104 protein-coding genes and 2 tRNA genes (2 of these 106 only partly in view) are annotated in these 113,551 nt (G+C 65.3%); 52 read left to right on the plus strand and 54 right to left on the minus strand.

What is annotated here, in order from left to right; genetic code table 11:
• On the plus strand, window positions 1–159 hold the 3' portion of the coding sequence (locus IEW58_RS00485) for a hypothetical protein (protein ID WP_188643335.1). It extends 150 nt beyond the left edge of the window; the window shows 159 of its 309 coding nt (coding positions 151–309); the start codon falls outside the window, past its left edge; its stop codon occupies window positions 157–159.
• A gap of 37 nt (window positions 160–196) precedes the next feature.
• Here IEW58_RS00485 and IEW58_RS00490 read toward each other — a convergent pair whose 3' ends face one another.
• On the minus strand, window positions 197–583 hold the full coding sequence (locus IEW58_RS00490) for a PepSY domain-containing protein (protein WP_188643336.1): 387 nt from the start codon (window positions 581–583) through the stop codon (window positions 197–199).
• Between the two features lie 108 nt (window positions 584–691).
• Window positions 692–2,719 carry a ribonucleoside-diphosphate reductase subunit alpha gene (locus IEW58_RS00495; RefSeq protein ID WP_188643337.1) on the minus strand — a complete coding sequence of 676 codons (2,028 nt, stop codon included), beginning with the start codon at window positions 2,717–2,719 and terminating at the stop codon, window positions 692–694.
• Window positions 2,720–3,406: 687 nt separating this feature from the next.
• On the opposite strand from IEW58_RS00495, the gene IEW58_RS00500 reads away from it, so the two are divergent.
• Window positions 3,407–3,994, plus strand: a complete 588-nt coding sequence (locus IEW58_RS00500; protein ID WP_188643338.1) for a peptidase S14 — start codon at window positions 3,407–3,409, stop codon at window positions 3,992–3,994.
• On the opposite strand, the gene IEW58_RS00505 is transcribed toward IEW58_RS00500, so the two are convergent.
• Genes IEW58_RS00505 through panC form a run of 3 tightly spaced genes read right to left on the minus strand, consistent with a single transcriptional unit; the run spans window position 3,991 to window position 7,352 of the window.
• On the minus strand, window positions 3,991–4,887 hold the full coding sequence (locus IEW58_RS00505) for an alpha/beta fold hydrolase (RefSeq protein WP_188643339.1): 897 nt from the start codon (window positions 4,885–4,887) through the stop codon (window positions 3,991–3,993). The two genes, IEW58_RS00500 and IEW58_RS00505, sit on opposite strands and share 4 nt — an antisense overlap.
• Window positions 4,888–4,899: 12 nt before the next feature.
• A complete protein-coding gene (nadB, locus tag IEW58_RS00510) occupies window positions 4,900–6,483 on the minus strand; it encodes an L-aspartate oxidase (RefSeq protein ID WP_188643340.1) in 1,584 nt (527 codons plus the stop codon).
• Entirely contained in the window at window positions 6,480–7,352 is an 873-nt protein-coding gene (gene panC / locus IEW58_RS00515) for a pantoate--beta-alanine ligase (protein WP_188643341.1), read from the minus strand. Before panC ends, nadB begins: the two co-directional genes overlap by 4 nt.
• A gap of 66 nt (window positions 7,353–7,418) precedes the next feature.
• On the opposite strand from panC, the gene IEW58_RS00520 reads away from it, so the two are divergent.
• From IEW58_RS00520 to IEW58_RS00540, 5 genes are all read left to right on the plus strand, one after another.
• Window positions 7,419–8,258 carry a division plane positioning ATPase MipZ gene (locus tag IEW58_RS00520; protein ID WP_188643342.1) on the plus strand — a complete coding sequence of 280 codons (840 nt, stop codon included), beginning with the start codon at window positions 7,419–7,421 and terminating at the stop codon, window positions 8,256–8,258.
• Window positions 8,259–8,503: 245 nt separating this feature from the next.
• On the plus strand, window positions 8,504–8,797 hold the full coding sequence (locus IEW58_RS00525; RefSeq protein ID WP_188643343.1) for a J domain-containing protein: 294 nt from the start codon (window positions 8,504–8,506) through the stop codon (window positions 8,795–8,797).
• Window positions 8,798–8,801: 4 nt separating this feature from the next.
• The gene (gene pgmG / locus IEW58_RS00530; protein WP_188643344.1) at window positions 8,802–10,205 is read left to right on the plus strand and encodes a phosphoglucomutase/phosphomannomutase PgmG; all 1,404 of its coding nucleotides are present in this window, start codon (window positions 8,802–8,804) and stop codon (window positions 10,203–10,205) included.
• Window positions 10,202–10,804, plus strand: a complete 603-nt coding sequence (locus IEW58_RS00535) for a cation efflux transmembrane domain-containing protein (protein WP_229658353.1) — start codon at window positions 10,202–10,204, stop codon at window positions 10,802–10,804. The genes pgmG and IEW58_RS00535 overlap by 4 nt, the downstream gene beginning before the upstream one ends.
• A 2-nt stretch (window positions 10,805–10,806) precedes the next feature.
• On the plus strand, window positions 10,807–13,260 hold the full coding sequence (locus IEW58_RS00540) for a ligase-associated DNA damage response DEXH box helicase (RefSeq protein ID WP_188643345.1): 2,454 nt from the start codon (window positions 10,807–10,809) through the stop codon (window positions 13,258–13,260).
• Window positions 13,261–13,321: 61 nt separating this feature from the next.
• Here the strand turns inward: IEW58_RS00540 and IEW58_RS00545 are convergent, their stop codons facing one another.
• The 4 genes from IEW58_RS00545 to IEW58_RS00560 all read right to left on the minus strand — a co-directional run bounded on the left by IEW58_RS00545 (window position 13,322) and on the right by IEW58_RS00560 (window position 15,923).
• Window positions 13,322–13,759 carry an ExbD/TolR family protein gene (locus IEW58_RS00545; protein ID WP_188643346.1) on the minus strand — a complete coding sequence of 146 codons (438 nt, stop codon included), beginning with the start codon at window positions 13,757–13,759 and terminating at the stop codon, window positions 13,322–13,324.
• A gap of 48 nt (window positions 13,760–13,807) precedes the next feature.
• Window positions 13,808–14,338, minus strand: a complete 531-nt coding sequence (locus IEW58_RS00550; protein ID WP_188643347.1) for an ExbD/TolR family protein — start codon at window positions 14,336–14,338, stop codon at window positions 13,808–13,810.
• Window positions 14,339–14,410: 72 nt separating this feature from the next.
• A complete protein-coding gene (locus tag IEW58_RS00555; RefSeq protein ID WP_188643348.1) occupies window positions 14,411–15,208 on the minus strand; it encodes a MotA/TolQ/ExbB proton channel family protein in 798 nt (265 codons plus the stop codon).
• Between the two features lie 40 nt (window positions 15,209–15,248).
• Window positions 15,249–15,923, minus strand: a complete 675-nt coding sequence (locus IEW58_RS00560) for an energy transducer TonB (RefSeq protein WP_188643349.1) — start codon at window positions 15,921–15,923, stop codon at window positions 15,249–15,251.
• A gap of 346 nt (window positions 15,924–16,269) precedes the next feature.
• On the opposite strand from IEW58_RS00560, the gene IEW58_RS00565 reads away from it, so the two are divergent.
• Window positions 16,270–17,112: a hypothetical protein gene (locus tag IEW58_RS00565; RefSeq protein WP_188643350.1), complete on the plus strand. Its 843-nt coding sequence runs from the start codon at window positions 16,270–16,272 to the stop codon at window positions 17,110–17,112.
• Between the two features lie 81 nt (window positions 17,113–17,193).
• A complete protein-coding gene (locus IEW58_RS00570) occupies window positions 17,194–18,525 on the plus strand; it encodes a homoserine dehydrogenase (protein WP_188643351.1) in 1,332 nt (443 codons plus the stop codon).
• Here the strand turns inward: IEW58_RS00570 and IEW58_RS00575 are convergent.
• Window positions 18,479–18,997, minus strand: coding sequence for a hypothetical protein (locus IEW58_RS00575; protein WP_188643352.1), 519 nt, complete (start codon window positions 18,995–18,997; stop codon window positions 18,479–18,481). The two genes, IEW58_RS00570 and IEW58_RS00575, sit on opposite strands and share 47 nt — an antisense overlap.
• An 85-nt stretch (window positions 18,998–19,082) precedes the next feature.
• Between IEW58_RS00575 and glpX the strand changes: the two genes are divergently transcribed.
• Entirely contained in the window at window positions 19,083–20,084 is a 1,002-nt protein-coding gene (glpX, locus tag IEW58_RS00580) for a class II fructose-bisphosphatase (RefSeq protein WP_188643353.1), read from the plus strand.
• 140 nt (window positions 20,085–20,224) lie between these two features.
• Here the strand turns inward: glpX and IEW58_RS00585 are convergent, their stop codons facing one another.
• Both IEW58_RS00585 and IEW58_RS13910 read right to left on the minus strand, forming a co-directional pair.
• Window positions 20,225–20,689 carry a hypothetical protein gene (locus IEW58_RS00585; RefSeq protein WP_188643354.1) on the minus strand — a complete coding sequence of 155 codons (465 nt, stop codon included), beginning with the start codon at window positions 20,687–20,689 and terminating at the stop codon, window positions 20,225–20,227.
• A gap of 133 nt (window positions 20,690–20,822) precedes the next feature.
• The gene (locus IEW58_RS13910; RefSeq protein WP_268237090.1) at window positions 20,823–20,954 is read right to left on the minus strand and encodes a hypothetical protein; all 132 of its coding nucleotides are present in this window, start codon (window positions 20,952–20,954) and stop codon (window positions 20,823–20,825) included.
• Between the two features lie 83 nt (window positions 20,955–21,037).
• Here IEW58_RS13910 and IEW58_RS00590 point away from each other — a divergent pair, with 83 nt between their 5' ends.
• The gene (locus IEW58_RS00590; RefSeq protein WP_188643355.1) at window positions 21,038–21,292 is read left to right on the plus strand and encodes a hypothetical protein; all 255 of its coding nucleotides are present in this window, start codon (window positions 21,038–21,040) and stop codon (window positions 21,290–21,292) included.
• Between the two features lie 330 nt (window positions 21,293–21,622).
• On the opposite strand, the gene IEW58_RS00595 is transcribed toward IEW58_RS00590, so the two are convergent.
• Both IEW58_RS00595 and IEW58_RS00600 read right to left on the minus strand, forming a co-directional pair.
• Window positions 21,623–21,796: a glycine zipper domain-containing protein gene (locus IEW58_RS00595; protein WP_229658354.1), complete on the minus strand. Its 174-nt coding sequence runs from the start codon at window positions 21,794–21,796 to the stop codon at window positions 21,623–21,625.
• Between the two features lie 157 nt (window positions 21,797–21,953).
• Window positions 21,954–22,199, minus strand: coding sequence for a hypothetical protein (locus IEW58_RS00600; RefSeq protein ID WP_188643357.1), 246 nt, complete (start codon window positions 22,197–22,199; stop codon window positions 21,954–21,956).
• A gap of 103 nt (window positions 22,200–22,302) precedes the next feature.
• Here IEW58_RS00600 and IEW58_RS00605 point away from each other — a divergent pair, with 103 nt between their 5' ends.
• From IEW58_RS00605 to IEW58_RS00655, 11 genes are all read left to right on the plus strand, one after another.
• Window positions 22,303–23,238, plus strand: coding sequence for a ribose-phosphate pyrophosphokinase (locus IEW58_RS00605; protein WP_188643358.1), 936 nt, complete (start codon window positions 22,303–22,305; stop codon window positions 23,236–23,238).
• A 2-nt stretch (window positions 23,239–23,240) separates the two neighbouring features.
• Window positions 23,241–24,023 carry a histidinol-phosphatase gene (gene hisN / locus IEW58_RS00610; RefSeq protein ID WP_188643359.1) on the plus strand — a complete coding sequence of 261 codons (783 nt, stop codon included), beginning with the start codon at window positions 23,241–23,243 and terminating at the stop codon, window positions 24,021–24,023.
• Between the two features lie 42 nt (window positions 24,024–24,065).
• Window positions 24,066–26,066: a sulfatase-like hydrolase/transferase gene (locus tag IEW58_RS00615; protein ID WP_188643360.1), complete on the plus strand. Its 2,001-nt coding sequence runs from the start codon at window positions 24,066–24,068 to the stop codon at window positions 26,064–26,066.
• 27 nt (window positions 26,067–26,093) lie between these two features.
• The gene (locus tag IEW58_RS00620; protein WP_188643361.1) at window positions 26,094–26,852 is read left to right on the plus strand and encodes an SDR family NAD(P)-dependent oxidoreductase; all 759 of its coding nucleotides are present in this window, start codon (window positions 26,094–26,096) and stop codon (window positions 26,850–26,852) included.
• 132 nt (window positions 26,853–26,984) lie between these two features.
• Window positions 26,985–27,188: a 50S ribosomal protein L35 gene (gene rpmI / locus IEW58_RS00625; protein ID WP_188643362.1), complete on the plus strand. Its 204-nt coding sequence runs from the start codon at window positions 26,985–26,987 to the stop codon at window positions 27,186–27,188.
• Window positions 27,189–27,217: 29 nt separating this feature from the next.
• Complete coding sequence (rplT, locus tag IEW58_RS00630; protein WP_188643363.1) at window positions 27,218–27,574, plus strand: 50S ribosomal protein L20; 357 nt, start codon at window positions 27,218–27,220, stop codon at window positions 27,572–27,574.
• 267 nt (window positions 27,575–27,841) lie between these two features.
• Window positions 27,842–28,744 carry a helix-turn-helix domain-containing protein gene (locus IEW58_RS00635; protein ID WP_188643364.1) on the plus strand — a complete coding sequence of 301 codons (903 nt, stop codon included), beginning with the start codon at window positions 27,842–27,844 and terminating at the stop codon, window positions 28,742–28,744.
• 61 nt (window positions 28,745–28,805) lie between these two features.
• Window positions 28,806–29,972 (plus strand): phenylalanine--tRNA ligase subunit alpha, encoded by a 1,167-nt coding sequence (gene pheS / locus IEW58_RS00640; protein WP_188643365.1) that lies wholly within the window; start codon window positions 28,806–28,808, stop codon window positions 29,970–29,972.
• Window positions 29,969–32,371 carry a phenylalanine--tRNA ligase subunit beta gene (gene pheT, locus IEW58_RS00645; RefSeq protein WP_188643366.1) on the plus strand — a complete coding sequence of 801 codons (2,403 nt, stop codon included), beginning with the start codon at window positions 29,969–29,971 and terminating at the stop codon, window positions 32,369–32,371. The genes pheS and pheT overlap by 4 nt, the downstream gene beginning before the upstream one ends.
• Window positions 32,368–33,114 carry an SDR family NAD(P)-dependent oxidoreductase gene (locus IEW58_RS00650; protein WP_188643367.1) on the plus strand — a complete coding sequence of 249 codons (747 nt, stop codon included), beginning with the start codon at window positions 32,368–32,370 and terminating at the stop codon, window positions 33,112–33,114. Before pheT ends, IEW58_RS00650 begins: the two co-directional genes overlap by 4 nt.
• A 94-nt stretch (window positions 33,115–33,208) precedes the next feature.
• On the plus strand, window positions 33,209–34,732 hold the full coding sequence (locus IEW58_RS00655) for a peptide chain release factor 3 (RefSeq protein ID WP_188643368.1): 1,524 nt from the start codon (window positions 33,209–33,211) through the stop codon (window positions 34,730–34,732).
• On the opposite strand, the gene IEW58_RS00660 is transcribed toward IEW58_RS00655, so the two are convergent.
• From IEW58_RS00660 to IEW58_RS00680, 5 genes are all read right to left on the minus strand, one after another.
• Complete coding sequence (locus IEW58_RS00660; protein WP_229658355.1) at window positions 34,729–36,117, minus strand: sensor histidine kinase; 1,389 nt, start codon at window positions 36,115–36,117, stop codon at window positions 34,729–34,731. The genes IEW58_RS00655 and IEW58_RS00660 overlap by 4 nt on opposite strands.
• Entirely contained in the window at window positions 36,114–36,851 is a 738-nt protein-coding gene (locus tag IEW58_RS00665) for a response regulator (RefSeq protein WP_188643369.1), read from the minus strand. Before IEW58_RS00665 ends, IEW58_RS00660 begins: the two co-directional genes overlap by 4 nt.
• Before the next feature lie 69 nt (window positions 36,852–36,920).
• Window positions 36,921–37,511, minus strand: a complete 591-nt coding sequence (locus IEW58_RS00670; RefSeq protein ID WP_188643370.1) for an EF-hand domain-containing protein — start codon at window positions 37,509–37,511, stop codon at window positions 36,921–36,923.
• Between the two features lie 204 nt (window positions 37,512–37,715).
• Entirely contained in the window at window positions 37,716–38,096 is a 381-nt protein-coding gene (locus IEW58_RS00675; RefSeq protein ID WP_188643371.1) for a VOC family protein, read from the minus strand.
• A 62-nt stretch (window positions 38,097–38,158) separates the two neighbouring features.
• Window positions 38,159–39,964 (minus strand): aminopeptidase P family protein, encoded by a 1,806-nt coding sequence (locus tag IEW58_RS00680; RefSeq protein WP_188643372.1) that lies wholly within the window; start codon window positions 39,962–39,964, stop codon window positions 38,159–38,161.
• A gap of 37 nt (window positions 39,965–40,001) precedes the next feature.
• Between IEW58_RS00680 and IEW58_RS00685 the strand changes: the two genes are divergently transcribed.
• The 3 genes from IEW58_RS00685 (at window position 40,002) to IEW58_RS00695 (ending at window position 42,673) form a co-directional block, all read left to right on the plus strand.
• Entirely contained in the window at window positions 40,002–42,101 is a 2,100-nt protein-coding gene (locus IEW58_RS00685; RefSeq protein WP_188643373.1) for a S9 family peptidase, read from the plus strand.
• Window positions 42,098–42,502: an acyl-CoA thioesterase gene (locus tag IEW58_RS00690; RefSeq protein WP_188643374.1), complete on the plus strand. Its 405-nt coding sequence runs from the start codon at window positions 42,098–42,100 to the stop codon at window positions 42,500–42,502. The genes IEW58_RS00685 and IEW58_RS00690 overlap by 4 nt, the downstream gene beginning before the upstream one ends.
• An 84-nt stretch (window positions 42,503–42,586) precedes the next feature.
• Window positions 42,587–42,673, plus strand: a tRNA-Leu gene (locus IEW58_RS00695).
• Between the two features lie 188 nt (window positions 42,674–42,861).
• Here IEW58_RS00695 and IEW58_RS00700 read toward each other — a convergent pair.
• The 7 genes from IEW58_RS00700 to IEW58_RS00730 form a co-directional block, all read right to left on the minus strand.
• Entirely contained in the window at window positions 42,862–44,544 is a 1,683-nt protein-coding gene (locus IEW58_RS00700; protein ID WP_188643375.1) for a recombinase family protein, read from the minus strand.
• Window positions 44,537–44,959 (minus strand): DUF2924 domain-containing protein, encoded by a 423-nt coding sequence (locus IEW58_RS00705; protein ID WP_188643376.1) that lies wholly within the window; start codon window positions 44,957–44,959, stop codon window positions 44,537–44,539. The genes IEW58_RS00700 and IEW58_RS00705 overlap by 8 nt, the downstream gene beginning before the upstream one ends.
• Complete coding sequence (locus tag IEW58_RS00710; protein WP_229658356.1) at window positions 44,956–45,291, minus strand: DUF3489 domain-containing protein; 336 nt, start codon at window positions 45,289–45,291, stop codon at window positions 44,956–44,958. The genes IEW58_RS00705 and IEW58_RS00710 overlap by 4 nt, the downstream gene beginning before the upstream one ends.
• Before the next feature lie 382 nt (window positions 45,292–45,673).
• A complete protein-coding gene (locus IEW58_RS00715) occupies window positions 45,674–46,348 on the minus strand; it encodes a hypothetical protein (RefSeq protein ID WP_229658357.1) in 675 nt (224 codons plus the stop codon).
• A gap of 145 nt (window positions 46,349–46,493) precedes the next feature.
• Window positions 46,494–47,036: a hypothetical protein gene (locus tag IEW58_RS00720; protein WP_188643379.1), complete on the minus strand. Its 543-nt coding sequence runs from the start codon at window positions 47,034–47,036 to the stop codon at window positions 46,494–46,496.
• Window positions 47,037–47,401: 365 nt separating this feature from the next.
• Window positions 47,402–47,833: a hypothetical protein gene (locus IEW58_RS00725; RefSeq protein ID WP_188643380.1), complete on the minus strand. Its 432-nt coding sequence runs from the start codon at window positions 47,831–47,833 to the stop codon at window positions 47,402–47,404.
• A 138-nt stretch (window positions 47,834–47,971) separates the two neighbouring features.
• A complete protein-coding gene (locus tag IEW58_RS00730; RefSeq protein WP_188643381.1) occupies window positions 47,972–48,412 on the minus strand; it encodes a hypothetical protein in 441 nt (146 codons plus the stop codon).
• Window positions 48,413–48,998: 586 nt separating this feature from the next.
• On the opposite strand from IEW58_RS00730, the gene IEW58_RS00735 reads away from it, so the two are divergent.
• Complete coding sequence (locus IEW58_RS00735; protein WP_188643382.1) at window positions 48,999–49,442, plus strand: Ros/MucR family transcriptional regulator; 444 nt, start codon at window positions 48,999–49,001, stop codon at window positions 49,440–49,442.
• 297 nt (window positions 49,443–49,739) lie between these two features.
• On the opposite strand, the gene IEW58_RS00740 is transcribed toward IEW58_RS00735, so the two are convergent.
• Window positions 49,740–50,843, minus strand: coding sequence for a sensor histidine kinase (locus tag IEW58_RS00740; protein ID WP_188643383.1), 1,104 nt, complete (start codon window positions 50,841–50,843; stop codon window positions 49,740–49,742).
• A 266-nt stretch (window positions 50,844–51,109) separates the two neighbouring features.
• Window positions 51,110–51,766 carry a response regulator transcription factor gene (locus tag IEW58_RS00745; RefSeq protein ID WP_188643384.1) on the minus strand — a complete coding sequence of 219 codons (657 nt, stop codon included), beginning with the start codon at window positions 51,764–51,766 and terminating at the stop codon, window positions 51,110–51,112.
• Between the two features lie 212 nt (window positions 51,767–51,978).
• On the opposite strand from IEW58_RS00745, the gene IEW58_RS00750 reads away from it, so the two are divergent.
• Window positions 51,979–54,024 (plus strand): ATP-binding protein, encoded by a 2,046-nt coding sequence (locus IEW58_RS00750; RefSeq protein ID WP_188643385.1) that lies wholly within the window; start codon window positions 51,979–51,981, stop codon window positions 54,022–54,024.
• A gap of 334 nt (window positions 54,025–54,358) precedes the next feature.
• Here IEW58_RS00750 and IEW58_RS00755 read toward each other — a convergent pair whose 3' ends face one another.
• Both IEW58_RS00755 and IEW58_RS00760 read right to left on the minus strand, forming a co-directional pair.
• Window positions 54,359–56,725: a phospholipase D-like domain-containing protein gene (locus tag IEW58_RS00755; RefSeq protein WP_188643386.1), complete on the minus strand. Its 2,367-nt coding sequence runs from the start codon at window positions 56,723–56,725 to the stop codon at window positions 54,359–54,361.
• Window positions 56,722–58,263 carry a hypothetical protein gene (locus IEW58_RS00760; RefSeq protein WP_188643387.1) on the minus strand — a complete coding sequence of 514 codons (1,542 nt, stop codon included), beginning with the start codon at window positions 58,261–58,263 and terminating at the stop codon, window positions 56,722–56,724. Before IEW58_RS00760 ends, IEW58_RS00755 begins: the two co-directional genes overlap by 4 nt.
• A 246-nt stretch (window positions 58,264–58,509) precedes the next feature.
• On the opposite strand from IEW58_RS00760, the gene IEW58_RS13775 reads away from it, so the two are divergent.
• The 3 genes from IEW58_RS13775 to IEW58_RS00770 all read left to right on the plus strand — a co-directional run bounded on the left by IEW58_RS13775 (window position 58,510) and on the right by IEW58_RS00770 (window position 61,927).
• On the plus strand, window positions 58,510–59,382 hold the full coding sequence (locus IEW58_RS13775; RefSeq protein WP_229658358.1) for a hypothetical protein: 873 nt from the start codon (window positions 58,510–58,512) through the stop codon (window positions 59,380–59,382).
• Window positions 59,383–59,500: 118 nt separating this feature from the next.
• Window positions 59,501–61,300, plus strand: coding sequence for an autotransporter family protein (locus IEW58_RS00765; protein WP_229658604.1), 1,800 nt, complete (start codon window positions 59,501–59,503; stop codon window positions 61,298–61,300).
• 84 nt (window positions 61,301–61,384) lie between these two features.
• The gene (locus IEW58_RS00770; protein WP_188643389.1) at window positions 61,385–61,927 is read left to right on the plus strand and encodes a helix-turn-helix transcriptional regulator; all 543 of its coding nucleotides are present in this window, start codon (window positions 61,385–61,387) and stop codon (window positions 61,925–61,927) included.
• Between the two features lie 169 nt (window positions 61,928–62,096).
• On the opposite strand, the gene dcd is transcribed toward IEW58_RS00770, so the two are convergent.
• Together dcd and IEW58_RS00780 are read right to left on the minus strand one after the other, a co-directional pair.
• Window positions 62,097–62,651: a dCTP deaminase gene (gene dcd / locus IEW58_RS00775; RefSeq protein WP_188643390.1), complete on the minus strand. Its 555-nt coding sequence runs from the start codon at window positions 62,649–62,651 to the stop codon at window positions 62,097–62,099.
• 95 nt (window positions 62,652–62,746) lie between these two features.
• Window positions 62,747–65,119: a TonB-dependent receptor gene (locus IEW58_RS00780; protein WP_188645595.1), complete on the minus strand. Its 2,373-nt coding sequence runs from the start codon at window positions 65,117–65,119 to the stop codon at window positions 62,747–62,749.
• Window positions 65,120–65,249: 130 nt separating this feature from the next.
• On the opposite strand from IEW58_RS00780, the gene IEW58_RS00785 reads away from it, so the two are divergent.
• Window positions 65,250–65,873: a TetR/AcrR family transcriptional regulator gene (locus tag IEW58_RS00785; RefSeq protein ID WP_188643391.1), complete on the plus strand. Its 624-nt coding sequence runs from the start codon at window positions 65,250–65,252 to the stop codon at window positions 65,871–65,873.
• Here the strand turns inward: IEW58_RS00785 and putA are convergent.
• The 3 genes from putA to IEW58_RS00800 all read right to left on the minus strand — a co-directional run bounded on the left by putA (window position 65,870) and on the right by IEW58_RS00800 (window position 70,021).
• Window positions 65,870–68,980, minus strand: coding sequence for a bifunctional proline dehydrogenase/L-glutamate gamma-semialdehyde dehydrogenase PutA (gene putA / locus IEW58_RS00790; RefSeq protein WP_188643392.1), 3,111 nt, complete (start codon window positions 68,978–68,980; stop codon window positions 65,870–65,872). The genes IEW58_RS00785 and putA overlap by 4 nt on opposite strands.
• Window positions 68,981–69,041: 61 nt before the next feature.
• Window positions 69,042–69,722, minus strand: a complete 681-nt coding sequence (locus IEW58_RS00795; protein WP_188643393.1) for a hypothetical protein — start codon at window positions 69,720–69,722, stop codon at window positions 69,042–69,044.
• Window positions 69,722–70,021 (minus strand): hypothetical protein, encoded by a 300-nt coding sequence (locus IEW58_RS00800; RefSeq protein ID WP_188643394.1) that lies wholly within the window; start codon window positions 70,019–70,021, stop codon window positions 69,722–69,724. Before IEW58_RS00800 ends, IEW58_RS00795 begins: the two co-directional genes overlap by 1 nt.
• Before the next feature lie 156 nt (window positions 70,022–70,177).
• Between IEW58_RS00800 and IEW58_RS00805 the strand changes: the two genes are divergently transcribed.
• Window positions 70,178–70,696, plus strand: coding sequence for a phosphatase PAP2 family protein (locus IEW58_RS00805; protein ID WP_188643395.1), 519 nt, complete (start codon window positions 70,178–70,180; stop codon window positions 70,694–70,696).
• A 65-nt stretch (window positions 70,697–70,761) separates the two neighbouring features.
• On the opposite strand, the gene rplL is transcribed toward IEW58_RS00805, so the two are convergent.
• From rplL to IEW58_RS13915, 6 genes are all read right to left on the minus strand, one after another.
• Entirely contained in the window at window positions 70,762–71,139 is a 378-nt protein-coding gene (gene rplL / locus IEW58_RS00810) for a 50S ribosomal protein L7/L12 (protein WP_188643396.1), read from the minus strand.
• Between the two features lie 66 nt (window positions 71,140–71,205).
• Entirely contained in the window at window positions 71,206–71,721 is a 516-nt protein-coding gene (gene rplJ, locus IEW58_RS00815; RefSeq protein WP_188643397.1) for a 50S ribosomal protein L10, read from the minus strand.
• Window positions 71,722–72,045: 324 nt separating this feature from the next.
• Window positions 72,046–72,381, minus strand: a complete 336-nt coding sequence (locus IEW58_RS00820; protein ID WP_188643398.1) for a hypothetical protein — start codon at window positions 72,379–72,381, stop codon at window positions 72,046–72,048.
• A gap of 65 nt (window positions 72,382–72,446) precedes the next feature.
• A complete protein-coding gene (locus IEW58_RS00825; protein WP_188643399.1) occupies window positions 72,447–72,674 on the minus strand; it encodes a helix-turn-helix domain-containing protein in 228 nt (75 codons plus the stop codon).
• A complete protein-coding gene (locus IEW58_RS00830) occupies window positions 72,674–73,210 on the minus strand; it encodes a DUF2975 domain-containing protein (RefSeq protein WP_188643400.1) in 537 nt (178 codons plus the stop codon). Before IEW58_RS00830 ends, IEW58_RS00825 begins: the two co-directional genes overlap by 1 nt.
• Window positions 73,211–73,234: 24 nt before the next feature.
• The gene (locus tag IEW58_RS13915; protein ID WP_268237091.1) at window positions 73,235–73,360 is read right to left on the minus strand and encodes a hypothetical protein; all 126 of its coding nucleotides are present in this window, start codon (window positions 73,358–73,360) and stop codon (window positions 73,235–73,237) included.
• A 394-nt stretch (window positions 73,361–73,754) separates the two neighbouring features.
• On the opposite strand from IEW58_RS13915, the gene rpoB reads away from it, so the two are divergent.
• From rpoB to IEW58_RS00845, 3 genes are all read left to right on the plus strand, one after another.
• Window positions 73,755–77,945 (plus strand): DNA-directed RNA polymerase subunit beta, encoded by a 4,191-nt coding sequence (gene rpoB, locus IEW58_RS00835; protein WP_188643401.1) that lies wholly within the window; start codon window positions 73,755–73,757, stop codon window positions 77,943–77,945.
• A gap of 70 nt (window positions 77,946–78,015) precedes the next feature.
• The gene (rpoC, locus tag IEW58_RS00840; protein WP_188643402.1) at window positions 78,016–82,329 is read left to right on the plus strand and encodes a DNA-directed RNA polymerase subunit beta'; all 4,314 of its coding nucleotides are present in this window, start codon (window positions 78,016–78,018) and stop codon (window positions 82,327–82,329) included.
• A 131-nt stretch (window positions 82,330–82,460) separates the two neighbouring features.
• The gene (locus IEW58_RS00845; protein ID WP_188643403.1) at window positions 82,461–82,919 is read left to right on the plus strand and encodes a hypothetical protein; all 459 of its coding nucleotides are present in this window, start codon (window positions 82,461–82,463) and stop codon (window positions 82,917–82,919) included.
• Between the two features lie 281 nt (window positions 82,920–83,200).
• Here IEW58_RS00845 and IEW58_RS00850 read toward each other — a convergent pair whose 3' ends face one another.
• Together IEW58_RS00850 and IEW58_RS13780 are read right to left on the minus strand one after the other, a co-directional pair.
• Window positions 83,201–83,371, minus strand: coding sequence for a nuclear transport factor 2-like protein (locus tag IEW58_RS00850; protein WP_188643404.1), 171 nt, complete (start codon window positions 83,369–83,371; stop codon window positions 83,201–83,203).
• A 45-nt stretch (window positions 83,372–83,416) separates the two neighbouring features.
• Window positions 83,417–83,767, minus strand: coding sequence for a nuclear transport factor 2 family protein (locus tag IEW58_RS13780; protein ID WP_229658360.1), 351 nt, complete (start codon window positions 83,765–83,767; stop codon window positions 83,417–83,419).
• 81 nt (window positions 83,768–83,848) lie between these two features.
• Between IEW58_RS13780 and argB the strand changes: the two genes are divergently transcribed.
• From argB to IEW58_RS00880, 5 genes are all read left to right on the plus strand, one after another.
• Complete coding sequence (gene argB / locus IEW58_RS00860) at window positions 83,849–84,769, plus strand: acetylglutamate kinase (protein ID WP_229658361.1); 921 nt, start codon at window positions 83,849–83,851, stop codon at window positions 84,767–84,769.
• Between the two features lie 83 nt (window positions 84,770–84,852).
• Complete coding sequence (locus IEW58_RS00865; RefSeq protein WP_188643406.1) at window positions 84,853–85,134, plus strand: YggT family protein; 282 nt, start codon at window positions 84,853–84,855, stop codon at window positions 85,132–85,134.
• Window positions 85,134–86,030 carry a bifunctional methylenetetrahydrofolate dehydrogenase/methenyltetrahydrofolate cyclohydrolase FolD gene (folD, locus tag IEW58_RS00870; RefSeq protein WP_188643407.1) on the plus strand — a complete coding sequence of 299 codons (897 nt, stop codon included), beginning with the start codon at window positions 85,134–85,136 and terminating at the stop codon, window positions 86,028–86,030. Before IEW58_RS00865 ends, folD begins: the two co-directional genes overlap by 1 nt.
• Window positions 86,031–86,182: 152 nt before the next feature.
• Window positions 86,183–86,785 carry a hypothetical protein gene (locus IEW58_RS00875; RefSeq protein ID WP_188643408.1) on the plus strand — a complete coding sequence of 201 codons (603 nt, stop codon included), beginning with the start codon at window positions 86,183–86,185 and terminating at the stop codon, window positions 86,783–86,785.
• 7 nt (window positions 86,786–86,792) lie between these two features.
• Window positions 86,793–87,425 (plus strand): MarC family protein, encoded by a 633-nt coding sequence (locus IEW58_RS00880; protein ID WP_188643409.1) that lies wholly within the window; start codon window positions 86,793–86,795, stop codon window positions 87,423–87,425.
• A gap of 2 nt (window positions 87,426–87,427) precedes the next feature.
• Here the strand turns inward: IEW58_RS00880 and IEW58_RS00885 are convergent, their stop codons facing one another.
• Window positions 87,428–88,039: an LON peptidase substrate-binding domain-containing protein gene (locus IEW58_RS00885; RefSeq protein ID WP_188643410.1), complete on the minus strand. Its 612-nt coding sequence runs from the start codon at window positions 88,037–88,039 to the stop codon at window positions 87,428–87,430.
• Between the two features lie 2 nt (window positions 88,040–88,041).
• Window positions 88,042–88,941 carry a tetratricopeptide repeat protein gene (locus tag IEW58_RS00890; RefSeq protein ID WP_188645597.1) on the minus strand — a complete coding sequence of 300 codons (900 nt, stop codon included), beginning with the start codon at window positions 88,939–88,941 and terminating at the stop codon, window positions 88,042–88,044.
• A 217-nt stretch (window positions 88,942–89,158) separates the two neighbouring features.
• Between IEW58_RS00890 and IEW58_RS00895 the strand changes: the two genes are divergently transcribed.
• Window positions 89,159–89,233, plus strand: a tRNA-Gly gene (locus IEW58_RS00895).
• Between the two features lie 111 nt (window positions 89,234–89,344).
• Window positions 89,345–91,462, plus strand: a complete 2,118-nt coding sequence (locus IEW58_RS00900; RefSeq protein WP_188643411.1) for a TonB-dependent receptor — start codon at window positions 89,345–89,347, stop codon at window positions 91,460–91,462.
• On the opposite strand, the gene IEW58_RS00905 is transcribed toward IEW58_RS00900, so the two are convergent.
• From IEW58_RS00905 to IEW58_RS00925, 5 genes are all read right to left on the minus strand, one after another.
• On the minus strand, window positions 91,463–91,990 hold the full coding sequence (locus IEW58_RS00905) for a DoxX family protein (protein WP_188643412.1): 528 nt from the start codon (window positions 91,988–91,990) through the stop codon (window positions 91,463–91,465).
• Between the two features lie 66 nt (window positions 91,991–92,056).
• Entirely contained in the window at window positions 92,057–93,238 is a 1,182-nt protein-coding gene (locus IEW58_RS00910; protein WP_188643413.1) for a saccharopine dehydrogenase family protein, read from the minus strand.
• Window positions 93,235–95,010: a cation:proton antiporter domain-containing protein gene (locus IEW58_RS00915; protein ID WP_188643414.1), complete on the minus strand. Its 1,776-nt coding sequence runs from the start codon at window positions 95,008–95,010 to the stop codon at window positions 93,235–93,237. Before IEW58_RS00915 ends, IEW58_RS00910 begins: the two co-directional genes overlap by 4 nt.
• Window positions 95,010–95,456 carry a c-type cytochrome gene (locus IEW58_RS00920; protein WP_188643415.1) on the minus strand — a complete coding sequence of 149 codons (447 nt, stop codon included), beginning with the start codon at window positions 95,454–95,456 and terminating at the stop codon, window positions 95,010–95,012. Before IEW58_RS00920 ends, IEW58_RS00915 begins: the two co-directional genes overlap by 1 nt.
• A 69-nt stretch (window positions 95,457–95,525) precedes the next feature.
• Window positions 95,526–96,062 carry an acyloxyacyl hydrolase gene (locus tag IEW58_RS00925; protein WP_188643416.1) on the minus strand — a complete coding sequence of 179 codons (537 nt, stop codon included), beginning with the start codon at window positions 96,060–96,062 and terminating at the stop codon, window positions 95,526–95,528.
• A 139-nt stretch (window positions 96,063–96,201) separates the two neighbouring features.
• Between IEW58_RS00925 and IEW58_RS00930 the strand changes: the two genes are divergently transcribed.
• The 3 genes from IEW58_RS00930 to groL all read left to right on the plus strand — a co-directional run bounded on the left by IEW58_RS00930 (window position 96,202) and on the right by groL (window position 99,693).
• Entirely contained in the window at window positions 96,202–97,614 is a 1,413-nt protein-coding gene (locus tag IEW58_RS00930; protein ID WP_188643417.1) for an MATE family efflux transporter, read from the plus strand.
• A 91-nt stretch (window positions 97,615–97,705) separates the two neighbouring features.
• Complete coding sequence (groES, locus tag IEW58_RS00935) at window positions 97,706–97,993, plus strand: co-chaperone GroES (RefSeq protein ID WP_188643418.1); 288 nt, start codon at window positions 97,706–97,708, stop codon at window positions 97,991–97,993.
• A gap of 53 nt (window positions 97,994–98,046) precedes the next feature.
• Window positions 98,047–99,693: a chaperonin GroEL gene (groL, locus tag IEW58_RS00940; RefSeq protein ID WP_188643419.1), complete on the plus strand. Its 1,647-nt coding sequence runs from the start codon at window positions 98,047–98,049 to the stop codon at window positions 99,691–99,693.
• A gap of 68 nt (window positions 99,694–99,761) precedes the next feature.
• Here the strand turns inward: groL and IEW58_RS00945 are convergent, their stop codons facing one another.
• The gene (locus IEW58_RS00945) at window positions 99,762–99,947 is read right to left on the minus strand and encodes a hypothetical protein (RefSeq protein WP_188643420.1); all 186 of its coding nucleotides are present in this window, start codon (window positions 99,945–99,947) and stop codon (window positions 99,762–99,764) included.
• A gap of 145 nt (window positions 99,948–100,092) precedes the next feature.
• Here IEW58_RS00945 and IEW58_RS00950 point away from each other — a divergent pair, with 145 nt between their 5' ends.
• The 3 genes from IEW58_RS00950 (at window position 100,093) to IEW58_RS00960 (ending at window position 103,637) form a co-directional block, all read left to right on the plus strand.
• The gene (locus tag IEW58_RS00950; protein ID WP_188643421.1) at window positions 100,093–100,500 is read left to right on the plus strand and encodes a baeRF12 domain-containing protein; all 408 of its coding nucleotides are present in this window, start codon (window positions 100,093–100,095) and stop codon (window positions 100,498–100,500) included.
• A 32-nt stretch (window positions 100,501–100,532) separates the two neighbouring features.
• Window positions 100,533–102,509 carry a protein-L-isoaspartate(D-aspartate) O-methyltransferase gene (locus tag IEW58_RS00955; protein ID WP_188643422.1) on the plus strand — a complete coding sequence of 659 codons (1,977 nt, stop codon included), beginning with the start codon at window positions 100,533–100,535 and terminating at the stop codon, window positions 102,507–102,509.
• A gap of 123 nt (window positions 102,510–102,632) precedes the next feature.
• Window positions 102,633–103,637 carry a serine hydrolase gene (locus IEW58_RS00960; protein WP_373284768.1) on the plus strand — a complete coding sequence of 335 codons (1,005 nt, stop codon included), beginning with the start codon at window positions 102,633–102,635 and terminating at the stop codon, window positions 103,635–103,637.
• Here the strand turns inward: IEW58_RS00960 and IEW58_RS00965 are convergent.
• On the minus strand, window positions 103,631–104,299 hold the full coding sequence (locus tag IEW58_RS00965; RefSeq protein ID WP_188643424.1) for a DJ-1/PfpI family protein: 669 nt from the start codon (window positions 104,297–104,299) through the stop codon (window positions 103,631–103,633). The genes IEW58_RS00960 and IEW58_RS00965 overlap by 7 nt on opposite strands.
• A gap of 86 nt (window positions 104,300–104,385) precedes the next feature.
• Window positions 104,386–104,670, minus strand: a complete 285-nt coding sequence (locus IEW58_RS00970) for a hypothetical protein (RefSeq protein WP_188643425.1) — start codon at window positions 104,668–104,670, stop codon at window positions 104,386–104,388.
• A 205-nt stretch (window positions 104,671–104,875) separates the two neighbouring features.
• On the opposite strand from IEW58_RS00970, the gene polA reads away from it, so the two are divergent.
• From polA to IEW58_RS00985, 3 genes are read left to right on the plus strand one after another with little or no spacing between them, the layout of a single operon-like run.
• Window positions 104,876–107,734 carry a DNA polymerase I gene (gene polA, locus IEW58_RS00975; RefSeq protein ID WP_188643426.1) on the plus strand — a complete coding sequence of 953 codons (2,859 nt, stop codon included), beginning with the start codon at window positions 104,876–104,878 and terminating at the stop codon, window positions 107,732–107,734.
• Between the two features lie 36 nt (window positions 107,735–107,770).
• On the plus strand, window positions 107,771–109,108 hold the full coding sequence (locus IEW58_RS00980; protein ID WP_188643427.1) for a sensor histidine kinase: 1,338 nt from the start codon (window positions 107,771–107,773) through the stop codon (window positions 109,106–109,108).
• A gap of 33 nt (window positions 109,109–109,141) precedes the next feature.
• On the plus strand, window positions 109,142–110,206 hold the full coding sequence (locus IEW58_RS00985; RefSeq protein ID WP_188643428.1) for a mechanosensitive ion channel family protein: 1,065 nt from the start codon (window positions 109,142–109,144) through the stop codon (window positions 110,204–110,206).
• A 6-nt stretch (window positions 110,207–110,212) separates the two neighbouring features.
• Here IEW58_RS00985 and IEW58_RS00990 read toward each other — a convergent pair whose 3' ends face one another.
• Complete coding sequence (locus IEW58_RS00990; protein ID WP_188643429.1) at window positions 110,213–112,558, minus strand: CDC48 family AAA ATPase; 2,346 nt, start codon at window positions 112,556–112,558, stop codon at window positions 110,213–110,215.
• Between the two features lie 397 nt (window positions 112,559–112,955).
• Here IEW58_RS00990 and IEW58_RS00995 point away from each other — a divergent pair, with 397 nt between their 5' ends.
• A protein-coding gene (locus tag IEW58_RS00995; protein WP_188643430.1) for a CoA transferase subunit A crosses the window boundary here: on the plus strand, window positions 112,956–113,551 show its 5' portion. Its footprint extends 127 nt past the window's final position; only the first 596 of its 723 coding nucleotides appear in the window; the start codon lies at window positions 112,956–112,958; its stop codon lies beyond the right edge, outside the window.

Consider the following 113,551-nt stretch of genomic DNA (forward strand, 5'->3'; position numbering starts at 1 on the left):
GCGACCGAAGGCGATTCGCCCAGGCACCCCGATCGCTTCAGCGGTGCAGCGGCGACCGAGAGCGAGGCCCAGGTCGAACAGGCCGAAGCCCAGGAAAGCGACCGCTGGAGCGAGAAGGCTGAAGACAGCGCCGAGGACTACGTGCCCGAAGGGAAGTAACCGGGGCGGCTCTCCGGTTCGATCCGGAGAGCCGGTCCTATTTCCAGAACCAGCGGTCCCTGGCGCCGCGCCGCGCCCGTTCGCGCCACATGCGCACGTACATCCACACGCCGGAGAGCGAGAAGAACAACAGGGCGAGCCCGGACAGGAACGAGATCGCTTCGCCCGCCTTGCCGAATTCGCTGCCCGAATGAATGTGGTGGAAGAAGCCGGTCAGCGAAGCGAGGCCGGTCTGTTCCGGCTTTGGCGGCATGCACCGCCAGCCCTCCGGACAGACGAAGCCGGCTGGCGGGGCGACCTCGGCAGCGCCCGCCGAAGCGGCCTCACCCGACCAAGCGGCGAGGTGCCCAAGAAGCCCGGTGACCGCGATCCACAGCATGAACACGGCAAAGAATACAGACAGCCAACGATGCCACTTGCGCACGGAAGATCCTCTTGTTGCGAATAGTTCGCAATCGCGGGATTGGCATGGCCAGCCGCGCGCGGCAAGTGTTTGATCGTATCGGCTGGTAACTGAGCCTGCCTACGTGCCTCACTGGCAGGCGAGGCACTCGTCGTAGTCGGTCGTCGGTAGCTCGTACTTGGCGGCCTCGGGCGTGTTGTCCGCCTCCACCCCGCCGGCGAACCCGGCCCGCTGGACCGATTTCGAGCGCAGGTAATAGAGGCTCTTGATGCCCTTCTCCCACGCCTGGAAGTGGAGCATCGCCAGGTCCCACTTGTCGACGTCGGCCGGGATGAAGAGGTTGAGGCTCTGCGCCTGGTCGATGAACGGCGTGCGGTCGGCCGCGAATTCGAGCAGCCAGCGCTGGTCGATCTCGAAGCTGGTCTTGTAGACCGCCTTTTCCTCCGGTGTCAGGAAGTCGAGGTGCTGGACCGAGCCGCCCCGCTCGAGGATCGAGTTCCACACGTTGGTCGAATTCTTCGACTTCTTCTCGAGCAGCTTTTCCAGGTACGGGTTCTTCACGATGAAGCTGCCCGACAGCGTCTTGTGCGTGTAGATGTTGGCCGGGATCGGCTCGATGCAGGCGCTGGTGCCGCCGCAGATGATCGAAATCGACGCGGTCGGCGCGATCGCCATCTTGCAGCTGAAGCGCTCCATCGCCCCGGCGTCGGCAGCGTCGGGGCAGGGACCACGCTCTTCGGCCAGCACCATGCTCGCCTCTTCCGCCTTGGCGGCAATGTGCTTGAACATTTTCAGGTTCCACACCTTGGCCATCGGGCTTTCGAAGCCGATGCCCTTGGCCTGGAGGAACGAGTGGAAGCCCATCACGCCCATGCCTACGCTGCGCTCGCGCGCGGCCGAGTACTTCGCGCGGGCCATCTCGTCAGGCGCACGGTCGATATAGTCCTGCAGCACGTTGTCGAGGAAGCGCATGACGTCCTCGATGAAGGCCTTGTCGCCTTCCCACTGTTCCCATGTTTCCAGGTTCAGCGATGACAGGCAGCATACCGCGGTGCGATCGTTGCCGAGGTGGTCGACGCCGGTCGGCAGTGTGATTTCCGAACACAGGTTCGAGGTCGAGACCTTGAGACCCAACTCGCGGTGGTGGCGCGGCATGGCGCGGTTCACCGTGTCGGAGAACACGATGTAGGGCTCACCAGTGGCGAGGCGGGTTTCGACCAGCTTCTGGAACAGCGAGCGCGCATCGACGGTGGCGCGCACTTCGCCCGTCTTGGGGCTGGTGAGGTCCCACTTCTCGCCCGCGCGCACCGCTTCCATGAACGCGTCGCTGACGAGCACCCCGTGGTGCAGGTTGAGCGCCTTGCGGTTGAAGTCGCCCGAAGGCTTGCGGATCTCCAGGAACTCCTCGATCTCGGGGTGCGAAATGTCGAGGTAGCACGCCGCCGAACCGCGCCGCAGCGAGCCCTGGCTGATCGCCAGCGTCAGGCTGTCCATCACGCGCACGAACGGGATGATTCCGCTGGTCTTGCCGTTGAGGCCGACCGGCTCACCGATTCCGCGCACATTGCCCCAATAGGTGCCGATGCCGCCGCCGCGCGAGGCGAGCCAGACGTTCTCGTTCCAGGTGTTCACGATGCCTTCAAGGCTGTCGGACACCGAGTTAAGATAGCAGGAAATCGGCAATCCGCGGTTGGTGCCGCCGTTCGACAGCACCGGGGTCGCCGGCATGAACCACAGCTTCGAGATATAGTCGTAGAGCCGCTGCGCGTGATCCTGATCGTCGGCATAGGCATCGGCCACGCGGGCGAACAGATCCTGGTAGGTCTCACCCGGCAGCAGGTAACGGTCGTCGAGCGTTTCCTTGCCGAAATCGTTCAGCAGCGCATCGCGGCTCGCGTCGGTCACGATCGAGAAACGGCGATCGGCGATCTTCTTGCTGTCCTCGGCGGGCTTAGCCGCGGCCTTCACAGCCTCCACCATCGCGCCCGCCGCCATGTCGGCCACCAGCGCCTCGCTGCCCTTGTCGTGCTTGTCCATGCTCATCACCGTTTGTCCGGCCGACTGGTCCGAGGGCGCGGCGCCGGCGGCATTTTCCGCCGTTTCCACAATCGCTTCGTCAAGCCCCATCGCCGCCTCGTTACCAGTCCTGAAATCCATCGTGTCCCCGCCGCTGCGTTTGGTCCGGAGCTTCGGCAAGTTGCCGATGTTCCGCATGTGTTCGATTCGGGCGAGTCCTGCCCGACTACCATTTCCACCTGGTCCAAGGGGGAGAAACTTTTCCCCGACTTGTCCCCGATTGGGCCCTCAAGGTACCCGCAAGGCGAAGCTTCCGGCGTCGCGGCGATATGGTCATCGCCGCTCCGAAAAACTAGGTCTTGTGGGTCCCCCTTTGGTCCGCAGCTAGGGATTGTGAATCAAGCGTCCCCGCTGCGCAAGAGCATGAAGGGCAAATTTACCATGCGACCTGATGGTGTGTTATGCGATTGCAACGCCGCGACGCGCGGGAGTTCCTAGGGTCGCGTGGTGTGCAAGGGCCAAAACGGCTTGAGCGGAAATTTTTTTGTCCACCGATCCTATGCTGCGGTAGGGAGGAATTTGCCTCGCCCTTCCAAAAAAGTAGGCGGGGCACCCGGCGGAAGGTTTTTCAAAATTCGGCGTTACCAGGCCGGGCCGCGCTCGGGCTTATCGCGGTATTTCAACACCCTCGGTTCGCCGGGCGGCTTAGTGAAAAACAGTTTAGGGCCAGTCAGTTAACATTTAATAGGCCCGCGCTCCACCGGAACGGAAACAGGAACGGACGATTGAAGAGCTATGCCGGTCTTCGCCGCGCAGGTGGGTAAGAAAATGGCACGAGACGATCGAAAACAGGTGGCCCCGGCACTGACCGCCCCCGCAGACATTTCCCTGGTGGGCACGGTGGATGAGGCGATGGCGTGCAAGCTGCGCGACGGGTTGGCCGACGCGGAGGATACCGACACGCCGATCGTCATCGACATGACGACGCTGGGCGGCGATCCCGAAATGGCCCGAAGAATGATTGTGGAGGTCGATGCGGCGCGCGAACGGCTCAAGCGCCGCCGCATCGTGTTCCTCGGCAAGACGGTCGTCTATTCCGCAGGCGTCACCTTCATAGCCGCCTTCCCGCGCGAGGACCGCTATCTGAACAGCGACGCCACGCTGCTCATCCACTGCCGTCAATTGAGCCAGACGATGCAGCTCGAAGGGCCGATCCGCACGAGCATCCCCATGCTCCGGGCGATGATTCATCAGCTCGAAACGGGCGTCGAGCTCGAAGAAGCGAACTTCAAGCGTCTCATCGAAGGATCGAACGTCGAGATGGAGGACCTGCTCGAGAAGGCGCTCTACAACTGGTATGTGCCTGCGGACGAAGCCTGCGAGCTTGGTCTCGTGGCCGAGGTTCTCAAGCTTTAAGCGGGAACGCTCTCCGCCTTGGCGTGGTCTGCGATGGCGTCGGCGATCTCGTCCACCAGTTCGAGCGGCAGGTCGTGACCCATCCCGGGAACGGTCTTCAGCTTCGACCCCTTGATGTGCGCGGCGGTGTCGTGTCCGCCGGCCAGCGGGACCAGCGGATCCGCCTCGCCGTGGATGACGAGCGTCGGCGCCTTCACGCTTTGCAACCGTTCGCGCCGGTCGCCGTCGGCGATGATGGCGGCGAGCTGGCGAGGCATTCCCGCCGGGTAGAAGCTGCGGCGGATGAGCGCGCGGCTGCGTTCGCGCACTTTGTCCGGGTCCGAGCGATAGCCAGGGCTGCCGATCGCCTGCGAGACCTTGACCCCGTGCTCCACCAGCGTGTCCTCGTCCATCGAGGCGGGACGCTGGGTTAGCGCCGACATCGCCTCGCGCGTGCCGGCGGGCAGCTTGCGGTGGCCCGTGGTGGACATGATCGAGGTGAGGGTAAGCACGCGCTCGGGGTGGGAAAACGCCATGTGCTGGGCGATCATTCCGCCCATGCTCGCGCCGCCGATATGCGCCTTGTCGATGCCGAGCGCGTCGAGCAGGCCGATCCCGTCCTCGGCCATGTCGGCGAGGGTGTAGGGAACCTTCGGCTTGATGCCGAACTTGCTCAGCAGCATCAGCTTGACGATGCCTGGTGCCTTTGCCCCTTCGAACTTGTGGCTGAGGCCGATGTCGCGATTGTCGTAGCGGATCACGCGAAAGCCGCGTTCCACCAGGGCATCGACCAGTTCCTGCGGCCACAGCGTCATCTGGGCACCGAGGCCCATCACCAGCAGGACCGGCGGCGCGGCGGGATCGCCGTGCTCGTCATATTCGATCGCAATGCCGTTGGCCTGGACCTGCGCCATGTTATCCCTCCCTCAAGGTACCAGCACGGTATCGCGCGCTTCGGGCAATGTCTCCGGGTAATCGAGGATGAAGTGCAAGCCTCGGCTTTCGTGGCGCTTCAGCGCGCTGCGAACGATCAGGTCGGCGCACTGGTGGAGGTTGCGCAACTCGATCAAGTCGGTGGTAACCCGGAACGAGCCGTAATAGTCCTCGATCTCCTGCGCGAGCGTGGCGATGCGGTGCGCCGCGCGCTCGAGCCGCTTGGTGGTGCGCACGATGCCGACGTAATTCCACATGAACCGGCGGATTTCGGTCCAGTTCTGCTTGATGACCACCTCTTCGTCGGAATCGGTCACCCGGCTCGCGTCCCACTCGCGGATGGGCGGCGGATCGTCGAGATCGTCCCAGCAGCACAGGATGTCGTGCGCGGCGGCTTCCCCGAACACGAAGCATTCGAGCAGGGAATTGGAGGCGAGCCGATTGGCCCCGTGGAGCCCGCTCTCGGTCACTTCGCCCGCCGCCCACAGGCCGGGCAGGTCGGTCCGCGCGTCGAGCCCGATCAGCACCCCCCCGCAGGTGTAGTGCTGCGCGGGCACGACCGGGATCGGCTCCTTCGTCATGTCGATGCCGAGGCCGAGAAGCTTTTCATGAATGGTGGGGAAATGGTGCGTCACGAAATCGGCCGGCTGGTGGCTGATGTCGAGGTGGACGAAGTCGAGCCCGTCGCGCTTGATTTCGCTGTCGTTCGCGCGCGCTACGATATCTCGCGGCGCGAGCTCGGCCCGCGGGTCGTAGTCCGGCATGTAGCGATGGCCGGTCTTGGGGTTGAGAAGCAGGCCACCTTCGCCGCGAACCGCCTCGGTAATCAGGAAGTTCTTGACGTCGAGGTTGTAGAGACAGGTCGGGTGGAACTGCATCATCTCCATGTTGGAGACGCGGGCCCCGGCGCGCCACGCCATGGCGATACCGTCGCCCGTCGCGCCGCGGGGCGCCGTCGAGAACTGGTACACGCGCCCTGCGCCGCCGCTGGCGAGGATGGTGGCGCGGGCGACATGCGCCTCCACGGTCCCGGTCGCCTCGTCGAGGGCATAGACGCCCCACACGCGGCCCGAGCCCGAGAACCGCTCGGCATTGCGGCCGGTGATAAGGTCGATGCAGGCCCGCCCGGGAAGCAGGGTGATGTTGGGGTTGGCAGTGGCCGCGTTGAGCAGCGCTTCCTGCACCGCCCAGCCCGTCGCATCGTTGACGTGGACGATGCGGCGTTGCGAATGCCCGCCTTCGCGGGTCAGGTGAAGCGCGCCTTCCTCCTTGTTGAAGGGCACGCCAAGCTCGATCAACCGGTCGATGGCGGCGGGGGCGTGCTCGATAACGTACTCAACCGTCTCGATGCGGTTAAGGCCGGCACCGGCGACCATCGTGTCGCGGATGTGCTCTTCGAAGGTGTCGCCGGCATCGAGCACCGCGGCGATGCCGCCTTGCGCCCAGGCCGTGCTGCCTCCGGTGAGGGAGCCTTTCGCCAGCACCAGCACCTTGCGCGTCTGCGCCAGCGCCAGCGCGGCGGTCAGGCCCGCCGCGCCCGATCCGATGACGATCACGTCGTGCTGCGGCATGCTCATTCCGGCTTCCCTGTCGGGCCGACATGCATGTTGTCGATCAGCCGCGTGCCGCCGATGCGGGCGGCGACCAGCAACCGGGCGGGAGCGTCGCCAAGCGTATCGAGCGGCGCGAGGCTGAGCGGGTCTGCCAGCGCGGCATAATCGACACTGTCGAAGCCGGCTTGCAGCAGGTGTGCCTCCAGCGCGGCGAGCGTCGGCGCGGCCGCGCTGCCGGCCGCCAGCGCAGCGATCGCTTCGCGCATGGCCTGGGGCAGGGCGGCGGCCTGCGCGCGGGCGGCGGGCGAGAGGTACTGGTTGCGGCTTGACATTGCCAGCCCGTCGGTCTCGCGAACGGTGGGCACGCCGACGATCGCTTCGACATGGGGGCGAACCAGATCGAGGTCCCGCGCCATGCGGCGGATGACCGCCAGTTGCTGCCAGTCCTTCTCGCCGAACAGCGCGACATCGGGCCGCACCTGGTTGAACAGCTTGAGCACCACGGTGGCCACGCCATCGAAATGCCCGGGCCGCGCCGCGCCGCACAGCCCATCGCTCACGCCGGCGACGGAGACAGTGGTGGAGAAGCCCGCCGGATACATTTCCTCCACGCCCGGCGCCCATAGCAACTCTACGCCCTCGGCCTCGAGCAAAGCGCAATCGGCGGCCATCCGGCGCGGGTAGGCATCGAGATCCTCGTTCGGACCGAACTGCTTCGGATTGACGAAGATCGACACGGCGACCGCATCGGCATGGCGCCGCGCCTCACGCACCAGGGTCAGGTGACCCTCGTGAAGCGCGCCCATCGTCGGCACCAGCGCCAGGCGCTTGCCGCCGGCGCGAAGCTGATCCACGGCGCTTCTCAACACTTCCAGCGTGGTCGCGGTTTGCACCTCTCGCCGTCCCTCGACTATTCTGTCCTCTCAACGCCCTAGCCGGGGCAATACAGGAATGCACGCGTGACCGAGGCCCGTCCCTCTTCTCCAGCCGCCGGAAAGGCCGCCCACCGGATCGTCTTCGCCAACGAGAAGGGTGGCACCGGCAAATCGACCACCGCGGTGCACGTCGCCGTGGCGCTCGCGTATCAGGGAGCGAAGGTGGCGGCGATCGACCTCGATCCGCGGCAGCGCACGCTTTATCGCTATTTTGAAAACCGGGCGGAGACGGCGGCCCGGCGCGGCATCGATCTGCCGACCGCGCGGTTCGAAGTATTCGAGAGCGGCACCCCCGAGGAACTGGAGGCGATGACCGCCAGCCTGTCCGAAGGCTGCGACTTCGTCGTGTTCGACACGCCGGGGCGCGACGATCCGCTGGCCCGCCACGCGGCGACCGAGGCCGATACCCTGGTAACACCGCTCAATGACAGCTTCGTCGATTTCGATCTCATCGGCCAGGTCGATGCCGAGACCTTCAAGGTCCGCCGCCTGTCCTTCTATGCCGAGCTCATCTGGGAGGCGCGCCTCAAGCGCAGTCGCGCGACGATCGAACAGAAGCGGCGCGAAATGGACTGGATCGTGGTGCGCAACCGCACCGGTCACGTCGAGGCGCGCAACATGGTCCGGATCGAGGCGGCGCTGGCCGAATTGTCGAAGCGGGTGGGCTTCCGCGTCTCTCACGGACTGTCCGAACGCGTGATCTACCGCGAACTCTTTCCGAGCGGGCTGACCCTGCTCGACAAGGGGCACCTCGGCGAACTCGGCACCAGCCATCTCGTCGCGCGGCAGGAACTGCGCTCATTGGTTGCCGCGCTCAACTTGCCCATGCCCTCGAAGAAAGCCGCGGAACTGGCGCTCGCCTGATTTGAACTGCGGAACTGTCCTACAAGCGGCCGGCCCGCTAATGCAGGACAACATGAGCCCGGACCGCCCATCCTTGTATCCCGCACGAGCATACGCGGAAGGTGACGGTCGCGATACGGCAATCGCGCGCAAGTATCTGGTAAAAGGCGCAAAATCGCCGAGCAGGGATTTCTTTTTGTACCCGGTTCGGTGGTCCACGCCCCGTGTCGGCGCATCGCGCTGCGAACGGTGAAAGGACTGTCTGGGTGATCAAGCTCCTCTTCATCGCCGCCCTCCTCTCGCTCGCTTGCCGGTCGGTGCTCGGCAAATGGCCGTGGGAATATCTCGCCGCGAAACCGACCCGCCCCCAGGCCGTTCTCAAGGCGCGGCAGCTGCTGTCGGTTGGGCATGACGCGTCTCGTAGCGAAATCGTCGAGGCGCATCGGCGGCTGATCGCGGCGGTCCACCCGGATCGGGGCGGCACGAACGAAGCGGTGCATGCGGCCAATGCGGCGCGCGACCTGCTTCTGTCCGAGCTGTCCGGCACCAACAGAGGATAAGAGCTTGAGCCATACCTTCGATCCCACGACCTTGCGTGAATACGACATTCGCGGCGTCATCGGCGAAACCCTGGGCGCGGACGATGCGCGCGCGATCGGCCGCGGATTCGCGACTATGCTGCGCGAAGCCGGCGGGAAGAAGGTTGCCGTCGGCTACGACGGGCGGCTGAGTTCGCCCATGCTGGAGCACGCCCTGATCGAGGGTCTCAACTCGAGCGGGTGCGACGTGGTGCGGATCGGCATGGGGCCGACCCCGATGCTCTATTATGCCGAGGCGTCAGCCGAAGAGGTGCAGGGCGGCATTCAGATAACTGGCAGCCACAATCCCGCCAATTACAATGGCTTCAAGATGGTATTTCTTGGCCGTCCGTTCTTCGGGGAGGACATCCTCGAAATCGGCCGCCGCGCCCAGGCGGGTGAATGGGCCGATGGCTCCGGAACGGTCGAGTCGCGCGAGGTCCTGGGCGAGTATATCGAGCGCCTGGTCGCCGGGCTGGAGGGGATCGACCACGAATCGTTGGCCGGTCTTCGAATCGGTTGGGACGCGGGCAACGGCGCCGCCGGCCCCGCGCTCGAGGCGCTCACCGCCCGCCTGCCGGGGGAGCACCACCTGCTGTTCACCGAGGTCGACGGGTCGTTTCCCAATCATCATCCTGATCCTACTGACCCGGCCAATCTTGAGGACCTCAAGCGGCTTGTCGCGGACAAGAACCTCGACTTCGGAGTGGCTTTCGACGGTGACGGCGACCGGATCGGCGCGATCGACAACCAGGGACGCATTATCTGGGGCGACCAGCTGTTGATGATCTATGCCGAGGACCTGCTTGCGCGCATGCCGGGAGCGACGGTGATCGCCGATGTGAAGGCGAGCCGCGCGCTGTTCGAGCGGGTGCGCGAGCTGGGCGGCCAGCCGCTTATGTGGAAGACCGGCCACAGCCTGATTAAGTCCAAAATGAAGGAGACAGGCGCACCTCTGGCCGGGGAAATGAGCGGCCACGTGTTCTTCGCTGACACCTATTACGGGTACGACGATGCACTTTACGCTGCGGTCCGGTTGATCGCCGCCTCCGCGCGCCTGGGCCGGAGCGTGACCGAATTGCGCGGCGCGATGCCGGCTATGATCAATACTCCCGAACTGCGCTTTCAGGTGGATGAGAGCCGCAAGTTCGCTGCGATCGAGGAAGTGAAGCAGAGGCTTGCAGGGACCGGCGCGAAAGTGGACGGAACCGACGGAGTGCGAGTCACCACCGACGACGGCTGGTGGCTCCTGCGCGCGTCGAACACCCAAGACGTGCTGGTCGCCCGTGCGGAGAGCAACGACCAAGCCGGTCTTCAGCGCCTGCTGGGCCAGATCGACGAACAGCTCGCCCTGTCCGGCCTCGAGCGGAGTGCGCAGGCGGGGCATTGAGCGCTCTGCTTAACCCTGCCGACTCCGGCTTCCGCCGGGCAGTGGCCTGGGTAGCTGCGCTCAACCTCGCCTACTTCAATATCGAGTTTGCGGTCGCGCTCGCGATCGGATCGGTTTCGCTGTTCGCCGATTCGGTCGACTTCCTTGAGGACACCTCGATCAACCTGCTGATCTTGCTGGCGCTCGGCTGGAGTACCCTCGCGAGAGCCCGCGTCGGGATTGTGCTTGCCGCAGTGTTGCTCGTCCCCGGTATCGCGACGCTGTGGACCGCGTGGGCAAAGTTCGGCGACCCGGCGGTGCCGGCGCCGATGCCTCTAACGCTCGCGGGGCTCGGCGCGCTGGCGATCAACCTGACCTGTGCGGTCATCCTGGCGCGTTTCCGCGCGCACTCGGGGAGCCTCAGCCGCGCCGCGTTCCTGTCCGCGCGCAACGATGCCTTCGCCAATGTCGCGATCATCGCCGCAGGCCTGGTCACCGCCTTCGCGTGGCATTCGCCTTGGCCGGATATTGCGGTCGGGCTTGCCATCGCGGTGGTCAATCTCGACGCTGCGCGCGAGGTGTGGGAGGCGGCGCGCGAGGAACACGCGGTCGAGGCGTGACGATGTCGGACGCCGTTCCACCGGAGATTGCCAATTGGTTCGCCGGACGAGGCTGGCGCGTACGCCGCCACCAGAGCGAGATGCTGGTCGCGAGCGATGCGGGGCGCCATGCGATGCTGGTGGCCGACACCGGGGCCGGCAAGACGCTTGCTGGCTTCCTACCGACGCTGGCGGCCTTCTGTCCCTCGCGCTTCGGCGAGCAAGGGCCTCCCGACGGGCTCCACACGTTGTACGTCTCCCCGCTCAAGGCCCTTGCGCATGACGTCCAGCGAAACCTCGTCACCCCGGTCGAGGAAATGGATCTACCCATCCGGGTCGAGACGCGCAGCGGCGACACGCCGTCCGATCGCAAGAAGCGCCAGCGCGTGCGCCCGCCCAACGTGCTGCTGACCACGCCCGAATCGCTCTCGTTGCTGCTTAGCTACCCTGACAGTTTTGCGATGTTCGCCGGCTTGCAGCGAGTCGTGATCGACGAGGTCCACGCTTTCGCGACCGGCAAGCGCGGAGATCTGCTGGCGCTTTGCCTGAGCCGCCTCCAATCGATCGCGCCTGGGCTGCAGCGCGCCGCCTTGTCCGCGACCGTTGCCGATCCGCAGGCTTTCCGTGAGTGGCTCGCGCCGTGGGGCGACATCGATTCGGTAGAGCTTGTCGAGGGCGAGCCGGGCGCCCCGCCGCATGTCGAGGTGCTCCTGCCGATCGAAGAGCGCGTCCCCTGGGGCGGCCATGCCGGCCGCTGGGCGATTCCCCAGATCTACGAGGAGATTCGCCGCAACAAGACGACGCTGATCTTCACCAATACGCGCTTTCTTGCCGAATACACCTTCCAGCTCCTGTGGGATGTGAACGAGGATACCCTGCCGATCGGCATCCACCATGGCTCCCTGAGCAAGGAAGCGCGCCGCAAGGTGGAGGGCGCGATGGCGCGCGGCGAACTGCGTGCACTGGTCGCGACCGCCAGCCTCGACCTCGGGGTCGACTGGGGGGATATCGACTGCGTCGTGCAGATGGGCGCGCCCAAGGGTTCGAGCCGTCTGCTGCAGCGAGTCGGACGGGCCAATCACCGGCTCGACCAGCCGAGCCGGGCTATTCTGGTGCCGGGCAACCGGTTCGAGTTTCTCGAGGCGACCGCTGCCAAGGAGGCAGTCGACCAAGGCCAGCGCGACGGAGAAGACTTTCGTCCCGGCGGGCTCGACGTGCTTGCCCAGCACGTGATGTCCTGCGCATGCGCGGCGCCGTTCGACGAGGGGGGGCTGCTGGCCGAGGTGCGCTCATCGCTTGCCTACTCCTGGCTCGATGAAGCCGTGTGGCAGCGCGTGCTGCACTTCGTCGCTACCGGCGGCTATTCGCTCGAAGCCTACGACCGGTTCAAGCGCATCGTGCGCGATGCCAACGGCACGTGGCGGCTTACCCATCCGGAACACGCCGCCCGCCACCGCCTGAACGCGGGCATCATCGTCGACAATGAGATGATCGAGATCCGCTTCCGCAACGGGCGTTCGCTCGGCAAGGTGGAGGAGCAGTTCGCGGCAAGCCTGCGCAGCGGCGACACCTTTCGCTTTGCGGGAATGGACCTCGAAGTCGAATCGCTGCGCGATCTCGAGCTGGTGGTCCGGGCTGCGAAGACGTCGGCCACCATCCCCAGCTACATGGGGCTGCGCCTGCCACTGACTACCCACTTGGCCGACCGGGTCCGCGAGATGCTGATAGACCGGGCGAGCTGGGCCCGCTTTCCGGACGACGTTCGCGAATGGCTCGAGGTGCAGGACTGGCGCAGCCGGATGCCCGGGCCGGGCCAGCTGCTGGTCGAGACCTTCCCGCACGCGAAGAAGCACTACGCGGTCTATTATACCTTCGAAGGGTGGAATGCGAACCAGAGCCTCGGGATGCTGATCAACCGCCGGATGGAGGACCGCGGGCTTATGCCGGGCGGCTTCGTCGCCAACGATTACAGCCTAGCGGTTTGGGGGCTGAAGCCGGTGATAGATCCCTTGCCGCTGTTGTCGCCCGACATCCTGACCGACGAGTTCGTAGAATGGGTGCAGGAGTCTCACCTGCTCCGCCGCGCTTTCCGGGAGGTCGCGGTAATCGCCGGACTTGTGGAGCGGCAGCACCCGGGCAAACGCAAGACCGGCAAGCAGGTCACTTTCTCGACCGACCTGATTTACGACGTGCTGCGCAAATATGAGCCCGATCATGTCCTGCTTGAAGCCGCTTGGGCGGACGCGCGCACCCGGATGACCGACGTAGGCCGCTTGGGCAATGTGCTGGACCGCGCGGCCGAGCAGCTTGTGCATGTGGAACTTGACCGGGTCAGCCCGCTTGCGGTGCCCGTGATGACCATGATCGGACGCGAGGCGCTGCCGCAAGGGGCGATCGACGATGAGCTCTTGCTGGAAGCGGAGAGCCTGGGAGCCGAGGCGATGCGGGTGGAAACCGCGCCCGCGGATCTCGAATAGATACGAAAAAGGGGGCGGATCGCTCCACCCCCTCAACGCTTTTGCGGTTGAAGAGCTGCCCTCAGGCAGCCTTGCCGAACTCGCGGTACTTTTCGTTGCCGACGAAACCGAACTTGGTCACGCCCGAAGCCTTGATGATGTTCAGTACGCGGATCGAGAGATCGTAGCTCGCCTGCTGGTCAGGTTCGAACTGCAGCTCGGGTTCAACTGCGAACGCCTTGGACGCATTCAGGTTGGAAACGAGCTCACCCTCGTTGATCGCGGTCCCGTTCCACAGGATCTGGTTATCCGGCGTGAGAACGATCTTGTTCTTGATCGGGTCCACCGGCGGCGGGGTGTCGTTCGGGTTGGGCACCGGCAGATCGATGTCGACCGAGTGGGTGGCCACGGGGATGGTGATGATGAACATGATGAGAAGCACGAGCATGACGTCGATCAGCGGCGTCGTGTTCATCTCCATCATCGGCGAGCCATCATCCTTGCCGCCTGACATTGCCATTGTGGGTTACTCCTGAATTCTTCGCCGGGCCTGGTCGTCGAATGCCGATCAGGCGTTCGGATCGACCGGGTTGGAGATGAAGCCGACGGTCGGATAACCGGCCGCCTGGACGTTGTAGATGGTGCCGGCAACGCAGCGCCACGGGGCATTCACGTCACCCCGGATGTGAACCTGGGGGATATCCTCGGGGTTCTGCATCAGGGCTTCGGGTCCGCCGGCAGCCTTCACGATCGCATCGAGGCGCTCGAAGGCGCGGTCGTAGAGTTCCTGCGAGGTCACCGGGGTGAGGTTGTTGAAGTAGACCCGGCACTGGCCGTTGCGCGAAGCGCCGGCAAAGCCAGGCTCACCCGCACTGCGGCCGGCATCGTCGGTCGTGCTGACGGTAAGCAGCAGGTTCTCGACCTTGTCCTTCGATTCCTGCGACACCATGACCGGCAGCTTGAGCTTCTCGATCGTCTGGATGGCAACCGGGACCGCGATCAGGAAGATGATGAGGAGCACCAGCATCACGTCGACGAGCGGCGTGGTATTGATGTCCGACATAGGCGTTTCGGTTACTCCGCCTGCGGAAATGGCCATGGGCTTCCTATCCTATCTCAATTCTCTTGAGGCTGAAGGGAGGGACGCACTCGGCATCCCTCCCGGACAACCTCAGGGCCGGGGCGTCGTCGACGCGACCGGCTTGGCCGGGGCGGTCGTTGCCGCTTTGCCAGCCTGCTGGGTCGAGGTCTGCGTCATCACCGCAGGCTTCACGGCGCCGCGCGAGTTGATGTTCGCCAGCACGTCGGTCGAGAAACCGGAGAGAAGCTCGGCGATGCGCTTGTTGCGCGCCTGCAGCCAGTTGTAGGCAAGCACCGCGGGCACCGCGACGAGCAGGCCGATCGCGGTCATGATCAGAGCTTCACCAACGGGGCCGGCGACCTTGTCGATCGAAGCCGAACCGGCCAGGCCGATGTTGATCAGCGCGCGATAGATGCCGATCACGGTGCCGAGGAGGCCGACGAACGGAGCGGTCGCGCCCACGGTCGCCAGGAACGGCAGGCCGCCGGCAAGCTTCGCGTTGATCGAAGCTTCAGAGCGAGCGAGCGAGCCGTGGAGCCAATCGTGCGCATCGAGGGCATCGGTCATCTTCTCGTGCGATTCCTCAGCGCTCAGGCCGTCGTCGACAAGCTGGCGCCAAGCGCTGTTCTTGTCGAGCTTGTTGGCGCCTTCACGCAGGGTCGGAGCACGCCAGAAGGTGGTGCGAACACCCTTGTACTGGTTCATGATCTTCTGCTGCTCGAGCCACTTGGTGATCAGGATGTAGAACGAGCCGACCGACATGATCACGAGCACGGTGAAGATCGAGTAGGCGATCACGCCGCCCTGGTTGAGCGCTTCCCAGAAGCCGAAGCGATTGGCGGGAGCGGCGCTGCCGCCAGCCGCCGCGGCAAGGAGTTCGATGTACATTTGCGAGTATCCTCTCAGATAAAACGATTAAATTGAACGACTATTGCGGGATCTGCCAGCGGACCGAGCTGGACCAGCTGCCGCTCGTCGGCTTGCCTTCGCCATCGGTCGCAGGATTGAACCGGGCGCGGCGCTGGATCAGCGAGCAGGTGGTACTGTCGAGTTCGGGCGTTCCGCTCGACCCCGTAACAGTGCAGTTCGTTACTCGTCCGTTGGCGTCGATCTGGACCGAAAAGCGCGTGACGCCTTCCTTTTCCTCACGCAGCGCGCGGCTCGGATAGTCGTTGGCATTCGCCCAGCTGCCAGGGTTGCCCTTGGGAGTCGCGCTTTTGGGCTGGACCCGGGGCGGCGGCGGCGGAGCCGGCGGCGGAGCCACAACCGGCGCCGGCGGCGGAACGCGCACCGCTATCGGTGCCGGCGGCGGGATCGTCGGCTGCGTCTGGATCGGCGGCGGGGCCGGCGAAATGTTCATCGGCGGCGGCGGGGCTACCGGCGGCGGAGGCGCGGTGTCCGGCTGCGGCTCAGGCGGCGGCGGTTCCTCCTCGGGCGGCGGCGGCTCCTCGATGTCGACCGTGGTCACGCGCTCGATCGCCTTCTTGACTGCCGAGTAGGCAAGCCCGGTTACGAGAGCGTATCCGACGGCGACGTGGATCAGCGCAACGATGATGATCGCAACAATGCGATTACCACTCATCTGTTGGTCAGCGTAGGCCATTCAGTCGCATCACTCCATCGTCAGGCGCCGGAACGAATCCGGCATCCCTGCATCGGTCCAGCACAGCAACAACGCCAGGCCGACGCATCCATTCCATGTTTCCACCCAGTAGGCCCACCGGGACGCGGCAGCCTTGCGGCCCGCCGGATCCCCGATGACCCGGCACGGGTCTTCCGGGGGGTTGGCTTTTCTCTTTGCACCCCGGTTGACGGGGAGCCTTAACCGTGAAGCAAATAGCAGGCAAACCCTTTTCCGGTTCACCCGAGATTCACTCGCTTGGGGCTGCAACGGCGCAAGTGCCTAACGGTTTCCAACGCGCATCCATGCGCCTAGCGAGCATGCTGTCATGACTTCACGATTCTCTTTCCTGCACAGCACGATCCTCGGAGCGGTTGTCACTCTCGCCGTTGCTGCTGCGCCGGCGCCCAGCGGCGCACCGCAGCCGACTTACGCCGATCTGGCCGATTTCGCCGATGCGGCCGATCTGGTGGCCCATGTCCAGGTGACCAAGCAGATCGTCCTGCCGCCGGAGCGCGCGCAGAACGTGGCTCCCGGCTACACGCGACTCTACATTGAGGCGCGGACCAAGGGCCTCCTCGCAGGGCGGGCGCCACTGGGATCCGCAGTCCGCTACCTGGTCGACGTCCCGGTCGATGAGCGGGGCAAGCCCGCCAAGCTTAAGAAGCGCGAGTTCCTGCTGTCCGCGAGGCCGGTTCCCGGCCGGCCCGGGGAACTCCAGTTGACCGGCCCGAGCGCCCAGCTGGCTTACGACGCGGACATTGCGGCGCGTCTGCGGCCGGTCCTCGTCGAGCTCGCAGCGGCCGACGCTGCTCCTCCCGTTACCGGAGTTCGCGATGCGCTGGCGGTGCCGGGAACGCTGGTCGGCGAATCGGAAACCCAGATCTTCCTTTCGACAGAGAGCGGCGATCCGGTTTCGCTCACCGTCGTCCGGCGTCCGGGCATGGAGCCCGTGTGGGGGGTCTCCTACTCGGAGATCGTCGACCAGGCGGCCCGCCCCCCCGAGCGCGATACGCTGGCATGGTACCGGCTCGCGTGCTTTCTCCCCGCACGCCTGCCCGCGGGTGCCAACCTGTCGCAGGACCCTGCTTCGCGGTCGCAGGCCGCGCAGGACTATTCGTTCGTCATGCAGCAGCTCGGGCCGTGCCCACGCGTTCTGGGCCCTCGATAGTATCTCTTTGTTGGCTCCCCCCCGCTGGCTTGCATAGGAGCGGGCGCGCCCGAAAGAAGGGCTGACAGGGAGGTAGCATCGATGGCCGAACCGCTGCGGATCGCGCTCGCCGGGTTGGGCACGGTAGGGGCGGGCGTCATCCGTTTGCTGGCTGCCAACGCCGCTCTGGTACGCTCGCGAGCAGGGCGGGAAATTCGCATTGTCGCGGTAAGCGCGCGCGATCGCGTCCGCGACCGCGGGGTCGACCTGTCCGCCTTCGACTGGTGCGACGACATGGCGGCGATGGCATCGCGGGACGATGTGGATGCGGTGGTCGAGATGGTCGGGGGAGCCGATGGTCCCGCCCTGACGCTCGCCAAGACCGCAATCCGCCAGGGCAAGGCGTTGGTGACAGCGAACAAGGCCATGATAGCGCATCACGGGCTCGAGCTCGCGAGGGCCGCAGAGGAACGAGGGGTTCCGCTCAAGTTCGAAGCCGCGGTCGCCGGCGGCATTCCGGTCATCAAGGGGCTGCGCGAAGGCGCTGCCGCCAACGCGATCGCCCGGGTCCAGGGCATCCTCAACGGGACCTGCAATTTCATCCTTTCGACGATGGAGGATACCGGACGGGATTTCGCCGACGTGCTGGCCGAAGCGCAGGCCCTCGGCTTCGCGGAAGCCGACCCGAGTTTCGACATCGACGGGATCGACGCGGGTCACAAGCTGGCCATTCTCGCCGCGATCGCTTTCGGGGCCCGGCTCGATTTTGCGCATGTCTCGTGCGAAGGGATCGGCGCCGTGCGCGCGGCCGACATCGCCCGGGCACGCGACCTCGGCTTCGTGATCCGCCTGGTCGGCGAGGCGGATGTCGATGCCGGCCCGCCAGGCGCCGCCCCGGCGCGTCTCCTCCAGCGCGTCCGTCCGTGCCTGGTTCCGCAGGCCCATCCGCTTGCCCATGTCGATGGTCCGACGAACGCGGTCGTGGCCGAGGGCAACTTCTCCGGGAGGCTGCTGTTCCAGGGCGCCGGGGCAGGCGACGGCCCGACCGCCAGTGCCGTCGTTGCCGACCTGATCGACATCGCCCGCTCGACGATGGACGGACGGGAGGCTGGGCCGGCATTCTCGGTGCCGGTTGGCGAACTGCTCGCCATGGAGCCTGCCGAGCCGGGTGACCGCACGGGCCGCAGCTATATCCGGTTCACCGTTGCCGACCGTCCGGGCGTGCTGGCCGAGATAACCGCCGCGATGCGCGATGCGGAAGTGTCCATCGAAAGCCTCATCCAGCAAGGCGAGCCCGACGCCAAGGGAGACGTGCTCGTCGCCATGGTCACCCACGAAGGCCCCGAACGCTGCGTGGCCGAAGCGCTGCGGCTGCTCGACGGGTCTCCTAGCCTGACGGCTCCGCCGTTGGTGATGCCGATCCTGGAGGCGTGAGCGCGGGCTCGAGGGAACTGGCGGTGCCTTGGCCGGGTGGTGGTCCGCCTTCACCGGTTCCGCGCGGGGCGAGGCCCTGGCCAACCCGTTCGGCATCCGAGCCCGGGGGCGCTTCGGGAATCGCTTTCAGATCGATCAATACCGGCATCGGCGGCGGGCAGGGGCCGATGAAGCACCCCGAGGCAACCACGACGCCCGGATAGACCGTGCCGACATCCGGCGCGCGCGGCACGTTGTCCTTCGCTCCCTTGCCCGCCGGGTCCAGGTCGCCGCTCGACTTGACGCGAAACGCGCTGTTGTCCTGTTGCTGGGCGCAAACCACGATCTCGTCGCCTGGCTTGGGCGCCGGACATTCGGCCTTGGCGCGGGTATCGACCGGCCCATAGGCTTCCCTGGCGGCCGCCGAGGCTTCCTCGGCCGTCACCGGCCGCGTCTCCTGCGCGGCTGCCGGAGTCGCCAGGAACAGGGCCAACAAAACGGCCCCCGGTCTTCTCGACAATCGCTTGCTCCGTGGTCTAAGCGCCGCGCCTGACTCCAGCCGGGGAATTGAATTTCCGATGAACAAAGAAACCTCCGCCTCTTCGCCGACCGCCTCTCACGTGCTCGACCGCGTGCTGGTGCTCGAAATGGTCCGCGTGACCGAGGCGGCGGCGATCGCCGCGAGCAAGCTGATCGGCCGGGGCGACGAGAAGGCGGCCGATCACGCGGCGGTCGAGGCGATGCGCGCCGCTTTCGACGAACTGGCGATCGATGGCACCGTGGTGATCGGGGAGGGCGAGCGCGACGAAGCGCCGATGCTCTACATCGGCGAAAAGGTCGGCGGGGCGATCGGCACCGGGCCAAAGATCGACATCGCGCTCGATCCGCTGGAAGGCACGACCATTACCGCCAAGGCGGGCCCCAACGCGCTTGCCGTCCTCGCGGCGGCGGAGGCTGGATGCCTGCTCAACGCGCCCGATACCTACATGGAAAAGCTGGCGGTGGGCCCCGGCTATCCCGAAGGCGTGATCGACCTCGCGAAGTCGCCCAGCGACAACGTCCGCGCGGTAGCGGCGGCCAAGGGCGTCGAACCCAGCGAGATCATCGTCTGCGTGCTCGACCGGCCGCGCCATGCCGAACTGATCGCCGAACTGCGCGGGCTGGGCTGCGGTGTCGTGCTGATCGGCGACGGAGACGTGGCCGGCGTAATCGCGACGACCGATCCCGACACCACGATCGACATGTACATGGGTTCGGGCGGCGCGCCCGAGGGCGTGCTGGCCGCGGCTGCGCTGCGCTGCGTCGGCGGGCAGTTCAACGGCCGGCTGATCTTCCGCAACGAGGACGAGAAAGCCCGCGCGCGCAAGTGGGGGATCGAGGACTTCGACCGCATCTACAAGCTGGAAGACCTCGCCAAGGGCGACTGCATCTTCGCCGCCACCGGGGTGACGTCCGGCTCTCTGCTGGATGGAGTGAAGCGCCTGCGCGGCGGCAGGATGACGACCGAGAGCGTCGTGATGCGCGCATCGAGCGGCACCGTGCGCTGGATCCGGGGCGAGCACCGGACGGGACAGTCTTAAACAGAACCAAAGGAAAAACCGGGCGAGACGGTCCTGCGCACCCGAAAAAAGGACTCGCGCTGGATCAAGTGCGAGCACCGGATCGGCTAGACGCGCAGCCGCATGGACCGCCGACCGGGGATGATTTAGAAACTTTCGCCTCACCGCTCATGGCCTTCCTGGCCGTTACCGACTTGTTCACCGTCGGAGCGGCGCAGAAGGCGAAAAAGCGTGGAATTATCGGGCTTTCGAGTGATCGCGGTCATCCGCCCGCGATAAATGACCGGCTTCACCAGGCCGATTTCGAGACGCGCCAACAGCGTCTCGGTTGTCACCTTCCGGAAATCCTCCCGCACCGGGTCTGCGCTCTCCCAGCCGGACAGCGACAGCACCCGGTCCCACGCGAAGGCGAAGCTTTTCGCGCCGACCCGCTCGCGCAGCCGGTAGGCGCTCGCCCGACTCATCCCCACGGCCTTCGCCGCGGCGGTCACCGATCCGGTCAGGTACAGGTGGGCGAGGAAGGCGCACTGGCGCCCGGCGCTCCATCCATCTCGCCGCGAGCGTAGGGGGACGGGGCAGAACCAGCCGGGGCGGCGGCGGAGGCGATGAGCAGCGGTCTTGGCCATCCGCAGCATAGGCCACATACGGCAGGGTGTAGGAAAGGGTTTGCAGTGGCTTGCGAACGGCTGGTTCGCGGCGTTCTCGTTAAGCGCGGGAACGTCCGGTTTTGGGTGGAAAGCGGACCCGTGCCCCACTTAGTTAGCTCGCGCGGAAATCCTCGTCCGGTTCGACTGTCCAATCGATCTCGTGCAATCCCATATCTCCGAGCTTGCCTGCCACAGTCTGGTCGAGCCTCCTGAGGATCGCGAACAGAACATCGTTCTTCGCCACCCCGAACGCCAATCCTTCGTGGAAATACCGAAACGAGTAGTCGCCGTGTTCCTTCTCGTAGTCTCGATGAGGTCGAGGAATCGATGTCCCGCGCGACCATCGGCCTCCACCATCCCCTGCCCCATTGCCTCGTTGTAGAGCTTACGCAGGTCGTGCCCGAAATCGAACTTCAGCACCCGCTCGGTGTAGCGAGCATCCGATCCTGCCAACCATGCCTTCAAATAAACCTCGATCGCATGGGCGACGAGCATTGCGGTTGGGAAAATCACGAGACTGTCTGTTCGATACTCGCGACGATGGTTGCTCTTCACGATCATGTGGGCTCCTGTCACGAATGACCGGCCAGAGACGAACAGGCGGCGAGCGAGGTCCAACAGCTAACCGAACAAAGCGACCGCGATGACGGTCATACCGAGTAAACCCAAGCCGATCATCACTTGGCATCTGCGGAGGTCATGGTAACGAGTATGAAATCGAGGAACGCATCCACCGAGTTTAACCTTCAACAGCGCTATTAACGAATAGTAGCTTTGAAGCGAACGTCCGCAATGGGGTCGTGACCGGCTAGTCCGGTTTTAGGTGGGTTATCGCAAGAGCGGCCTGTCCGGTCGTAGGTTCGCCGGTCAATCTAGCCAATGTCCGATAATGGGTGGGAAGCGTCCAGTCCGTCAGTCCCGATCCTGGAGCCGGGCGGCTGCGTGAAATACTGTCGCGATGCCTGCCCCGAGGGCGACGCCGAGACCCATGCCGATCGCCAGGTTGTCGAAGACGAGTCCCAGTACGGGCCCCAGCGCCACACCCATCCCCATAAAGGCTACAGCCGTGTTCTTCGACTTGGTCATCCCAAGCATGCGTATGAATGGATTCGCTGCCTGCAACAGGCGCTCACAGTCAGTGGGATGTGAGATCGGGTAGACGCAAGTCTTTTTGGATTGAGATTATTTCGTTTTCAGGAGGACGTAAGGGCTGGGCTAGTTTGCTGCCGGTTGGCTTATGGCGTCAGCTTTCCGGGGGTAGCTCCCCGGCGTACCCGAGCCCGCGCAATTCCTCCTCCCGTCCCTGCGCGACGAGGTCTGCGACCGTCTCCGGCGTGCCGAGGCGGGCGAGTGCGTCGGCGGTCCACAGGTCCTCCTCTTGCGGCGGAGGAGACGGGGGATCGCGCTTCGCGGCCGGCTTGCGCGGCGCGGCGAGGCCCGCGAGCAGGGCCAGGGCGAAGATCGAACCGGCGATGAGCCAGAAGTTCATCGCTGGAGCCTAATCCTCCGTCCGGCCTCGGTGCAATGTTGCAATCGCATGACCCTCCGCTAAGCCGCGCGCACCGATTCCGCCGAGCGAGGATGAGCGCGCGATGAAGATCATGTCCGGCAATGCCAACCTGCCGCTTGCGCGTGCGATCGCGGGATATCTCGAAGTGCCGCTGACTGACGCCAGCGTGCGCCGCTTCGCCGACGAGGAGATCTTCGTCGAGATCCACGAGAACGTGCGCGGGGAAGACGTGTTCATCGTCCAGTCGACCGGCTTTCCGGCCAACGACAACCTGATGGAGTTGCTGATCTGCATCGACGCGCTGCGGCGCGCCTCGGCACGGCGGATCACCGCGGTCGTCCCTTATTTCGGCTACGCCCGGCAGGACCGCAAACCGGGTCCGCGCACGCCGATCTCGGCCAAGCTGGTCGCCAACCTCATCACCGAGGCGGGCGCGGACCGGGTGCTGTCGGTCGATCTCCACGCGGGGCAGATCCAGGGCTTCTTCGATATCCCGACGGACAACCTCTACGCCGCCCCGGTGATGGCGGCGGACATCCAGGCGCGCTACGGCACGCAGGACCTGATGGTCGTTTCGCCCGACGTGGGCGGCGTCGTGCGCGCCCGCGCGCTCGCCAAGCGGCTCGACAACGCGCCGCTGGCGATCGTCGACAAGCGGCGCGACCGGCCCGGCGAGAGCGAGGTGATGAACATCATTGGCGACGTGAGCGGTCGCCACTGCATCCTGATCGACGACATCGTCGATTCAGGCGGCACGCTGTGCAACGCGGCGCAGGCTCTGCTCGACAACGGCGCAAAAAGCGTTGCCGCCTACATCACCCACGGCGTGCTGTCGGGCGGGGCGGTGGCGCGGGTCAACGCATCCGCGCTCAAGGAACTGGTGATCACCGATTCCATCCGCGCGACCGATGCGGCGAACGATTCCGAACGGATCCGCATCCTCACCATCGCCCCGCTGATCGGCGAGGCGGTGCGCCGCATCGCCGACGAGAGCAGCGTCAGCTCGCTGTTCGACTGACCGTGTCGCTCGATACCGACATCGCGCTGGCCAACCGGCTGGCCGAGGCGGCGGGGGCGGCGATCCGCCCCTACTGGCGCGGCGAGATCGGCCTCGAGGCCAAGGGCGACGCCTCACCCGTCACGTTCGCGGACCGCGCGGCCGAGGAGGCGATGCGCCGCATCCTCACCGCCGAAGTGTCGCGCGACGGCATTCAGGGCGAGGAGTTCGGCGTCGAACGCGAAAGCGCCAGCCGGCGCTGGGTGCTCGACCCGATCGACGGAACCACCAGCTTTGTCGCCGGGCGGCCGATCTTCGGCACGCTGATCGCGCTGCTGGAGGACGGCTTCCCGGTGCTTGGAGTCATCGACCAGCCGATCCTCGGCGAACGCTGGGTCGGCGCCGCGGGGCGGGCAACCACGTTCAACGGCGCGGAAGTGCGCACTCGCCCGTGCCGCGAGCTGTCGGACGCGCTGCTGGCCACCACCAGCCCGGGCCTGTTCGACGATCACGCCGCCGAGCATTTCATGGCCCTGGCGCGGAAGACCGCGCACCGTAGGATGATCTGGGGCGGGGATTGCTACAACTACGGTCTCGTCGCGAGCGGCCAGATCGATCTCGTGTGCGAGGCGGGCCTCAAGCTGCACGATTTCGCCGCGCTGGTTCCGGTGATCGAGGGCGCGGGCGGAACGATGGCCGACTGGAACGGCGAGCCGCTGCATGCCGGGAGCGAAGGCCACGTGATCGCGCTGGGCGATCCGGCCCGGCTCGAGGACGTGGTCGAGGCGCTCGCCTGCGGGCACTGAAGTTAGGCAAATCCTAAGCCGCGCACGCTAAATGCGCAGGTCATGGCGACCAGCGCCCTGAACCTTCCGCGCTCGGCGGCAACCGCGCCTGTCTGGCGGGACCGGCTGCTCGCGCTGGTGCCTTTCGCCGTGGTGATCGCGGTCTCCGCGATCGAGCTGCTGCTGGCGGATCGCAAGTTCGGCCTGTTCAGCGGCGGGTTCGGCATGTCGCGTGCGGTCGATACACCGGCGGAGCTGGGGGTTTTCGCACTCGGCTATGCGGCGGCCCAGGCCCTCGCCGGCCTTGCCGGATGGGCCTTGGCGCGGCGGATGACCCGGGGGATGCCGGGCTGGACTCCGGCGTTCGTGTTCACGTCGCTCAACGGGGCACTGTTCCTCGCCGTGCTGGCCGCGCAATACCAGCTGGCATCCTATTTCAGCGACGCGGTGGGGTTCGCGCTGCTCAAGCAGCTTGGCGGGGGCAGCTTCGTCGACGCCCTGCTGTTCGGGCTGTCCGAGATCGGCGTCGCGGTGCTCGGCCTCGCCGGGCTCGGGGCCGCTGCCTGGATTGCGTGGCACGTGCTCGCGCGGTTGCTGCCGCCGGATCTTCCGCGGCCGCGCGGTGCGAGCCGGCGCCTCTGGCTGGCGGTCGCCGCTGCATTTTGCGCCCTTGCACTTGCCATTCCCCGGGGCGGAAGCGACGCGGCTTACGGGCTCAATCGCACGCTCGCCTGGGGCGCGATAACCGGCTTCCTCGACCTTGCGACCGACATCGACCGCGACGGCTATGGCCTGTTCGGCATCCAGCATGATGACGCTCCGCTCGATCCCGCGCGCCATCCGCTTGCGCTCGACGTGCCGGGGAACGGCGTGGACGAGGACGGCTATGGGGGCGACCTCCGGCTCGTGCCGCTGACCGCTCCCCTGGGCGCGCAAGTGTTCACGGGTCGGCGCCCGAACGTGGTGGTCGTGGTCTTCGAATCGACCCGCGGCGACGTGCTGGGAAGGCGGGTGAACGGCAAGCCCGTCGCCCCCAATCTCGAGGCGCTGGCCGCCGAAGGCAGCGTGGCGCGGCCGGCCTATAGCCACGTCGGCTTCACCACCGAAAGCCTCAAGTCACTGTTCTCCGGCCAGCTCGCCCCGCGCAAGGGCGACCCCTCGCTGCTGCGCGATCTCAAGGCGAGCGGATACCGGATCGGCATCTTCTCGGGCCAGCCGGAGGACTTCGGCGGCATTTCCGAGACTGTCGGCGAGCGCGAGACGGCGGACGTCTACGTCGATGCCGAGACCTTGCGGGAAAAGCGCGCCTTCGATTTCGCCGCCCAGGGATCCTTGCTGGTGGACGAGAGCCACCTGCTCGCCGCGTTCGACCGGACGCTGGGGCGCGAGGACTGGGGGGCGCGGTCGCACTTCGCCTACTTCAACTTCCAGTCGGCGCATTTTCCCTACAACCACCCGGGCATCGCCGCGCGGCTCACCGGCGACCCGCTGCCGCGCGGCGAGATCAGCGCTGCCAATGCGCGGCGCGTGCGCGAGACATACTGGAACGCGGTCGCCAACGCGGATCACTGGCTTGGAGAGCTCGTCGCAAGGCTCAAGGCTAAGGGCGTGTGGGGCGATACGATCCTGGTCGTCTCGGGCGATCACGGCGAGGAGCTGTTCGAAGGCGGCTTCCTGGGCCACGGGCACGTGATCAATCCCGAGCAATTCCAGACCCTGCTGGTCGCAAGCAGACCCGGCGTCCTGCCCCCGGGTCCGATCGGCATGGCGGATTACCGCGCGATCATCTCGGGGGCGATCCGCGCGGCACGGCCGCCGCGCGTGGAGGCAGCCCCGTTCATGCATATCGGTCCGCTCGATACGCCGACCGCGATCGGTCTGGCCGGGCCGGGGGAGGAGCTCACCAGCCTCCGTCTGGACACCGGGGAAGCATGCTTCGTGGAGCGGAACCGATGTGTCCGGTACAGTGCCCTGGCCGGCGCGGATCGTGCGCGGGTCGACGCGCTCGTCTCGCGCTGGGGTTCCGAACGCTGGCGCGACAGGCAGCGAGCCTCCGGGCACTGACCGGGCGCACCGGCGTTCAGCTGGGGCATGGACAGGACTATCGTCATCACCGGGGGCGGAGCGGGCATCGGCCGCGCGACCGCGCTGCACTTTCACGGCCTGGGCTGGCGCGTCGCCGTGCTGGATGTCGACCGCGATGCCCTGGAAGAAATGTCGGATATATTGCCCGCCGAACGCTGTCTCACCGTGGCTTGCGATGTCGGGCGTGAAAGCCAGGTGAAGCGCGCCTTCGCCCGGATTTCCGGGTGGCTCGGGGATATGCCGCTCACCTGTCTCGTCAACAATGCCGGCATCGCCGATCCCTACTGCGGCCCACTCGAAAAACTCGAGCTAGACGACTGGCAGCGCTGGATCGACGCCAGCATGACCGCCGCCTTCCTGTGTACTCGCGAAGCTCTGCCTCTTCTTCGGCGGGCCGAAGGCGCTTGCGTGGTCAACATCTCCAGCACGCGCAGCCTGATGAGCGAGCCGGAGACATTCGCCTACGCCGCGGCCAAGGGCGGGCTCGACGCGTTGACCCACGCACTGGCGGTTAGCCTTGGGCCCGCGGTGCGCGTGAATTCGATCCTGCCCGGCTGGATCGAGACCGGATCGTGGCAGAAGGCGGCGGAGCGCCGGGAGCCTCGTCAATCGGCCGCCGACCGCCAGCAGCATCCGGCCGGCCGGGTCGGGCGACCCGAGGATGTGGCGGGGGCGATCGAATGGCTCGTCGGAGCCGGGTTCGTGACCGGCCAGCGCATCGTGGTCGATGGGGGGATGACGGTGAGGATGATCTACGTCGAGTGACGGGCAGGCCCGCTTGCCTTTTGCGCCGGTCTCGCTTAGTGGCGCCGGCTTCACCGACACGTGATTCACAGCTGGCCTGGCTATCAAGGGCTGCCAGGGCTGGTTCGAGCGTGTCCCCGAAAGGAGACGAAAATGCCCAAGCTGAAGACCAAGAGCGGCGTGAAGAAGCGCTTCAAGCTCACCGCTACCGGCAAGATCAAGCACGGCGTCGTTGGCAAGCGCCACCGCCTGATCAGCCACAATGCGAAGTACATCCGCCAGAACCGGGGAACTTCCGTGATCGCCGACGCCGATGCGAAGACGATCAAGAAGTGGGCCCCCTACGGGCTCGGCTGAGCACCGGCTGACGACAGGAGTATTTCGACATGGCACGTATCAAACGCGGCACCACCACCCGCGCCAAGCACAAGCGGATCCTCGATCAGGCCAAGGGCTATCGCGGTCGCCGCAAGAACACCATCCGCGTCGCCCGCCAGGCGGTCGAGAAGGCCGGCCAGTACGCCTATCGCGACCGCAAGGTTAAGAAGCGGTCCTTCCGCGCGCTGTGGATCCAGCGGATCAATGCCGCCGTTCGCGCCGAGGGTCTTACCTATTCGCAGTTCATGCACGGCGTAAAGCTTTCGGGCATCGAACTTGACCGGAAGGTCATGGCCGACCTGGCGATGAACGAAGGCGCCGCCTTCACTGCAATCATCGCGCAGGCGAAAGCCGCCATCAACTAAAGAGCTTGCGCCCTTTCGGGGACGGCTATTCAATGGGCGCCGCGGGTTTCGACCTGCGGCGCCTTTTTGTCGGCCCGGTTGTTCCGGGCACTTTCAGCCAACGCTATTGCCATGCCGCGCGGTGCCGGGTAGTGTCGCGTTCATACAAGTGCTGTTTGCACGAATAAGGCCAAGCGGGACGCTTCGACCCCTTCGCGTCGCACATGACCTGCAACAGCTTCCCCGGCCTTTGGGCGGCCGGACGAACAGGGGTGGCGGGGGCTTTCGATGACGCAGGGTTGCCACATCGACGTGCGCTTCTTTGCGCCGCCTCCGGAATGCAGCGACTGCTTCACAAGCATCTACCGGCTCGAGTTGACGGTCGAGGACGGTGGCCGGGTGGTCGACTGGCTGCAGCCCGAATGGGGAAACCTGCGGGTGTTTTCGGGCGATCTCCCGAAGGCGCAGGTCTCTGGCGGGAGCGAGGTAAAGGATGCCCGTTTCACCGTCACCGGGCCGAGCGCGCTGGCGACCCGCTTTGAGCTGGGCACAACGCGGATGTGGGGCATGGGGCTGCTGCCGCTCGGCTGGGCGCGCCTCGTCCAGCGGCCTGCGAGCCGTTACGCCAACCTGCTGGCCGACGCCGAACGTCACCCCGAATTCTCGCGTTTCGCCGCGCTGACGGAGATCTTCGACGGCGAGCGCGACGACGAGGCCGAATACAACCGGATCATGGAGGTCCTCCACCGTTTCGATGCGCCGATCGCGGATGCGGAGCGAATCCGCACCGTCCATGCGGCCATGGTCGAGCTCGATCTCGCCAGCGTGGGCGAATTCGCCGAACGGGCGGGGCTTTCGGTTCGTGCGCTCGAGCGGGTTTGCCGGCGGCACTTCGGTTTTCCGCCTAAGCTCCTGCTGCGCAGGCAGCGGTTCATGCGCAGCCTGGCCGCGTGGATGTTGGGAGGAATGGGGCGCTGGTCCGCCGCGATCGACGAGCTCTATACCGATCAGGCGCACTTCAACCGCGACTTTCACGCCTTCATGGGGATGGGGCCGCGCGACTACGCATCCCTGCCGCACCCGATTCTGTCGGCCTTCATGGAGCAGCGCGCGCGGACTTGGGGTTCGCCTGCCCAGACGCTCGACCGGCCCGGACACCACATGGGTAGCGTGCCGAAGGAGCCGGCCTAGCGGCGCCGGGATGCAGCGGGGCATTGCGATGGGCAGCCTGCGCCCCTAGTGGCGGCACGCGATGTATAGCACTCAACAGGACGAGCGGCTGGCGGCAGCGCTGGCTGCGATCGGCGAGGCGGGCGATGCGGATGCGCTGGAAGCGCAGCGGATCGCCGCGCTCGGCAAGCAGGGGTGGATCAGCGCCGCCCTCAAGACCCTTGGCGCGATGACGCCCGAGCAGCGCCAGGCCGAAGGACCGCGCATCCAGGGCATGCGAGCGGCGGTCGGGGAGGCGATCGATAACCGCAAGGCTGCGCTCGAAAAAGCCGATCTGGAACAGCGGCTTGCCGCCGAGGTGATCGACCTCACGCTGCCGGCGCCGGAGATGCCGAAGGGTTCGGTCCACCCGGTCAGCCAGGTGATGGACGAACTGGCCGAGATTTTCGCGGACATGGGTTTCTCGGTCGCCACGGGCCCGGAAATCGAGGACGATTGGCACAACTTCACCGCGCTCAACATGCCCGAAAGCCACCCCGCGCGGGCGATGCACGACACTTTCTACTTCCCGCAGGATGCGAATGAAGCGCTCGATTCGGCGCCGAACGGCAGCGAAACGGCCCCAGGCAGCGCAGCGGCAGGTCGGCAGAAGCGCATGCTGCTGCGCACGCACACTTCGCCCGTCCAGATCCGCTCGATGGTCAAGCACGGCGCGCCGCTGCGGATCATCGCGCCGGGACGGGTCTATCGCTCGGACTCCGATGCCACTCACACGCCGATGTTCCACCAGGTCGAAGGGCTGGTGATCGACCGCGACATTCACCTCGGCCACCTCAAGTGGACCCTGGAGACCTTCCTCAAGGCGTTCTTCGAGCGCGACGACATCGTCCTGCGCCTGCGCCCGAGCTACTTCCCGTTCACCGAACCGAGCGTCGAGGTCGATGTCGGCTTTGCGCTGGAGAACGGCCGCCGCGTTCTCGGCGGGGACGGGGACGCGCCGGGACACGGCTGGATGGAGCTGCTCGGCTCGGGAATGGTCAACCGGCGGGTGATCGAATTCGCCGGGCTCGATCCCGATCAATGGCAGGGCTTCGCCTTCGGAGTCGGCGTCGACCGGTTGGCGATGCTCAAATACGGGATGGACGATCTGCGCGCCTTCTTCGACGGCGATGCGCGCTGGCTCGCCCACTACGGCTTCAACGCCTTTGATGTGCCGACCCTCTCGGGCGGCGTGGGAGCGCGGGCATGAAGTTCTCGCTCGACTGGCTCAAGGCCTTCCTCGATACCGATGCCACCGCCGCCGAGCTCGCGGCGAAGATGAACGCCATCGGCCTCGAGGTCGAAGGGCTGGAGGATCCGGCTCAGCGCCTCGCGGGTTTCCGCGTCGCCGAAGTGCTCACCGCGGCGCGCCACCCGCAGGCAGACAAGCTGCAGGTGCTGACCGTCTCCACCGGCCCAGACGTGAATGGCGGCGAGCCGCTGCAGGTCGTCTGCGGCGCGCCCAACGCGCGCGCCGGCATGAAGGGCGTGCTCGGCCTTCCCGGCGCGGTGGTGCCCGTCAACGGGATGGAGCTGAAGAAGAGCGCCATTCGCGGCGTCGAATCGAACGGCATGATGTGCTCGGTGCGCGAGCTGCAGCTGGGCGACGAGCACGAGGGCATCATCGAATTGCCCGCCGATGCTCCGGTCGGCGCGGCGTTCTCCGACTATCGCGGCACCAGCCCGGTGTTCGACGTGGCGATCACTCCCAACCGGCCCGACTGCATGGGCGTCGAAGGAATCGCCCGCGATCTCGCCGCGGCGGGAATGGGGCGGTTCAAGCCGTGGCGGGCGGATCCCGTCGAGGGCGCTTTCCCGTGTCCGGTCGAAATCCGCACCGACGATCCGGAAGGCTGCCCGGCATTCTATGGGCGCGTCATTCGCGGCGTGAAGAACGGCGCCTCGCCCGACTGGATGCAGGCGCGCCTGATTTCCGCCGGCCAGCGGCCGATCAGCGCGCTGGTGGACGTGACCAACTATCTCAGCCTCGCTTTCGGGCGGCCGGCCCACGTCTATGATTTGGCCAAGCTCAGCGGCGCGCTGGTCGCCCGGCGGGCGAAGGCCGGCGAGCAGATCCTCGCGCTCAACGAAAAGACCTACACGCTCGACGAGAGCATGACGGTGATCGCCGACGACCGCGAGGTCCATGACATCGGCGGCATCATGGGCGGTGAGCATTCGAGCGTTACTCCCGAAACGACCGACGTCCTGCTCGAGATCGCCTATTTCGATCCCGCGCTGATCGGCGAGACGGGGCGCAAGCTCGGCATCGCCAGCGACGCCCGCACGCGCTTCGAGCGCGGGGTCGATCCGGCGTTCCTCGATGCCGGGCTCGATATCTTGACCAACGTGGTGCTGCGCACCTGCGGCGGGGAGCCAAGCCAGGTGGTCCGCGCCGGCACTCCCCCGAGCGAGCCAAAGGTGATCGCCTTCGATCCTGGCCTGACCCGCCGGCTGGGCGGCGTCGAGGTGGCCGAGGCCGAGCAGCGCCGCATCCTCGAAAGCCTTGAGTTTTCCGCCAGCGACGACTGGCAGGTGACCGTGCCGCTGCGCCGGCACGACGTCGAAGGCCAGGCCGACCTGGTCGAGGAAGTCGTCCGCATCCACGGGCTCGACAAGGTCGCGAGCACCCCGCTGCCGCGCGCGGACGGTGTCGCCCGCCCGACCGCGACGCCGGAACAGGCGCGCGAGCGCAAGGTGCGCCGTGCGGCCGCCGCTCGCGGGCTGAGCGAGGCGATCACCTGGTCGTTCCTCCCGCCCGCCGATGCCGATCACTTCGCGGACGGGAACGGCGGGCTGTGGGTGCTGGAGAACCCGATCAGCGAAGACCTGAAGGCGATGCGCCCCTCGCTCATCCCCGGCCTGCTCGCCGCCGCGCGCCGGAATGCCGATCGTGGCTCCGCGTCGGCTCGGCTGTTCGAAATCGGCCGCCGCTACTTGCGCGGAGAATCCGGTGCGAGCGACGAGCGCGCGACGCTCGGCTTGCTGCTGGCCGGCGAGAAGATGCCGCGCGGGTGGGCGAACGGCAAGGCGGAGTCGTTCGATGCCTACGACGCCAAGGCCGAAGCGTTTGCCCTGCTCGAAGCCGCCGGGGCGCCGGTGCAAAACCTGCAGGTGATGGGAGAGGCGGGTCCGCAATTCCACCCAGGTCAGTCAGGCACCCTGCGGCTCGGCCCGAAGACCGTGCTCGCGCGCTTCGGGGCGCTGCATCCCACCACGCTCAAGGCGTTCGACATCGACGGACCGGTGATGGCCGCCGAGATCTATCTCGACGCGATCCCGCCGAAGAAGAACGCCGGATTCGCGCGGGCCGCGTACGCTCCCCCGGTGCTGCAGGCGGTGACGCGCGACTTCGCGTTCCTGGTCGATGCCGCGCTGCCGGCGAGCGACCTCGTGCGCGCGGTGCGCAGCGCCGACAAGACGAGCATCGTCGCCGCGCGGGTGTTCGACGATTTCCGCGGGAGCGGCATTCCCGATGGCAGGAAGTCGCTTGCGGTCGAGGTGGTGCTGCAGCCGGGGGAAAAGACCTTCGCCGAAGCGGACCTCAAGGCGATCGCAGACCGGATCGTCGCCGCCGCGGGCAAGGTTGGAGCGGAGCTCAGAGGATGAAGACTGCATTCGTCACCGGCGCGACCGCCGGGATCGGCGCGGCCACCGTGCGCGCGCTCGTCGCCAGCGGGTGGCGCTGCGTGGCTACCGGGCGGCGCGCCGAGCGGCTCGACGCGCTGGTGAACGAGCTGGGCGCGGACAAGGTCCACCCCGCGGTGTTCGACGTGCGCGACACCGCAGCGCTCGAAGCAGCGCTCGCCGCGCTGCCGGAAGGTTTCCGCGATATCGACCTCCTGGTGAACAATGCCGGCCTGGCGCAGGGGCTGTCCAACGCGCAGGATGCAGACCTCAAGAACTGGCAGACGATGATCGATACCAACGTGACCGCAATGGTCACGGTGACGCGGCTGCTGCTGCCCAGGCTGATCGAGCGCAAGGGCGCGATCATCGCCATCGGATCGGTCGCGGGGAGCTACATCTACCCCGGCGGCAACGTCTATGCCGGGTCCAAGGCGTTCGCCAATCACTTCACGCTCGCGCTGCGGGCGGACCTGCACGGCACCGGAGTGCGCGTGACGAGCATCGAGCCGGGCATGGTCGAAACCGAGTTCACCGTGGTCCGCACGGGCAGCCAGGAAGCGTCCGACAAGCTCTATGCAGGCGTGAACCCGATGACGGCGGAGGACATCGCGATGACCATCCGCTGGATCGCGGAGCTGCCGCCGCACCTCAACATCAACCGGATCGAGCTGATGCCGGTCAACCAGGACTTCGCCGGCTTCCGCGTGGCGAGAGAAAATTAGCACATTGTCATTCCCGCGCAGGCGGGAATCCAGGCGGCCTGACGCCTGCCTCGCTGGATCCCCGCCTTCGCGGGGATGACGACAAGAGAGACCCATGACCTCCAACCGCCGCACCTTCGCGATCATTTCGCACCCTGACGCGGGCAAGACCACGCTCACCGAAAAGCTGCTGCTGCAGGGCGGCGCGATCCACCTTGCCGGCGAGGTCAAGGCGCGGGGCCAGGCGCGGCGCGCGCGATCGGACTGGATGAAGATCGAGCAGCAGCGCGGCATTTCCGTGACCAGCAGCGTGATGACCTTCCAGAAGGACGGCACGGTCTTCAACCTGCTCGACACGCCGGGGCACGAGGACTTCTCCGAAGACACCTACCGCACGCTCACCGCGGTCGACAGCGCGATCATGGTGATCGACGCGGCCAAGGGCATCGAGCCGCAGACGCGCAAGCTGTTCGAGGTGTGCCGCCTGCGCAGCGTGCCGATCATCACCTTCGTCAACAAGGTCGACCGTGAGGGGCGGCCGCTGACCGAGATCCTCGACGAGGTGGCCGACGCGCTGGCGCTCGACGTCAGCCCGCAGAGCGCGCCGCTCGGGATGGGCGGGCTGTTCACCGGGGTGCTCGATTTCTCGAACGACACGGTGGCCAAGCCCGAAGGCGACAGCCGCGAATACCTTGGGCGCCGCGAGCCGCTGGGCGAACTGCCGGACGACCTTGCCGAGGAAATCGAGCTGGTGCGCGAAGGCTATCCCGAGTTCGATCTCGAGGCCTATCGCCACGGCGACCTGACCCCGGTGTTCTTCGGCAGCGCGCTCAAGAACTTCGGGGTCGAGGAACTGATCGCCGCATTGACGCGCTGGGCGCCTCCGCCGCGTCCGCAGCCCGCCGGCGAACGGCAGATCGAGCCTTCGTTCGATGAAGTCACCGGCTTCGTCTTCAAGGTCCAGGCCAACATGGACCCGCAGCACCGCGACCGGATCGCGTTCATGCGGATGGTGTCGGGCACCTTCAAGCGCGGCATGAAGCTCACGCCCAGCGGGCTCGGCAAGCCGATCGCGGTGCATTCCCCGATCCTGTTCTTCGCGCAGGACCGCGAGATCGCCGACACCGCCGAAGCCGGCGACATCATCGGCATCCCCAACCACGGCACGCTGCGCGTGGGCGATACCCTGTCGGAACGCAACGACGTCCGCTTCACCGGCCTGCCCAACTTCGCGCCCGAGATCCTGCGCCGCGTGGTGCTGAAGGACCCGACCAAGACGAAGCAGCTCAGGAAGGCGCTCGACGACTTGTCCGAGGAGGGCGTGATCCAGGTGTTCTATCCGGAGATCGGCGGACAGTGGATCGTCGGCGTGGTCGGGCAATTGCAGCTCGACGTGCTCGTCAGCCGCCTGGAGGCCGAATACAAGGTCGAGGCGGCGCTCGAGATGGCGCCGTTCGCCACCGCGCGTTGGGTCAAGGGCAGCGACGCGGCGATGAAGACTTTCGCCGATTTCAACCGCGCCAATCTCGCCAAGGACCGCGACGGAGATCCGGTGTTCATGGCCAAGAGCCCGTGGGACGTGAACTACCAGGTGGAGAAGAACCCGGACCTCGCCTTCTCGGCGACCAAGGAGCGCTAGGCCAGCGGCAGGCGCAGCTCGGCGCTGAGGCCGCCTTCGGGCCGGTTCGCCAGTACCAGGCTGCCCCCGTGCTGCTCGGCGATGGCGCGGGCAAGGGTGAGGCCGAGGCCCGCACCGCCGGTGCCGCGGTTGCGGCTCGCCTCGCCGCGGGTGAACGGTTCGGTCATCGCTGAAAGGCTGCCAGCGGGGATGCCCGGGCCGTTGTCGGTGACGCGCAGCACCGCTTCGTTCCCTTCCTGGAGAGCCGCGACACTCACCGCGCCGCCGCCATAGCGCACCGCATTGGCGATGAGGTTGCGCAAGGCCCGCTTGGCCCAGGTGACGTGAACCGGCGCGACCAGGCGAGGGCCATCCTCCAGCGCTACGTCCTCGCCCATGTCCTCGAACTCCTCGACCACCGAGGCGGCGAGCGCGGAAAGATCGGTCCGCTCGGGCGGCGCACTGGCGCGGCCGATGCGGGCGAGGGTGAGGATATCGTCAAGCGTCGCCGTGATGTCCTCGATCCCGGCGGCCATCCGGCGGCGCTCGTCGTCGTCCTCGACCGATTCGATGCGCACCCGAAGCGCGGCGAGCGGGGTCTTCAGGTCGTGCCCGATCGCGCCGAGCATGACGTCCTTCTCGTCGAGCATCGCGGCGATCCGCGCCTCCATCGCGTTGTGCGCGGCGATCAGGCGGCGGATGTCGTCGGGGCCCTGCGGCTCGAGCTGTCCGTCGGCGTTGTAGGTGCGGGCGAACTGCTCGACCCGCCGGGTCATCGCGGCCAGCGGACGGGTGATCCGCCGCAGCAGGAGCCAGATCGCCAGCAGCAGCACGCCGAACATGACCGCGGTCTGGATGACGAGGCCCTGGAAGGCGTGCGGATCGCGCGGTGGGGCGAGGGTGCGGGCGGTGAGCCAGGTTCCGTCCTGGCGCGGCACGCTTGCCAGCATCATCCGGGTGTCCGGTCCGGTGAAATCGTGGCTCATCGGCAAGCCGCGCGAGAGGCGCCGCTGCACATGCGGGTCGCGCAGGGCCGGGTGACTGACGACGCGGACCCGCCCGGCGCCCCAGACGCCCTGCTCGGCAAGGACGGCGCCCAGCGCGGCGGCAACCCGCGGTTCGGCCCGGTCGGCTGGCGAGGAGGGCGGGGCATCGCCCGCTTCGACCCGGAATCGCCGCATCGAGCGTGATGCGGGGGAGGGCGTGCCGCGCGCCCGCAGTTCGCTCCGGGCGAGGTTGGCGGCGGCGGTCACCTGCACGGCCAGCGTTCCGACGAGGTGCTGCTCGCGGCGTTCCTCGCTGGCGCGGAAGAGGAGCGCGGCGGAGATCGCCTGCGCCACCAGGAGCGCGACCGCCACCGCGAGCATGACCTGGCCCAGCAGGCTGCGGGGCCACAGGCGGCTCACGGTTGCGCACTCCGCCGCACGTCGGCCGCGAAGCGGTAGCCGCCGCCGCGCACTGTCTGGATGAAATGGGGGTTGCGGCTGTCTTCCTCGATCTTGCGGCGCAGGCGGCTGATCTGGTTGTCCACCGCGCGGTCGAACAGGTGCGCCTCGCGGCCTTGCACGAGGTCGAGCAGGCGGTCGCGGTCGATCACCTGGCGCGGGCGGTCGAGGAAGGCGGTCAGCAGGCGGTACTCGGCTGTCGAGATCGGCACGGTCGCGCCATCGGGCGCGGTCAGGCGGCGCTTGAGCGGATCGAGCGACCAGCCTTCGAACAGGTAGAGCGCGTCATCCTCGACCGGCGCGGGAGGCCGCTGCGAGCGGCGGAGGACCGAGCGGATGCGGGCGACCAGTTCGCGCGGCTCGAAAGGCTTCACGACATAGTCGTCAGCGCCGATCTCCAACCCGACGATGCGGTCGGTCGGCTCCCCTTTCGCCGTGAGGAGGATGGTGGGGACGCTCTTGCTCTCGACGAGGTGACGGCACAGCGAAAGGCCGTCTTCGCCCGGCATCATCACGTCGAGCAGGACGAGATCGGGCACCTGTTCCAGCATCGCACTACGCGCCGCGGCGGCGCTGGCGGCCTCGCGCACGACGAACCCCTGGCGCGTGAGATAGGCGGCCAGGGGTTCGCGCAAGGTCGCCTCGTCATCGACGACGAGCAGGTTGACCGGGGGAGTCTCGGAAGTGTCGGCCATGTCCGGTCAAGCGCGTGCCCGGTGCGAAGCGTGCCGGTCAAGCGCGCTCCGCCGGACAGTTTCGCAACCTCAGTTGGAGGTCGGCGCCGGGCGCTTGCTCTGCCACTGGGCCTTCATCGCCGCGTGGGCGGCCTGGCGCTCGGCAGCGGTGACGGTGCCGCTGTGGTCCGTGTCCACGCTGTCGAAATGCTTCAGCACCGCGGCGGTGAATTCGGCCTGGGTGATCGCCCCATCGTTATTGGCGTCCGCCATCCTGGTCATCATGCCCATGTGGCCGCGCATGCCGCGCTTGCCGCCCATGCGATGCGCGCCATCGCCGGCGGGCTGGCCATGGTTCATGCCTTCATGGTTCATGCCTTGATGGTTCATCCCGCCGCGCCGCCCGCGATGGGCTGCATTGAACTCGTCGCGGCTGAGGCTGCCGTTCTTGTCGGTATCGAGCCGGTCGAACATCTTTGCCCGGCGTGCCTCGCGGTCGCCGGCGTCGATCTTGCCGTCCGAGTTGAGGTCCATCTTGGCAAAATGCTCGGTCGCCATCGCCTGCGCCTGCGCGCGGGTCATGTCGCCCTGGGGCATGGCACCGGTCATGCCGGGCGCGGCGAGCGCCACCCCGGCGGTGGCCAGCGTGGCGGCAGCAATCGAAAGGGTCAGTTTACGCATGACTTGAAGATCCTCGGTCGGGAACAGGGTCGAGCCGCGGAGACGCCGGCAGGGAGAAGGGGGGGGACCAGCCGGGCTCCGCAGCTCATGTCATCCATATAGGCCTGCCATGTCGCAAGTTTATGCCCGATAAGCGGGAAAATGTCGCGGCTTGTATCGCTTGCGGCCGCGCATTCACCCGGCCGCAAGCCTCATTGTCCGGCCCTATTGCCCGGGAAGATCGATGACGAAGGCGTTGAGCTTGTTGCCATCCGGATCGCGGAAGTATCCAGCGTAGAAACCGCCGCCGCGATCCCCCGGCGCGCCTTCGTCGGTCCCGCCGTTGGCCAGCGCGATGTCGTAGAGACGGCGGACCTGCGCCTGGTCTTTCGCCTCGAGCGCGACCATCACGCCGTTGCCGACCGTCGCCGGATTGCCATCGAACGGAGCGGTGAGGCCGATCCCCGCGCCGCCGCCGGGGATGCCCCAGGCGATGAACTGCTCGTTCTCCATCATCCGGCCCGCGCCGAGCTCCCCGCAAATCGCATCGTAGAACTTCGCGCCCTTGTCGCGGTCGTTGGTGCCGAGGGTGACGTATCCGATCATGGCGAAATGCTCCTGCTGCCGACTCGACGAACGCGCCGAGTGGCAAGAACATTACGCGAACATCAGAGCGGCCGGCAAGCTTCCTCGAGCCACGCCAGCACCTCGCCCTCGAGCTGCGGGGCGAGAACTTCGCGCACCTTGGCGTGGTAGTCGTTCCACCACGCGCGCTCCTCCGGCGTCAGCAACGATACCTCGACGAGCGCCTTGTCGAGCGGCGCGAAGGTCAGCGTCTCGAAGCCGAGATAGTCGCCCTCCGCCCCATCGATCTCGCGCTTTTCGACCAGCACGAGGTTCTCGATGCGGATGCCGTAGGCACCTTCCTTGTAGTAGCCGGGCTCGTTCGACAGGATCATGCCGGGGAGCAGCTCCTGGTCGCTGCCGGCTTGGGCGCCGGTGATCTTGGCGATCCGCTGCGGCCCTTCGTGGACTGACAGGAAGCTGCCGACGCCGTGCCCGGTGCCGTGCGCGTAATCGACGCCCGCTTGCCACAGGAACTGGCGGGCGAGGGCATCGAGCTGGCCGCCGACGGTGCCTTGTGGGAAGACCGCGCGCGCGAGCGCGATGTGCCCTTTGAGCACGCGGGTGTTGCGGTCCTTCTGCTCGGCTGAGGGCTCCCCGGGTCCGATCCAGACCGTGCGGGTGATATCGGTCGTGCCGTCGAGGTACTGGCCGCCCGAATCGCACAGGTAGATGCTCGAGGGCGCGATCGCGATGTTGGAATCCTCGTCCACCCGATAGTGCGGCAGCGCGGCATGCGGGCCGGCGGCGCTGATGGTGTCGAACGACAGGTCCTTGAGGATGTCGCTCGCGTCGCGGAATTCGCGCAGCTTGGCAGCGGCGCTGAGCTCGTCGAGTCCCCCCTTCGGCCCTTCGACGCTCAGCCAGTGGAGATAGCGCGCGATGGCCGCGCCGTCGCGCGCCTGGGCGTCGCGCTGGCCCTGCTGCTCGACCGGGTTCTTGACCGCACGCGGCAGTATGGTCGGGTCGCGCACCGCGACGGGCTTCGCGCCCGCGCCTTCGAGCGCGTGGAAGATCGCCGCCACGCCGTAATTGGGATCGACCGCGACCGCCTTGTCCTTCAGCTCGCCCAGTGCGGCTTCGAACGCGGCGCGCGGGCGGATGCGTACCGCGTTGCCGAGGTGCTGGGTCAGCTCGGGCGTGACCTTGTCCTCGCCGATGAAAAGCTCCGCCGTGCCGTCGGCGTGGGCAATGACATAGGACAGCGCGACCGGGGTGCGCTCCACATCCTGCCCGCGGATGTTGAGCAGCCAGGCGACCGAATCGAGCGCGCTGACCACCGCCGCGTCGTAGCCTTCGGCCTTGAGCCAGTCGGCCACTTCGGCGCGCTTGTCGGCGCTCGAGCGGCCCGAGCGGCTGTCGTCGTGCACCAGCGCGGGCGCGTTGGAAGGCTCGGGCCGGTCGGCCCACACCGCGTCGATCGGGTTGCCCTCCACCGGCACGAGGGCGGCGTGCTTCTTCTCGAGCGCCTTGGCGACCTGTTCGGCCCAGCCCTTGGAGTGAAGCCACGCGTCGTAGCCGATCTTCGCGCCTTCGGGCGCGTTCTCGCCCAGCCACTTCGCGGGGCTGGTCGCGGGCACGCTCTGGTAATCGAACAGCTTGCCGTCGACCTGGTCGCGCACCTGCACGGTGTAGCGCCCGTCGGTAAAGATCGCCGCCTTGTCTGCGAGGACGACCGCCGTGCCCGCCGAGCCGCCAAAGCCGGTCAGCCACGCGAGCCGCTGCGCGTAGCCACCGATGTATTCGCTCATGTGCTCGTCCGAGATCGGCACGACGAACCCGTCGAGCCCGCGCTTCTTGAGCTCCTCGCGCAATGCGGAGAGTCGAGCTTCGTGAGTCTGCATGAGCATTGTTGCGGTCCTTTCGCGTCCCACATAGGGCCGCACCATGAACGATGCCACCGTCAAGCCGCCCCTGAACCCTCCAGTTGCCCTCAAGAAGCCGTCGAGCGCGACGCATCACGGAATCACCGTCAGCGACGATTACGCGTGGCTGCGCGACCAGGGCTATCCCACCGTCGACGATCCGGAGATCATCGCCCACCTCGAAGCCGAAAACGCCTGGTTCGAAGCCGCCATGGCGGGGCAGAAGGACCGCATCGAAGCGCTGTTCAAGGAGATGCGCGCGCGGATCAAGGAAGCCGACAAGTCGGTCCCGCAGAAGGACGGCAACTGGCTCTACTGGATCGAGTACGAGGAAGGCGCCGAGTACAAGAAGTGGTGGCGCCGACCCGTCGCTGGCGGACCGGACGAGCTGATCCTCGACGAGGTCGCGCTGGCCGAGGGGCACGAGTACTTCCGGCTCGGCGCGATCTCGGTTTCCCAAGACGGGTCGAAGCTCGCCTACTCGGTGGACGACAACGGTTCGGAACGCTTCACCGCCCGGATCAAGGACCTCGCCACCGGCGAGCTGCTTGGCGACGAAATCCCCGGCACGCTGTCGTCGCTGGTGTGGGTCGCGGGCGACAAGGGCCTCGTCTATTCTCTCGCGAACGAGCAGTGGCGGACCGACAACGCTCGGCTCCACTGGCTGGGCCGGCCGCTGTCCGAGGACGTCGAGCTTTACCATGAAGACGACGAGGGCTTCCGCGTCGGCGCGGGTCTGTCGGCGAACGACAACTGGCTGGTGATCTCCACAAGTGACCACGAAACGAGCGAAGTGCGGCTGGTGCCCGTTGCCGATCCGCTCGAGGAACCGGTGCTGGTCAAGGCGCGACAGAAGGGCATCGAGTACGAAGTCGACGTCTATGACGACGGTGCGCGGGAGCCGACGCTCTTCGTACTCGCGAACGACACGCACGAGAACTTTCGCCTCGCCACCGCGCCGCTGGCCGCTCCCGGCGATTGGACGACGCTGATCGAAGGCTCGGACGCGTTCTACCTCACGGGGTTCGACTTGTTTCGCGACTTCTACGTGGTCGAGGGGCGGCAGGCCGGGCTCGATACGATCGAGGTGCGGTATTACGACGATCCGGCACGGGTCGAGCCGATCGCGTTCCCCGAGGCGAGCTACAGCGCAGGCCTCGGCGACAATCCCGAGTGGGCGATGGACAAGCTTCGGGTCGGCTACGAATCGATGGTCAGCCCGGCCTCGACCTTCGACTATCACGTGGGCGAGCGGCGGCTCGAGCTGCTCAAGGTGCAGGAGATCCCCTCGGGCTACGACGCATCGCTTTACGCGACCGAACGGCTGCACATCGCCGCGCGCGACGGGACCGACATCCCGGTTTCGATCATGTACCGCAAGGACCGTGCGAAAGCCGGCCCGCTGCACCTCTATGGCTACGGAGCCTACGGCATCGCGATCCCGCCGGGGTTCTCGACCACGCGGCTCAGCCTCGTCGATCGCGGCTTCGCCTACGCCATCGCGCATATTCGTGGCGGGGACGACCTGGGGCGCGCGTGGTACAAGGCGGGCAAGCTGGAGGCGCGGACCAACGCCTTCAACGATTTCGTGGACGTGGCACGGGGGCTCGTCGAGCGCGGTTATACCGAGGAAGGCCGCATCTCGATCTCGGGCGGCTCGGCGGGTGGCGAGCTCATGGGAGCGGTGGTGAACTCCGATCCCGAGCTGTGGGGCGCGGTGGTGGCGCACGTCCCGTTCGTCGATGTGCTGGCGACGATGCTCGATGCCTCGCTGCCGTTGACGCCCGGCGAGTGGCCCGAATGGGGCAACCCGATCGAGGACCGCGCCGCTTTCGAGCTGATCGCGAGCTATTCCCCCTACGACAACGTCAAGCGCCAGGCCTATCCGCCGATGCTGGTCACGGCGGGGCTAAACGATCCGCGCGTTACCTATTGGGAGCCCGCCAAGTGGGTCGCCCGCCTGCGCGAGATGAAGACCGACGACAACGTGCTGCTGCTCAAGACCAACATGGGCGCGGGGCATGGCGGCAAGTCGGGCAGGTTCGAGAGCCTGCACGAGACAGCCGAGGAGTTCGCCTTCATCCTGTGGCAGATGGGAATCGCCGAAAGGCCGAAAGTGTGAACCGCTACTCCAGGACTTTCACCGCGCTCCCCGAACACATCGACGAGCTCGGCCACGTCAACAACACGGTGTGGCTGCAATGGGTGCAGGACATCGCCACCGCGCACTGGTCGGCGGTCGCCGCGCCTGAGCATGTGACGCGCTATGTGTGGGTCGTGACCCGGCACGAGATCGACTATCGCGGCAACATCGGCCCGGGCGAAACCGTCACCGGCGAGACCTGGATCCCGAATCCGCCGCGCGGGGCGCAGTTCGATCGCTGCGTCGAATTCCGCAACGCCGCCGGCAAGCGGCTGGTCTCGGTCCGCAGCACCTGGGCGATGCTCGACCGGACAAGCGGGCGCCTTGTGCGGGTCGGTGCCGATGTGGCCGCTCCGTTCCTGCCGCAAACTGACGCCTGAATCGCGCTTGCGGCGCGCCCAAGGCGTTGCTAGAGGCCGCCGCCTACCGGGGCCGCCTTTGGGCGGCCCGTTTTCATCCGATGTGCGGTCGTGGCGGAATTGGTAGACGCGCAACGTTGAGGTCGTTGTGGGCGAAAGCCCGTGGAAGTTCGAGTCTTCTCGACCGCACCAAGCAGTCCTGAGTGATCCGCAAGGATTTGGAAGGCCGCGGTACTGTCGCCAGGAATGGCGCAGTTCCGCGGCCTTTCTGCTCATCCGTCAGCGCAAGCGCAGTCAGAGACTGAATCAAGAGCGGCAATGTCAGGCCGCATCTGGCCTGCCGTCTCAGGCCGGAAAATTCTGACTGCAGATGGAAAAGGTCAGGAGAACCCAAGCTCGTGGCGCTGATCAGCCCAAGCCAGCGGCAAAGGCGTGTTCATCAGTCGCGCGGAAGTAAGATGGCCGGGCTGACTACCCTCGACGATCGCGATGACGATTTCGGGTGCGAGGCAGGAGAGCGCGATCAGCTTGCCGAGCCGTGTCCGGCAGCGGCCCTGTTCGCGCGCTATCGCCGCGATCGGCTTCTCACTGTTGGCTAGCACTAGTTCCCTTGCCTGATGCGCTTCGGCAATGAGCGCAACGAGCTTATCATCACGACGTCGCGGCTTCGTGGCTGTATCAGCGGGGCCGGGGACTATGAGGCGTAGCTGATGACCCCTGCGCACCCGGACAGCCTGTATTGTAATGAGAGCGGGCTGGGGATCGTTCGGTCTGGTCTGCAACCCAAGGCGCTCGCAGATCGTGTCCGAATTGAGCTCGATCTCGACCTTGTCCTCGCGCAGCCTAACCTCCCGGACGAGCACAGCCAGTAATTCGGCTTTCGCGTGACCGTGACCGCTCCGCAAGGTTGCTGCGAGGAGATCTGCTTCGTTGGATGCTGCCTGGAGCTGTTCGGCGACTGGACTGGACGCCCCGGCGAGTTCGATGATGAACTGGCCGTCGGTCAGCTTCGATGCGATGCCCGAGCCCACAAGCTGCTCGAGGTCATGGGCCGACACACGCCAAGCGCGAGTGCCGTCGAGCTGGTCGGGGCGGGTAACGTAGTATCGGTAACGCCGTCGGGATTTAGTGGCATGGCTGGGTGTCATGGCCCGCCCCTCGCCATCGATCAGCTTACCAGCGAGAAGGCTGGGATGCCGGTGCCGCAGCCGGCGCGCGGAGCCGGACGCATTGACAGCGAGCAGTGCCTGGACCTCATCCCAGAGCTGCTCGTCGACGATCTGCTCGTGTTCGCCGGGATGGGCTGTGCCCTTATGCACGATGAACCCGCGGTAGATACGGTTCGTGAGCAGGTGATAAAGCGTCCCTCGGCGATAGATGCAGTCCCCGCGGTGCGGCCCGCTGCTCCGGTGCTGGACCTTGGTCCGATAGCCCTCGCGGTTCAGCTCCTCGGCCAAGGCTGGGACCGAGTTCAACGCGAGGTACCGGCGCATGATATGCCGGACCTGCCCGGCCTCAACTTCCTTCACGACCAGCTTGCGATCCCTGACCTCGTATCCGAGCGGGACCGGTCCACCCATCCACAGGCCCTTCTTCTTCGAGGCCGCGATCTTGTCGCGGATGCGCTCGCCGGTGACCTCGCGCTCGAACTGGGCGAACGAGAGCAGCATGTTGAGCGTGAGGCGTCCCATGCTGGTCGTGGTGTTGAAGCTCTGGGTGATGCTGACGAAGCTCGCTTCAGCCCGGTCGAGCACCTCGACGATCTTCGAGAAGTCGGTGAGGCTGCGGGTCAGCCGGTCGATCTTGTAGAGAAGAATGATATCGACCTTTCCCGCATCGATGTCTGCAAGCAAGCGCTTGAGGCCAGGCCGCTCCATGTGGCCGCCCGAAAACCCGCCGTCGTCGTAGCGATCGTCCACCAGCACCCAGCCCTCGTGGCGCTGACTCAGAGCGTAGGCAGCGCACGCCTCGTACTGCGCATCAAGGCTGTTGAATTCCTGCTCGAGTCCGTCCTCGGTCGATTTGCGGGTGTAGACCGCGCAGCGCAGGACCTTCTCAGCCATTGCCGGTCAGTCCGAAGAAGCGCGGGCCCGACCAGTGGGCACCGGTGACGTGGCGAGCGATCTCGCTCAAGGAGCGCCACGTGCGGTCGGCGAAGGCAAAGCCCTGCTCCAGCACTTCTACAGTTACGGTCTGCCCGTTCCACTCGCGCACGAGCCGGGTGCCCGGTGTGAGCTGGACCTTCGGGGGAGGAGGCGGGGCTGCTCCGCCTTGCGAGGTAACCCGCACAAGCTCGCGCGCGACAAGCGCTGGCAGCGCAGCGTGGCGGCGCTCCTGCAGGCGCTGTGCGAGCAGGCGGCGCAACAGGGCCGTGGGAACCGAGGGAGGGGATGCCCCCTCCATACCGATCCACTTCTCTTTTAGCTGCGCTGGCGAGAGGTCCGCCAGAGCCGCGAGTTCGGCTTCGAGTCGGCTCACTGCGACACCGATCCGACTATCGCGTAGCGGCTGAGGCCGTCGAGCTTTGTCCGCTCTATCGCGTGGCCTTTCTTCCTGAGGGCCGTCAGTGCCGCGCGGGCGGAGTGGGGCAGCCACCCGGTTGCCTCGACCAGTTCGTCGAGTGTCGCGCCTCCCTCGCGCTTCAGTAGCGCGAGGGCGAAGTCAGTCTTGTTGGGCTTCTTCGTTTCCGAGGGCTCTCGAATGGCGGGCGAAGCGCTATCCGAGCCTCCCGCGTCAAGCGTTCCATTGGCATTGCTGCTCGGTTGTCGCGCCATGCGGCGCTGGCGCTTCGTGGTGGCTGTGCTCTTCACGGGTGGTTCTCCTAGTCGGAGCAGCACCATCGCCGCCCCACCACCCAAGGCCCTGCCGGTCGCGCCGGTCAGGGCAGCGGCCGGTCCCGTCGGCCACAATTCGTCGGAGCAGCAATGCTCGGTTATCGGACGAAGTCGAGTTCATTCTCGATGTCCGCAATGCGCCCCATTGCGGCCGCTCAGAACTGCCTGAGGAGATCTTCTAAGCCGCCGATCGTTCAGGCTGTCGCTCGACCGATGTGCCCTGGCCCAGCGCGGCAACTTTAGATGGAAATCGGAAGCAAAGACGCCCTCTCATCATCTACGCGGCGAGGTGCTGTTCAGCGAACACGATCGCACCCTCGCGAAGTGACCGTAGTGACGATATGCTTTGACGCTCGCTCTAGGACTGCCGCTTCGACAGCTCTTGCTGCAGAAATCCCGCCCCCCGCACAGCGTTGTCGACGAGCACGTCGGCAATAAACATGATGGCTGAGCCGTGCGACCGAGCGAGGCTCGGGTCATTCGAGATGGCCGCGCGCAATATCTCGACCATTCCGTCGCCGTTCGAACCCCAGAAAGCTTGATCGGAGCGACGCGTCAGCGCGATCGTTCGGAGCCAGCCGAGCGCCGGTTCGGGGAAGAAGGCGATCCCGCCTGCTTGAAGTAGCTTCACCACCCCGAGGAACAACGTTTCATGCGTGCCGAAGCGCGCAATGGCGGTCGCGATGATGTCTTCGAATTGCGTGATGTTCGCCCATCCGCGTTCTGCGCCGCACAGGACCCCCCTGAATTCGATCGCGGCGCAAAACATCGTTGTAAAGGCACAAGCCTGAAATTCACGGTCAATGTGATTGTTGACCGCAGCCCGTTCTGCTTGAGGGTTCTCGAAAACCCATGAGGTCATCCGTCCCCAGATTGCGCGATGGTGCGGCTCGACAGTTGCTGGCTTCAACAGCGCATCTAGCATGAAGGTACGCATGGCATGCTGAAGCACATGGGATGGCGCTTCCTCTGGCAACGCCACAATCTGATCCAGAAGCGCGACCGCGCTTGCTTCGTCGTCGAGCGTTGCCATCAGTCGCCCGCACCACGCCGAGAAAGTGTATATCCACTCGAAGGGCTTGTTGTTGCGATGGTCGCGTGTCGACTTCGCAAAGGGCGGTAGGATCTGCTGCCCTGTGTAGGCAATCAAATCGCGTGCGAGACCCATGCATTCGACCTTAAATGCCGGATCGGTAAGAAGCGGGCGAAGGGGGAGATTCGTCGCCCGAACTCGAGTCTGCGTTGAAGTCGAAGTGCAAAATCACCAAGCTTCGAAGGAGCGACCAGATTTGATGTTCGCTCGGTTCCTGGCCCAGATGTTCTGAGAGTATCGCCTTAACATCTTCCACAAACGCGGTTCGGATCGCATGAGAGAAATCAGGCAGGCTGATACGGCGTATAAAGTCCGTGCCGGAATCACTGTCCCGAGCCCAATTAAGCACCGTTCGGTAATGGGCATCGGCCTTCGCGTTGAAGGTTGCAATCGCGATCCCGACGCGATGCAGCCCCGCATCGAACCCCTCGCCAGACACCGTATCCCATGCACGACGCACAGTCTCAGCCCATTCGGCACTTAGGCGTGTAAAGGTGACTTGTGATTTTAACTGCAAGCTGAGGCGGCTTTCACTCGAGCCTTGGCGTCCATCTATTATGAGATCATCCAGCGGCTCGCCGAGAGCGGCACGTTGTGTCCGAACTGTAACGGCGAACTGCCCCGCCAAGCCCCTCGCGGCAGTCTCAGTCAGTATGGAGGCAAGATAATAGGCGGCGACACGGTCTTCGAACCGGAATCCACCCCCACCCGTTCCATATGGTCCCACTACGCAGCTCTCCTATTCGTAGGAAGATAGGGCGGGCCCGGCCGCATTTCAGCGCCTTTTGTTCTCAGAGTGCGCATTCGGTCAGCGCATTCTATATGGAACTGCGCGCCCGAAAAGGTCGGGAATTCGACGGTCAGGTTGCAAAACAGACCGTCGGTTTACGGCCCACTTGCTCCCGGTCGCGGTCTCGCGGATCAAGGGGCAGGTCTTAGGGCCGATGTGACGAAGGGGGAACGACCGATCTGGGGTGGTAAGCAGACATTGCTTTAGTCCGCGAGCATCATCTGATCGGCGACCCAGCGGTCCGGGTCTGGAAGGAAGGTGTAAGATTGTCCGTCCCGACCTGAGATGGTAAAGGAACTTACCGAAAGGCTTTGCAGTCGCTCCCCTCGGAACCCGTCAAAAGAAGCGATAAGCGATATAGGCGACGAAACCTCCAGCTTGGTCGCGGCTTCACCAAACGAAGCGATAATCTGTCCCTGAAGGGTAGGGTCGTGGCGCTGGGTAGTGAGGACGAAAAAGTCGATCCCCCCCACGCAATCCAGCTCTGTATGCATCTGGATGACTGCCGCGTTCGTGATGAACAAGACTGCCGAGCAGTAGTGCTTGCCCTGCGCTTCCGTCAGAATGACAACCGCGCGGCTGATCGCGGATAACTCAATGCTGTTATATATGTCGTGGCTGGCTTCATGGGGCATCGGCAACTCCGTGGCGAGGCAATGCGATCAACCAAGTCTATCGCTATCTATACGACGCAATGTCCGCAATGGGGTCGGTTGTTGCCAGTCCGCTTAGGGGCCGGAAATTCTGAAAGCCGCCGGTCCGCAACCGACGCCTTAGCGGACATCGGCGGGATCAGATGGCCAACTGCCCGCTTGAACGATCTCCGCAAGTCCCGCGACGGTTAGAGGCTGTAGTTCTCGACCAAACCACCGCGAGAACAACCACCCGCCGCACACCAACAACGCTATCGCCAATGCCCACGCTGCAACCGTAGGCCAATCCAGCGCGGCAGCGAGCATGCCCGCCGCGCCACCGCACACGAGCACGGCGAAAATACCGATCAAAATTGCTCGTGGGCTTGCCCCCTCGGTGTTGAAGAACATGGGCCACTGGCGGTTCAGTTCGGAAAAATCCGTGCCGAACCGCTCGTGCAACGCTTCGAACATCTCGCTGGCGTCGTCGCCATCGACGCCCAAGTCGTGGAGTATCCGAGCATCGGGTGTCACCTTTCGCTCCGGCACTCCCTGACCCTCGATCAGCAGCTTGCGCACCATCTCTGATGGATCGACACTCACAGCAACATCTTACCTTGGCGGCGAATGTCTGCAATCCACCCCGATGTCAGACATTCGAGCCTATGGAGCAGCACGCCGATAGCGGTCGATCCCCGAGTCCCGACTGAGCGACCGGAATTGGGCCGCTAGGACTGGCAGCTTTCAGGTAGCATTCGCGAAAAGCTGTCATTTCAAAAGGCTGCTCACTGCGCTTAATTTTACTGCGGTCTCGCTACAGTCGAACCTGGTTCCAACCCGCCGCCTAGTGCCTGGTAGAGCGCAACCATCGCGTTCAGCTTGTCAGATTGCGCCTGTGTCAGCGCAAGTTCAGCACTTATCAAAGCGCGTTGGTCGTCGAGCTGCGCGAGATATGACGTTTAACCGTCTTCATAGCGGTTACGCGCGTGATTGAAAGCGCTGGCAAGTGCATCGCGTTGCCGCTGAATAGCACTTTCCTGCTCGTTTCGCCTTGGAACGGCCGCGAGGTTAACCTCCGAGATTCGCAAGATTCATTAGGAAGCCTGACTTGCGCCTCTGCCACGATGCATTATTGGCTGGCTCTTAGTTCGATCGCAAGGACAACAGAATGAACGACAACCGGAACGACACGAACGAGATGCTCATCACGCTGACCGCAGACATAGTTTCGGCACATGTTAGTAATAATGACGTTCGGGTGACCGATGTCCCCGGTCTCATCGCGACCGTACACCAGGCGCTCAGCAATCTTGGCACCCCCGTAGAGACCGCGGAAGTCTTGCCGGAGCCAGCTGTCTCGTTACGGGCCTCGGTGAAACGGGATCATTTGGTTTGCCTTGAAGACGGCAAGAAGATGAAAATGCTCAAGCGTCACCTGATGACCGAACACGGTATGACCCCGGCAGAATACCGCGCGCGGTGGGGACTGTCCGCTGACTACCCGATGGTTGCACCGGAATACGCTGAAACGCGCCGTGATCTGGCCGTGAAGATTGGCTTGGGCCGTAAGCCTGGTCAAAAGCGCGGTCGTCGTCCGAAGGCGGCGGGCTAATTAACCGAATATCGCGGCTGGTAGGAAGGGTAGACTTTCGACGCCTCCATGTAGCCCCGTTGGGACCTGGAGGCGTCGAGGTGCCTGTGTTTGACTGGGCACCTAGAAAATCAAGTCGACCGAAATAGGGCGTCGGCGACAGTCCGCCGCTAGTCGGCGGAAAAACAGGAGGGACCACTAGCGGCAGCGGACTGTCACGTTGTCTTGGCCTCGCCCTTGACAGCGCAAACCCTCGCGCTGCCTCCTTATGCTAACATTCTCTGGCGGCGTCGCCGTCCGCGCCGACTTACGCCGCTATCAACTCTGTGTATCGGCCGGTTGCGGGAGGGTGAAGGATACCGACGCGCCCCGACCCGGCACGTTCTCGGCCCTAATGCGGCCGCCATGCGCCTCGATAATCGTGCGAGAGATCGAGAGGCCCACGCCAAGGCCGTCTGATTTCCCCGAGGCAAATCCCTCGAAAGCGTCGGCTATTATGTCGATCGGTAAGCCGGGCCCATTATCAGACACGCAGACTTCGATAAATGTGTGCTTGGGCCAAGCCTTTATATCAATTTGGCAGGGACCCGACTGGACTGCTTCGCTTGCGTTGCGGATCAGATTGATCAGGACTTGCTGAATTTGAATGCTATCTGCGTAGACGGCGAGGCCTGGAGGAACATCCCAGGAGATCAAGACATTTTCGCTGCCGGCGAGGGCAAGATCCGCAGCTTGCCTTAACACTTCCTCCAGGTCAGCCTCCCGCTTTTTGCTGCCGCTTTTGCCGAGCACCGCCCGGACGGAACGAATAATTTGCGCAGCGCGTAGCGTAGCGTTTAAGGCACCATCAAAGCATTCACTGAGATCCGGTGTCAGATGCTCGTTTGGAATTCGGCGCCGCGCTCCGGTGAGATAACTGGAGATCGTAGCGAGTGGCTGATTTAATTCATGCGCGATCGTAGAGGCCATGGCTCCCATCGCACTGCCGCGAGACAGGTGGATCATCTCCGTCTGAATAGATTGCAGTTTGTCGCTTGCAGCCTTCTCGTTCGTAATATCCTGCTTGGTTCCGAAAATCCGGACGGGCTTCCCCTCTTCTAGTTCCACTTCTGCTGTCAGCCGGACCCAACGGACTTCGCTCGCATGGGGGCGTATTCTGACGTCTAGTGTGAAGCCTGTGCCGCGCTCGATCGCTTCGCTACGCAAGCGTTCCAACTCCTGCCGGGAGTTCGGTTCGTAAAGTCGCAGGGTATCTTCTCGGTTGATCGGGTTTCCACGAGGAATCCCGAAAATGTCGTAGACCATGTCCGTCCAGATCAGCTCCTCCGTCGTCAGATCGCACTCCCAAACGCCAATCTTTGCGAGCGTGGAGACCCTATCGTACATTTTTTTGAAGTGTGCGGACTCACCTGAATCGCCCAATGCACCTCTCCTGCATAGTCTTCGGCTGGCCGGTGTCCGCCTCCCATAGATCCCATAGATGGTATCGGACGAAAAGTTGCGGGTCTCTCTAATTTGTCGTGCCGATAACTCGGTGAACCGTCCGCAGCCGATACGTTACACAATACTTCAGTCAACAGCCCAGGATCGGACGAGCCCCAAGAAAACTAAGCGGGAGATGCGGCAATCCATGCTGCGGCCCAATAGTAATCCCAAAATCTGTATTGGCAGCGTAGAGCAGGAGTGGGTTACGCTGCGCCAGCGGCGATCAGAAGCCGCACTGCATCGGCTGTGCTCTTTACACCTAGTTTTCTTAACGCAGAGGCACGATGGATTTCTACCGTTCGTACGCTGATATCGAGATTCTTGGAGATATCCTTGTTGGTTTTTCCGGAAGCTAAGCCAAGCGCAACCTGCTTCTCCCGGCCGCTCAGAGCCGCAAAAGTCGTCATCGCCCTGCTTCGCTGGTCCGTTGTCACTACCACTTCTGCGACCTTGGCGTAGGCCGCATCGAGCATTTCCTCCAAGCGCTCGATAGCGAAGGGCTTCTCTAGAAAATCGAGCGCTCCGAGCTTCATTGATGCCACTGCTATGGGAATATCACCGTGGGCCGTCATCATGATGACTGGCCACTCGATCAAGCGGCTCCGGACGATTTGGAGCAGTTGGACGCCGTCTATCTCGGGCATCCGAACATCTAGAAGAATTGGCGCGGGAGTTAGGTCCGCGAGCGAATCCAGAAAGTCTGCGGGCGTGGCAAACGGCCAGACCATGACCCCTGAAGAATCCAAGGCGAAATGCAGCGACTTACGCACCTCTGCGTTGTCGTCCACAACGTAGAGGATTCGCTTCCCCGTCGATCGCTCAGGATCGTCAACGGCTTCAGCAACATGGGTGGCGTTCATTCGATAGCTCCTGCGACCGGTCTTCTATCATTAACGGCGCTAGTCGCCGCACACGCGACCTTATCCTTCAACGAGGTGAGGTCAACGTAGGAGGTCGAAGAGCTGCAATCGATCTTTGACCTACCTAGAGCGACATCGGTATTGGGGCTACGCGCGTTGTAGTCCTGTCCCAAGGTCATGTTGCGTCATGGAGTGATCATCTGCTCAAGGACATGCAGCTAACGCGCTCGGTGCAGCAGCCGGTCAGGCACTTAGTCTGGCTGTTTGTAATTATCGCGCTGCTTATTGGCTGGGGGGCCGTGCTCGCAGAAGTCGCTGCGGAGCGTCGGGACGCTGAAGATGCGGCCATTATCAGGTCCCAGAACAGGGCTACCCTACTGCACGAACACGTCGTCAAGACCCTTCAGGTCGCTGCGCTCGCCAGCCTTCACCTAGGCCAGTCTTATCTTTTGTCCGATCCTGGCCGCGGGCCTTCACGGGATACGATCGCAGACGTAGAAGATCCTGCCATTCGCATTGCGGGGGTGGCCGGGGTGGCCATCGTCGACCACCGGGGTGAGCTGATTGCCCGCGCAGGGCCCGTGGCGCTGCCAGAGGATCCCCCCCAGCTTTCGACCACTAACATTCAGGGACGGATGTATGAGGGTCTCGCGATCAGCGATCCAGTGGCAATTGGGCCATCAGGTGAGAAGTACATCCTTATTACCTCGAGGATCCTAAAGGAGGGTGATCTTGCCGGTTTCGTCATCCTCATTTTTAGGCCGGAACAATTTCTCAATTTCCCGCTCCCTACAAAATTTGACAAGACGGACCTTGTCTCGGTGATCAATCTGAACGGTATCACGTTAGCGCGTCGTGAGGGTGACCTCTTCACCAGCGGAGAGAATGTGCGTGCGCGGCTAGTCATGCGCAAACAGCAAGAGAACCCTAATGGTACGTACCTTGGACCGAGTTCTCTCGATGGCCTCGTACGGTATTTCAGTCATCGTCGTCTGAGCGGGTTCCCCCTGTTTGTCACTGCGGGCGTCTCTCACTCTGCTGCTATCTCTGCCGCTCACCGCCGTACACTCGGCTACTTCGGCGTGATGGGAGCAATGAGTGTTTTCGGACTTTTCATGGCTTGGGCAGTCCAGCGGGAGGCGGTCAATCGGAAGCGAAAGTCTGTCGAGCTCGCAGAATCGATGCGCAGGCTGCGGGAGGCGCAGCGAATCGGAAAGATTGGAGATTGGGAGTACGATTTGGAGACTGGCGTCGTCCTATGGTCGGACCAGCTTTGCGAGATGTATGAACGGTCTCCGCAGGATGACGTGCTCACACTCGACCAGTTTTCTTGCTATCTGGCACCAGAGAGCCGCGAGAAGTTTCAACAGGACGTCAATACACTCCTCAACGAGAGCGGAATTCACTCTTACGAGTTTAAGGTCATCCTACCCAGTGGTGCTGTCTCCTACAGGCGCTCCAATGCCGTGTCATCATTGGGCGCGGACGGCAAAATCAACCGGCTTTATGGGACCGACCAGGACATTACGGCTTCCCATCAGATCTGGGAACTTGAAAAACAGGTGGCCCATTTGGACCGTCAGGGTGCGATGAGCATGATGGCTGGCACGCTCGCTCACGAGCTAAATCAGCCACTCACCGCGGCATCGAACTATGTGACAGGGGCGCTGCGATCTGTCCGAAATACAAGGGAAGCGGTGCGCTCTAACCTCGTCTTGGGGTTGGAAGAGGCTCTGCATCAGATTCACGACGCCGGAGAGATAATTCGTCGTGTTAGGAAAATGGTGCAAACCGAGCCTGATACTTCGAAGACCGCATCGGTCAGGGCGGTCGTCACCGACACTGTAGCGTTACTTTTGGCGTCGGGCTTTCACGCTGCGCACTCCATATGTGTGGAAGTCGCCGACGACCTTCCAGATGCCGTAATTGCTCCGATACAGCTTCAACAAGTCTTGGTGAACTTGCTCAAGAATGCCTTGGAGGCAGCACCGGCCAAGGGAGGACTTGTTTCGTTAACAGCGAGCCGATCCTCCGAGGATTTGCTGCACATCGAGGTCCGCGACAATGGGCCCGGGTTTCAGCTACAGGACGTTGATACGTTCACCGGCTTCCAGAGCGCGAAGGCGTCGGGGTTAGGGCTGGGGCTCTCGATCAGCCGCACAATCACCGAATATCACGGCGGCAAGCTGCTCATCGAAGCGTCGCGGCCCGGTGACACCGTCGTGGTCATTCTACTCCCCGCCACCGATAGCAATTAGGCATTGCCTACCTTCGCGGCGACCGTACTCGTTGCGCAAGTGGTACGGTTTTGAGTGTCATGGGGTCAAAAGCCATATGTCCGTAGATGGGCGCGTAGCGGAACGGCGGCATCTGGGCCGCTTGCAGACTGGCCGCTCTTGGGAGCAGCCTGCAGCAAAACGGCCATTGGCGCCGGCTTTCCTGACTGATGCATTGCGCAGTTTAGGCTCGTCCGGCTGACAGCCCTATCGGCATTCCAATCCTCGCCGATGTAGGCCCCCCAAAGCTGGAGCGGGCGCCGCACTATGCGGGAGCGCGGTACGTATACGTCCGCGGTGACAGTGCCGCTCGTTGTCACGACGTCCAAGTCGGCAACCCCGGCACCCTGGAGATGCCCAGCGCTTTGGAGAAGCGATCCTCGAGCTTCTCCAGCGCGAGGCCGAGGTATTCCCGGTCATGTTCATGTCCGCCTACGACGAGCGCGACCTGCTGGCCGATACCGGCTGCTAACCTCGCTATGGGCTTACCGAGTACGTCCGCCCGGGGGTGGATCTCCACGGCCTGCAAGGCGGCTTGGGATGCGAAGTAAGCCGTGGCCAAGTACTCCAGCACGCGAAGTTGCTCGTTCTCCGTCTCCTCGATCCTGAGGTCCTTGAGAGCGAGGAAAGTCCCGAAGTGCTGCATGAGCAGGCGCCCCAGGAGGCGCGGCCAATCGTGGCCGGACTTGTCTGCAACAGGGAGGATCCCGTGCTCTTCCTCGCTTTCGACGAGGGGTTCAGTGTAGGCGAGTATGATCTGCAAGAGCGACCTTAGCCGAACGAGCTCGGTCGTGGTGATCGGCTTGCCGCGTAGGGCCTTTGCCCGCGCTTCGAACGCGGCAACTGCCTCGACGATCTTAGCGATGTAATCCCTCGTCCGCGTTCTTGCCGGCCTCTCGTCCCTAGGCGGCAATTCCACGGCACGGTTAGCGCCGGGCCCCTGGCCCGTTAGCGAAGTTGGTTCCTTGTTGGTGGGGTCTTGCGAGGCAATCCTCTGGAACTCCGCGTCCTCTTCCTCGGACAGGTCTCGTGACACGAGGCCAATCAGCCTGTTCAGGCATGAACTGACGAGATCGGCGGCCCGGTTGCCGCGGCCTCGCGGGAGGAAGGTGCTCTTATGCCGAGCCGCCTCGGCTCGCTCTCTTGCCTTCACGAAATCATCGTAGGTCAAGGTGGGGTGAGGGCGCGCTACCCCGTCCCCGTCGTCCTTTGCCCCCCCCTTGTTGAACTTGGTTTTCGACGTGCCGATCTCTTCGAGGTCGATCGTCTCCAGTTCGACGAGGATTCCGACGAGTTCCAGGTCCTCGTGGGTCGCGCTCGACAGCTGGTCGGCGAGCTTCGCCTTTCTTCCAGAGCGCGGCGGAAGCGTGGAGGAAAATAGGACGTCGATATCTATGACCATGGCCACCGCCGAGAAGCTGCCGTCAGCTAATTGCAGGCGGGCGGACCTCGGGCGTCCCAGCGCGAGATCAAGGTGCCAGCTGGTCTCTTGGACACCACCGATGGCAAGGTCATTCCAAGGGCTTGCCCCGGTGCTATCGCAAGCGACGGCGCACCTTGGCCGTTCGAGCATGCCCAACGGCGGGGCCCAAGACATCCTGCTCCCGCGCAGCTGGAAGACGCCGGGCTCGGCAGGCGCTCGCCCATCGGCCACTACCGCGGATTTCGTCGGTTCGGCCAGGGAGCTTGGGTCCAGCGTTGATTCGAAATGGCCTTCCAGTCCGAGCAGGTGGAGCGCCGTTCCAGGTCTTACTCTCTTGTAAATCGCCGCCTCGGCGTTGCCCTTGGAAATCCTGCTCCCGAGAAGCGCCGGGACGGTGCAGTTCACGCTTCCCGAGACCACGTGGTCCCAGTCTCGGCCAAGGGCGACAAGGAGCTTCGCGTGGTTGAAACGGCCACGCCCCTCCTCCTCGACGTCGTAGAGCTCGATGCCAACTCCGCTCTCGAAGCTGTGAGCCGGGAACTCTCCCCTGCTTTTCTCAATCAGGACGTCGGTAGCAGGCATGCCCAGCACCTCGCGAAGACGCTTGAGGCCCTCGAGCTTCTGGTCCCAGTAAGGAGACATGACGACCAGGCGCTCGATCTCGTCGTCACCGATCGCGGTGACTACTTGGTCCAGGATCGAGCCCCCTGGACGATCGAGGAGGAGAGACAAGTCCTCGCGCGAGGGGGCACCTGTCTCGGTGCCGTTACTCTCCAGCCAAGGTGTAAGCTGCAGCGCCCGTTCTCGCGCAACGGGAAACCAAGGGTCTCCCGGCGGTGCATAGGACGCGATATAGTTGAATGCTTGCCGGAAGAGGGGCGCGAACGAGGGTTCTTCGGACGTGTAAACCAGGTCCGCTACGAGTTCCCGGTTGCCAGCAAGCCCCAGCGCCGTGAGATTCGCCGAGCCCACCAGGAGCCGGCCTGTTCTTTCCCCGATCAACAAGGCAATCTTGGGGTGAAAGGCACCGGGAACTTCGACCTTGGCCAAGTGATAAAGGGAGCCAGCGAAGCGCGGCGTTCCGAACTCCTCAAGGCTCAAGTTCAACATGCGCTGGTCGGCGAGTACCGTCACGTTGCGGCAACCTGCTCCCCTAAGTTTCGAAAACGGGATGTCTTCGAACGCCTGCGCGGAGAAGGCGAAGGTGGTCAGGAAGGCCGAGTGGTAACCGGGCTCCCCGAAGGCGTCGTAGTACTTCACGGCCGGGCGAGCTCCTCTGTCCCGAGGAGCGTGATCCCGCCGTCGTCTAGCAGCCGGCAATCGGCCAGGAACTGGAGGGCCTGGTCTATGCGCGGGCTGCTGGGCGATACGCGGAAGCCCTCGCGGTATCGCAATACGCCTTCGTCCGGCTCGAGCAGGAAGGTGTACGCCTTGTTGCGGAGCTTGCGGGAAGCAACCCAGAGGTGCCTCTTGATGACACGCTCCCTTGCGATTTGACCGATAGCCTCGCTTGCCGGGCGGTCTAGTAGCGCGTCGTAGTACCGGGCTTCTGAAACAAGGGACTGGAAGTAGTCGTCCACGTCCAACCATTCGAGGACCTCCGGGCTAAACTCCTTCGAGCGCCGGTAGAGCAGCGCCGTGAGCAGCACGGAGGACTTCACCATTTCATCGATCTCGCCCCGTTTCTCGGCAGCGAGCATCGCTTCGGCGAGCTCTCTCGGGGCCCGGTCAACGCCGGCGTCGGCGAGAAAGTCCCTGAAACTCTCGTTGCCCCGCATGCCTGCCTGATCTTGCAGGCTTGCGACGGCTTCCTGCACCGATAGCCGGGCGCCCGGTCCGCCGCGGACAGCGACGAGCGACGCGGTGAGCAAGCACTCGTATGCGAGCCTCCACAGGTCACATGCCTGGTAAAGTGCCCAGGCCTCGCAGACCTCGCTCGACAGGCCCTCTCCAGGCTGGGCCGCGAGCTCGAAGAACTCCCACTTGAGATCGGCGGTCCGCGGCCTTTTCCCTGCCGCGCCGGCCCGCGAAAGGAGTAGCCTTAGAGTTTCCCGTCGAGCCGCGTTGCCGCTCGACTGCGGGCCAAGGCGGCCAAGGAGTGCACCAGCCAAGCCGGCCTGCTCTGTGCTCCCTGCCTCGATCTTCGAGGGCAGGAACACCGAGAGGTCGTCGAGCTCGGCGATCGATGCCTTCCCGGAATCCAGCACCCTGAGAAACTCGCTCGCCCGGTCTCCTATTGCCTCTTCGAACCCCTGCGCGAGGGGAAGGGCCGCGCTAGTACAAAACGGGAGGCCAATCTCCTCGTCGGCGAGCTCGACGAGGCCCATCTCCGCCATTTGCGTCGAGTAGATAGCGCCGAACGCGCCGCCCTTGTTTCGCAGGTATCGCCCTTCTGGGGCGGTGTCCGGGTCGGCCGCCTCCTCGAAGTCGATGACTTGGTTTGAGCCGGGACCTCCCTCGATTTGCGCGAGTTGGCGATTAGCCCAGTCTATGCCGGTGACCCCGAGCTCGCTTCCGCTACGGGCACATACCAGGGCCAGTAATGTCTCGGCTCGCCTATGGAACACGTTGAACGCGCGCGGGTCCGCCTGGCCGTTGGTCTTGGCGTACGCTTCGAGTGCCCACGTGAAGAAGGAGTAATAACGAAGGCGCAAGGTGATCGTGCTGATGCCTGGAAGAAGCGACTGGAAGAGCACCTCGATCGGGCGCTGCATCCCCAGCGGGTCCAGGCCGCTGTCTTGCCCGATTTCCGTCCACTGCGGGAAGCCGGGCCCTGCGTCGATCGCTTGACTTGCCAACAAAAGCCCCCTCGCGCGTTGCCGCTGCCGGGGCTGTGGTGTCGGCACGTCCCCGGCAAAGGCTTCTAAGTGCGGTGCCTGCTTGGTCAAGCGCGCCGGCCCCGTGGTACCAAGAAGTAACGCCGCGGGGTGGCGGGCACGCGTCGCCCTCGCCAGCAGGGTCCATGGACCCGCAGATTCGAACCCCGCTTAACATAACACCACTCGGCACTGGCGCCCGCCGTCGCTCGGCTTATGGGCGTCCCCATGTGGAGACCCGATACCTTCCTCGCCCTTCACGAAGACGTGATCACGTTCGCCTGGTCGGCGCCGATGCGCGAGCTCGCCGCGACGATCGGGATCAGCGACGTCGGTCTGAAGAAGCTTCTCAAGGCGCACGGCATCGCGACCCCGCCGCAGGGCCACTGGAACCGGGTGCACGCGGGCCGCCCTGTCACCGCACCACCGAAGCCGCCCGCGCGCGGGCCGGGGGAGAGCGGTCGGGTGCGTCTCGACCCGCGGTTTCGCGGCCACGTATCCGAGGCCGCACCGATGCCCGAGGAGGGTCCGTTCGCCTCGCGGCTCGTGCCCGAGGATCTCGGCGAGCTTCGCGCGAACGAGCTGAAAGCGATCGGCAAGGCTGTAGCCCCGCGCGATCTCTCGCGGCCGCCGATCGGAATGGCCAGACTGCTGCGCAAGGAAAGGGAGCGCAGCGAGAAGGCGGCGGCCTCGCGCTGGTCGTCCGACGAGGCGCACTTCGACGGCGCGCTCGCGCAGCGCCAGCTACGCCTTCTCGCAGGGCTGCTCCTGGCGCTGGCCAAGCGCGGGCACGGTGGCGAGGTCTGGGAGGACACCTACGCGCTGCGGGGGTTACGCGGTCGAGCAAAACGGCCTGCTCGGCGGCACGGTCTACGTTGGCGGAGCCTTCGGCTACGTCGACCCCACCGTGATGACGAGCGACATTACCGCGGTCATCGACCTCAACTCGGGATCGGTCACCGGCGGCGGCGTGGTGGCGGAATACGACGAGGAAACCGGCGAGCGCTTCACCTCGACGACGGTGAACCTCAACGGTTCGGGCTACCTGGGCCTGGGCGATACCGCTCTTGCCCAGCTCGAGGACGCGTTCGGCGACGTTGATCCGCAGATCGCCATCGAAGGCGACCTGTCGGCCTATGCCGGCGGTGCGCGCGTCCTGGGCGTCGACGTGTTGAACAAGACGGGTTCGGGCGTGTTCCTGATCACCGGCGCGGACTACATGCCGGTGACCAACACCAACCGGGTCGCCGACTACACGCTGGATCTCGGAGTCTTCACTATCAACGGCGGAGAAATCCAGCTGGCGACGGCGAGCGACGACGGTGTGTTCGGCATCCGCGGCGATATCCTGAACAACGCTGGCCTGGTGCTGGGCAGCCGGGTCGCCATCCCGGCTCCGCTGTTCGGCATCAACGCGACGGTCCAGGCGATCGACGGGGTCGAGGTCTACCAGAACGGCGACTTCACCCAGTCGGGCACGGGTACTCTCACCGTCGGTGTGACGCCCACCCTGGTTCGCGTGTTCGATCCTGCCTACTCGAGCGTGAGTTTCTCGACCAACCCGCTGGCAGTGCAGCAGATCGGGCTCGCTTCCGGCCTCTTCACCACCCCGGAGAATGCCTACGGTCAGGCCTTCACGGATCTGGGCACCGGCTTCCTGACGGTCGACGGCGATCTGAACCTGGCGGGCAAGGTGCAGCTGGTCTCCCCGACCGGCGGCCTGTTCACCGACGGCCAGACCGTGGATATCGCGAGCGTATCGGGAGCGGTTTCCGCCACGGCAGACGTGGTGGTGAACAACGGATCGAACTTCGTGACCTTCGACCTGGGCACCCGCACTGCCGGCGGCCGGACCATCGTGTTCGCCAGCGCCGACCGCGCGGGTTACGAGACGGTTGGCAACAACGACAACGCGATCGCGGCAGGCTCGGCGCTCAGCGCGGCGCTGCCTGACGTGGTGGCCCGCATCCGCGCCGGCTCTGTCGGAGGGATCGGCCTGGCCGGAGACCAGTTCGTCCTCGCCCAGGATCTGGCCAACATCTTCGTGGCCTTCGACACTCTGCTGACGAAGGACGAAGTCACGCTGGCCCTCAACGATCTGGCCTCGGGCGAGTTCTACGGCTCGCTGACGACCCTCTCGACCACCGCACCGTTCGTCGACGCCATCAGCACCTCGCGTGTTCCGCAGGGCGCCAGCGGGTTCAACCTGTGGCTCGCTCCATCGGGTGACTTCGTGAAGTACGACGGCAATGACGAAGTCGGCTCGAACAAGCTGCATGCCGATAACTACGGCATGTCGGGCGGGTTCGGAGTTGCCACCGGCAACGGCGAGCTCGGCATGGGCTTCGGCTACGGCCGGATCAGCGCCGATGCCCGCGACAACCTGCTGCAGGCGACTGCGGACACCTGGATGATCGGGGCTTACGCCCGCCAGGCGTTCGGTCCCCTCGCGGTCGGTGCCGACGTGGTATACGGCTGGAGCGACTGGTCGGCTTCGCGGGTCATGCCCACGATGTCCCGCACCGCGCTGGCCGAATTCGACAGCACCGAACTGCGGGGTAACCTGCGGGCCGAGTACATGCTCGACCTCGGGGGCGGCTGGGTTGCTCCGTTCGCCCAGGTTGAACTGCGCAAGTACGACTTCGACGGCTTCACCGAAGAAGGCGCCGGAGCGGTCAACCTGATCGTCGATGAAGCCGATGACACGGTCATCACCCCGTCGCTGGGTCTGCGTGCCGGAACCAGCTTCGAAACCGGAATGGCCACACTGCGGCCGGAACTGACGCTCGCCTACAGCTTCCAGGGCGACAACAACTCGTTCCGCGACGTGGCCTACACCGGGGCGCCGACCACTCCGTTCCGCCTCCAGGGCGTCGATCCCGACGGTTTCTTCACCATCGGTGCCGGCCTGTTCGCGGATATCGGCAAGAACTCGGGAGCGTTCCTGCGCGGCAGCTTCGCAACCGGCAGCGACGTCAACGTGGCCAGCCTCAATGCAGGTGTGACCATCGGGTTCTGACCTGATCGCTGATGCAGCTGGAAGGGCGGGGGTCGTGCGCGAACTCCGCCCTTCTTTGCATCTGTGAACCAAAGGGGGGAAACCGTGACCGAGAGCGAACGACTCTTTACTGCCCTGGGGACCATCTTTCCCAACCGCATCAGGGCAATCCTGTCCAACGGCCACCTGATCGGGATGACCGGGCCCTATCCGTTCGCGCTGCTGGAGGGCGTCGGCGCAATGATAGAACAGAACTGCCCGACACACGGGTGCTTTGCCGGGGCCGAAGCTGCCTCCATCAGTGCACGGCAACTTTCAGTGCAGATGCCCGAGCAGTCCAACATCGTTGTGCGGTTCGTGCATTTCGATCACCCACCCGCCAAGGCGTGTGAAGTGCTCGCAGTGACTGTGGGTCCACCGCATTTCATCGGCTACCTGTCGAGCGATACGTGGGCGCAGTCTCCCCTGTCGCAGCGGGAGGTCCAGCTCGCCTTGGGCCTGGCTGCCGGACGGAGCCTGCACGAACTTGCCAAGGAGCACCGGGTCTCGATCAATACGGTGCGCAACCAGATCAAGAACGCGATGCGCGCCACCGGCACACACTCCCAGACACACCTGACCTCCCTGATACGCGACTGGCTCGTCTGACGCAGACGCGGGCGACGGTCGATGATTGCATCAAGGAGGATGTCCCGCGGCAGCCCGGCGCCCTGAATGCGGATGCAGCCCCCCGAATGCCCGCGGAGAGTGAGCGTGAACGGCGCGAAGGCTGATTCTCGCGCCCGGTTCGGCTGCGGGAACTACGCCAGGCTTCGTGTCACAGCCGGGGGAGCGTGACCCCTCGCTGGCCCATGTATTTGCCCGAGCGGTCCCGGTAGCTCGTCTCGCACCGCTCGTTACCCTGCAGGAACAGGAACTGGCATGCTCCCTCGTTGGCGTAGATTTTCGCCGGCAGCGGGGTGGTGTTGGAGAATTCCAGCGTCACGTGGCCTTCCCAGCCCGGTTCGAGCGGGGTGACGTTCACGATGATCCCGCAGCGGGCATAGGTGCTCTTGCCCAGGCAGATGACCAGCACGTCCTCAGGTACGCGAAAGTATTCGACCGTGCGGGCAAGCGCGAAGCTGTTGGGCGGGATCACGCAGACATCGGTCTTCCGGTCCACGAACGAGTTGGCCGCGAAGTCCTTGGGATCGACCACCGCCGAATCGACGTTGGTGAAGATCTTGAACTCGTCGGCTACCCGCGCGTCGTAGCCGTACGAGGACAGGCCGTAGGAGATGCACCCTTCGCGGCGCTGAGCCTCGACGAATGGTTCGATCATGCCGCGGGTGGTGGCCGCTTCGCGAATCCAGCGGTCGGAAAGAATCGACATGACGCGGGTGTTCACCAGTCGCCTTAAACGAGCAAGCGCGCGTCCGGGGTTATCCCCCCGGACGCGCGCCCGCCCTCATGGCTCGAAAGCCTGGATCAGAAGTGGACGGTGCCGGTCACGAACACCTGGCGCGGATTGCCGTAGTACGCGGTCAGCGTGCCTTCCTTGCCCAATGCCGGCAGCGGGTAGCCGTTGGTGCCCAGCGGGATGGCGCCGGTCGTGGGATCGGCGAAGGCGAACGGATACCCCGAAGTGATGTAGTGCTTGTCGGTCAGGTTGCGGCCGTGGATGCCGATGCTCCAGCGCTTTTCAGGCGCGGTGTACACCAGGTTGGCGTCCAGCAGCGCGAAGCCAGGCTGGTCGAGATAGATATTGGGAATCTCGGCTTGATAGACCTTGGAGCGATACGAAAGCGTGGTGCTGAAATCGACGTCGCCTGCCCCCACCGGGGCCGAGTAGGCGAGCGTGCCGCTAGCAGTCCACTTGGGCGTGTTCTGCACATGGCGGTAGGCCGCCACATCGGTCGGCTTGCCACCAATGTTCGAGATGAACTGCTTGTACTGCGCGTCGATGTACCCGAGCGAGCCGGCGAAGCTCAGGCGGTCGCCCGCGGCCATCAGATCCCGGCCGAGGCGCGCAGTGGTCTCGAACTCCATGCCCTTGAAAGTGGCCTTGCCCGCGTTTGAGACGATGCCGCAGAAAGTCTGCACCCCGCCCGCGTTGCAGGCCACCGAGCCGGGGATCTGCACGTCGGTATAGTCGGCGTAGAAGCCGGCAAGCGCCACGTACAGCGCGCCGTCCATCAGGTTGCCCTTGTATCCGGCTTCGTAGCTGTCGACCTGTTCGGGCGCGAAGCTGAGGAACTTCGCCACTTCGTCATCCGAGCGGACGCCATTGTTGTCGAGATCGGGCGCGTTGATGCCGACCCCGCGCGGGTCGAAGCCGCCTCCCTTGAAGCCCTGGCTGAAGCTTGCGTAGAGGTTGTGATCCGGCGTCGGCTTGAAGCTGAGTGAGGCGCGCGGGGTGAATTTCCTGAATTCGCGGCTGCCCGAGAAATTGGTTGCCGGAGCGCCGAACGGCACGCCCGCGCCGCCGAATACCGGCGAACCTCCGCCGAGATAGTTCTGCCGCAGGATGTCCGCGTGACGGGTATCCCAGGTATAGCGGCCGCCGAGCGACAGGCTGAGCTGGTCGGTGAAATCGAAGGTCGCGTCACCGAACACAGCGTAGGTCTCGGTGTCCACGTCGGCTTCCGTGAACGCGGTGAAGCCCGCCGCCGTGGTGAAGATGCGCACGTCGAACAACGTGTCGGCCTTTGCATCAAGGTAGTAGAAGCCGAGCAGGCCCGACAGCGGACCCTTGTCGTAAAGCAGTTGAAGTTCCTGGCTGATCTGCTCGTTGGCGTAAATGCCGGGTACGTCCACATCGACCGCCGGCAGTGCATCGAAGTCGATCGGAGTGGCCGTGTAATCCTTGCGCCAGGCGCTGATGGAGCGGAACGTCAGCGCATCGGACATGTCGATGCTGATGTTCATCGCCAGGCCGTAAGCTTCAATGTCCTGCTTGGGATCGTTGAGACCGCCGCGGCTGTCGTAGACGTTATCCAGCACCGGCAGATGGGACACCAGCGACGGAAACAGGCGATGTCCGCCACGCGGGTTGCTCTTGTCCCTGGTGTAGTCGCCGGAAATGCGGATCAGCACGGGCTCGCCATAGCCGCCCATCTCGAAGGTCCCGCGCGCGCCGAACAGGTCCTTGTCATAGTTCTCGAGGCCGGTGGTCAGGTTCTTGCCGAACCCGTCGCGGGTGAGATTGGCCACTGCGGCGCCCACGCGCACCAGGTCGTTGACCGGGACAGAGCCGCTGACCACGCCGTCAAGCTGGTTGTAGGTGCCGTACGTCGCGCGGATATCGAGCGAGGGATCCTGCGGCAGCATCCGGGTCACGTACTTGACCGCGCCGCCGACCGTGTTGCGGCCGTAGAGCGTGCCCTGCGGGCCGCGCAGCACTTCGATGCGTTCGACATCGTAGATATCGAGCACAGCCGCCTGCGGGCGATTGAGGTAGACATCATCGAGGTAGATGCCGACGCCCTGCTCGAAACCGGAGACTGGATCCTGCTGGCCGACGCCGCGGATGAAGGCCGTAAGCGTCGAATTGGTGCCGCGGCTCGCCTCGAGGGTGGTGTTGGGGGTGGTCTGGCCGATATCGGTAATGTCGATCGCGCCTGCCTGGGCAAGCGACTCGCCGCTGTAGGCAGTCACCGCGATCGGCACGTCGACGAGGTTTTCCTCGCGCCGGCGGGCGGTGACGATGATCGCGCCTTCGTCGCTGTCGGTCACGCCGGTCGTGTCGGTCTCGGTGGTGGCCGACGGATCGTTGGGCAGGTCCTGCGCGGCGGCCGGCACGGCGAGGCCGGCCAGGGCCAGCGAACCGGCAAGGGCAATGTGGCTGGCGCGAATGGGCATGCAGATCATGGTCTCTCCTCCGAAGGACCGTCGGCATGCGGTCCTGTTCGGCGGAGCTGGTATTGAAACCTGAACCACCTTTCAACTTTATTCATTGCGCTCGGGCCGGCTGCGTCATAATCGTTGCGCGATGGCAACAGACCCGCAGCCGGCCTTGGCCGCCAGTCCCGGCAAGGAGCCGCGCACCGCGCGTGGGCGGGCGACGTTGCGCAAGCTGCTGGACGCGGCAGCCAAGGAGTTCGGCGAACTCGGCTTTCACGCCGCGTCGATAAGCGGGATCACCCGCCGCGCGGGCACTGCGCTGGGCAGCTTCTACACTTACTTCGACAGCAAGGAGGCGATCTTCTCTGCGCTCGTGAGGGACATGAGCCAGTCGGTCGCGGAGGCGGCGGTAGAGGCGATGCCTTCTGGCGTATGGGGCGTGGCGCGCGAGCGCGAAATCCTGGCTGCATTCCTGGTGTTCGCCCGGCAGAACAAGGAAATCTACCGCATCATCGACGAGGCGGAGTTCGCCGATCCGGCAAGCTACCGCGCGCACTACCAGGATGCCGCCGCGCGCATCGCGGCGCGGCTCGACGAATCGGTGCAGCAAGGACAAGTCACCCCCGGCGACAACGAGGTGCGCGCCTGGGCCCTGATGGGGATGAACGTCTTCCTCGGCCTGCGCTACGGCGTGTGGGACGAAAGCCGCCCGACCGGCGAAGTGGCTGCCGCGATCGAAGCGCTCCTGCGCGACGGGCTGGCGGTCCGCTAGCTCGCCAGCAGGCTGGCGTTGCCGCCGGCCGCGGTGGTGTCGATGCACACCACCCGCTCGGTCGCGAACCGCAGGACATAGTGCGGCCCGCCGGCCTTCGGACCCGTCCCTGACAGACCTTCGCCGCCGAACGGCTGGCTCTCCACCACCGCGCCGATCTGGTTGCGGTTGACGTAGAGATTGCCGACCCGGGCCAGCCGCTCCACCGTGCGCCGCGTTTCGGCGATCCGGCTGTGCAGGCCCAGCGTGAGCCCGTAGCCGACCGAGTTGATGTCCTCGATCACCCGCTCGAGGTCCTGTCCACGGAAGCGCGCGACGTGAAGCACCGGGCCGAAATTCTCCCGCCGCAGGTCCTTGATCGAGGAAATCTCGATGATGGTCGGCGCGACGAAGCAGCCGTTTGCGGTAACGTCAGGGAGGTCGCGCCGCCACACCGGGAGCCCTTCGGTCTTGCGCCGGGCAATGTGACGTTCGAGCGCGGCCTTGGCATCCTCGTCAATAACCGGGCCAACATCTGTTGACAGCTTCGCCGGGTCGCCGATCTCTAGTGCTTCGAAGCCGCCCTTGATCATCCGCAGCATTTCGTCGGCCACTTCGTCCTGCAGGTAGAGCACTCGCAGCGCGCTGCAGCGCTGCCCGGCGCTCTGGAAGGCGCTGTTGACGACGTCGCGGGTCACCTGCTCGGGCAGGGCGGAACTGTCGACGATCATGGCGTTCTGGCCGCCGGTCTCGGCGACGAGCGTGGCGATCGGACCCTCGCGCGCGGCGAGACTGCGGTTGATCGCCTGCGCGGTCTGGGTGGAGCCGGTGAACGCGACCCCCGCGATGCGCGGATCGGAAGTGATGAGCTGCCCCACCTCGCCCGCACCGGTCAGCAGTTGCAACGCCTCTGGCGGGATGCCCGCCTCGTGACACAGGCGGATCGCCAGGGCAGCGATCAGCGGCGTCTGCTCGGCCGGCTTGGCGACGACCGCGTTGCCCGCCGCAAGCGCCGCCGCGGCAGGCCCGATGAAGATCGCCAGCGGGAAATTCCACGGGCTGATGGTGGCGAACACCCCGCGTCCTGCGAGCGTCAGCCGGTTTTCCTCGCCGGTCGGTCCCGGCAGCGGGATCGGGCGGGAGAACAGCCGCCGCGCCTCGCCGGCGTAGAAGCGCAGGAAGTCGACCGCCTCGCGCAGTTCGAGCACACTGTCGACCAGCGTCTTGCCTGCCTCCCGCTGGCACAGCGAGATGAATTCTGCGGTATGCGCCTCGAACGCGTCGGCCGCGGCTTCGAGCAGGAGCGCGCGGCGTTCGCCGCCAAGCGCATTCCAGCCCGGCTGGATCGCCTCCGCCCGCGTGATGGCCTCGGCCACCTCGGAGGCAGTCGCATCGCGCCGCGTGCCGACCTTGCGGGTGGTGTCGTGCGGGGAGGTGATTGGCGCGATCTCGCCGGCGGCCTGGCCGCGGACGGTTGGCGCGGCTTCCCACTGGCGGCTTTCGAGCTCCGCGAGTTTCGTCATGAGCGGTTCGCGCACCAGCGGATCGGCCAGGTCCACGCCCGCGCTGTTGGCACGTCCGGGGAAGATCTGCGCTGGAAGGGGGATGGCGGGGTTACGCTTCGGCTCGAGGGCGGCAAGCTCGGCGACCGGATCGGTCGTCAGCTCGGTCACCGGCACGTCGGCATCGGCCATGCGATTGACGAAGCTGGAGTTCGCGCCGTTCTCGAGCAGCCGGCGCACGAGATAGGCGAGCAGGTCCTTGTGCCCGCCGACCGGTGCATAGATGCGCACGGGCGTCGGGTCATTGCCCTCCTCCTTCGCCAGTTCCTCGTAGACGTCCTCGCCCATGCCATGGAGGCGCTGGAACTCGAACTGGCGGCCCTGCGACAGCGCCTTGATCGCACCGATCGTGTAGGCGTTGTGCGTGGCGAAAGCGGGATAGATCGCGTCGGCCGCCTCGAACATCTTGGCGGCGCAGGCGAGGTAGGACACGTCGGTCGCGACCTTGCGCGTAAAGACCGGGTAGTCCGCGTAACCGCCGACCTGGCTCAGCTTGATCTCGCTGTCCCAGTAGGCGCCCTTGACCAGGCGGACGAACAGCCGCCGGCCATGGCGCCGGCCGAGGCGTGCGACCCAGTCGCACATGTGCACGGCGCGCTTCTGGTAGGCCTGCACCGCCAATCCGAAGCCGGCCCATCCTCCTTCGAAAAGCGTGTCGTCCGCGACCAGCGCCTCAATGATGTCCATCGACAGTTCCAGCCGCTCGGCTTCCTCGGCGTCGATGGTGAAGTGCATCCCTCCATCGCGCGCCTTTCCGGCCAGCTCGCGGAGCATGGGGACCAGCGCGGCCTTGGCAGCCTCGGCGTGGAGGAAATCGTAGCGCGGGTAGAGCGCCGATAGCTTGACCGAGATGCCGGGTGATCGCTCCCATCCGTGCGCGGTCTCGCGCGAAAGCCTGGCGATGGCGGCCTCGTAGCTGCGGAGATAACGTTCGGCATCGGCGAAGGTCATGGCTGCTTCGCCGAGCATGTCGAAGCTGTGCGTCAGACCCCTGGCGCGCTCGGGCGCGGCGCGCTTGAGCGCCTCGTCGATGGTGCGGCCGAACACGAACTGGCCGCCGAGGATCTTCATCGCCTGCAGGGTGGCGGTGCGGATCACCGGCTCGCCCAGGCGGCCCATGGCCCGGCGCAGGGTCGCTCCCATGCCGCGCTGGTGAGCTTCGGGCGGATCGAGCACTTCGCCGGTCAGCATCAGCGAAAAAGTCGCCGCGTTGACGAAGGTCGAGCTCGATTCGCCTAGATGCTCGCCCCAGTCGATGTCACCGATCTTGTCCTTGATCAATGCGTCGGCAGTGCGGGTGTCAGGGACGCGGAGAAGCGCCTCGGCAAGGCACATCAGCGCGATGCCTTCCTCCGTCGCGAGGCCATAAGTCTGCAGGAATGCGTCGAGCCCGCTCGCCTTGCGCGCCCGCGCGCCCTGGATCAGCCGCCCTGCGATCGCCGCCGCCTCGCCGTGAACGGCTTGAGCAGGGGCAGCCTGGCGAATGCGTTCGGCAACGCAGCCCGCCTCCTCCTGACGATAGGCGAGGCGGAGGGGCTTGCGATCGATCGGCGAAGGGGCGGACATGGCCCGCGCCCCTGCACCCGGTTTCACCTGCAATCAAGCGTGAGCGAACACGCCCCCGCCCTTAGCTGCCGATGCGCGAAGACCGCAGGATCTTGCCGGCGGTGTCGGTCACCACTTCGTAAAGGATGCCATCCTTGGCACGGACCCGCCGCACGGTCTCTCCTGCGGCGTTGACGGTGGACGAAACCACCGAGAGCCCGCTCCGGGCAAGATCCAGCACGGCGCCCGAACGCAGCACGGACTGGGTCAGGTTGCCGACCGTCGACACGGTGTTGTTGGCGACGGAACCGACCACGCCGACCGCATTGTCGACCGTGCCGGTGAGCTGGGTGATGATCTGCGGGTTGTTATCGAGCGTTTGCAGGGTGCGCTCGATAATCGCGCGCACGTTGTCGAGCCGGATGATAAGCGCCGCCTGCGCTTTCACCCCCTTGATGGAAAGATCGACCTGGTCGATCGATGCGTCGGCACCGGCGGTCAGCTTGAGCAGGCTGGCGAGTTGCGCATCCAGCGCGACGTGGACCTGAAGGTTGTCCACCTTCAGCGTGATCTCGTCCACCGACAGGTTCGGCACGTCGAGCACCACGTCGGGCTGCTGGTCGGCGGGCACCGAAGCGAGATAGGCGACCGCAGGACTCTGCGCCGAACCTTGAGCCGGTTGGCTGCGGCCCTGCGCGTGTGCAGGCACCGAAACGACGGCGGCGGCAGCAACGGCGGCTCCGGCGAGAAGTAGGCGGTTCATCATGGATCCCCTGTATCGTTCTTGATAGCGATGATCGGTTCGGGCGCCGTCAGGCGCGCAATGCCGCGCAGGTCGATGCGCAGGTTGCGATAGGTCTTGCGTCCGGTCGGAAGCGAGCGGGTGATCTCGACCGGCGGCGCTTCACCCGGATGGGCATGCAGGGCCAGCTCGGCTTTGCCTCCGGAGTGGATTTCGAGCGACTTGATGTCTGCGCGGGCGCGGATTTCGATATCGGGGGGACTGGTCGCAGCGCCTGGCGCGGCCGCCTGCGCGAAGAGTATCAGCCCCAGAATGCTCATCGAAAGCGCTAACGAGCTGAATCTCTGCCGGTTCCGGAGAAACGGCAAGCCCGGGCACCTAGTCTGCCGGTGCCGGTTGTTCCGGCGATGACTTCTCATTCTCCGCCTCTCGAAACCGCTGCCTTCTCCTTCGACAGGAAGGCGCGTAAGGCGCTTATGCCTTATCGCTGCAGCGCCCCGGTAAGGGCGATCGACTGGTTCAGCCAGCTGGGAGACCAGGCGCAGATGCGGCTCATTGCCGGGGGAGTGGTCGCTGCCGGGCTGGTGCGCCGGGATGTGCGGATGATTGGTGCGGGGGTCAGGATGCTGGCTGCCCACGAAGTGGCGACCACGATCAAGCGCGCGGTAAAGGAGCGGGTCATCCGCTCGCGGCCGCGAAGCGCGGGAGGCGGGGACAAGCGGCCTCACAAGGGCAAGGACATGCGCAAGGAGAAGTCTAGCTTCCCGTCGGGCCATGCTGCCGGAGCAACCGCCGGTGCGCGCGCTTTCGCCGCAGTCTACCCAGACCATTCGATGACGGCACATGCACTCGCGGGGGCGGTTTCGCTGGGCCGGATCCCGGGCTGCGCACATTACCCGAGCGACGTAGCCGCCGGCGTCGCAATCGGCGCCTCTGCTTCGGCCACGGTCACGGTTGCCTGGCGCCTCGTGCGGCTGGCCATCCTCAGGCGCTGAGGCAAAAGAAAAGGGCGGCCCCTCGCGGAGCCGCCCTCGATCTTGTCTGTCAAGCAGCGCGAGGCTTACTTGAGTTCGACGGTGCCGCCAGCGGCTTCGATCTTCGACTTGATGTCGTCGGCCTCGGCCTTGTTGACGCCTTCCTTGATCGCCTTCGGGGCGCTCTCGACGAGGGTCTTGGCTTCGGTCAGGCCCAGGCCGGTGATGGCACGGACTTCCTTGATGACCTGGATCTTCTTGCCGCCGTCGCCCGTGAGGATAACGTCGAACTCGGTCTGCTCTTCGGCAGCCGGCCCGGCGTCGCCGCCACCGGCGGGCGCAGCAACCGCGACGGCGGCGGCAGCGGACACGCCCCACGCTTCTTCAAGCGCCTTGGCAAGATCGGCCGCCTCGAGGACGGTCAGCTTCGAAAGGTCTTCAACCAGCTTGGCAATATCGGCCATGGTGTTTCACTCCAGATTTGATGTGGGGCGAGACTGCCCCGAATTGTTTGCGTTGGGAAAAACCGCTTACGCCGCGTCCTTGGCCGCATAGGCCCCGAAGACACGGGCGAGCTTGCTCGCGGGGGCGTTGACCAGCTGCACCACCTTGGTGGCAGGTGCGTTGACCAGGCCCACGAGCTTGGCCCGCAGCTCGTCGAGGCTGGGGAGGGCGGCGAGCGCCTTGATCCCGGCTTCGTCGAGCAACTGCCCGCCCATCGATCCACCGACGATTTCGAGTTTGTCGTTGGTCTTGGCGAAGTCCACCACGGCCTTGGCCGCCGCCACCGGGTCGGACGACCAGGCGAGGCCCGTCGGACCTTCGAGGAGATCCTCGAGGCCCTTGTAGGGGGTGTCGTTCAGGGCGATGCTGGCCAGACTGTTCTTCGCCACCTTGTAGGTCGCGTTCGCGTCCCGCATCTTCGTGCGCAGGGCGGTGGACTGTCCCACCGTCATGCCGAGGTTGCGGGTGACGACCACCACGCCAACTTCGTTGAAGACCGCGTTGAGCGATGCGACCGATTCGGCTTTCTGCGAACGATCCATGCTTGCTCCTTCACTCATGACCGCGCGGGGCAAGAACCCCGTGCGATCGGCTCACGTCGCCACGGACGCGGATGCGCCGTAGCCGGTCCATTCGAAGGGGAAGGAGTGCGCTGCGAGGCGCGAAGCGGGCGTGCCCGGAGGGGCGGCCCGCGTGAAATCTCGTTTCCCCGCCTAGGCTGGAGATTAAGCTCCCGAAGGAACGCCAGCTGTCTCGGACGGACGCCCGGAAAGACTCGGTGCATATGCAAAGAGGCCCGCCGGACGGGGCGGGCCTCTAGAGGAAAGCGCCGGCGAGTCAAGTCGCCGGCCTGATTGGCGGGACGGTCAGTCCTGCGCGTCGCGCTTTTCCTGAAGGTTCTTTGCCTGCGCTTCCAGGCGATCAGCCTCTGCCTCGTTGGTGGATTCGACCTTGTCGGCCTGTTCCTCGAGGTTCTCGGCGGTGGTGTCGAGCGCCTTTGCGCCCATCGTGTCGGTGGCTGCAGCGCCAGGCGTGGTGTCGGTCGGGCCGACCGCGCTGGTGTCGGTCGCCATGGCATCGTCGGTCGTCGTCGCTGCCGCGGCATCGGTCTCGGTGCCTTCCGCGGCATCGGGAGTGCTGTCGCCGCAGGCGGAAAGACCGAGGGCGAGGGGAAGGGCGACGATCAGGGCAAGCTTCTTCATCGATATCATCCTATATTGGTCGCCACTAAATCGCCATAATTGCGCGAGGTTCCCGAAGGGGGGCATCAGCTTTCCGGCCGGTAGGCGAGGAGATCCCCTGGCTGGCAGCCCAGTTCGCGGCAGATGGCCTCGAGCGTGGAGAAGCGGATTGCCCGCGCCTTGCCGGTCTTGAGGATGGAGAGGTTCGCGAGCGTGAGCCCGACCCGTTCCGCCAGTTCGGTCAGCGTCATGCGGCGCGCGTGGAGAAGGTCGTCGAGCGTGACCGCTATGCTGGTTCCTTCCTCGGCAGGCATCACACGGTCCCTTCCAGGTCGTTACGCATCGCCGCGCCCTGCTGGAATACCCGGGCCAGGATAAAGAGAGTGAGTGCCAGCAGCAGTCCGCCGAGGGAAATCCCGAAGTCGAAATCCACGTTCTTGACGGTGAAGGCGATCCACCCGCCGATAATTGCCGCCGGCACCCCGATCAATTGCCCGGCGATGGCGAGCCATCCCATCGCGCGCAGCCGCTCGGCATTTTCCGGCACAAACGGATCCCCCTCCGCCACGCTATCGACGATCCGGCGGAGGAGCAGGAACATCCGGTACCCGCAGAACAGGATCGCCAGTCCGAGCGCGAGGATGGCGACGAACGACAGGATCAGCGCGCCCGGATGCGCTACGGCCCCGTTCTGCTCGACCAATGTGGCGATGATCGCGCCGCGCCAGATGACCACCGCCGGGATTGCCAGGGCAACACCGGCCATCGCGATGATGACGAGCGTGATGATGAACGAAAGAAACGTGCGCGCAGTGGCGAGCAACGGATCGGTGCGGAATGAAGAGGCCATCGGTCGTACTCCCTGACGGTCCGGTCAGGCGATGACCGCGGTGCCCGGGTAGGGCGGGGCAACCGGGACGGTGAGCGCCTGCTGGAACGCGACCGAGGTGAGAAAAACTGCAGCGAGCGCAGCAACGAGCGAGGTTCGGGTACGGGGCATTTGTCGATCTCCGATATGAATGATGCCGATAATCGATAAGGCATTGTTCGCATATCGTCAATCAATAATATTGAAAATCGATAAGGCACTGGAAGCCGGAGAGATTGCCGCCGCCCGCCTGCCGCCCGAAGACGCGGGCGGCTGCGAGAGGTTTGACTTGCGGGTAGCGTCTCCCTATATGGCCGTCCGACCGTTCGCTTCGAGCACGGTCCGGTTCATGCGCGGGAATCGGGCCCAGGATGGAAGCGGCGTTTCCATAATCGCGACGCACCTGCAGCTGCCACCGGGATCGGTGTGCCTGAAGCTGCGGGTTTTTCGCGTCCCGATTTCCCGCCCGCGCGGGATTTGAAACAGCCGCCCACCGGCGGCGCTAGACTAGGGCGAACTCTCCTCCATGGCGACCAAGGCGAAAGCTCCGGCTCCGACTCGCAATTCACAGACTGGCACCGCGAAGAAGCGCATCCGTCGTATCTTCGGGGACATCCACGAAGTCGTGAAAATGCCGAACCTGATCGAGGTTCAGCGCGAATCGTACGAGCAGTTCCTGCGCTCGGACAAGAGCACCGGCTATGTCTCCGGCCTGGAAAAGACCCTGCGTTCGGTATTCCCGATCCGCGACTTCGCCGGCACCGCCGAGCTCGATTTCGTCCATTACGAGCTTGAGGATCCCAAGTACGACATCACCGAGTGCCGTCAGCGGGGCATTACGTATGCAGCGCCGATGAAGGTGACGCTGCGCCTGATAGTGTTCGAGGTCGACACCGAGACCGAGACCCGCTCGGTTTTGGATATCAAGGAACAGGACGTCTACATGGGCGACATGCCCCTGATGACGCACAACGGCACGTTCGTCATCAATGGCACCGAGCGCGTGATCGTCTCGCAGATGCACCGTTCGCCGGGTGTGCTGTTCGACCATGACCGCGGCAAGACCCATTCCTCGGGCAAGCTGCTGTTTGCCGCCCGCGTGATCCCTTACCGCGGCTCGTGGCTCGATTTCGAATTCGATGCCAAGGACATCGTCAACGTCCGTATCGACCGCAAGCGCAAGCTGCCGGTCACCTCGCTGCTTTACGCGCTCGGCCTCGACGACGAGGCGATCCTCGATCACTTCTACGAGACCGTCACCTGGCAGCGCGTGTCCGGCAAGCAGGGCGATGGCTGGAAGATCCCCTTCGTCGCCGACGCCTGGCGCGGCGCAAAGCCCGCTTTCGCGCTGGTCGACGCCAGCACCGGTGAGGAAGTATTCCCCGCCGGCCAGAAGATCAGCCCCCGCGCGGCGAACAAGGCGGCCAAGGACGGCCTGGCCGAGCTGCTGATTCCGACCGAGGAAATCTTCGGTCACTTCGCCGCCAAGGACATGATCGACGAATCCACCGGTCGCATCTGGATCGAGGCGGGCGACGAAGTCGGCCCCGAGAATCTCGAGGCGCTCGACAAGGCCGGTGTGTCGCAGCTCGAGCTGCTCGACATCGACGACATCAACACCGGCCCGTGGATCCGCAACACGATGAAGGTCGACAAGGCCGAGAACCGTGACGAGGGCCTGGAGGCGATCTACAAGGTCATGCGTCCCGGCGAGCCGCCGACCAAGGAAACCGCCGAGGCGCTGTTCGAAGGCCTGTTCTTCGATTCCGAGCGTTATGACCTGTCGGCCGTCGGCCGCGTAAAGCTCAACATGCGTCTCGGCCTCGATGCCGAGGACACCGTCACCACGCTGCGCAAGGAAGACATCCTCGCGGTGGTCAAGGAGCTGGTCGGCCTCAAGGACGGCAAGGGCGAGGTCGACGATATCGACAACCTCGGCAATCGCCGTGTCCGCTCGGTTGGCGAGCTGCTCGAGAACCAATACCGTGTCGGCCTGCTGCGCATGGAGCGCGCGGTGAAGGAGCGGATGAGCTCGGTCGATGTGTCGACGGTGATGCCGAACGACCTGATCAACGCCAAGCCCGCTGTGGCCGCGGTGCGCGAGTTCTTCGGTTCCTCGCAGCTCTCGCAGTTCATGGACCAGACCAACCCGCTCTCCGAAGTCACCCACAAGCGCCGCGTGTCGGCGCTCGGGCCGGGCGGTCTCACCCGTGAGCGCGCCGGCTTCGAAGTGCGCGACGTCCACCCGACGCACTATGGCCGCATCTGCCCGATCGAGACGCCGGAAGGCCCGAACATCGGCCTGATCAACTCGCTGTCGACTTTCGCTCGTGTCAACAAGTACGGCTTCATTGAAACCCCGTACCGCAAGGTCATCGACGGCAAGGTGACCAGCGAGGTCGTGTACCTCTCGGCGATGGAAGAACAGAAGCACGCCGTGGCGCAGGCCTCGGCCGAAACCAACGAGGACGGCTCGTTCGTCGAGGACCTCGTCTCGGCCCGCCAGGCGGGCGAGTTCGTGATGCTGCCCAACGACCAGATCACGCTGATGGACGTTTCGCCCAAGCAGCTCGTCTCGGTCGCCGCGTCGCTGATCCCGTTCCTCGAAAACGACGACGCCAACCGCGCGTTGATGGGATCGAACATGCAGCGCCAGGCGGTGCCGCTGATCCGCGCCGAGGCTCCGTTCGTGGGCACCGGCATGGAAGAGACCGTGGCCCGGGACTCGGGCGCGGCGATCTCGGCCACCCGCGGCGGTATCGTCGACCAGGTGGACGCCACTCGCATCGTGATCCGCGCGGTCGGTGACGTCGAGCCAGGCCAGTCGGGCGTCGACATCTATCGCCTGCAGAAGTTCGAGCGTTCGAACCAGTCTACCTGCATCAACCAGCGCCCCCTGGTGAAGGTGGGCGAGACGGTCGAGGCCGGCGACATCATCGCGGACGGTCCGTCGACCGAGTTCGGCGAGTTGGCGCTGGGCCGCAACAGCCTCGTCGCGTTCATGCCGTGGAACGGCTACAACTACGAGGACTCGATCCTGATCTCCGAACGCATCGTCAAGGACGACGTGTTCACCTCGATCCACATCGACGACTTCGAAGTGATGGCCCGCGACACCAAGCTCGGGCCCGAGGACATCACCCGCGACATCCCGAACGTGGGTGAGGAAGCCCTCCGGAACCTCGACGAGGCGGGCATCGTCTACATCGGAGCCGAAGTGCACCCGGGCGACATCCTGGTCGGCAAGATCACGCCGAAGGGCGAAAGCCCGATGACGCCGGAGGAGAAGCTCCTCCGCGCGATCTTCGGCGAAAAGGCGAGCGACGTGCGCGACACCTCGCTCCGCCTGCCGCCGGGCGTGTCGGGCACCATCGTCGACGTGCGCGTCTTCAACCGGCACGGCATCGAGATCGACGACCGTACCCGCGCGATCCAGAACGAAGAGATCGAGCAGCTGCGCAAGGACAGCCAGGACGAACGCGCGATCCTCAACCGGGCGACCTATAACCGCCTGCGCGAAATGCTCGTCGGCCAGGTCGCCAGCGCGACTCCCAAGGGCGTCAAGAAGGGCGAGACGATCACCGACGAGATGCTGGAAGGCGTCGACCGCTTCGAGTGGTTCAAGTTCGCCGTCGCCGACGACGCGCGCCAGGCGCAGATCGAAGCGGTGAAGACCCAGTACGACGAAGCCGTGAAGGTCATCGACGACCGGTTCGAGGATCGGAAGGAAAAGCTCGAGCGCGGCGACGAGCTCGCTCCAGGCGTGCTCAAGATGGTCAAGGTCTTCGTCGCGGTGAAGCGCAAGCTGCAGCCGGGCGACAAGATGGCCGGGCGCCACGGCAACAAGGGTGTCATTTCGCGCATCCTGCCGGCCGAGGACATGCCGTTCATGGAAGACGGCACCCCGGTCGACATCGTGCTCAATCCGCTGGGCGTGCCTTCGCGCATGAACGTCGGGCAGATTTTCGAGACCCACCTCGGTCTGGCCGCCCGCGGCCTTGGCCAGCAGGTGACCGCCGAGCTCGAGAAGTGGCGCGAGGCGAACCCCGATCCCAAGGCGGCCGCCGCGCCGACCGCGGTCGTGGAGAAGCTGAAGGAAGTCTACGGCGAGCAGTATCACGCCGAACTCGAGAGCCGCTCGGCGGAAGACATCGTCGAGATGGCCGGCACGCTTAAGGACGGGGTTCCGATGGGTACCCCGGTGTTCGACGGCGCGCGCGAGGCTGACGTCTCCGCGATGCTCGAGAAAGCGGGACTACCGACTTCGGGCCAGGTCACGCTGTTCGATGGCCGCACGGGCGAGGCGTTCGACCGCAAGGTGACCGTCGGCTACATCTACATGTTGAAGCTGCACCACCTCGTGGACGACAAGATCCACGCGCGTTCGATCGGGCCCTACAGCCTCGTCACCCAGCAGCCTCTGGGCGGCAAGGCGCAGTTCGGCGGCCAGCGCTTCGGCGAGATGGAGGTCTGGGCGCTTCAGGCCTACGGCGCTGCGTACACGCTGCAGGAGATGCTCACCGTCAAGTCGGACGACGTGGTCGGCCGCCAGAAGGTCTACGAAGCGATCGTCAAGGGCGACGACACCTTCGAAGCCGGCATCCCGGAAAGCTTCAACGTGCTGGTCAAGGAAATGCGCAGCCTCGGTCTCAACGTCGAGCTCTCCTCGCTCGACGAGGCCGAAGACGGCGCCGGCCTTGCCGAGGCGGCGGAATAAGGAGCGGGGCGGGCAATCCCGCCCCTTCCACCCGCAGCGCACCAGAATTCACCCGTAAGGGACGAGAACCATGAACGAACTTTCGAAATTCACCAATCAGCTCGCCAAGCCCGAGACGTTCGACCAGATCCAGATCGGGATCGCCTCGCCCGAGCGTATCCGCTCGTGGTCGTTCGGCGAAATCAAGAAGCCCGAAACCATCAACTACCGCACGTTCAAGCCCGAGCGTGACGGCCTGTTCTGCGCGCGCATCTTCGGTCCGGTGAAGGACTACGAGTGCCTGTGCGGCAAGTACAAGCGCATGAAGTACAAGGGCGTCGTCTGCGAAAAGTGCGGCGTCGAGGTGACCGTGACCAAGGTCCGGCGCGAGCGCATGGGCCACATCGAGCTGGCCGCCCCGGTCGCGCACATCTGGTTCCTGAAGTCGCTGCCTTCGCGCATCGGCCTGCTGCTCGACATGCAGTTGAAGCAGCTCGAGCGCGTGCTGTACTTCGAAGCCTACATCGTCACCGAGCCGGGTCTCACTCCGCTCGAGAAGTTCCAGCTCCTCACCGAGGACGAACTGCTCGACGCGCAGGACGAGTATGGCGAGGATGCCTTCAGTGCCGACATCGGCGCTTCGGCGGTCAAGACGATGCTGATGGACCTGGACCTCGAGGGCGAGCGCGACGCGCTGCTCGAAGAGCTCGAGACCACCAAGTCCACCCTCAAGCCCAAGAAGATCATCAAGCGCCTGAAGGTCGTCGAGAGCTTCATCGATTCGGGCAACAAGCCCGAGTGGATGATCCTTGAGGTGATCCCGGTCATCCCGCCCGAGCTGCGCCCGCTGGTGCCGCTCGACGGTGGCCGTTTCGCGACCTCGGATCTCAACGATCTCTACCGGCGCGTGATCAACCGCAACAACCGCCTGAAGCGCCTGATCGAGCTGCGCGCGCCCGACATCATCGTCCGCAACGAAAAGCGCATGTTGCAGGAAGCGGTAGATGCGCTGTTCGACAACGGTCGCCGCGGCCGCGTGATCACCGGCGCAAACAAGCGTCCGCTCAAGTCGCTGTCCGACATGCTCAAGGGCAAGCAGGGCCGCTTCCGCCAGAATCTGCTCGGCAAGCGCGTCGACTACTCCGGCCGCTCGGTCATCGTGACCGGTCCGGAGCTCAAGCTGCACCAGTGCGGCCTGCCGAAGAAGATGGCGCTCGAGCTTTTCAAGCCGTTCATCTACGCCCGCCTCGATGCCAAGGGTCTCTCGATGACCCTCAAGCAGGCGAAGAAGTGGGTCGAGAAGGAGCGCAAGGAAGTCTGGGACATCCTGGATGAAGTCATCCGCGAACACCCGGTCCTCCTCAACCGCGCGCCGACCCTTCACCGTCTCGGCATCCAGGCGTTCGAGCCGGTGCTCATCGAAGGCAAGGCGATCCAGCTTCACCCGCTGGTCTGCGCCGCGTTCAACGCCGACTTCGATGGCGACCAGATGGCGGTGCACGTTCCGCTGAGCCTCGAGGCCCAGCTGGAAGCACGCGTGCTGATGATGAGCACGAACAACATCCTGTCGCCCGCCAACGGCAAGCCGATCATCGTGCCTTCGCAGGACATGGTGCTGGGTCTGTATTACCTGTCGATGGATCGCGAAGGCGAGCCGGGCGAGGGGATGCTGCTGGCCGACATGGCCGAAGTGCACCAGGCGCTTCACGTCGGCGCCGTCACGCTGCACTCCAAGATCGTCAGCCGCGTCCCGCAAACCGACGAGAACGGCAAGGAGTACATGCTCCGCGTCGAGACCACGCCGGGTCGCATGCTGATCGGCGAATGCCTGCCCAAGCGGCACACCGTGCCGTTCGAGGTCGTCAACCGCCTCCTCACCAAGAAGGAGATCGGCGACGTCATCGACCAGGTCTATCGTCACACCGGCCAGAAGGACACGGTGCTGTTCGCCGACGCCATCATGGCGCTGGGCTTCCGCAACGCGTTCAAGGCCGGCATCAGCTTCGGCAAGGACGACATGATCATTCCCGACGCCAAGGAAGGGTTGATCGAGGAGACCAAGGCGCTGGTGGCCGACTACGAGCAGCAGTACCAGGACGGCCTGATCACCCAGCAGGAAAAGTACAACAAGGTGATCGACGCGTGGAGCCGTTGCGGCGACACGGTGGCGAACGCCATGATGGACGAGATCCGTGCCCGTCCGAAGGACGAGAGCGGCCGCGAGAAGCCGATCAACTCGATCTACATGATGAGCCACTCGGGCGCCCGCGGTTCGCCGGCGCAGATGAAGCAGCTTGCCGGCATGCGCGGCCTGATGGCCAAGCCTTCGGGCGAGATCATCGAGACTCCGATCATCTCGAACTTCAAGGAAGGCCTGACGGTTCTTGAGTACTTCAACTCGACCCACGGCGCCCGCAAGGGCCTTGCGGACACCGCGCTCAAGACGGCGAACTCGGGTTACCTGACCCGCCGCCTGGTCGACGTGTCGCAGGACTGCGTGATCGTGCAGGACGACTGCGGCACCGAGAACGCGCTCGAAATGCGCGCGATCGTGCAGGGCGGTTCGGTGATCGCTTCGCTTAGCGAGCGCATCCTCGGCCGCACCACCGCGGAAGACCTGGTCAACGCCAAGACCGGCGAAGTCATCGTCAAGGCGGGCACGCTGCTCGACGAGGCCATGGTCGCCGCGATCGAGGCTGCGGAAGTGCAGTCGGCCAAGATCCGATCGCCGCTGATCTGCGAGGCGGACCAGGGGGTTTGCGGCACCTGCTACGGGCGCGACCTTGCCCGCGGTACGCCGGTCAACATCGGCGAGGCGGTCGGCGTGATCGCCGCCCAGTCGATCGGTGAGCCGGGCACGCAGCTGACCATGCGGACGTTCCACATCGGTGGCGCGGCGCAGGTCAACGAGACCTCGCACCTCGAGGCGATCTCGGACGGTCGGGTGGAATACCGCGACATGCCGACGATCGTCGACAAGCGGAACCGCATCCTCAGCCTCGCCCGCAACGGCGAGATCGTGGTGATCGACGCCGAAGGCCGCGAGCGCGAAATTCACAAGGTGCCATACGGTACGGTGCTGATCCACAACCACGGGGACCAGGTGAAGGAAGGCGAACGCTTGGCCGAGTGGGATCCGTTCTCGCTGCCGATCATCACCGAGCAGTCGGGTATCGTCCGCTTCCAGGACCTGATCGACGGCACGACGATGGAAGAACGCGTCGACGACGCCACCGGCATCGCCCAGCGCGTGGTCACCGAGCTTCGCGCGTCAAGCCGCAAGAAGCGCGACGACCTGCGTCCTCGCCTCACGCTGCTCAACGAAGCCGGCGACGAGACCGAGGCGGCGCGCTACATGCTCGCCCCAGGCACCTCGCTGTCGGTGGAGGACGGTCAGGAAGTCGCCGCGGGCGACATCCTTGCCCGTGCTTCGCGTGAGGCCGCCAAGACCCGTGACATCACCGGCGGTCTGCCGCGGGTGGCCGAGCTGTTCGAGGCCCGCATGCCCAAGGACGTGTCGGTGATCGCCAAGATCAGCGGCCGGATCGAGTTCGTTCGCGACTACAAGGCCAAGCGCAAGATCGCGATCGTGCCGGAAGAGGGCGAGCCGGTGGAATACCTGATCCCCAAGACCAAGGTGATCGACGTTCAGGAAGGCGACTTCGTCAAGAAGGGCGACACGCTCATCTCGGGCTCGCCGAACCCGCACGACATCCTCGAGGTGATGGGCGTGGAGGCGCTGGCCGAGTATCTGGTCGACGAGATTCAGGAAGTCTATCGACTCCAGGGCGTGAAGATCAACGACAAGCACATCGAGGTGATCGTTCGCCAGATGCTGCAGAAGGTCGAGATCACCGACGGCGGCGACACCGTGCTGCTGCCGGGCGAACAGGTCGACCGGGCCGAGATGGACGAGATCAACGGCAAGCTCGCCAAGGGCAAGAAGCCGGCGGCGGGTAATCCGGTGCTGCTCGGCATCACCAAGGCTTCGCTGCAGACCCGTTCGTTCATTTCGGCGGCCTCGTTCCAGGAAACCACCCGCGTGCTCACGCAGGCGGCGGTCGAAGGGAAGAAGGACTCGCTGATCGGTCTGAAGGAGAACGTCATCGTCGGCCGCCTCATCCCGGCGGGCACCGGCGCGGGCATGAACCGCATGCGCATCGCGGCCAACAGCCGTGACGCGGCTCTGCGCGCTGCCTGGCAGAAGGCGCAGGAGCACATCATCATGGCGAACAGCGCCGCCGAAGAGCATGCGGCCGAGCTGGAGCAGGGCGTTGAAGCGGCGATCGGCGACGATCCGCTCGCGGTGATGGAAGGGGAAACCCACGGCACCGACGCCGATGCGGGTGACTACCTGCTGCAGAGCGACGAAGCTCCGATCGAGGCTGAGAGCGAAGGCGAGTAATCGCCTGCTTTTGAGCCGAAGTTTGGCCCCGCCGGATACGATCCGGCGGGGCTTTTCTTTTGGGTCCGGAGTGGCACGATACGGGAATGCACCCCCGATTCCCCCTGGCCGTCGCACCGCTTCTTGTACTCGTGGCCTGCAAGGTACAGCCCGACCCGCCGGCTGCCCGGCCCGGGGCGACGGACATCGCGCAGCCATCTTCCACCGGCACGGCGGCCAAATCCGATCCCGCGCAAATTCCCGCGCCGGGTGCGGTCGAAACCCTCGCGGGGGAGTGGCGCGTAGCCGGGATAGACGGTGCACCCCTGGACGAGGCCTACGGCATCGCGCTCAGCGCGAACGAGAGCGAGATGTGGTGGGAGCCGCGGTGCGCGCAGCGAACCCGCCGCTACAACATCGAGGGGAAATCCATTTCCTTCCGTCCGATCCCCGGCGCTCAGGGCGAGACCCCGCCCTGCCTTCCGGGGCTTCCGGCGCGGCTATCCGACGTCGAACGCGCGCTGGACACGGCGACGGAGATCGGCCGCACCCCTTCAAACGGGGTGCTGATTTCGGGCGCGGGTCACAGCGTGCTGCTGTTCTCGCAATAACGCGGAGCTGCGCCGGCGACTCTTAGAAGCTTCGGCGCTCGACGCCGGAGCGGCGATCGGATTGGCGGCGGTCCTCATGATCGAGGTCAATCTGGGCGGCACGTCGGTCACAAGCGCGACGATCCGCACTTTCGCGCGTATCCCGCCGCTCACCGCGCGGTTGGTCGCATCCGGCTTGCGCCATCGTGCGTCTCCTTCATCGGGCACGGCCGCATCCAGGCAGGGTCGCGGCTGAAGCGTGCCCGCGACTGCCGATATGTCACTTCGGGCTTGCGAAGCGGTTAATCGCCCAGGGCAGCGGCGGCCGGCAGCCCGGTCGCGCGAGCATAGGAGGCGCTGTCGATCATTTCGAAGTATCGGATCGCACGGCCCTGCCACAACGTCCAGATATCCATCTTGGGAGTCTCGAGCGTTCGCAGGGTCCGGCGATGGCGCCAATGAACGCGTCCCATCCACACCAGCTTGTCGCCTTCGCCGATGAATGAATCGGTGCGGCTCTAAAGCATTTCCCAGCTTTCCGCCAGGGCCGTCCAGTAGCGAATGACCGCCGCCTTGCCGCTGAAGGGTCCGCTCAGGGGATCTGCCGGAAATTCCCGTTCGAGGACGGAGTGAAACTCGATTGCCTCGTCCATCAGGTCGAAGAAATGCGCGGGCGTGGTTCCTCGGCTTGCGCTCCAAGCGTCATAGGCCGCCTCTAGGCGTTGCCTGAAATCTTCCAGCACTTGCGACCCAATTTCTTGTTTTGGATTGGGGGGCTCTAGTGCGCCCCGCTGCGCCCGGCAATATCCCCAATTCAGATGAGAGAAGAAGGCTCTGGCAGTGCCGCAATCGGGCCATCGGCGAAGCATGAAGTCCTCTTGCGATATGCTTCCCCTTGGCGGTCCGAGCGGCTAAGCGCCCTCGCAAGCTGCCCTCCCGAGGAACGATCGATGACCGGCCAAACGCAAGCAGGCGAGACTTCGGCGATGCTCGCCAAGGCCGAGGTGCTGATCGAGGCGCTACCCTACCTGCAGCGCTATGCCGGTTGCACCTTCGTGGTGAAATACGGCGGCCACGCAATGGGCGATCCGGCCGCGGCGCGCGATTTTGCAGAGGACATCGTTCTCCTGAAGGCAGTCGGGATCAACCCGGTGGTGGTGCACGGCGGCGGCCCGCAGATCGGCGCGATGCTGAAAAAGCTGGGGGTCGAGAGCACTTTTGTCGATGGGCTGCGCGTGACCGACAAGGCCACCGCCGAAGTTGCCGAGATGGTCCTGTCGGGAGCGATCAACAAGGAACTGGTCGGCTGGATCGCGCAAGCGGGCGGGAAGGCCATAGGCGTGTCGGGCAAGGATGGCGGTCTGGTCACCGCGACCAAGGTCGAGCGGACCATCAAGGATCCCGGGAGCAATATCGAGCAAGCGGTGGACCTGGGTTTCGTCGGAGAGCCGGCGCGGGTCGACACCACGCTCATCCACACCGCCGTGACCGCGGGAATGATCCCGGTCATCGCCCCGATCGGCGCGGGCGATGACGGTCATACCTACAACATCAACGCCGATACCATGGCCGGGGCGATCGCGGCTGCGCTTGGGGCCGCGCGGCTCTTTCTGCTGACCGACGTACCGGGCGTTCTCGCAAAGGACGGAACGCTGCTGACCGACCTGACCCCCGCCGATATCGCGAGGTTGCGCGACGATGGAACCATCTCGGGGGGGATGATCCCCAAGCTCGAAACCTGCGTCCACGCGGTAGAAGCGGGTTGCGAGGCGGCGGTCGTTCTCGATGGGCGTGTTCCCCATGCCATGCTGCTCGAGTTTTTCACCGCCAGCGGCGCGGGGACGCTGATCCGGGCGAACAGTGCTGCCTGACGAAGCCGTATTAGGCAGTTGATACGCCTGGGCTGTCGCGGCTAGAGCGGCATGGCCTGACACTTCCTGCAAAAGAGCATTCGATGGACGCCCTGATCCAGATCTTCATCATGATCGCCAACACGGCGAACATGCTCGTCATCATCTGGTTTATCATCGGCCTGCTGTTCAGCTTCAATGTGATCGGACGCGACAACACCTTCTTCGTCGCGGTCCACGACGCCATCGCCCGCCTGTTCGAGCCCGTGCTGCGTCCAATCCGCCGGCTGCTCCCCGACACCGGGGCAATCGACTTCTCGCCGATGGTGCTGCTGCTCTTGATCTATGCGATCATCATCGTCCTCGAAAGCGTGCGGCCGGTCTGATGTCAGCCGAGATCATCGACGGAAAGGCCTTTGCGGCCGACTTGCGCGCCAAGGTCGGGACCCTGGCCGCAGAGTTCGAGAAGCGCGCCGGCCGCAGGGCGGGTCTGGCTGTGGTTCTGGTGGGCCAGGATGCCGCCAGCCAGGTCTACGTGGCGGCCAAGGGCAAGGCGACGCTCGCAGCTGGAATGGCCAGCTTCGAACACCGCTTGCCAGCCGATACCGACCAGGACACCCTCATCGCGCTGATCCAGCGGCTGAACGAAGATCCCACGGTGGACGGAATTCTAACCCAGCTCCCCCTGCCAAAGCATCTCGACGAAAAGACAGTCATCGCCGCGATCGATCCCGACAAGGACGTGGACGGGATTACCCCGGTCAACGCCGGGCGTCTGGTGCTGGGAATGGACGCTCCGGTCAGCTGCACGCCCCTCGGCTGCCTGATGATCCTGCGCCAGAGGCTGGGCGATCTGTCGGGGCTCGACGCGGTGGTAGTCGGCCGCTCGATCCTGTTCGGCAAGCCGATGGCGCAGTTGCTGCTGGCGGCCAACTGCACGGTTACGATGGCGCACAGCCGCACGCGCAACCTGCCCGAAGTCCTTCGCCGCGCCGATATCGTGGTAGCCGCGATCGGGCAGCCGGAGTTCATTCGCGGGGACTGGCTCAAGCCGGGCGCCATCGTGCTCGACGGGGGGATCAATCGGCTGCCCCCGCGCGAAGGGGAGGAAAAGGGGCGGCTCGTGGGCGACGTCGCTTTCGAGGAGGCGCTCGATCACGTCGGGGCGATCACTCCGGTTCCCGGCGGGGTCGGGGCGACCACCATCGCGGTCCTGCTGCGCAATGCCATCGTGGCGGCCTACGCAAACGCCGACATTCCCCTTGGGAAAGACTCGATCTAGCGGGTTTGGTTGGCATTGGCCTGCCCGGTGGCTAGGCTGGAGCGATGATCCGGTTCTCCCTTGTCGCCGTTGCATCGCTTGCCCTGTCCTCTTGCGCGACCCCCGCAGGTGCAGGAGGCCGGGAACTTGCATCGCGGGCCAGACCCAGCGACGTGATCGCAACCGAACTGGCGTTTGCCCGCGCAGCGCGGGAAAAAGGGACCTGGACCGCCTTCCGCGATTTCGCGACCGGAGACGCGCAGTGGCCCAGTCCTCGGTGGGAAAACGTGCAAACGGCGCTCAAGCGGGTGCCCGATCCGGCCCAACCGATCGTGTGGGAGCCCGATCAGGTCTGGATCAGCTGTGACGGCAGCTTTGCCTTGTCGTCCGGCCCGGCCACCCATCCAGGCGGCAAACGCTCCCGTTTCGCGACCATCTGGCAGCGTCAGAACGGCGGGGAGTACCGCTGGGTGCTCGACCAGGGCTTCGACCTTGAAGACGGCTATTCCGCACCCGAGATGATCCCCGCTCGCGTGGCCGACTGTCCGGCGGGCAGCCTCGGCCGCACCCAGCGCCAGCCCAAAGCCCGCCGCGCCGAAACGTGGAGCTCGGGCCGATCGAATGACGGAACCCTCGCCTGGGCGACGGAGTTGCGAGCGGACTGCAGCCGCACGCTCGTGGTCAGCACCTTGCAGGATGGGGTCGTTGAAGAAGTTTTCCGCCGCAGCTCCGCAACGCCGCCCGCGCCTGGAAACGGCGCGGTGACAAGCTGCTGAAGCACCGATGATCGAACTGTTCCTCTCCGCATTCGTGACCTTGTTCGTGGTCATCGATCCCCCGGGCTGCGCGCCGATTTACGCCGGGCTCACCAAGGGCGCGACACCGTCGCAGTCGCGCTCGATGGCGTGGCGGGCATGTTTCATCGCGGGCGCCATCCTGATCGTGTTCGCCCTGTTCGGCGAGGATCTGCTCGGCGCGCTGCATATCGAGCTTGATAGCTTTCGCATCGCGGGCGGGCTGATGCTGTTCCTGATCGCGCTCGACATGGTGTTTGAAAAGCGGACCCAGCGGCGCGAGCAGCGGGCCGAGAAGGTCGCCGCCGAACACGAAGGTACGGAGGTCGAGGACGTCTCCGTCTTCCCGATGGCGATGCCCATGCTGGCTGGCCCCGGCGCGATCGCATCGATCATGCTCCTGACCGCCAAGGCGCATGGGGTGGAAGCCACGCTGGCGGTACTCGCTGCGTTGGTGGTGGTCTTGGTGCTGACCCTGCTCGCGCTTATCGCGGCCAGCCCGCTGATGCGCCTGTTCGGCGCGCGGGTGGAGGCGGTCATCACCCGTCTTCTCGGCGTGCTGCTCGCCGCACTGGCGGCCCAGTACGTGATCGACGGGTTAAAGGCGAGCTTCGGCCTTTAGTCCTACTGCAAAGTCACCCGTCCTTCTTCGGGATCACCGTGGCCGAAGAACTGCATCAGTTGGACGAGCAGTTCGCAGCGTTCGGACAGCGACGGCGTCTCGAGCAGCGCCTGCTTCGCGGCCGCGTCGAAAGGAGCAATCTGGCTGACTCCGTCGATCAGGGTCCGGTCGTCGAGGCGGGCGATCGAATCCCAATCGACCAGATAGCCCTGCGCCTCGGCAAAGCGGCGCGCTTCCTGCTCGAAGCTCGCGCGCTCGATGCTCGCAAGGGCGGCGTGCTCGTCCTCGGGAAGCAGCTCGGCCTCGATCTGGCGGAAGGGGGTGGCTACATCGAGCTCGCGCAGCTTGCGGAAGCGTGCCTCACCCGAGAGCACGATGTTGTAGCGCCCATCGTCGAGCGCTTCAACTTCCTCGATCTTGCCGACACAGCCGACGTCGTAAAGCGGCGCGTCGTCGCCGGCGCGCTGTGGCTGGATCATGGCGATGCGCCGGTCCCGGGCCAGCGCATCGCCGACCAGGGCCCGGTAACGCGGCTCGAAGACGTGCAGCGGCAGGTGCAATCCGGGAAATAGGATCGCGCCGGGCAGGGGGAAGATCGACAGGCGGGTGGTCATCTCTATCCGAACAATACGCGCGACAGCCTGCGGCGAGTGGCGACGACCCACGGATCTTCCAGCCCGACTGCTTCGAAAATCTTGACGAGCTGTGCGCGCGCAGCGCCATCGTTCCATTCGCGGTCGTGCTGCACCATCGCGAGGAGGGCGTCGGCGGCCTCGTCACGTTGGCCGGCGGCATAGGCGGCCTCGGCAAAAGCCAGCTGAGCCTCCATATCCGTAGGCCGTTCGGCGGCGGCGGCGCGCAATGTCTGGAGCTCGCCTTCATCGACCCGGTCACCCGCAAGCTCAAGCGCTGAGAGTGCGGCTTTGACGCCGGAATCGGCCGAAAGTGTTTCGTCGAGCGCGTCGGCCGCCGCGAGCGCCTCGTCGATTTTGCCGGCCGCAACCAGGGCGCGGATGAGACCTGCCCTGGCGGCAGGGTTTTCGGGGGCCATTTCGACAACCTGCGCGAATATCCCCGCGGCACGCACTCCGTCGCCCTCGGCAAGAACGGCTTCGCCCATTTCGATGAACTGCGCCACTTCGGCCGTTCCTTCGTCGGGTCCGCCGACCGGCAATTGCGAGAGGAGCTGATCGAGCAATGCCTTGAGCTGCGATTCGGAGCGGGCGTTGGTCAGGTCGGCGACAGGCTGGCCCTGGAACATCGCATAGACCGTGGGGATGGATCGCACCTGAAACTGCGCGGCGATGAACTGTTCTTCGTCGACGTTGATCTTGGCGAGCACGACGCCCTTGTCCGCGTATTCACCGCAGACTTTCTCAAGCACGGGGGTGAGCGCCTTGCACGGTCCGCACCATTCGGCCCAGAAATCGAGAACCACCAGGCTCGTCATCGATGGTTCGACAACCTCCTTGCGGAAACGGTCGACTGCCTTCTGTTCCTCGAGATTCAAGCCCATGCTGGCCACTTAGCGGTCCCCTTTGCGTTTTGTTCGTCTGCCGGTGCGCGCCGCCAATGTGGGAGTTCCATTGCGTTTGTGAAGCGCAAACGCTCGGCTGCCAAATAGCGCTTGCGGCCTCCGAGGGCCTTTGCTAACCGCGCGCCTCCCACCGGAGGGGCATCGCTCTTCCGATCGTCACTGCCCATCCTCCGATAGGCTGACGACAAGCGCCTGAGCGGGCGTAGCTCAGTGGTAGAGCGTCTGCTTGCCATGCAGAAGGTCGAGGGTTCGACTCCCTTCGCCCGCTCCAGTGCCCCCATCCGAACGGTCAATCTCGCGTTTCGTCGCTCCAGCACGGCGTTTTGTCTGTGGCGGTGCACAACCGGCTTGCCTCCGGCACCGCGTCCGCTACTGGCGACGCGTGACTATATATCATTCAGTCGTGCGCGGTTCTCTTGCGCTGCTTTTCACATCAGGCGCTATCGCATGGATTGACCCGGCCTTCGCACAGGAGGCCAGCCAGGCCGGCCAGCCGCCGTCCGATTCGGATGACGATTTGCACAACCGCGAAGGCGGCGAGATCATCGTCACGGCGACCGGTCTCAAGCGGCTCGATATGCTGGCGGGTACCACGGCGGTCGAGGGTCTCGAGTTGCAACGATCGCAGGCGGTGCAAATCGGCGAGGTGCTGATGAACCAGCCGGGCGTGTCGATGAGCGGCTTCGCGCCGGGCGCCTCCCGGCCGGTCTTGCGGGGATTTTCCGGCAACCGGGTCAAGCTGCTGATCGACGGCATCGGCTCGATCGATGCTTCGAACGTATCGGACGACCACGCGGTCGCGGTCGATCCGTTCAATGCCGAGCGAATCGACATCCTGCGCGGACCTGCAGTCCTTCTTTACGGCAGCCAGGCGATCGGCGGCGCGGTCAACATCATCGACAAGCGCATTCCGTTGCGCCTGCCGGAAGAGACGGTGCACTTTGACGGATTGGTGAGCGGCAACACCGCGGCAGACTTGCGGCAAGGAGCAGCGTCGTTCGACATGCCGCTCGGCCAGGGGTTCGCCGCGCATCTGGATGGCGGGTATAGCCGCACCGGAGACCTGAAGGTGCCAGGCTTCACCGTGGCGGGGCCGCTGCGGAGAGACCTTCTCGCCCGCGCCGGATCGCTTGAAGCCAGCGACCCATCCCTTGCCGCGGCATTGCGACGGCAGGCGACCCAGCGGGACGTGCTTCCGAACAGCGGTTCGCAGACTTGGAGCGTCACCGGTGGCGCGGCCTTTTTCTCGGGTGACAGCAATCTCGGTGCTTCGCTGGGATACTACGACACTACTTACGGCGTCCCGGCGAGGCCCGCATCGGAAGAGGCAGAGCCGGTCCATATCGGCCTTCAGCAGTGGCGCGGCGACTTGCGCGCGGTGCTCGCGCTCGGCGCCGGATTGTTCGATCGGATAGAGAGCCGCGCTGCCTACAGCCACTACCAGCACACCGAGTTCGAGGGCGACACGCCGGGCACGACGTTCAACGTGGAGGGGATGGAAGCGCGGGCGGAGCTGGTCCAGACCGAGCGGTCGGGTTGGTCAGGTTCGACGGGCCTACAGTACACTTTCCGCCATCTGGATACCGTGGGCGAGGAACGCGTCCAGCCGCGCAACCTGTCCGAATCGATCGCGCTATTCGCGTTGCAGGAAGTTCCGCTCGGGGCCTTCCGGATGCAGCTTGCCGGACGATACGAGCATGCCAGCGTTTCAGCGCCCGAGCTTCGGTTCGACCGCCGCTTTTCGACCGTGTCCGGTGCTCTCGGGCTCACCTACTCGATGCCATCGGGCCTCGACATCGGCATAAATGCGAACCGAGTGTCGCGCGCTCCGAGTCCGGAGGAGCTGCTGACCGACGGTTATCACGAGGCCACGCAAGCATACGAGCGCGGCGATCCGAGTCTGAAGCCGGAACGTGCGGTCGGCGGTGAGCTGTTCGCCCGCGGCAGGCTCGGTCCGGCCGATGTCTCGGTAACCGGCTTCTACAACCGCTTCACGGGTTACATCTACGAAGCCAATACCGGCCAATTCATCGATGGCGCGCCAGTCCTTCAGCAAATGCAGGGCGATGCCGACTACTATGGAGCCGAAGGCGAGCTCGACATGCCACTGGTGCGCACCGACGGATTATCGCTGAAAAGCGAACTCCGCGCATCGTGGGTGCGTGCGAAGCTGGGTGATGGAAGCAATGTCCCGCGCATTCCTCCCCTGGCGCTGTTCGGCGCGCTGGAGGGCGCGGCCGGAGCCTGGACCGCGCGCGGCGAAGTGGCCTGGGCAGGACGGCAGGACAAGGTCGCCGCCAATGAGACTCCAACCGACGGCTACACTTTCGTCAATGCCTCGCTCGCTTGGCGCCCGTTGCGCGGCAACGACAACGTCACCCTGCTGCTCAAGGCGGAAAACATCTTCAATGTGACCGGCCGGCTCGCGACCAGCCTGACCAAGGATTACACTCCGCTTCCCGGCCGCGATTTCGAGGCGAGCGTTCGGGTCAGCTTCTGATCAGAACCAACGGCGCTTTTTCGTATGCCCGTGCTCGTCCAGGTCGGTGACCGCCACCCCGGCCGCTTCGGCGCGGCCCTCCGCGCGGGCGGCGCGTAGCTCGGCTTCGTGTGCGCGGGCGGTAGCATCGGCGGCGACCACCTCCCCCTTTCGGGCAGCGCGGATGTGATCGTAGCTCCAGCGCATCTGGCCATAGGCGAAGACCACCAGCAGTCCGCCAGCAATCGCGAGGTTCTTGAGCGCCTGGACCGACTGCATCGGATCGCCCCAGTCGTTGTGAAAGAAGAAGATCGTCAGCAGCGTGAAGCCTGCGAGGAGGATAGAGACCAGGCGGCTCATGATGCCCAGCGCGAGGAACAGTCCGGCCACGACCTCGAAGATCCCTGTCGGCATCGCCAGGGTCGGAGGCAGGCTGGCTGCGGTGAGCGCCGCGGCGGCATTGGACGGATCGATTATCTTGTCGATGCCCGAGAGCACGAACAGCGCGGCAAGCATGACACGTCCCAGGAACGCGACGATGGCTGACATGGCTTTCTTCCTTTCCCCTGTTGCGACCCGTTCAACGCACGTAGGGCGGCAAAGGTGCCGGCGGCGCTACTCCTCGACCTGGAAGGTCATCTCCGCGTGGTCGCGCAAACGATCGACCAGTGCCTCGCCAAGGATAGAGCCCGGCGTGCCGATTCCGCCAGGTGCGTTACTTGACAGCAGGGCCATGCCAGTCTCGGCAAGCATCCGGCTGGTAGAGCCGTAACCTGGATCGTAACGACCCTTCACGCCGTAGCGCAGCTTCTCTCCGGTCGGCATTTCGCCGACGAACAGCACGTCGTAATGTCCGTTCTCGCGCTCCTCAGGCGTCGGCCCCTCGCCGGGAGCGGGCGGCTTGGCCCCGAACGGATTCTTGAGCAGATCGACAACCGCGTTTGCCGCCGCCTTGCCCGCCTCGCCGGGACTGGTGAGCACCATCTCGTCGTAGCGAAAATCCCGGCCATAAGGGAACCCGGCGAGGAAGTTGGTGCGGTGGACGTTCTTCACGTTGATCGTGGCCATGATGAACGGTGCCGCCCAGCGACCGAGGTCGTCTTCATAGTGTGGCAGAAGACCCATGGGCTGGTCCGGGCCCTCGAAGCCGGGGGTGAGAGCGAAGGGACTTTGCAGCAGGCTGACGAGCCGGGGATCCTTGGCGATGGCCTTCATCGTCGCCGTCAGGCTGGCGGCGGTGCCGCCGGAGAACGTGCCCTTCATGTCCCGCACCCGTCCGCGAACGCGCGGAGCCGCCTTGCCGAAACGCTTCACCGCTTCCTTCTGGAGCATCAGCACGCCGAGATCGAACGGGATCGAATCGAACCCGCTCGAGAAGGCGATCCGCGCGCCGCTCGCCTTGGCGTGCTGGTCATGCGCGTCGATCATCTCGCGCATCCACGCGGGCTCGCCGCACAAGTCGGCATAGTCCGTGCCGGAGCGCGCGCAGGCTGCGACGAGCTCGCTGCCATAGAGCTGGTACGGACCCACCGTGGTCAACACCACGCGCGTCCGGTGGCACATGGCGTCGAGCGTGCCCGGAGCGTCCGCATCGGCCACGATCAGGGGAGTATCGGCCGGCGCGCCGATCAGCGTGCGGACATCCTTCAGCTTGTCGAGCGTGCGCCCGGCCATCGCCCACTTTGGGGCGTCAGCCTTGCCACCGTACTCGCGCACGAAGTGCTCGGCGACCAGGCGACCGGTGTATCCGGTTGCGCCGTAAACGACGATGTCGAACTCCCGATCGGCCTTTGTCATGCGCTCTCCTTTCCGCGTTCTCGCCACGCTTTTTTCTGCTCGGTTATGACCATGTCACGCGCCGCGCGATAGTCGCCGGCTTCGATCTGGACGTCGAGGCGGGCGTCGTCTCGCCGGCGGTACTCCTGCTCCGCGTCGTCGATGTCCTGAACGCTGTCGCCCAGCATCTCCAGTGCCTGGCGCGCCATCGCAACCGCCGATTCGAGCACTTCGCGAATCGCGCAGTCGACCGGTGCATCGCGCAGCGCCACCAGCGTGCGGCGGTCGTAGGCGCGCACCAGGATCTTCGGATCTGGAAATGCCTCGCGAATGGCTTGAAGCTTACCGGCGTCGAGCTGCTGCCCATCGAGGCAGAACAGCAGCGCGTCAGCATCCTCCGCCCCCGCCTGGCGCAGCAGATCGATCCGGGTGCCATCCCCGAAGTAAACCTTGGAGCCGAACTCGCCCGCAACGTCGATCATTTCGGTGTCGATGTCGATCAGGGTGACCTTGATGTCGCTGAGCAGCAGCATCTGGGCGACCGTCTGGCCAAACCGGCCATAGCCGATGACGAGTGCGCCAGCTCCATCGGCTCTCGGCCCCTCGCGCCGGTCGGTCGCTTCCGGAGTGCGGCGCAGCGGCGCGGTCAGCATCATCAGGAACGGAGTGGAGGCCATCGAAAGGGTAATCACCGCCCCGAACAGGCTGGCAGCTTCCGGACTGATGATGAGACCCTGCTGGGCCTGCGCGAGCATTACGAAACCGAACTCGCCGCCCTGGCTCAGGAGTAGCCCCAGTGCGAGCGCGTTGCGCCATTGCATCCCGATCAGCAGCCCGATCCCGCCGATGACGAGCGCCTTGATGGCGATCAGCCCGAGCGCGGCGACCAGCACGAACACGGGCCGCTCCGCGATCGCCTGCAGATCGAGCATCATCCCGACCGCCAGGAAGAACAGGCCGAGCAGGATCGAGCGGAACGGCTCGACGTCGGTCTCCAGCTCGTGGCGATAGGGCGTGTCGGCCAGCATGACCCCCGCGATGAAGGCTCCGAGCGCGGTCGATAGGCCCAACAGCTCCATCGTCGCGGCAGAGGCTGCGATGGTGAACAGGGCGGCGACGATGAACATCTCGCGTTCGCCCCACACCCCGATCAGGCGGAACAGCGGGCGGATCAGGAAGCGCCCCGCCAGTATCAGGCCCACTATCGCCACGATCGTCAGCCCGGCGAGTTGCCAGCCGGGAGGTCCGGCGTCGTCGGCGGGATTGCGGCTCAGCGCGGCGACAACGGTGATCATCGCGATGATCGACAGGTCCTGGAACAGCAGGATCGAGAACGCCCGCTCCCCGAATGGCGTCTTGAGCCGTCCGGCCGATTGCAGCATCGGCAGGACCTGGGCCGTGGACGAGAGAGCCAGCGGCAGGCCGAGGGCGAGCGCGGCCGTCCACGTAAAGTCGGTCGTCAGTCCGATCGCTCCGGTCAGTGCGAGCCCGCAGAGCACGACTTGCAGCAGGCCGAGGCCGAAGATTTCGCGCTTCATGCGCCACAGTCGCTGCGGCGCTAGCTCCAGGCCGACGATGAACAGCAGCAGCACGATGCCGAGTTCGGCGAACGCGATCTTGCCCTCCGCGTCGCCGGTGAGGTGGAGCACCTGCGGTCCGATCACGGCGCCGGCAACGAGGTAGCCCAGCGTCGCGCCCAGCCGCAGCCGACGGAACAACAGCACGAAGCCGAGCGCGAAGCCCAGCATGATCACGCCGTCGCGAAGGAAATGCGAGGCGGCCGCGTGCTCCATCAGAGTGTCTCGAGGTAGGCGATCACCTCACGCCGCGCCGCCGGATCCTTGATGCCGGCATATGTCATCTTGGTACCCGGAACCGCCTTCATCGGGCTGGTTAGGAAAGTGTCGAGGGTGCCTTCGTCCCACGTCAGGCCGGCCTGCTTGATCGCGGTGCTGTAGGGATAGCCGGCAAGCGACCCGGCGCGTCGGCCATACACCCCGGCCAGCGACGGGCCAATGAGGTTCCTGTCCGGTTCGGTCGTATGACAGACCTTGCACTGCATGAACGCCGCAGGTGTCTCAGCCGCCGCGGCGGTCGAAGCGGCGGCCACTGCGGTGCTGGCCGAGGCATTGGCCGCCTCCGGCGAACTCGCAGGTATCGGATCGTCGCTTTCGCGGGTGGCCTTGCCGCAACCGGCAAGCGACAGCAGCAAAACGGCGCCCACGGCGAGACGGATCATGGAAGTTCGCTCCGGCGCGGGATGCGCCGGGCGGTTCTAAAGCCTCTGGCCGCCCCGTCAAACGGCTGCTTAGAGCTTCACGTTTGCGCGTACGCCGATCATGTCGATCCCTGGGTTCTGCTGCGAATTGAACAGGCGGGCGTTCGATATGTGCACCCAGCTCGCCTCGACACTCACCCGCGGGAGCAAAGCGAGACCGAGCGCGACCTCCGGTTCGAACAGCACCCGGCTGCCAAGATCGGTCCGCACTCCGGTGTCGGGGTCGGCGCGCAAGGCGGGGGCATCGTGAAGCACCAGCCCCACGCCGGGCCGAACATAGACCGGGCCGAGCGAGAATTTGCGGCTCACGCCAGCGCCCACGAAGTCGGTCCCGCCATCGGCCGTGTTGACCGAGCCGAACACATACGGTTCGATCCGCGCAACGGGTATCACGGGCGCGAACCGGTACCCGAGCTGGAGATCCGCGCCGCGTTCCCGGGTTTCGAGCGTGAAGGGCGTGTCGACCGCATGGTCATAAACCCCGCCATAAAGCTCACCTGCTTGGACCGGGGAGGGGAGGGCCGAGACCGCGGCCAAGGTCAGGAAACAGGCTAGGGCGCATTTCATCCGGCATAACTCCGAGCAGGCACGCGCGGCCAGTGGCTGTGGCAAGCTTGCCGCAAGCTGAAGCCATCTTGGCGAAGTGGCAGGCGCCCGCTTTCCTACATCGCCTCACGCGACTATCCGGGCCGGCTTTATGTCGAACATGGCGGCCTTTCGGCGCGGTGGCGCATGGCGGAGCGAGATTTCCGCGATGCTGGCGCTCGCCTGGCCGCTGGCGGCCGCCAACCTGCTGCAGATGATGGTCTGGGCGATCGACGTCATGTTCATCGCCCGCCTGGGCACGGTCCCGCTCGCCGCAGCGAGCCTCTCGTTCGCGCTCTTCGGCACGATCATGTGGGCGATGACCGGCCTCACGGGGATGGTTTCGGCACTGATCGCAGCGGCACTGGGACGAGGAACAGGGGTTCTGCGCGAAGTCCGGCGAGCGACGCGGATGGCGCTGTGGCTGGCGGTCGTCAGCGGGCTGGTTCTGGCTCTGGCGATGCTCAAGGGCGAAGCATTCATGCTGCTGACCGGGCAGGAACGCAAGATTTCCGCCGTTGCGGGCGACTTTCTCGCCGTGCTCGGCTGGGCCGCCATTCCGATGCTGATCTGCAACGTGCTGAGAAGCTACGTGTCGGCGCTGGGCCGGCCCGTTTTCGCCACGCTGGTGGTGGGAGTGCAGGTGGCATTCGCAGCGCTCGGCAACTATGCGCTGGTGTTCGGCGAGCTCGGCATGCCGGCGCTCGGCATGACCGGGTCGGCTATCGCCAGCAGCATCACCGCCTGGCTGGGCGTGCTGGCCTATGTCGCGCTGATATACTCCGACAGAAAGCTCAGGGCATTCCGCATCTTCGGCCGCTGGTGGAGCCCTGACTGGAGCTACTTCCGGCGGCTAATCGTTCTGGGCGCGCCGGTAACCCTGACGATCGTGGCGGAAGGCGGACTGTTCAACAGCGCGGCGTTCATGATGGGACGCATCGGGGCACCCGAGCTGGGAGGCCATACGCTCGCCCTGCAGTTGGCTGCGTTCGCGTTCCAGGTGCCGTTCGGAGTCGCCCAGGCAGCGACCATCCGCGTTGGTTATTACTACGGTTCGGGTGACGGCACCGGCATCGCACGCGCGGGCTGGTCGGCCATCGCGGTCGGCACCGGGTTCATGGCGACCACCGCGGCGGCCATGCTGTTCGCGCCGGAATTTCTGTTGCACCTCTACATCGATCCCCGCGCGCCCGAAAATGCCGCGATGGTCGGGTTCGCGATCGCCTATCTGAGGGTCGCCGCGGGCTTCCAGCTTTTCGATGGGCTGCAGGCGGTCGCCGCCGGCTCGCTGCGCGGGCTGCAGGACACCCGCGTTCCGATGTGGGTCGCGGTGCTGGGGTACTGGGTGCCCGGCCTGGCAACAATGCTCTGGCTGGGCTTTGCCACCCCACTCGAAGGACTGGGGATCTGGATCGGCCTGCTGGTGGGCCTGGTGTTCGTTTCGGGAGGCCTGATCAGCCGGTGGCTGATGCGTGGGCGGCTGGGTCTGGTGCCCGTTCACGAGTCCGAAAAGAAACTCCGCGCCATCGCTTGACGCTGCATCCGCGCGCACTAAATGGGCGCTGCTGGCACTCTCCGGGAGGGAGTGCCAAGAGATTCACTGATAACTAGAGAGGCAAAGCGACATGGCATTTCGTCCGTTGCACGACCGCGTTCTCGTCCGCCGTATCGAGGCTGACAGCAAGACCGCCGGTGGCATCATTATTCCCGACAGCGCGCAGGAAAAGCCGAGCGAAGGCGAAGTCATCTCGGTGGGCGAGGGCGCCTACAACGAGGATGGCGATCGCATCAAGCCGGACGTCAAGGCCGGCGACCGCGTGCTGTTCGGCAAGTGGAGCGGCACCGAAGTCAAGATCGACGGTGAAGACCTGCTGATCATGAAGGAAAGCGACATCCTCGGGATCGTCGGCTGAGCCGGACCCGCTGACGCTTTCCCCACAACTCGAGAATTCCAGGAGAAACGAAAATGGCAGCCAAGGACGTAAAGTTCGGCCGCGACGCGCGTGAGCGCATTCTCGCCGGCGTCGACACCCTCGCCAACGCGGTCAAGGTCACCCTCGGTCCCAAGGGCCGCAACGTGGTGATCGACAAGAGCTTCGGCGCACCGCGCATTACCAAGGACGGCGTCACCGTCGCCAAGGAAATCGAACTCAAGGACAAGTTCGAGAACATGGGTGCGCAGATGCTGCGCGAAGTCGCCTCGAAGACCAACGACCTCGCCGGTGACGGCACCACCACTGCCACCGTGCTGGCCCAGGCCATCGTGCGCGAAGGCATGAAGTCGGTTGCCGCGGGCATGAACCCGATGGACCTGAAGCGCGGCATCGACCTCGCCGTCACCAAGGTGGTCGAGAACCTCAAGGCGCGTTCCAAGGACGTCGCCGGCAGCCAGGAAATCGCCCAGGTCGGCATCATCTCGGCGAACGGCGACACCGAAGTCGGCAACAAGATCGCCGAGGCGATGGAGAAGGTCGGCAAGGAAGGCGTGATCACCGTCGAGGAAGCCAAGGGCCTCGAGTTCGAGCTCGACGTCGTCGAAGGCATGCAGTTCGACCGCGGCTATCTCAGCCCCTACTTCATCACCAACCCCGACAAGATGACCGTAGAGCTGGATAACCCCTACATCCTGATCCACGAGAAGAAGCTGTCGTCGCTCCAGGCGATGCTGCCGATCCTCGAGGCCGTGGTGCAGTCGGGCCGTCCGCTGCTGATCATCGCCGAGGACATCGAGGGCGAGGCGTTGGCCACCCTGGTGGTCAACAAGCTGCGCGGCGGCCTGAAGGTCGCGGCGGTCAAGGCCCCCGGCTTCGGTGATCGCCGCAAGGCAATGCTGCAGGACATCGCGATCCTGACCCAGGGCGAGATGATCAGCGAAGACCTCGGCATCAAGCTCGAGAACGTCACCGTTGGCATGCTCGGTGAAGCCAAGCGCGTGTCTATCGACAAGGACAACACCACGATCGTCGATGGCGCCGGCTCGGCCGACGACATCAAGGCGCGTGTGGGCGAAATCCGCACCCAGATCGACGCCACCACCAGCGACTACGACCGGGAGAAGCTCCAGGAGCGTCTCGCCAAGCTCGCCGGTGGCGTGGCCGTGATCAAGGTCGGCGGCGCCTCGGAAGTCGAGGTGAAGGAACGCAAGGACCGCGTTGACGACGCGCTGCATGCGACCCGCGCCGCGGTCGAGGAAGGCATCGTCCCGGGCGGCGGCACCGCTCTCCTCTACGCCACCAAGGCGCTCGACGGCTTGACCGGCGCTAACGAGGACCAGACGCGCGGCATCGACATCGTTCGCCGCGCGCTGTGGGCTCCGGTGCGCCAGATCGCCGAGAATGCCGGCCATGACGGTGCGGTCGTCTCGGGCAAGCTGATCGACGGCAACGACGAAGCGCTCGGCTTCAACGCCGCGACCGACACTTACGAGAACCTCGTCAACGCCGGCGTGATCGACCCGACCAAGGTCGTTCGCACCGCGCTGCAGGACGCGGCTTCGGTCGCTGGCCTGCTGATCACCACCGAAGCGGCGATCAGCGAGAAGCCCGAAGACAAGCCGGCAATGGGCGGGATGCCCGGCGGCGGCATGGGCGACATGGGCGGCATGGGCTTCTAAGAGTCCGGCTCAGCACAGGAAAGAAGGGCTGGGGGAGCGATCCTCCGGCCCTTTTTCTTTGGTCCAGCCTATTGGCCGTTCGTGTCCGCCAGGATCTGGGCCGCCACTTCCTCGATCGAGCCGGTCACCAGCAACGGCTGGCCGCCGACGATGCCGACCTTCGTCTGGCCGTTCTCGTCGCTACGCAGCCAGGCAACGTTCTGGGCCACGACGAGGTAGTTGCCGCCGCGTGAGTTGAGATGAACGAATCGCATGGGACAAATCTAACCGGTTCCGCTCACCTTCGTATTAACGCGTAGCGCGCGCACCCTCGTTTCGAGGCAGGCTCCTCCAGCGACCGGGCACCAAGCCGCGCGCTTGCCGTTGATCCGGAAAGGACGAAGAAGGAGAAACGCCCCCATGAAGATCCCGCATCAGGCCCTCGTCGCCCTCGCCGATGGCGAGCGCCTCGTCATCCTGCGCAATATCGGTCAGCCGTTCGAGCCCCGGTTCGAGAAGGTGAGCGAGCCCGATCTTCTGCTCACCAATTTCCACGCTGGCGTGCGGCACCAGGGCTCCGGCGGAGAACGCACGGGCGGGACGGACATCGATGAGCTGGCCCACGGTGCCGCGATCGCCGAATGGTTCAACAAGGCGACGCTCAATGGCGCGCAGGAGCCGGTGGTGATCGCCGCAGACCCGAAGACGCTCGGCCAGATCCGCCAGCATTGTCACCAGGAGTTCGAGGCCCGGATCGTCGGCGAAGTCGCCAAGGAACTCGTCAACACGCCGCTGCCCGAGGTCGCGCGGATCCTGTCCGAGGCGTGAGGTTCCGGTTCGGGTCAGGAAGGACGCGGGGCATGACCGATTTTGCCCAACTGCGCGAGGCGATGGTCGCACGGCAAATCGCCGGGCGCGGCATCACCGACCCTGCCATCCTCGAGGCATTTCAAGCGGTACCGCGGGAAAGCTTCGTGCCCGAGGGTCTGCGTGAATTCGCCTACCGCGACAGCCCCCTGCCGATCGGCGAAGGCCAGACGATCAGCCAGCCCCACATCGTCGCATCGATGATCGAGGCGGCCGAAATCGGTCCCGAAGACCGCGTGCTCGAAGTCGGCGCAGGCTCCGGCTACGCCGCGGCCGTGCTGTCGCACTTGGCCGGCGACGTGTTCGCGGTTGAACGGCACGCCGGGCTCGCGCGCGAGGCGCGGGAACGGCTCGCTGCTCTGGGAATCGGCAACTGCGCGGTTATTGCCGGCGACGGCATGGCTGGAATGCCGGACGAAGCTCCCTTCGATGCCATCCTTGTCGCCGCGCGTAGCGAGACGGTGCCCGACGCGCTCCGGCAGCAGCTCAAGGTAGGCGGCCGGCTGATCATCCCGGTAGGGGGAGAGGACGTCCAGCAGTTGCGCTGCATCGTCCGTAGCGGGGAGCACCGGTGGGACAGCCACGACCTGGCGGCGGTGCGCTTCGTGCCGCTCTTGCCGGGCACGGTCGCGGAGGACGGTGGGCGGACCGCCAGCAACCACAAGCCCGCGCGCGACCTGACACTGCCCCAGCTCATCGCAAGACATCGTGTCCCGCTGCCGCCTATCGAAGACCCGGCCTTTGCCGACGTCTTCGACCGCTTCGCGGACAAGCGCGTCGTCATGCTGGGCGAGTGCAGCCACGGCACGCGCGAATTCTACGAGGCGCGCGCCGCGATCACCCGCCGCCTGGTTGAGCATCACGGCTTCACGATTGTCGCGGCGGAGGCCGACTGGCCCGATGCCGCGGTGCTCGACCGGGCGATCCGGCACCGGCCCCCGCGGCACGGGGCCGAGCGGCCGTTTCGCCGCTTCCCGACCTGGATGTGGCGGAATCCGGTGATCGCCCAGCTGATGCACGATCTTCACGCGATCAACCGCGACCGCGCTCCCGACCGGATGGCGGGTTTCTTCGGGCTGGACATCTACAACATGTCGGGTTCGATCGAGGCCGTGCTCGCCTTCCTCGATGAAACCGATCCCGCCGCAGCGGCGGTTGCGCGCGAGCGTTATGGTTGCCTCACGCCCTGGCAATCCGATCCGGCGACATACGGCCGGATGGCCCTCAACCGCGGCTATGGAGAGTGCGAGGACGCGGTTATCGCACAGTGCCGGGACCTGCTTGAAGCGGCCCTGGAGCGCGATGGCGAGGCGTTCGGCGCAGCCATGAACGGGCGCCTCGTCGCCTCGGCAGAGCGTTACTACCGCATCATGTATTACGGCGGTGCCGAAAGCTGGAACTTGCGTGACGAGCATATGGCCGACACGTTGGGGCACCTGCTCGAACACGGCGGACCTTCGGCCAAGGCGGTGGTCTGGGCGCACAACAGCCACATCGGCGATGCCCGCGCGACCGACATGGGGGCGGTGCGCGGGGAGCACAACATTGGCCAGTTGGCGCGGGAGCGATGGGGCGACGACGTCGCGCTGATCGGCTTCGGCACGCATACAGGCACCGTGTCCGCGGCGACCGACTGGGACGGCGACCGCGAGGTCAAGCGCGTGATCCCCTCGCGGCCGGACAGCTACGAACGCCAGTGCCACGAGGCGACGCTGGAATGCGGAAACGAGAGATTCCTGTTGGTTCCGGGAGCCGATGAGGCGCTACGCGCGCGCTTGTCCCATCCCATGCTCGAGCGGTTTATCGGGGTGATCTATCGCCCCCAGACCGAGCGCTGGAGCCACTACAGCGATGCAGTGCTTTCTCGCCAGTTCGACGCCTACGTCTGGTTTGACGAGACGCGCGCGCTGGAACCGGGCGGACACGAGCCGCACGAAGGCGTGGCCGACACCTTCCCGTTCGGGGTTTAGGGAAGGTTCCCCGCCCAGACTCCCTGCGCCGCGTCAGGCGCTCGACTCGTCGCGCCTGCCTTGTTTAGAATCCGGCCCTGCCGTTAAGTTTATGCAAAGCATGACGGGATTAGCATGGGGGTCATGGGAATGGGACGCATAGCACGCTGGTGCGCCGCTCTGGCGCTTGGATTCACCACTATCGCGCCGGCTCAAGCTGCCGACGCGGAGTTCGCGAACGCTTTCGACGCGGCGCTTGGCACGCATGTGCGAGCCCCGCAGAATTACGACGCGATCCATGCCAGTCCGCTCGAAGCGACGATTGCGCGGATCGCCGATGGCTCGGCCGGGCGGATCGGCGTCTATGCGGTGGACCTGGCCAGCGGACGCGAGGTTTCGGTCCTGGGCGACCAGCGCTTCCCGATGGCCTCCACCAGCAAGATCGCAATCGCCGCCACATTCATGGAGCAGGTCGAGCGTGGCCGCTATTCGTTGACGAGCGAGCTGCCGCTGATGGTTCCGGTCGCCTCAAAGCGGTTCTCGGGCGACAAGGCACCCGTCGTTCCCGGCAAGTATTACAAGGCGATCGATCTGATCGAGATGATGATCACCCGGTCGAACAACCAGGCGACCGACGGTCTGCTCGCCGCGGTCGGCGGCCCGGCAGTCGTCAATGACTGGGCGCGTCGCAATGGCATCGCCAATTACAACCTCACCCGCGACATCGCGACGCTGGTGCGCGATGACGGGGAGATCGATCCGGCCCGTACGGTCGATATCCGCGATAGTGCCACTCCCGCAGCGATGGTTCGCCTGCTTTCCGGGCTCTACCAGGGCAAGTTTCTCGCAGACAGCAGCCGCAACGTCATCCTCGGCGCCATGAGCCGCTGCAAGACCGGCACGCGCCGCATTCCGGCGATGCTCCCCGATGGCGTGCGGGTGGCGCACAAGACGGGTTCGCTCAACAACACGTCGAGCGACATCGGCATCATCAATACGCCCGATGGGCGGGCTATCGCGGTGGCGATCTATGTGACCGGTCAGGGCTCGCGCCCCGCGCGGGAAGCCAAGATCGCCAACATCGCCCGCGCGCTCTACGACGGATACGCCACGCAGCCCGCGCGGGCCTACGCTTCCGCCAGCTACTGACCCGCTTTCAGCGCCGCGGCCATACGAGCCGCGGCCGCATCGTACACTCGCTCCTTCACCGAACGAGTGCGCTCGGCCCCCGCGGCTGCGGGTGAGCCGGCGTCGAAGGGCGGCGCGGGATCGTATTCGAGCCCAAGCTGGATTTGTTCGGCAACTTCGCGTCCTGCCTCGCGTGCGACGAGCGTGAGAGCGAAATCGATGCCCGAGGTGACGCCCCCGGCGGTAATCGTGTTGCCGTCCTCCACTACCCGAGCCTGTTCGTGGACCGCGCCAACAAGCGGCAGAAGATGCGCGTAGGCCCAGTGGGTGGTCGCCCTTTTCCCTGCGAGCAGCCCGGCGCGGCCTAGCAGGAACGCTCCCGTGCACACGCTGGTGATCCATCTCGCCTGCGCCGCCTGGCGGGCGATGAATTCGATGGTCGGAGCATGCGCCAGAGCCCCGGTCACGCCGTGCCCACCGGGTACGCACAGGATGTCGGCGCGGGGCGCATCCTGGAAAGTCGCGGTCGGTACGATCTCGAACCCGCAATCAGTCATGACCGGATCGAGCGAGCGGGCGGCGATGACTGGGGTTGCGGCGGGTAAGCGGGAAAGGACCTGCGCCGGCCCGGTGAAATCGAGTTGGGTGACTCCCGGAAACAGCACAAAAGTGATCGTGGTCATCCTGCGGTTCCCTGTGACGAACGCAAATGAAAAGGGCGGCGCCTCGCGGCACCGCCCTTCGCATTTGCTCGCTCGATGGCGAAGGCTCAGTCGGCCTTGGCTTCGGCGGTCGACTCGTCCTGCGCGCTGGCTTCGGCAGCAGCAGCGGCGTCGGTCGCGGCTTCCGAAGTGGTCGCGGCGGCGTCGGTGGTCGCAGCAGCAGCGTCGGTCGCGGCGGCGTCAACGGCTTCGCCAGCGGCGTCGGCGTTGGCGGCAGCGTCGGCAGCAGCCGAGTCAGCGGTTTCGGTGGCGGCGTCTTCGGTCTTTTCCGAGCAGGCCGACAGGGTCAGGGCGGCGGCGCCAGCGGCGGCGGCGAGAATGATCTTACGCATATTCGTTGTTCCTTTGAACAGCTTTGGATGCTCGGTGAGACACCGTGCCCGCCCTAAATAATGGCGGCTTTATGGCAGCGCAAGCCGAATTCCACATTTTCGCCAAATTCCTGCCGCAATTCGCCATGGAATTGCCTGGAATCGGCCACATTTCGGCACGCGAAAGCGGGTGCCAGCGTTCGTCGGGGCTGCTAGCAGGATCGCGATGGCAGACAAGCAGCATCTCTACCTGGTCGATGGCTCGGCATACATCTTTCGCGCCTATCATCGGTTGCCACCTCTGACGAATCCCGCGGGTACGCCGGTGGGCGCGGTCTACGGCTACACCACGATGCTGTGGAAGCTTGCGGATGATCTGGACAAGGCGGACGGGCCGACTCACCTCGCGGTCATTCTCGACAAGGGATCGACCAGCTTCCGCAACGTGCTCTACGACCAGTACAAGGCCAACCGGCCTCCGCCGCCAGAAGACCTGGTGCCCCAGTTCCCGCTGATCCGCGACGCCACCCGCGCGTTCAGCCTGCCGTGCATCGAGGAGGACGACCTGGAGGCCGACGACCTGATCGCCTCTTACGCCCGCGAGGCGACCCGCCGCGGGTGGGACGTGACGATCGTCAGCTCCGACAAGGACCTGATGCAGCTCGTGGGCCGCTGCTCGGAGCCGCACGACGGGATAGAGGGCGGCTGTATCGACATGCTCGATACGATGAAGAACCAGCGGATCGACATCCCCGAAGTGGTCGAGAAGTTCGGCGTCCCGCCCGAACTGGTCGGCGACGTGCTCGCGCTCATGGGCGACAGCGTCGACAACATCCCCGGCATTTACGGCATCGGGCCCAAAACCGCCTCGAAGCTGATCCAGGACCACGGCAGCCTCGCCGCCGCGCTCGACGCCGCGCCGGAGATGAAAGCCGGCAAGCTGCGCGAGCGCCTGATCGAAGGCCGCGCAATGGCCGAGCTGTCGCGCACGCTCGTCCAGCTCAAGGAAGACTGCGAACTGCCGATCCCGCTCGACGACATGAAGCTCGAAGGGGTGCCGCCCGAACCGCTCGCGGCCTTCCTGTCGGAGCACGGCTTCACCAGCCTGCTGAAGCGCCTCGACGGCGGCAAGGGCAGTCCCGAGCGGCCGACACAGCTCAATCCGGCCAAGGCGCAGACCGCCGGCGCACCTGCCGCGCCGGAAGGAAATCGCCAGCCGGTGCCGGAGATGCCGCCGGTTGACCGCAGCGCCTACGAGTGCGTCACCAGCTTGGAACGGCTGGTGCACTGGATCGAGCGCGCATTCGCGGCACGCATCGTTGCGATCGATACGGAAACCAGCAGCCTCGACGCGATGAAGGCCGAGCTTGCCGGCATCAGCCTCGCCCTCGGGCCTAACGACGCGTGCTATATTCCCCTGGGCCACGGCGGCAGCGACATGTTTGCCGAGCGGCCGGTGCAGGTCGAGCGTCAAGCCGCCTACGACGCTTTGCGCCCGCTGCTCGAAAGCGACGCCGTCCTCAAGATCGGCCAGAACATCAAGTACGACATCAGCATCCTGTCGCGCTGCGCGAAGATCGATGTCGCGCCGATCGACGATACGATGATCATCTCGTTCGCGCTCGACGCAGGCCGCAGCCTCGACGGGATCGGCGGCGGGCACGGGATGGACGAGCTTTCGACGCGCCACCTTGGCCACACTACGCTGACCTTCAAGGACATCTGCGGGACCGGCAAGAAGGCCATTCCCTTCGGCGAGGTCCCGCTCGACAAGGCGACGCAATACGCGGCCGAGGACGCCGACGTGACCTGGCGCCTGTGGAAGCACCTCAAGCCGCGCCTCGCGACCGAACGCGGCACGCAAGTGTATGAACGGGTCGATCGCCCGTTGATCCCGGTGGTCGCGCAGATGGAGCGTCACGGAATCAAGGTCGACCGGCAGCAGCTTGCGCGCCTGTCCGAAGAGTTCGCCACCGAGATCGCCCGGATCGAGCGCGAGGTGTGGGACTGCTGCGGGATCGAATTCACAATCGGCAGCCCCAAGCAGCTTGGCGACGTGCTGTTCGACAAGCTCGGCTACAAGGGCGGTCGCAAGGGCAAGAGCGGCCAGTATTCGACCGACCAGGCGATCCTCGAGACGCTCGCGGGGCAGGGCGCGGAAGTCGCCACCAAGGTCCTCGAATGGCGCCAGCTCTCGAAGCTCAAGAGCACCTACACCGACGCGCTACAGGCTGCGATCAACCCGGATACGGGGCGCGTGCACACGAGCTACAGCCTCGTTGGCGCGCAGACAGGACGGCTGAGCTCGACCGATCCCAACCTGCAGAACATTCCCATCCGCACCGAGATCGGCCGTCAGATCCGCGAGGCGTTCGTGGCCGAGGAAGGCAACGTGCTGCTGGCGGCGGACTACAGCCAGATCGAATTGCGGCTCGCGGCGCACATGGCGAACGTGCCGCAATTGAAAGAAGCCTTCTCGGCCGGGGAAGACATCCACTCGCGCACCGCGAGCGAGATGTTCGGCACGGTCGATCGCGACACCCGAGCACGAGCCAAGACGGTCAACTTCGCGATCCTCTACGGCATTTCCCGCTGGGGGCTCGGCGGTCGGCTCGGCATCGAGGCGGACGAGGCGCAGGCGATCATCGACACCTACTTCCAGCGCTTCCCCGGCATCCAGCAGTATATCCACACGACGCTCGAGAGCGTGCGCGAGAAGGGCTATTCGGAAACGCTGTTCGGCCGCAAGACCTGGTTCCCGCGCATCAATTCCAAAAACCCTAACGAGCGTTCTGGCTCGGAGCGCGCGGCGATCAACGCGCCGATCCAGGGCACCAGCGCGGATATTATCAAGCGCGCGATGGCCCGGATGATGCCCGCGCTGCAGGAAGCGGAGCTGGGCCATGTTCGCATGCTGCTGCAGGTCCACGACGAACTGGTGTTCGAGTTACCGGAAGGCGACGTGGACGCGGCGCGACCGGTGATCGAGCGGGTCATGGCCGAAGCCGCGCAGCCTGCCGTCATCCTCGACGTGCCCCTTGGCATCGATATCGGGACCGGCCGAAGCTGGGGTGCGGCGCACTAGCTTGTGCGTCCCCGTGGGCCCGCCTAAGCGCAACGCATGGACGACGCGACACCCCGGCCCGACGGGCGGCGCCGCGCCCTGGCGCGTTTCCTGGCGCGCAGCGGCAACCTGCTCGTTTTCGGGATCGTCGCGGTCTCGCTGCTGGGCGCCGTGCTGCTCATCTTCCAGACTATCGAGGCCGAACGTGGCGAGCGCGCACAGGCGCGGCAGACCAGCCAGGTCCTTGCCGAACTGGTGAACGTCAACCGTGCCGTGCTCAATGGAGAGACCGGGCAGCGCGGATACCTGCTCACTCTCGATCAGCGCTATCTCGGCCCGTACCGTGTAGCGCGCGAACAGTACCGACCGGCGCTTGCCCGCCTTCGCACCCTAGTCGGCGACGAGCCCACTCCCCGGCAAAACGAGCTGCTCGACCAGGTGGAAAACCTGACCGCTTCGAAGTTTGCGGAAATGGCCGATTCGGTGGATCTCGTCAGCCGCGGCGAACTGCTTGAGGCACGCAGCCAGATCCTGACCGACGAAGGGCAGGAAGTAATGGACCGCCTGCGGGCAGCACTGCGCGAGCTGGAACGGATCGAGCAGGAGCAACTGGCAGAGGCGACCGCAGATACCGCGCGGGCGGAAAGCAGGGTCGTCCCCCTGTTGGCCGCGCTTGCGGTTCTGCTCCTCATCGCGCTGGCGCTCGGCTACCGGCTGGTCGGCCGCGCGGTGCGAGCCGATGCCGAGGCGGCCCAGGCGGCGCTGATCGCGGAGGCGCGGGACCGAGCGGACCTGCTGGCGCGCGAGCTCAACCACCGCGTCAAGAACCTGTTCGCGGTGATCCTGGCGATTGTGCGCATGAGCGGCAAGGATGCGCCCGAGTCCAAGCCGGTGGTGGACCGGATCACCGACCGGATCCAGGCGCTGCTGGCCGCGCACGAGGTGACACAGGGAAATGGCGCGGAGGGCACGCCGCTGCGCACGCTGGTCGAGACTGCCATCCGGCCCTACCTCTCATCGGAACGCAAGGCGCTCCTCCAAGGGCCGGACCTATTCCTGCCGGTCAAGAGCGTCACGCCGCTTGGCCTGGTACTGCACGAACTCACCACAAACGCCGTCAAATACGGCTGCTGGTCGAGCGGAGGTGCGTTGACGGTCGAGTGGCGCCGGTCGGACGACATGTTCGAGCTCGACTGGCGGGAAGAACATGCCGAAACGGGCGAACCGCCTCTGCGAAAGGGCTTCGGTAGCCTGTTGATGACCAGTGCCGCGCGCCAGCTTCGCGGGTCCATCGAACGCCATTTCGAGCCCGGAGGGGTACATGTCGCGATGCGCTTCCCGGCTTCGGATATCCCGGGCACGGGCGAAAACGCGGGCGGGCAGGCGCCGGGTTGAAAGGACCGGGCATGGGTCATAGTGCGAAAGGCGATGTTCGGCTCATTCGACTTTTCGCGCTACGCCATCGACTGGCCCGAGGCTCTCCACGCCCTGCTCCTGGCCGCTGCAGCTTTGCTGGTGGCGGGTCTTGTCCATCGTGCGGTCTTCTCCGTCGTCACCCGTCTCACCGTGCGCACGCCTACGCCGGTCGATGGCCTCGTCGCGGAGCAGCTGCGCAAACCAACCCGCTGGGCCGCTGCAGCCATCGGGATCTCGCTGGCGGCCCAGGCGGATGCGTGGATCGCCTCGCTGTGGGGCGCGGTAGCGCGGTTCGTCGTCCCGGCGCTGCTCGGCTGGATGGCCTATTGCCTGGTAAAGGCGTTCGCTGCCGCCCTCGAGTATCGTGCCGAAGCATCGACCGATATCGCCGCCGCGCGCAGCCGCCGGACACGCATCGCAATCCTCTCGCGCACGGCGACGTTCGTGATCGTGTTCGTGACCGTGGGGCTGGTGCTTTTCCAGCTTCCCGGCGTGCGGCAGGTCGGCGTGACCTTGCTTGCGTCGGCGGGCCTCGCGGCGCTGGCGGTCGGCGCCGCCGCGCAGCCCGCGCTCAAGTCCCTCATCGCGGGGCTGCAGATGGCGATGACCGAGCCCTTGCGCCTTGGGGACCTGGTGGTGATCGACGGATTCAGCGGGCGGGTGGAGGAGATCCGCATGAGCTTCGTCGTCGTGCGCATGTGGGACGAGCGGGTGGCGGTCATCCCCACCAGCCGTTTCCTCGAAAACAGCTTCGAGAACTGGACCCGAGCGAGCGAACTGCTCACCGGTCCAGTCTACCTCCATCTCGATCCGGCGACCGAGGTGGCACCCATCCGCGCCGAGTTCCTGCGCTTTCTGTCGGAGCAGCCCCATTGGGACCGGCGCACCGGCACGCTCTTCGTCACCGAGGCGCGTGCCGGCTCGATGGAGCTTCGCCTTGCGATGAGCGCGGCGACCGTTGGCGACCTGTTCGAGCTGCGCAGCGCGGTGCGCGAGCACATGCTTGACTGGCTGCGGCGCACGATGCCGCAGGCGCTCTTGCACGCGACCGTGACGGCGCCGACTCCTGCGGAATAGCGAGCGCTACTTCGAACCCTTGGCGTCGACCGTCGCCGGGGCATGTTTGTGCTCCCGGGTCGATTCCAGCATGCCTTCGGTGATGAAGCCGATCGACGTGCCGGTTTCCGCCGCGCGCTTCTTAAGCTCGCCGCGCATTTTCTTGTATTCCTCTTCCATGGCGGCGGTCACCGTGGCGCGCGAATCCTCGAGAGCGGCGGCAAAGTCTGCGGCGGTCACCTGCTGGACGTCGCTGCCGGCTCGCTTGAGCGCCTCGAGGCCTGCACGGCGCACGACATCCTCGAGGTCGGCGCCGGTGAACCGTTCGGTGTCACCGGCCACCTTGCCGAGATCGACATCGCCTGAGAGCGGCATGTCGCGTGTATGGATGCCAAGAATCCGCTCACGGCCGGCTTTGTCAGGGGTGCCGACGTAAACCAGTTCGTCGAACCGGCCCGGCCGCAGCAGCGCCGGGTCGACAAGCGCGGGGCGATTGGTCGCACCGATCACCACTACCGACTGCAACTCCTCGAGCCCGTCCATCTCCGCGAGGATCGTATTGACCACGCGCCCCGTCACCGCGGGCTCGCCCTGGCCGCTGCCGCGCGCCGGAACGAGGCTGTCGATTTCATCGATGAAGATCACGCACGGACTGACCGCGCGGGCGCGCTGGAACAGGCGCGCGATCTGCTGCTCGCTCTCGCCGTACCACTTGGAGAGCAGGTCCGAGCTTTTCATCGAGATGAAGTTCGCTTCCGCTTCCTTGGCAACCGCCTTGGCGAGCAGCGTCTTGCCGGTGCCCGGAGGACCATAGAGCAGGAAGCCCTTGGCCGGGCGGATCCCCAATCTCCGGAAGGCGTCCGGGTTCTTGAGCGGAAGCTCGACCCCTTCCTTGAGCTTGTCGGTGGCCTCGGTAAGCCCGCCGATGTCGCTCCAGCCGACGTTGGGCACCTGCACCATCACTTCACGCATCGCGCTTGGCTGCACGCGCTTCAACGCCGCCATGAAGTCCTCGCGGGTGACCATCAGATCCTCGAGCACTTCGGTCGGTATCTCGCGCGCGTCGAGGTCGAGCCGCGGCATGATGCGCCGGACCGCCTCGATCGCCGCTTCGCGCGCCAGCGCGGCGATGTCGGCGCCGACGAAGCCGTGCGTGGTGCGCGAAAGCTCTTCGAGATCGACCTTGTCGCCCAGCGGCATGCCGCGGGTATGGATGGCGAGGATTTCGCGCCGGCCTTTCTCGTCCGGCACGCCGATGACGATCTCGCGGTCGAACCGGCCTGGCCGGCGCAGCGCCTCGTCGATTGCGTCGGGCCGGTTGGTGGCGGCGATGACCACGATGTTCGAGCGCGCCTCGAGCCCGTCCATCAAGGTCAGCAACTGCGCGACTAGGCGCTTCTCCGCCTCGCCGGCGACCTGGCTGCGCTTGGGCGCGATCGAGTCGATTTCGTCGATGAAGATGATGGCAGGGGAATTCTTGGACGCTTCCTCGAACACCTCGCGCAGCCGCTTTTCGCTCTCGCCATAGCCCGAACCCATGATCTCGGGTCCGTTGATGGTGATGAAGGTGGCGTCGCTCTCGTTCGCGACCGCCTGGGCCAGCCGCGTCTTGCCGGTTCCCGGCGGGCCATGCAGCAACACGCCCTTGGGCGGATCGACGCCGAGCCGAGTGAACAATTCGGGATAACGCAGGGGTAGCTCGACCATCTCGCGCAATTGCTGGATGGTGTCGCCTATCCCGCCGACGTCGTCATAGTTTACCACCGCGCGTCCGTCGCGCAGCTCCTCGAACTCGGCCCGCAGTTCCACTTCGGTGTTCTCGTCGATGTGGACGATGCCCTTGGGGTTCGTCGACACCACCGTCAGGCGGATCTGGGTGAGGGCATAGGCCGGCGCGTTGAACATGCGGCGCACTTCGGCGGGCATGTTCTGGACCGGCTGCTGCCCCGTCGTGGCGACGATGTCTCCGGCCACCAGCGGCTTGCGGAAGAAGTTGCGCTGGAGCGCCTGCGCGGGGCCCTGGAGACGCATCTCGCGCTGCGCCGGGGCAAACACGACCCGGCTGGCGGCACGTGATTCCGCGCGGCGAATGGTGACGTGCTCGCCCGAACCGGTCTCGGCGTTGCCCCGCTGCAACCCGTCGAGGCGGACAACCTCGAGCGTCTGGTCCTCGTCGTAGGCATGCACGGCGATGGCCGCGGTAGTGCGCTTGCCGGTGATCTCGATCACGTCGCCCTCGGTGATCCCGAGCGCCTGGAACGCACTGCGCGGCATCCGCGCGATGCCCTGGCCGCTTTCCTCCTGGCGGGCAGCCGCGACCTGAAGCCGGATCGTCTTGTCGTCTGCTGCCGCCGTGGCATCTGCATCGGCCATCGGTCGGGCCCTCCTGTCGCTTATCGTTCGTCTTCCCGGAAGCTAGGAAGCCGGGCTCGCTTTGCCAATGAACGAAAGCGCGTTTCGGTGCCGGGTCGGCAACACAGGACGGACGAAAAAAAGGCCCGGCGGGATGAACCTGCCGGGCCTTGGAAGTCTTTGGGAGAGGATGCCTGAAAGGCCCGCCTGATATGCTGGTAAGGGCATTTTTGTGCAAGTGCGAAAAAGACATTGAGAGTTGCGCCAAACGCAACGGTCAGCGGCGGTGCTTGTTTTCCCTATAAATTATTCAGGCGTCTGCCATCCCTCGCGGCCCTTTTTGTTGCACTGCGGCATTGCGCGGCTCGCGCGCGAGGGGCCGTGACAAGAGGCCGCTGGCGTCCTAGAGATCGCCCCGATGAACAAAATCTACCCCGATGCCGCCGCTGCCCTCGAAGGCGTTCTCCGCGACGATATGCTGATCGCCAGCGGGGGCTTCGGCCTATGCGGCGTCCCCGAGCGCCTGATCGACGCCATACGCGATAGCGGGGTCAAAGGCCTGACGTTCTGCTCGAACAATGCCGGCATTGACAACGAGGGCATCGGCAAGCTGCTGCGCACCCGGCAGGTGAGGAAGATGATCTCCAGCTACGTTGGCGAGAACAAGGAGTTCGAGCGGCAGTACCTGGCGGGAGAGCTCGAGGTGGAGTTCTGCCCGCAGGGAACGCTGGCCGAGCGAATGCGTGCAGGCGGAGCCGGAATCCCCGGGTTCTACACGCGCACCGGCGTCGGCACGAAAGTCGCCGAGGGCAAGGAAGTGAAGGCCTTCGACGGCGAGGATTACATTCTCGAGCGCGGGATCTTCGCCGACCTCGCCATCGTCAAGGCCTGGAAAGCCGACGAGACCGGCAACCTCGTGTTCCGCAAGACGGCGCGCAACTTCAACCTGCCGGCCGCCACCTGCGGAAAGGTCTGCGTGGTAGAGGTGGAGGAAGTGGTGCCCGTGGGGAGCCT

The organism is Tsuneonella deserti (genome assembly GCF_014644315.1).
GTDB classification, from domain to species: domain Bacteria; phylum Pseudomonadota; class Alphaproteobacteria; order Sphingomonadales; family Sphingomonadaceae; genus Tsuneonella; species Tsuneonella deserti.

Bases quoted from the DNA above. Each gene is read 5' to 3' on its own strand.
- glpX (WP_188643353.1), top strand. From the start codon at position 19,083: ATGAACAAAGAAACCTCCGCCTCTTCGCCGACCGCCTCTCACGTGCTC.
- IEW58_RS00605 (WP_188643358.1), top strand. From the start codon at position 22,303: ATGAAGATCATGTCCGGCAATGCCAACCTGCCGCTTGCGCGTGCGATC.
- IEW58_RS00820 (WP_188643398.1), bottom strand. From the start codon at position 72,381: ATGAAGAAGCTTGCCCTGATCGTCGCCCTTCCCCTCGCCCTCGGTCTT.
- IEW58_RS00910 (WP_188643413.1), bottom strand. From the start codon at position 93,238: ATGACAAAGGCCGATCGGGAGTTCGACATCGTCGTTTACGGCGCAACC.
- folD (WP_188643407.1), top strand. From the start codon at position 85,134: ATGTCAGCCGAGATCATCGACGGAAAGGCCTTTGCGGCCGACTTGCGC.
- IEW58_RS00825 (WP_188643399.1), bottom strand. From the start codon at position 72,674: ATGCCTGCCGAGGAAGGAACCAGCATAGCGGTCACGCTCGACGACCTT.
- IEW58_RS00655 (WP_188643368.1), top strand. From the start codon at position 33,209: ATGACCTCCAACCGCCGCACCTTCGCGATCATTTCGCACCCTGACGCG.
- IEW58_RS00590 (WP_188643355.1), top strand. From the start codon at position 21,038: ATGTCCCGCGCGACCATCGGCCTCCACCATCCCCTGCCCCATTGCCTC.
- nadB (WP_188643340.1), bottom strand. From the start codon at position 6,483: ATGAGCATGCCGCAGCACGACGTGATCGTCATCGGATCGGGCGCGGCG.
- polA (WP_188643426.1), top strand. From the start codon at position 104,876: ATGGCAGACAAGCAGCATCTCTACCTGGTCGATGGCTCGGCATACATC.
- IEW58_RS00495 (WP_188643337.1), bottom strand. From the start codon at position 2,719: ATGGATTTCAGGACTGGTAACGAGGCGGCGATGGGGCTTGACGAAGCG.
- IEW58_RS00550 (WP_188643347.1), bottom strand. From the start codon at position 14,338: ATGGCCATTTCCGCAGGCGGAGTAACCGAAACGCCTATGTCGGACATC.
- IEW58_RS00540 (WP_188643345.1), top strand. From the start codon at position 10,807: ATGTCGGACGCCGTTCCACCGGAGATTGCCAATTGGTTCGCCGGACGA.
- IEW58_RS00735 (WP_188643382.1), top strand. From the start codon at position 48,999: ATGAACGACAACCGGAACGACACGAACGAGATGCTCATCACGCTGACC.
- IEW58_RS00965 (WP_188643424.1), bottom strand. From the start codon at position 104,299: ATGACCACGATCACTTTTGTGCTGTTTCCGGGAGTCACCCAACTCGAT.
- IEW58_RS00960 (WP_373284768.1), top strand. From the start codon at position 102,633: ATGGGAATGGGACGCATAGCACGCTGGTGCGCCGCTCTGGCGCTTGGA.
- IEW58_RS00805 (WP_188643395.1), top strand. From the start codon at position 70,178: ATGCCTTATCGCTGCAGCGCCCCGGTAAGGGCGATCGACTGGTTCAGC.
- IEW58_RS00725 (WP_188643380.1), bottom strand. From the start codon at position 47,833: ATGCCCCATGAAGCCAGCCACGACATATATAACAGCATTGAGTTATCC.
- IEW58_RS00890 (WP_188645597.1), bottom strand. From the start codon at position 88,941: ATGGGCTTGAATCTCGAGGAACAGAAGGCAGTCGACCGTTTCCGCAAG.
- IEW58_RS00595 (WP_229658354.1), bottom strand. From the start codon at position 21,796: ATGACCAAGTCGAAGAACACGGCTGTAGCCTTTATGGGGATGGGTGTG.
- IEW58_RS00565 (WP_188643350.1), top strand. From the start codon at position 16,270: ATGACTTCACGATTCTCTTTCCTGCACAGCACGATCCTCGGAGCGGTT.
- IEW58_RS00785 (WP_188643391.1), top strand. From the start codon at position 65,250: ATGGCAACAGACCCGCAGCCGGCCTTGGCCGCCAGTCCCGGCAAGGAG.
- IEW58_RS00750 (WP_188643385.1), top strand. From the start codon at position 51,979: ATGCAGCTAACGCGCTCGGTGCAGCAGCCGGTCAGGCACTTAGTCTGG.
- IEW58_RS00680 (WP_188643372.1), bottom strand. From the start codon at position 39,964: ATGCTCATGCAGACTCACGAAGCTCGACTCTCCGCATTGCGCGAGGAG.
- rpoB (WP_188643401.1), top strand. From the start codon at position 73,755: ATGGCGACCAAGGCGAAAGCTCCGGCTCCGACTCGCAATTCACAGACT.
- IEW58_RS00915 (WP_188643414.1), bottom strand. From the start codon at position 95,010: ATGGAGCACGCGGCCGCCTCGCATTTCCTTCGCGACGGCGTGATCATG.
- IEW58_RS00635 (WP_188643364.1), top strand. From the start codon at position 27,842: ATGACGCAGGGTTGCCACATCGACGTGCGCTTCTTTGCGCCGCCTCCG.
- IEW58_RS00970 (WP_188643425.1), bottom strand. From the start codon at position 104,670: ATGCGTAAGATCATTCTCGCCGCCGCCGCTGGCGCCGCCGCCCTGACC.
- IEW58_RS00665 (WP_188643369.1), bottom strand. From the start codon at position 36,851: ATGGCCGACACTTCCGAGACTCCCCCGGTCAACCTGCTCGTCGTCGAT.
- rplT (WP_188643363.1), top strand. From the start codon at position 27,218: ATGGCACGTATCAAACGCGGCACCACCACCCGCGCCAAGCACAAGCGG.
- rpmI (WP_188643362.1), top strand. From the start codon at position 26,985: ATGCCCAAGCTGAAGACCAAGAGCGGCGTGAAGAAGCGCTTCAAGCTC.
- IEW58_RS00585 (WP_188643354.1), bottom strand. From the start codon at position 20,689: ATGGCCAAGACCGCTGCTCATCGCCTCCGCCGCCGCCCCGGCTGGTTC.
- IEW58_RS00950 (WP_188643421.1), top strand. From the start codon at position 100,093: ATGAAGATCCCGCATCAGGCCCTCGTCGCCCTCGCCGATGGCGAGCGC.
- IEW58_RS00765 (WP_229658604.1), top strand. From the start codon at position 59,501: ATGCCGGTGACCAACACCAACCGGGTCGCCGACTACACGCTGGATCTC.
- IEW58_RS00700 (WP_188643375.1), bottom strand. From the start codon at position 44,544: ATGGCTGAGAAGGTCCTGCGCTGCGCGGTCTACACCCGCAAATCGACC.
- groES (WP_188643418.1), top strand. From the start codon at position 97,706: ATGGCATTTCGTCCGTTGCACGACCGCGTTCTCGTCCGCCGTATCGAG.
- IEW58_RS00715 (WP_229658357.1), bottom strand. From the start codon at position 46,348: ATGGCAACGCTCGACGACGAAGCAAGCGCGGTCGCGCTTCTGGATCAG.
- IEW58_RS00745 (WP_188643384.1), bottom strand. From the start codon at position 51,766: ATGAACGCCACCCATGTTGCTGAAGCCGTTGACGATCCTGAGCGATCG.
- rpoC (WP_188643402.1), top strand. From the start codon at position 78,016: ATGAACGAACTTTCGAAATTCACCAATCAGCTCGCCAAGCCCGAGACG.
- IEW58_RS00955 (WP_188643422.1), top strand. From the start codon at position 100,533: ATGACCGATTTTGCCCAACTGCGCGAGGCGATGGTCGCACGGCAAATC.
- IEW58_RS00885 (WP_188643410.1), bottom strand. From the start codon at position 88,039: ATGACCACCCGCCTGTCGATCTTCCCCCTGCCCGGCGCGATCCTATTT.
- IEW58_RS00615 (WP_188643360.1), top strand. From the start codon at position 24,066: ATGGCGACCAGCGCCCTGAACCTTCCGCGCTCGGCGGCAACCGCGCCT.
- IEW58_RS00920 (WP_188643415.1), bottom strand. From the start codon at position 95,456: ATGATCCGTCTCGCCGTGGGCGCCGTTTTGCTGCTGTCGCTTGCCGGT.
- IEW58_RS00980 (WP_188643427.1), top strand. From the start codon at position 107,771: ATGGACGACGCGACACCCCGGCCCGACGGGCGGCGCCGCGCCCTGGCG.
- IEW58_RS13780 (WP_229658360.1), bottom strand. From the start codon at position 83,767: ATGCTTCGCCGATGGCCCGATTGCGGCACTGCCAGAGCCTTCTTCTCT.
- IEW58_RS00555 (WP_188643348.1), bottom strand. From the start codon at position 15,208: ATGTACATCGAACTCCTTGCCGCGGCGGCTGGCGGCAGCGCCGCTCCC.
- IEW58_RS00570 (WP_188643351.1), top strand. From the start codon at position 17,194: ATGGCCGAACCGCTGCGGATCGCGCTCGCCGGGTTGGGCACGGTAGGG.
- IEW58_RS00545 (WP_188643346.1), bottom strand. From the start codon at position 13,759: ATGGCAATGTCAGGCGGCAAGGATGATGGCTCGCCGATGATGGAGATG.
- IEW58_RS00985 (WP_188643428.1), top strand. From the start codon at position 109,142: ATGTTCGGCTCATTCGACTTTTCGCGCTACGCCATCGACTGGCCCGAG.
- pheS (WP_188643365.1), top strand. From the start codon at position 28,806: ATGTATAGCACTCAACAGGACGAGCGGCTGGCGGCAGCGCTGGCTGCG.
- IEW58_RS00600 (WP_188643357.1), bottom strand. From the start codon at position 22,199: ATGAACTTCTGGCTCATCGCCGGTTCGATCTTCGCCCTGGCCCTGCTC.
- groL (WP_188643419.1), top strand. From the start codon at position 98,047: ATGGCAGCCAAGGACGTAAAGTTCGGCCGCGACGCGCGTGAGCGCATT.
- IEW58_RS00925 (WP_188643416.1), bottom strand. From the start codon at position 96,062: ATGAAATGCGCCCTAGCCTGTTTCCTGACCTTGGCCGCGGTCTCGGCC.
- IEW58_RS00730 (WP_188643381.1), bottom strand. From the start codon at position 48,412: ATGGTGCGCAAGCTGCTGATCGAGGGTCAGGGAGTGCCGGAGCGAAAG.
- IEW58_RS00685 (WP_188643373.1), top strand. From the start codon at position 40,002: ATGAACGATGCCACCGTCAAGCCGCCCCTGAACCCTCCAGTTGCCCTC.
- IEW58_RS00780 (WP_188645595.1), bottom strand. From the start codon at position 65,119: ATGCCCATTCGCGCCAGCCACATTGCCCTTGCCGGTTCGCTGGCCCTG.
- IEW58_RS13915 (WP_268237091.1), bottom strand. From the start codon at position 73,360: ATGCCCCGTACCCGAACCTCGCTCGTTGCTGCGCTCGCTGCAGTTTTT.
- IEW58_RS00675 (WP_188643371.1), bottom strand. From the start codon at position 38,096: ATGATCGGATACGTCACCCTCGGCACCAACGACCGCGACAAGGGCGCG.
- IEW58_RS00865 (WP_188643406.1), top strand. From the start codon at position 84,853: ATGGACGCCCTGATCCAGATCTTCATCATGATCGCCAACACGGCGAAC.
- rplL (WP_188643396.1), bottom strand. From the start codon at position 71,139: ATGGCCGATATTGCCAAGCTGGTTGAAGACCTTTCGAAGCTGACCGTC.
- IEW58_RS00560 (WP_188643349.1), bottom strand. From the start codon at position 15,923: ATGGCCTACGCTGACCAACAGATGAGTGGTAATCGCATTGTTGCGATC.
- IEW58_RS00620 (WP_188643361.1), top strand. From the start codon at position 26,094: ATGGACAGGACTATCGTCATCACCGGGGGCGGAGCGGGCATCGGCCGC.
- dcd (WP_188643390.1), bottom strand. From the start codon at position 62,651: ATGTCGATTCTTTCCGACCGCTGGATTCGCGAAGCGGCCACCACCCGC.
- IEW58_RS13775 (WP_229658358.1), top strand. From the start codon at position 58,510: ATGTGGAGACCCGATACCTTCCTCGCCCTTCACGAAGACGTGATCACG.
- IEW58_RS00830 (WP_188643400.1), bottom strand. From the start codon at position 73,210: ATGGCCTCTTCATTCCGCACCGATCCGTTGCTCGCCACTGCGCGCACG.
- rplJ (WP_188643397.1), bottom strand. From the start codon at position 71,721: ATGGATCGTTCGCAGAAAGCCGAATCGGTCGCATCGCTCAACGCGGTC.
- argB (WP_229658361.1), top strand. From the start codon at position 83,849: ATGACCGGCCAAACGCAAGCAGGCGAGACTTCGGCGATGCTCGCCAAG.
- IEW58_RS00670 (WP_188643370.1), bottom strand. From the start codon at position 37,511: ATGCGTAAACTGACCCTTTCGATTGCTGCCGCCACGCTGGCCACCGCC.
- IEW58_RS00880 (WP_188643409.1), top strand. From the start codon at position 86,793: ATGATCGAACTGTTCCTCTCCGCATTCGTGACCTTGTTCGTGGTCATC.
- IEW58_RS00930 (WP_188643417.1), top strand. From the start codon at position 96,202: ATGGCGGCCTTTCGGCGCGGTGGCGCATGGCGGAGCGAGATTTCCGCG.
- IEW58_RS00500 (WP_188643338.1), top strand. From the start codon at position 3,407: ATGGCACGAGACGATCGAAAACAGGTGGCCCCGGCACTGACCGCCCCC.
- IEW58_RS00850 (WP_188643404.1), bottom strand. From the start codon at position 83,371: ATGGGACGCGTTCATTGGCGCCATCGCCGGACCCTGCGAACGCTCGAG.
- IEW58_RS00650 (WP_188643367.1), top strand. From the start codon at position 32,368: ATGAAGACTGCATTCGTCACCGGCGCGACCGCCGGGATCGGCGCGGCC.
- IEW58_RS00795 (WP_188643393.1), bottom strand. From the start codon at position 69,722: ATGAACCGCCTACTTCTCGCCGGAGCCGCCGTTGCTGCCGCCGCCGTC.
- IEW58_RS00800 (WP_188643394.1), bottom strand. From the start codon at position 70,021: ATGAGCATTCTGGGGCTGATACTCTTCGCGCAGGCGGCCGCGCCAGGC.
- putA (WP_188643392.1), bottom strand. From the start codon at position 68,980: ATGTCCGCCCCTTCGCCGATCGATCGCAAGCCCCTCCGCCTCGCCTAT.
- IEW58_RS00905 (WP_188643412.1), bottom strand. From the start codon at position 91,990: ATGTCAGCCATCGTCGCGTTCCTGGGACGTGTCATGCTTGCCGCGCTG.
- IEW58_RS00990 (WP_188643429.1), bottom strand. From the start codon at position 112,558: ATGGCCGATGCAGATGCCACGGCGGCAGCAGACGACAAGACGATCCGG.
- IEW58_RS00505 (WP_188643339.1), bottom strand. From the start codon at position 4,887: ATGGCGCAGGTCCAGGCCAACGGCATTGCGATCGAATATGACGAGCAC.
- pheT (WP_188643366.1), top strand. From the start codon at position 29,969: ATGAAGTTCTCGCTCGACTGGCTCAAGGCCTTCCTCGATACCGATGCC.
- IEW58_RS00945 (WP_188643420.1), bottom strand. From the start codon at position 99,947: ATGCGATTCGTTCATCTCAACTCACGCGGCGGCAACTACCTCGTCGTG.